The sequence below is a fragment of the Flavobacterium longum genome, from assembly GCF_965137575.1.
GTDB classification, from domain to species: Bacteria; Bacteroidota; Bacteroidia; order Flavobacteriales; family Flavobacteriaceae; genus Flavobacterium; species Flavobacterium longum.
This window is the reverse complement of record NZ_CBCRZJ010000003.1, coordinates 229,174-344,516: the sequence shown is the minus strand read 5'-3', so window position 1 is coordinate 344,516 and position 115,343 is coordinate 229,174. Positions and strand designations below refer to the sequence as shown.

The window sequence follows — 115,343 nt, the reverse complement described above, 5'->3', positions numbered from 1 at the left end:
GGCGTAAAAGCCGGCGACGAAGTCATCTGTCAGAGTTTTACGTTTTCGGCTTCGTGCAACCCTATTCTGTATCAGGGCGCAACGCCGGTTTTTGTGGACAGCGAACCCGAAACTTGGAACATGTGTCCGCAGGCTTTGGAAACGGCAATTGCCGACCGCATCGCCAAAGGAAAGAAACCAAAAGCCATCATCGCCGTGCATTTATACGGCATGCCGTTCAAGGCCGACGAGATTTTGGCCATTTCCAAGAAATACGACATTCCGGTGCTGGAAGACAGTGCCGAAGCCTTGGGCAGCACGTACAAAGGTAAAAGTTGCGGTACGCTGGGCGATATCGGCGTGTTGTCGTTCAACGGGAATAAGATCATTACGACCTCCGGCGGCGGCGCCATCGTGGCCAAAAGTAGGGAAATCAAGGACAAAGCTGTTTTCTTGGCTACACAGGCACGCGATAATGCACCGCACTACCAGCATAGTGAAATCGGGTACAATTACCGCCTGAGCAATATATGCGCGGGAATTGGGCGCGGGCAGATGGAAGTCTTGCCAATGCATGTGTCGGCGCGGCAGGCCATGCACCGGTTTTACAAGAATTATTTTGCGGGCGTTAAGGGCGTGTCTGTCTTTTCTGAACCGGGTCCAGATTATGTTTCCAACCATTGGCTGTCTGCCATCGTCGTAGATCCGGCATCTGGGAAAGACCGCGAAAGTCTGCGGCTGGCGCTTGAGGCGGCCAACATTGAAAGCCGCCCATTGTGGAAGCCGATGCACTTGCAGCCGATTTTTGAAAAGTATCCGTACTATGGCGGAAAAGTCTGTGAGGAATTGTTCAACAACGGCTTGTGTTTGCCGTCGGGTTCTAATCTCAGCGACGCCGACCGCGATAGGATAAAATTAACATTTGATGCTTTTTTTAGCTGATTATCAATAAAAAGTATTATTTTAAATCCCTGAAACACCAAAATGAACGCTGCATTTAAATATATGATGGCCAAGATCTCCAAAAAGAGATTCCGGAATATGGGCTATTTGCCCCGCTGGATCATCTTTTTGATTGATGTCTTCATCGTTTTTGTAGCGAGCGTCGTGACCTATTTCATCGTCGAAAGCTTGTCGGCAAACTTCTACAAAAACCTGAACATGCCGGTTCGGTATGCGCTCGTGATTTTCGTCAATGCGTTTTTCTTTTTGTTGTATCGCACATACGCGGGCATTATCCGGCATTCCACATTCATCGACTGCGTAAAATTGCTGGTGTCAACTTCTACGGCTTTCGTGGCTTTGGCGGCCATCAATTTGTCGTGGCTGTTGGTGTTCGGGCAACAGTTATACATGAACACTGGTTTGTTCATCAGCTATGTGATTTCGTTTCTGTTGCTGTTCTTGTTCAGGATTTTGGTCAAGCATTTCTTTGAGAAGTACGCCAATTCGGTCGATGCGAAAAAGTTGATGCCGCTCGTGATTTACGGTGCAGATGCCAACGCGATTTCCATCGCCAACGCCTTGAAGACCGAAACCCCGGCGCGTTTTAAACTTCGCGGTTTCATCGATAAATACCATCAGGACAAGACCTCGAAACGCATCTTGAATTTGCCCATCGTCAACCAGAACAAGAGCATTCACGTGATTATGCGCGCCATGAAGGCCGAAGCGCTGATCATTGCCGAGAAAGGTTTATCGCGTGAGGAAATCGTAGCCATCGTGGAAGAATGTCTTGAATACAATTTCAAGGTGTTTACCGTTCCGGTGATTACCGACTGGGAAGACCAAGACCACATCTCCAAAAAAGTAAAGAGTTTCGAAATCGAGGACTTGCTCGAGCGAAAACCGATTGACTTGCACATGGACGAAATCTCCAAGCAACTCAAGGGCAAGAAAGTGCTCATCACGGGCGCGGCCGGTTCTATCGGAAGCGAAATCGTGCGTCAGGTGCTTGAGTTCGGGCCATCGAAAATCGTGATGCTCGACCAGGCGGAAACACCGTTGCACAACTTGGCGCTGGAAATCAATGGGCTGAACCCAGCCGTTAAGATCAAGACGGTTTTGGCCGATATCCGCAATTGGGACGTGATCGAAAATGTATTCAGGACGTACCGCCCCGATGTTGTGTATCATGCGGCGGCCTACAAACACGTGCCGTTGATGGAAGAAAATCCGTCGCAGGCTGTTTGCACGAATGTCTTCGGGACGATGAACCTCGCCGATCTGGCCAATCAATATGAAGTGGAACGTTTCGTCATGGTATCCACCGACAAGGCCGTAAACCCGAGCAGCGTCATGGGGGCGAGCAAGCGAATCGCCGAAAAATACGTCCAGTCTTTACATTACAAACTTCAGCAGGAAAGCGACAACGCCACGAAATTCATCACGACGCGTTTCGGGAATGTATTGGGTTCTAACGGTTCTATTGTACCATTATTCACCAAACAAATCCAGGAAGGCGGCCCAATTACGATTACGCACCCGGAAATCATCCGTTATTTCATGACCATTCCCGAAGCCTGCCAACTGGTGTTGGAAGCCGGAACGATGGGCAACGGTGGCGAAATCTTCATCTTTGATATGGGCGAGCCGGTGAAAATCATCGACCTGGCCAAAAAGATGATCAGGCTGGCCGGATATACGCCGGGCAAGGAAATCGAGATCAAGATCATCGGGCTTCGTCCGGGTGAAAAATTATTTGAGGAATTGCTCAACGATACGTCTAAAACGCTGCCGACGCACAACGACCAGATCATGATTGCCATCGATCCGGCCGACGATTTTGAACAAGTCAGCATGTCAATAAAAGATTTGTGCGAAACCGCCAAGTACATCACCAACGACGAAATCGTCTTTAAGATGAAGAAAATCGTTCCGGAATTCAAGAGCTTGAATTCGATGTTCCAAATGCTCGACCAATGACAAATGCGGTCTTTGTGGCTCGGTGACCGAGATTTATCTTATATTTGCGGGCCGTTAAGCTTAACCGGCAAAACCTATGGATTTCAAAAAATACGTACTCTACATTTTCATGCTCTTTGCCGCCGTTTCTTGTGTGTCGAAGAAAAAAATTGTTTACCTGCAAGGCGATTCGGGATCCGGAAGTTCATCGCTGCCCAACTACGAACCCATCATCCAGCCGGACGATTTACTCTATATTACGGTAACCTCTCAAAATCAGGAAGCTGCACAGCCGTTTAATCCGCAGGTTGCCTCGCAAGGCTTTGTAGGGAACGAGCCTCGCGAAAGGGCTTATCTCGTGACCAAAGACGGCATGATACAATATCCGGTGCTCGGCCCGATCAAAGTGGCAGGGCTTACCCGTTCAGAATTCAGCGACATGCTTCGCAATATGTTGAAACCTTATGTCGTGGATGCGGTAGTGACGCTCCGTTTCCTGAATTTTAAGGTTACAGTTTTGGGCGAAGTGAACAGGCCAGGACGCGTCAGCCTCGACAGTGACCGATTGACGTTGCTCGATGCCATTGCGATGTCTGGCGATTTGACTTTGTACGGCATGCGCGACAACATCTTGATCGTGCGCGAAAACAACGGCGAGAGAAGTTCCGTCCGGGTGGACATCACCAAGGCCGATTTCGTGAATTCTCCCTACTACTATCTGAAACAAAACGATGTCGTTTACGTGGAGCCGCGCCGTGCCAAGGTTGATTCTACGGCTATTGGCAGCAACGTCACGACCATTATTTCGATCATCAGCTTCCTTATCACTACTACGCTTCTTATCACCAGGTTATGATGCAACCGTTAAACAATTCTTCGTCGCAACCCGAACAGGCCATTAACCTGGAAGAGCAGTTATTCAAGTTCATCAAACACTGGAAATGGATTGTCCTTTCGGTGGTTCTGGCTTTGGTGGGCGCATTTTTCTACATCCGCTATTCGGTGCCGCAGTACGGCATGTCGGCCACGATTTTGATCAAGGACGATAAGAAAGGCGGTTCTGAACTGGACGCTTTCGCCGATTTGGGCATCATCACCGGCGGCAAGAATACCATCGACAATGAGATCGCGATCCTACAGTCCAGGACGTTGTCGCAGAACGTCATAAAGGATTTAGAATTCAACGTGTCGTATTTTGTGGAAGGCCGCATCATCAGCCCTGAATCCTATAAGAATTCGCCGATTAAGGTGCTGTTTACCGACAAGAAAGACGCCTTCTACCATAAGGACGCAACATTCATTGTAAAGCCGGTTTCCGAAAAGCAATTCGAACTCTCCGGAAACCTGAAGGAAAGCCCGAAACTGTATTCGTTCGGCCAGAAAATCGACACGGCTTGGGGCACGTTCATCATTGTCAACAATTTCAAGAAGACGATTTCCGACAACCCGATTACGGTTAAAATCACGTCCATCGAAAGAAAGGCGGCATCGTACAACGCACGCCTTAACGTGGAAACGACGGGCAAGAAAACGAGTATCATCAAACTTTCGATGACCGATCCGATCCCGGAAAAAGGGGTCGATTTCCTCAACGCACTCATCCAGCAATACAATTACGACGCGGCCGAAGACAAGAACATCATCGCCCGAAATACCTCAGAATTCATCCGCAAAAGGCTGATCATTATTTCTGAGGAACTCGACAGCGTAGAGCGCAATGCCGAGGTGTTCAAGAAAAGCAACCGATTGACGGACTTGACTTCGGATGCCAGCCTGAGCCTGAATTCGTCTGCAGCGTACGAGAAAGCGGTCGCCGAGAATGAAACACAGATGAAAGTGGCCGGCTACATGCTGGATTTGGTCAAAAAAGTCACCAACCAGGATCTTATTCCGGCCAATGTGCTGTCTGCGGCAGGAAATGCATCGGCAGCGTCCGGACTGATTGACGAATACAACAAATTGGTGCTCGAGCGCAAACGAATCTTGACGTCAGGCACCGAAAAAAACCCGCGCGTCATCAGCATGGACGAGCAACTTCGCGGCGTACGTTACAGCATTCAGGAAAGTTTGAGCAACATCATGAGTTCGCTCAAGATCAACCAGCGTGATCTGCAACGCCAGGAAGCGATTTTTGCTGGGCAAGTCGGCCAGGTGCCAACCAACGAGCGCAAGTATAAAGTCATCGCGCGACAGCAACAAATCAAGGAATCATTGTATCTGTATTTGTTGCAGAAACGCGAAGAAACGGCTATTTCGTTGGCGGTGACCTCGCCGAAAGCGAAAGTGATCGATGCCGCTTACACCAACGGATTGGTGTCGCCAAATACGCGGATGATTTACCTCTTGGCAATTTTGATGGGCTTGCTCTTGCCGATCGGAATCATTTTCTTGTTGGATTTGCTCGACAACAAAATACATTCAAGGAACGATGTCGAGAAGCATACGTCAATTCCGTACCTGGGCGATATTCCGTTGTCTGAAGAATCGTCTGATGCCGAACTGGACAGCCGCAGCGCTACCGCAGAGTCTTTCCGGATTATCCTGACCAACCTCGAATTTATGTTGGCCCAAAGTACGCCGGGCGTGGCGAAAACCATTTTCATCACCTCGACCATGCCGAAGGAAGGCAAGACGTTTATCTCGGTCAACCTTGCGAAAACACTCGCGCTTTACGGCAAGAAGGTGCTCTTGATGGGGATGGATTTGCGCCATCCGAAATTCACGGAATACCTCAATATCAAGTCAAATGTTGGGGTGAGCAATTACCTGTCGAGCGACAAATACGCCTTGAGTGACATTATTTATAAACAAGACGGTTTCGACAATTTCTGGGTGATGCCATCGGGCGTGATTCCGCCAAACCCGGCCGAATTGCTCAACAACCATAAAGTTGCCGAGGTTTTCGCCAAGGTGAAACAAGACTACGATTACGTGATTGTGGACACGGCGCCGGTGAGTTTGGTTACCGACACTTTGCTGCTCAAGCAATACGCAGATGTCTTCGTCTACGCCGTTCGCGCAAACTACTTGAAAAAAGGCGCGTTGTCTATTCCGGAAGCGCTACACCGCGAAAGCAAACTACCGAACATGTCTATCCTGCTCAATGGCCTGGACTATTCGAAAAGCTACGGCTATGGCTACGGTTACGGCTATGGGTACGGCTACGGTTATGGCAAGCCGGAGGAGAAAAAGCCTTGGTACCAAAGACTTTCGAAAAAGTAAAAAAAGTCAGTGCTGGAATAGCTTGTTGTTGGTCATCGCATCAACCAGTGGCTTCGTGTCTTTCAATTGCACACGTTTAGACAGCGCCGCGATGTGTTTGTCATGGTGCGCATCGGAACCCGTAAAGTCAATCATGCCTTTTTTGAGCAACTTTTCGGCGGTATTGTAAACGCCTTCCCCGTAATAACCTACCGTTGAAAGCAAATTGATCTGGAAATAGCAGCCGGCGTTTTTCAATTGCTCGTATTTCCCGAAATCTTTGTGGTAAAACCCGTAACGCTCCGGATGCGCCAATACCGGTATGTAGCCGGCAACCTGCAACTCAAACAAGAATTCAAATAACTGGATCGGCGGGTTGATGTATGACATCTCAATCAATACGTAGTTGTCTTTCAGCGTGAGCAGCGGCTCGGTTTTGAACTGTTCCGCAAAATTGGCATCGAGCAGGTATTCGGCGGCGGCACGTATGGACATATTGATGCCACGGCTTTCCAGCAATTGCCGGGTTTCGGCGAGTTTGGCTTCGATGCCTTCCCGGGTGTTGTCCCAGACGCTTCGCATCACGTGCGGTGTCGTGACGAATTGTGTGCAACCTGCATCGGTTAGCCCGTTCAGGAGCGTAATCGAATCATCAATGGTTTTGGCGCCATCGTCGATTCCCGGGAGAATGTGCGAATGAATGTCCGTATGACCACCGGGGATCAGGTCTTTCAAAAACGGTTTTTTGCTGAGAAACGAGAACAAATGAAGTGCTTTTGGTTGCCTTCAAATGTAAATAAAAAATTATTCAATTGCCCGTAAAACACAGCGAAATAAGCCAGCCCCGTGTTGGTATTTTTTTATATTTGCAGCCTGTAATACTCCACCAAAATGAAACCTCACGACCATCAGGAAGACTGGGATTTAGTCATCAAAGGGCAAACGTCTCTTTTTGATGTGAAATGGGGCGACTTGTGGCGCTACCGTGACCTGCTGGCGATGTTCGTCAAGCGTGATTTCGTCAGTTTTTACAAGCAAACCATACTTGGCCCGCTGTGGTTTTTCATCCAGCCCATCTTCACGATGCTGGTGTTTACTTTCGTCTTCGGCAACCTGGCAGGCATCAGTACAGACGGGCTTCCGAAAGCGCTCTTTTACCTGTCTGGTATTACGGCCTGGAACTATTTTTCCGATTGCCTAACCAAGACCAGTACCGTGTTTCGTGACAACGCTAGCATTTTTGGTAAAGTGTATTTCCCGAGGCTCATCATGCCGTTGTCGATTGTTGTAAGTAACCTCGTCAGGTTTGGTGTGCAACTATTGTTGCTCGTCGGGATGATGTGTTTTTTTGCTGTCCAGGGCGCCGAATTTCAAGTGACCTACGCCATGGCATTTTTTCCTGTTTTGGTGTTGCTCATGGCGCTGCTCGGTCTCGGACTCGGACTCATCATCACGGCGGTCACCACAAAATACAAAGACCTTACATTCCTGATTACCTTTGGGGTGCAACTCATGATGTATGCCACTACGATTATCTATCCGCTCAGTGAAGCCAAGTCGAAATTTCCCGGCAAGGCTTGGGTCATCGAGATGAACCCCATGACCGGAATTGTTGAAGCATTCCGGTTTGCGTTTTTGGGTAAAGGAGAATTTTCTGCGGCAAGCATCGGGTATTCGTCCTTGGTGACCATCGTAGTATTTTTCCTCGGTGTGGTTATTTTTAATAAAACCGAAAAGAATTTCGTAGATACGATCTAATGGGGAAACCGGTCATTAAAGTTGAACAATTATCAAAAGCCTACCAAATCGGACAATTTGGAACGGGCACCATTTCGCGCGATCTCGAACGTTTCTGGATCACCAAAGTTATGGGAAAGGAAGATCCGTTCCTGAAGATTGGCGAAACCAATGACCGAAGCATCAAGGGTGCCAGCGATATTGTGTGGTCATTGCGCGACATCAACTTTGAAGTCAACCAAGGGGACGCCGTGGGCATTATCGGCAGAAATGGCGCTGGAAAAAGTACGCTTCTCAAGGTGTTGTCACGTGTTACCGCGCCCACAGCGGGCCAAATCAAGGTGCGCGGGCGCATTGCCAGCCTCTTGGAAGTGGGTACCGGTTTTCATCCCGAACTTACCGGACGCGAAAACATTTACCTCAATGGCGCGATCTTGGGCATGCGCAAAAAAGAGATTACCCGTAAATTAGATGAAATCATAGACTTTTCGGGTGTGGAGCGATATGTGGACACGCCTGTAAAAAGATATTCTTCCGGTATGTATGTCAGGCTTGCCTTTGCGGTGGCTGCACATCTCGAAAGTGAAATCCTGATTGTTGACGAAGTACTTGCGGTAGGCGATGCCGAATTCCAGAAGAAATGTCTTGGCAAAATGGGCGACATCAGCAAAGGACAGGGCAGAACCGTACTTTTCGTAAGCCACAACATGGCTGCCGTACAAAGCCTTTGCAGGACCGGAATCTTGCTCAAAAATGGGCAGTTGAAACACACTGGCGACGTAGGTGCAGTAATCGACGAATACCTGCGGAGCCACAAAGCCTTGACCGATGTGGAATTGCGTGATCGGACAGACCGCGTGGGCGGTGGCCGCGCGAGGATTACCTCGGCGGTGATCCACAATCCGGATGATCTTCGGACCGGTTCAAATCTCGTCGTGGAACTTCAATACGAACAACTTGACCATGCCGCGACGATTTCGGCTTTTGGGATCAGCATCTGGGACATGCGCGAAAATAAAATCATCAGCATTTCGTCCGAATTCAAAAACCAGCTCAAACAGATTCCGCCTTCCGGAACGGTAATATGCGAAGTGCCCGGGCTGTGTTTGGTAAAAGGCAGCTACCAACTTAACTGTTTTGTATCTTCTATTTTCGGGGTTGAGGACTATATTGAGAATGTAGCGGAGTTTAACGTCGAGGAAAATGATATTTTTGGGAACGGAAAGACCGTGAACCCGCAATGGGGAATGATCACCATAGATCACAATTGGAGAATGCCATGATACAAAGAAAGGAAGAGCTCGACCAGTTCCACAGCCAAGCCGACCCGTGGGGTTATGACAACAACCCAGACGATTTGCAACGCCGCGACGTATTGCTTGCCGAACTGCCGGTTCGGGCATACCGAAATGTTTTGGATATCGGGTGCGGGCAAGGTTTCATCACCAAAGAGCTGCCCGGTGACCAAGTCTATGGCGTCGATATTTCGGAAACCGCGATTGCACACGCACAAGGAATTGCGACCAATCGTTTGCATTTTAAGCAAGGTTCCATCTTTGAACTGACGAAACTTTTTGACCAAAAGTTCGACCTTATTGTCATCACCGGCGTGTTGTACCCGCAGTATATAGACAAAGCAGACAAGCTGGTGTATTTGCTGGTTGACTCGTTGCTTGAAAAAGGCGGTGTGCTGGTATCTGTACACATTGATGAATGGTACCAATCACAATTCCCGTACTTGAAGATCAAGCAGACTTTTTACGATTATAGGCAGTTTACCCATAACCTCGAAATTTACGTCAAATGATACTCATGTACCACAAAGTCTTTCCGAGTTCGCCAACAATGTGGTGGGTTTTCGTGAACGATTTTTACCGGCAAATGGCCGAAATCGCCCACAAGGAAGTGGTGTATCTCGACGATTACGACCCGGCCAACCCCAATCAGGTCGTGATTACTTTTGATGGTATCTATAAAAACGTCCTCGAGTATGCCTTGCCGATCATGCGAAAGTTTGACTATCCGTTCGAACTTTTCGTCACGTCAGATTATATTGGGTTGCCCAATGAGTTTGACTCGGTTGAACCCAATTCGGCGTTTGCCTCGGCCGAAGAACTCAAGGAACTCGTTCAAAACAAGGGTCGTTTGCAATGGCACACGCGCAGCCACCCGAATATGAAAGACATCACAGATCGTGAACGCATCGCCCACGAACTTTCAATCCCGGAAGATGTAAAAGCACTCGATCCGGATGGTTTCAAGTGGTTTGCCTACCCGCACGGAGAATTCAATGATGTGTTGGTTGCCGAAGTCAGGAAAAATTTCGTCGGAGCGGTGAGTTGCATCCAAGGCAACGATACAGATCCGTACATCCTCAATCGCCTGACTGTAGTGAGTAAAACGTCGCTTCGGGGCGCGAAAATCTCATGTATCGTCGCCTCTTACAACTATGGCGCATTCTTGATTGAGGCCGTCGAGTCTGTACTGCGGCAAACCATTCTGCCCGATGAAATCTTGATTTCAGATGATTGCTCAGACGATGATACGCAGCTGATTGCCGAAACCTATGTACGAAAATATCCGCATCTGGTCCGGTACAACCGAAACCCTAAAAATCTCGGCATTGTGGATCATTTCAACAAAGCCATCAGCCTAACCACCGGCGACTATATTTTCTTCCTTGGCGCCGACAACCGTTTGGTAAGCAATTACCTCGAGGCTTCGGCAGACGTATTGGATTCAGATGCCAATATCGGCGTGGCCTATACGGACTATGCACTCTTTGGGCCGCGGGCCAAAAAACTCTACGAAACGTTTCCGGCCTCGAGACAGGGCGGCGTCATCGGCGAGACCTACTATCAAATCAGTTTTCCTGTGTTCGGAAACCGGAATGATTTACAGGCCGAACTTCAGGCCGGTAATTTCATCCAAGGTTCGTCCATGTTCCGGAGAAAGGCTTACGAAGCCGTTGGCGGGTACAAAGCTTCCGGCACAGCCGAGGATTACCACTTGTTCCAACGCATGGTCAACCAGGGCTGGGATGCCAAGAAAGTGACCAACACGAATCTGGAATACCGCCAGCATTCACCTGGGCAAGCCAATAACGTTCTGGCGCTTACCCGACGCGTAATGTTTTACAGCCGTGCACTCTCTGAGTTGCAGCAATCCAAGAACAGTTTTGAGCAAAGTGCTATATACCGCAAGGCTTTCGCGCTGTACAAAAGCTATTCGTACGTGAAATCAAACCGAAAGAAACCCAAAAAAATTGCTTCGAAGATCTGGCGCAAAGTCAAATCGGTTTTTAAATAGATGCTGGCGATCGTCATACCATATTACCGGTTGCGGTTTTTGGAGGAAACGCTGCAATCTTTAGCCGCCCAGACCGACAAACGCTTCACGGTTTACATGGGCGACGATGCCAGTCCGGAGAGCCCCGATCCTGTGCTCGCCCGTTTCAAAGATGCGTTTGACTTTCACTACAAGCGTTTCAATGAAAATCTGGGCAGCGTTTCTTTGGTGCGGCAATGGGAACGTTGCATGGCCATGACGCGTGACGAACGCTGGCTTATGATTCTCGGCGACGACGATACACTCGAGCCAGATTGTGTGGCGTCTTTTTACGCGCGCGCAGCCACCATTGAAGCCCTGAATATTAAGGTTATCAGGTTTGTCACCCGAAAGATTAATGCCTCATCGGCGCCGATTTCAGACCTGTATTCGCATCCGGAAATTGAAACGGCTACTGATTTCCTGATCCGCAAATACCAACACCGGTCGCGCAGTTCCTTGAGCGAATACATTTTTGACCAGCATACCGCGAAGACGAAGAAATTTCGTGACTTTCCGTTGGCGTGGCATTCAGACGAACTTGCGGTGTTGGAATTTTCGGGTTTCGGGAATGTATTTACGTTGGGCAGCGTGGTGAATGTAAGGGTTTCCGAGGTCAGCATCAGCGGTAAAAAAGACAATCTGCTGGTCAAGAACAGCGCCTCACAACGGTTCTACATTGTTTTACTCGGACACATCAAGCATTTTAGCAAGGCGCAACAGCAACTTATTTTTGATCAGGCCGAGAGAATTTATCTTGTCAATAAAAAAGCTGTCGGATATGCCATTAAAATTTTATCTTACTATCTGTTAAGGCTTGAGTTGGGCCGGGTTTTCAAATTCCTTCGGGAAATCATCGTCACTTTAAACCATAGATATGCGGGTAGGCAATAACCCAGAAAAGGAAAAAGGAACTACGAATACATTGTGGAAACATCGTGTAGTGGTTGTTTTTTACATCCCCGACAGCGACGAGGAATACTTCCGTGAATTGCCCGACGTGCTGGACAAATGCCTATCATCGTTGGTGCAAACCGTTAATCCGCAGACTACTTGCATTACCTTGATCGACAACGGAAGCGGACTTCGCGGCAAAGCAGTCGCGCAAAAGTATCGGCACGCCATTGACAAATACGTCGAACACCTCGAAAACAAAGGAAAGGTTTATGCCGTACTCAGCGAAGTGCGCGGCGTGTATGAGGAGTTCGTGACCATATCCGATGCCGATATCTTATTTTATGATGGCTGGGAACAAGCCGTTTTCGACGTATTTTCGGACCACCCGAAAGCAGGCGTCGTATCACCGCATCCGTGCCCGTTCACGACATTTTATTTCAACAAGAGCGTGTTTGGGATGAACAGCCTTTACGGTAACGTGTCTTACGGCAAACACGTCTCGGACGACGCCATAGATTTGTATCTTAAAGGCACGAATTTACCAAAGCTTATCGAACGGAAAGGCGCCGATTTCGACTGGCGGCAAAAACAGTTCATCTTGAGAATGCCGCAGCCAGCCGTGATTGGCGCATACCATGTCGTGGCTACTTACCGCACAGGCCAGTTCAGGAATGTCTATACGTTTCCTGAGGTAAAGTTCAAGAATTCGTATGAGGAAAATTTTATAGACCGCTTGGCCGACGACGCCGGGCTGCACCGTCTTTCTACGGTAGAAAATTATATCTACCATATGGGCAACACGCTTGACGATGTGGTTTCCGGGCATCGAAATGAAGGCGCCGATCTCTTGGATACAGAAATTTTCCACCGCATCCGTCCGACTGTCATCGAGGCCAAACCCATCCGGTTCTGCAAATGGCTCCTCGGAAAAATCTTCATCAAATTCAAATGGAACAGGTAACATTTTCCATCCTGATTTCCACCAAAGACCGCAGGGATGATTTGATGCTCACGCTTTCGAAAATCGCGCCACTGCTCTCGCCAACCGTAGCTTGCGTAGTGTTCGACGACGGTTCCACAGACGGCACATCCGACGCCATTAAGGCGCAATTCCCGCAGGTTGTCCTGCACCGCAACGAATCGTCAAAAGGCTACATCTTTTGCCGCAATACAATGCTCAACGAAACATCGGCCACGTATGCCGTTTCGCTCGATGACGATGCCCATTTCCTAACCGAAAACCCGCTCGAAGCCATTGCCCGTCATTTGGAGAAATATCCACAATGCGGCCTGATGGCGTGTCGCATTTTCTGGGGAATGGAAGCGCCTGACCGGACCGAAAGCCTAGACAAGATGCACCGCGTCAAGGGTTTTGTGGGTTGCGGCCACATCTGGCGCATGGAAGCTTGGCGCAACATTCCCAACTATCCGGAATGGTTTGAGTTTTATGGCGAAGAAATGTTTGCGGCGCTGCATTTATTCCGTTTCGGATGGGAAATCCATTACGTTCCGGAGCTATTGGTGCACCACCGCGTCGATATGAAAGCGCGCCGGACGATGAAAGGGTTTTCCCTGCGCTACCGGCGAAACCTTCGCAACGACTGGCATTTGTATTTTCTGTTCTATCCGTGGGCAAAAATCCCACGCCGGCTGGCCTATTCGCTTTGGATGCAAACCCAGAAGATCTTCCGCGGGCAAACTATGGTTTTCAAACCGATGTTCCTGGCGCTCGCAGACGTGCTGTTTTCGATCCCGAACTACCGCAGGAATCGAACGGCCTTAACACCATCGCAATGGCGTGAATTCCAGAAACTGCCCGAAACAAAAATCTATTGGTCTGCCGAAAATTAGTATTTTTACTTCCGCTAACCTGATGGAACACAAACCCTATCTTATCGCCGAAATCGCCCAAGCCCACGATGGCAGTCTGGGTGTGGCACACGCGTACATCGATGCTGTCGCCAGAACCGGCGTACAGGCCATCAAGTTCCAGTTGCATCTGGCCGAAGCCGAAAGCAGCATCCATGAGCCGTTCCGCGTGAAGTTCTCCTTTGAAGACGACACGCGATTTGATTATTGGAAGCGGATGGCGTTCACGCTCGACCAATGGAAAGGTTTAAAAAAACACTGCGACGATGTGGGTTTGGATTTCATCTGTTCGCCGTTCAGCAACCTGGCCGTAGATTGGTTGGAGGAAATCGGGGTGAAAATGTACAAAATCGGGTCGGGCGAAGTCAACAATTTCCTGCTTTTGGAGAAAGTCGCCCAAACGCAAAAGCCGGTGATTTTGTCTTCGGGCATGAGCAACCTCGCAGAACTCGATCAGGCCGTGGCATTCCTTCGGGACAAAGAAGTTGATTTTTCAATCCTGCAATGCACGACGGCATATCCTACAAAACCCGAGCAATACGGGTTGAATGTCATCCGCGAATTAAAGGAACGCTACCACGTGGCCATCGGTTTTTCAGACCATTCGGCCAAAGTCGCCACCGGTATTGCAGCCGTGGCCTTGGGTGCAGAAATACTCGAATTCCACGTGGTTTTCGACCGCGCGATGTTTGGCCCGGACGCCATCGCGTCTTTGACCTTGCCCGAAGCGACGCAGTTGGCCAATGCCGTGCGCGACATCCAAACGGCGCTATCAGTCCAGGTCAATAAGAACGACAATTCCGCCTTTGGCGAACTCAAGAATATATTCGAAAAATCCCTCGCCGTCAACAAAGACCTACCGGCCGGCCACGTCATCACGTTCGATGATCTGGAAAGTAAAAAGCCCAAAGGTTTCGGGATGCCAGCTTCCGGTTTTCGAGAAGTCATCGGCCGGACGCTGGCCGTAGCCAAAACACGTTGGGATTTTTTAAAGGAAGAAGATTTAGCATGAGCAGAAGAAAAATAGCCGTTGTCATTACTGCGCGCCCATCGTACAGCCGCGTCAAGACCGTGTTGCAGGCCATCAAGGAACATCCGTCGTTGGAATTGCAGCTCATCGTGGCGGCTTCTGCGTTGCTCGACCGTTACGGAAGCGCCATCAATTACATGGAGAAGGACGGTTTTGAGGTTGCCGCGCGCGTGTTCAACGTGCTTGAAGGCGAAAACCTGACGGCAGCGGCCAAGACAACAGGCATCGGGATTTTGGAGTTGTCTACCGTTTTCGACAACCTCAAGCCAGATGTCGTGGTGACCGTTGCCGACCGTTTCGAGACGATGGCCACAGCGATTTCGGCCTCGTACATGAACATTCCGCTGGCGCACATTCAAGGCGGCGAAGTCACGGGCAACATCGATGAGAAAGTACGGCACGCCATCACCAAATTGGCCGATTATCATTTCGTGGCCTCCGAAAGTGCCGCGAAGCGCGTCATACAATTGGGCGAAGATCCGGCTTCGGTGTTCAACACGGGTTGCCCTTCCATCGACATCGCGCAACAAGTCAAAAACAGGAAAGGATTGGCATTCGATCCTTATGAAAAATACGGCGGCGTTGGTTCGAAACCGGCGCTGGATAACGGTTATCTCGTAGTGATGCAACATCCGGTGACGACTGAATACCAGGATTCACGCAAACACATCGAAGCCACTTTGCGTGCGGTACAGCAACTCAACTTGCCCACACTTTGGTTCTGGCCGAATGTAGATGCGGGCGCCGACGGTACGTCTAGCGGCATCCGTTCTTACCGCGAACGGTACGAAATGGAAAACGTCCACTTTTTCAAGAACATGGAAGGCGATGATTTCCTGAACCTGCTGGACCAATCGCTTTGTTTGATCGGCAATTCCAGCGTGGGCATCCGCGAATGTTCGTTCATGGGAATTCCTGTGGTGAACATCGGTTCAAGACAAAATAGGCGCGATCGGGGCAGCAACGTCCTCGATGTCGATTATGACGAAAACGAAATCGCACAAGCCGTACAACGCACGATTGCATCCGGAAACCGCACACCGTCATCGGTTTATGGCGGCGGCGACGCCGGAAAGAAAATAGCCGATTTATTGACTGACCTGCCGTTGAAATTCCATAAAACCATCACATACTGATGAAAGTCCTCGGCTTGATACCGGCACGTGGCGGCTCGAAAGGCGTCCCGAATAAAAACATCAAGTTGCTCGGTGAGAAGCCGCTGATCGCGTACAGTATTGCATCGGCGAAAGCGGCAGCTTCACTGGCGCAAACCATCGTTTCCACGGACAGCGAAGCCATTTTTTCTGTGGCTGCCCAGTACGGTGTGCAACCACCATTTTTGCGTCCGGAAGCCTTGGCGCGAGACCATTCGACGTCGTTGGAAGTCGTGCAACACGCCCTGTCATTTTATGAAGATCAAGGCGTGTTTTTCGATGCCGTATGCCTGTTGCAGCCCACGAGTCCGTTTCGTGAAAAAGGTTTCATTGACCGCGCGATACAGGTGTTTGCCGCGTCCGGTGCAGATTCGCTGGTGAGCGTGTTGCCAGTGCCGCACGAGTACAATCCGCATTGGGTGTTTGAACCCGGTGCAGATGGTTTTTTGACGATTGCGACAGGCGACGAGAAAATCATCCCGAGACGTCAGGCGCTGCCCGCGGCGTTTCACCGAGACGGTTCGGTCTACATCTCCAAAGCCGAAGTCATCAAAAACGGAAGTCTTTTCGGGAAAAGGATAGCATACTGCGAAAATGACCCGGCGCTGTATGTCAACATTGATACGCCGAAGGATTGGGCAACGGCCGAAACCATGGCATGCGACCATAAAATAATAGCCTTACTCGATTTGTAATGCGGAAACTATTGCACCTTTACCGGCTCAATTTCGGCAACCTTGTTAAGATGCCGGTGTATTTGCTCAAGCGCTTGTTGGGGAAAACGCCTACGGATGCCGAACGCGAGCTCAACGAATACTACAACCAACTCATCATCAGCGATGGTTTTCTGAAAGCCGAAGGTCCTGACTACTACGCTTCATTCTTCCCGGAATGGAAAGCGCAGATCAAGACCAGGAAGTGGCCGTCGAGCGATTTGTCCGTGTTCCGGCAAGTGTTTCATGACTTGGAATACAAGACGTTGGTGGATACTTTCACTCATTATTTCAGTGCGAATGCCCAGTTGAACATTATCGATGCCGGCAGCAATATCGGGCTGACGTCACTTTATCTGTCGCGATTCTTCCCGAACGCACGCTTTGTGTGTATCGAACCGGATGCTGGCAATTTCGATGTGATGTCGTTTAACCTTCAGGAAAACCGTGTGAAACAATTTACGCCGTTACGCGCCGGGCTTTGGAGCCGAAATGCGCGGTTAGAATTGGTGCACGATTTCCGCGATGGGAAAGATTGGTCCATCCGCGTTCAGGAAACGGAAAGCCCGGACGGCTTGGAAGCATTTTCGGTGCAACATCTGGTGTCGCGGTTCGGCATCGACAAAATCGACATCCTGAAAATCGACATCGAAGGTTCCGAAAAAGAAATCTTCGCCGGCGACCATTCAGATGTATCATTCCTGGACATCACCAAATGCATCGCTATAGAAATCCACGACGAATTTGATTGCCGTGAAGCGATCTACAAAATATTGGCGGCGCACGGGTTTACGTATTTCGAGTCGGGCGAACTCACCATCGGCGTCAATCAAAATCTACTCTAATGTGCGGGATTACAGGCATCGTTGGCCAACAAGCAACAGCAGAAAAACTTGCTGCGATGCTTCGCGCCCAAAAACACCGCGGCCCAGATGCAACCGGGGAATTTGTGGATTCGCAAACTACGGCTTTGGGTCACAACCGACTGTCTATCATTGATTTGTCTGAATGTGCCAACCAGCCATTCACCGATTATAGCGGCCGGTACGTCATGGTGTTCAACGGCGAAATCTACAATTATCTGGAACTGCGCGACGAATTGCGCGACCGCTATGATTTTGTAACCCAGTCTGACACAGAAGTCCTGCTCGCGGCCTGGACGATTTTCGGAAAACAGATGTTGCCCAAACTCAACGGCATGTTCGCGTTGGCCATTTGGGACAAGGAAACCCAATCGTTGTTTGCGGCGCGCGACCGCTTCGGCGTGAAGCCGTTCAACTATACAGTTAAGGATGGGAATCTTTATTTTTCATCCGAAATCAAAGCGATCCATGCGGCTGGCATTCCAGCTTTGCCCGATGAAAAAGTCTGGGCGTCGTATCTGGTGTATGGCGATTATGGGCAACCCGACGAAACCTTTTGGAAAGATATCAAGCAATTACCGGGTGGGTTTTGGCTGGAATGGCAACAAGGGAACCTGAAAACTGGACAGTGGTATGATTTCGTTGCCGAAGTAAAAAAGCAGCCCCAAAATCTTTCCTACGAAGCATCAAAGTCGCATTACGTCGCGCTGCTCAAAGACAGCATCGCCTTGCGGTTCCGGGCCGACGTTCCGGTTGGTTTCAACATCAGCGGCGGGCTGGATAGTTCGGTCTTGCTGGCCATGGTGAATGATTTTGCGCATGGACACAGCCACATCAACGCCTACACATTCTACACCGGAAATCCGGATTACGACGAATTGCCGTGGGTAGAAATGATGATTGCACACACCGAAAACCCGCTCCAGAAAGTGTTGCTGCAACCTGATGAAATCTCGGCGTTGGCTGAAAATATCAGCTTCCATGAAGACGAACCCTTCGGCGGTATCCCAACACTGGCGTATGCGAAGTTGTTCCAGCGCGCCCGCCGCGACGGTGTGAAGGTTTTGCTCGACGGGCAAGGCATGGACGAACAATGGGCTGGTTATGATTATTACGTAAAATCTGACGACGTCACCATTCAAGGCGTTGCCGGATCGCCGTATAAGCCGGAAGTTTTATCTGAAGCGTTTTTCCGACTGGCCGAAAAACCAGTTTACCCGAAGCCGTTCGACGACGACATGCGCAACAAACAATACCGGGATTTGTTCTACACCAAAATACCGCGCGCGTTGCGGTTCAATGACCGTGTTTCCATGGCTTACGGTACCGAATTGCGGGAACCGTTCCTGGATTACCGTTTGGTGGAATTTGCCTTTTCGCGCCCAGTAGATTTTAAGATTCGCGACGGTGTCCGGAAATGGCTGTTGCGCGACCTTGCCGCCGAATATTTATCCGATGCATTGGTTTTTGCCCCGAAACGGCCGCTCCAGACGCCGCAACGGGAATGGTTGGCCAATGATTTGAAACCTTTTGTCGATATTTGCCTCGGAAAAATCGCGCAATCGCCCGCCGGAAGTTGGTTTGACCGAGACCGGCTGCAAAAAGCCTGGCAGCAATATCAGGACGGCGACCAAGCCTCGTCGTTCCACGTCTGGCAATGGGTGAGCGTGGCCCTGTGTGTATGAAAAACAAGAAACTCTTTATTTTGGTTCCCGATGGCGTCGGGCTGAGGAATTTTGCCTACGGCGGGTTTTGCGCGCACGCCAAAGCGCAAGGTTTCGATGTCACGTTCTGGAACGACACCGCTTTCGATTTGACCACGCTGGGTTTCCATGAGATCAAGATTTCCGGTTCGCGGCCGCACCCGATGACGTATGTCCTGAAAAATGTCAGGATACAGGTTGATTTGAACCGCAATATTCGCCGGTCCAAAGATCGGGTTTACGACAGTTATCGGTTCGGTTTTTCGTATTCCGATCTCAAACAAACCCTGCGTTCTTGGCTTACGCGTGCGTCGATTTTGTGGCACGATTCGGATTCGGGAATCAGGAAAGTGCGCGCCCAGATCAAGCGCCGCGAACGTTCGACGCCGTATTATCGGCAATGTCTTGAAACACTGAAAGCCGAGAAGCCGGATTTGATTTTCTGCACCAACCAGCGAACGGTCTCCTGTATGGCGCCTGTGTTGGCTGCGCAAGACCTCGGCATTCCTACGGCCACATTCATTTTTTCCTGGGACAATCTGCCGAAGGCAACCATGGCGCTCGAGCCTGATTTTTACGTGGTTTGGAGTGCGCACATGAAAAAGGAATTGCAGTACTACTATGATTATATCGCCGACGACCAGATTTTCGTGACCGGCACGCCGCAATTCGAACCGCATTCAGATGAAAGTCTTTTGGTATCGCGCGATGCGTTTTTTGCCGAACACCAACTTGATCCTGCCAAGAAATACATTTGTTATTCAGGTGACGACGTGACCACATCGCCCAACGACCCGCAATATTTGGCCGATACGGCGCAAGCGATCCGACAACTCAACGCCAGCGGTGGTCAATTGGGCTTGCTGTTCCGGCGTTGCCCGGTGGACTTTTCAGACCGCTATGATCGCATCCTTGCGGATTATAAAGATGTCATCGTACCGGTGAATCCGAAATGGGAAAAAGTCGGCGGCGCCTGGAATGGGATGTTGCCCACTAAGGCTGACCTGGTATTGCAGATGAACACCATCGCCCATACGGAAATGGTCATCAATCTGGGTTCTTCTATGGTTTTCGATTATGCGTCATTCGGTAAACCGTGTGCTTACATCAATTATGACGTAGCCCAATCTTTACAGCCGGGTTGGAGCGTCAAAACGATTTATAATTTCATCCATTTCCGGTCGATGCCGTCTAAAAATGCTGTCGTCTGGCTCAACAGTGCCGATGAGATTGCCGATAAAGTCAACGACGTGCTCTTAGGCAAGACCAATCCCGTGACTGAGGCGCGCCGGTGGTTCGAGCGCATCAATGTATTGCCCGCGGCCGAAGCTTCCCAACGCATGGTGTCAGCATTTGATGAGATGGTCCGTCGCAAAAAATAGTTACCTTTCACCCGTGGAACACAGCGCGAAATATTTGATCGAACAAGACTTGCTCCGTTATGGGCGCGTGCGGACTTTCGGGTTGCGGACGTTCATCAAATACGCATTTTTCGAAGTGATTCCCGGCATCAAGTTCAGCATCATCTTCAGGCTGTGCCAGCATTACCGTTACAAAAACCGCTTGCTGTTTTACTTTTATTTCCTTTGGTTGCGGCGCTTGAAATACCATTACGGTTTTGACATTTCCTACCGGACTAAAATCGGGAAAGGTTTGTACATCGGGCATTTCGGCGGCATCGTTATTCATGGCGACGCGGAATTGGGCGAAAACTGCACGCTCTCGCAAGGCATGACCATCGGAATCCTGAACCGCGGTAAGAACGCCGGGATACCCAAAATCGGGAACCGCGTATTCATCGGGCCGGGCGCGGTCATTCTGGGCGATATTGCCATTGGCGACGACGTGCTGGTTGGTGCGAACGCTGTTGTGCATTTCGACGTGCCTGCAGGTTCGGTCGTTGCGGCGCCATCGGCACAAATCATCTCCGGAAAAGGTTCCGAAGGCTACATCGGAAATCCGGTTTAACGGCTTTTTTCTGGCGCAAACAAAGGCTTTTTCGCGAAATTTATAGTATCATTGCACGCAATGAAAATCGCTTTCCTCACACCCGAATTCCCGCACCCCAAAACCGGTACTTCCGGCGGAATCGGCACGAGCATACAGAACATGACGCGCGGTTTGGCAGCTCTCGGATACCAGCCGTTGGTGTTGGTTTACGGCCAGGATCGCGACGAACATTTTGAGGAAAACGGCGTTTCATTTTACCGCGTCCGCAATGTCAAAATCAAGGGTTTGTCCTGGTATTTCACACGCAAGAAAATCCAGCGGATCATCAATCAGTTGCACGCCGATGACAGGCTCGATGTTGTGGAAGCGCCAGACTGGACGGGCATTACGTCATTCATAAACACCAAATGCAAGGTTGTGATACGCCTCAACGGATCCGATACGTATTTCTGCCATCTGGACAAACGCGCGGTGAAATGGGCCAATCGGTTCCACGAAAAGCGCGCGCTGCAAAATGCCGATGCGGTACTGTCCGTGAGTCGGTTTACGGCAGATGTCACCAACGAAATCTTCGGGCTGCACCGGGATTTCACCATCATCCCGAACAGCATAGATGCTGCGTCATTTGCCCCGGCAGGCGCCACATCGTCGCAGACCATATTGTATTTTGGTACGCTCATCCGCAAAAAGGGATTGCTTGAACTGCCGCACATCTTCAACAAAGTCCACGAAATGAATCCTGCCGCCGAACTCGTGTTGGTAGGCCGCGATGCAAGAGATATCCAATCTGGCAACGCCTCAACCTGGGCGATGATGCAACCGCTTTTCACCGATTCGGCCCGTAAGAAAGTCAGTTACCGCGGTGGCGTGGCTTACACCGAAATCCAATCGTGCATCCGTGAAGCATCGGTTTGCGTTTTTCCTACTTTTGCGGAAGCGCTGCCCGTGTCCTGGATTGAGGCGATGGCAATGGAAAAGGCCATTGTAGCCTCGGACATCGGCTGGGCACCGGAAGTTATCGAAGACGGCATTTCAGGATGGTTAGTGCATCCAGCCAACCACGAACTGTACGCACGAAAAATTACGGCGTTGCTTGAGGATGCTGTGTTGCGGGAATCGATTGGCAAGGCGGCGCGGCAAAGGGTGTTGTCCGTTTTCGATATCGCTGTCGTCGCCCGAAGTAATGCCGAATATTACCAACGCCTGTTAAACAAATAACGATGAACCTAAGTGAACATATTTGCCCCAATGGCGATGTAATCCTGTACGCCGGAACGCCGGATTTGGCCATGCTTGACGCGTTAGCCGCCGGTCCGGGCGATGTATGGCACAGTTCGTTTGAGCAAGGCTACAAAAATGCGTTTATGGACATCGCGTACCAAACCGCAATTTTTTTCTGGTATGTCAAGGATTTCAACGGCTTGGACCAATGCGGCAGCTGGCGCGTCAATCCGTTCCAATTCGCGGTGCGTAAGAAAGTCTGGGAATTCATGGGCGGTTTCGATCCTGATTACCAAAGCCCGATTGCGCAGGCGTTGCACTTCGGATTCAATGCGTTGCGCAACCAAGGGATTGTCGTGCTCTACACAAAGGGATTGTTTGCCGACGAAACAATAACCTACGAAAAAATATCCCGGAAAGAGCGTTATGCCTTTTTCCGGAAGAACTTCAAGACGCAACATTCCATTTACATGCTGTATCGGAAAGGCATCGTCAATCCGCTGGAATGGCTGGCGTTTTTCAAGGCGCGAAAATTTAAGATGGACGCGCCCAAGCCGATTTTTCCCGTAAAGGAACTGGCGCCGATGACCGGCCAGCCTACGGTGAGTTACATCATCCCGACGATGTCGCGGCAGGACTATACGTTGCAATTGTTGCAGGATCTGGTCAACCAAACCTATCGCCCGACACAAGTGGTTGTCGTGGATGCCACGCCCGAAGACAAACGCGATGCGTCGTTGTACAATCCGGGCGACTATCCGTTCGAAGTGCATTTTGTCTGGCAAACCACCAAGGGAAGTTGCCGCGCCCGCAATGAAGCCATTGTTTTGTGCACCGGCGATTACATCATTTTCGGGGACGATGACATCAGGTTGCGACCGGATTTCGTCGAAAACCACATCAGGTTCCAGCAAACCTATAAAGTGGATGGCGCGAATGGCCTCGACATCCGGGCAGACCATCACACCGACGGACTGGACAAACTCGAAGAAAAGATAAAAGCATCCGGATCGAAACGCATACACAGCGGCCTCGCGCAGCTGATGAGCAATTCCAACGCCTGCGTCAAACGCGAATGGGTCGAGAAACTCGTGGGCAATGACATCAATTATGATGGCGGCTACGGCGAAGACAATGATTTCGGGCTATCGTGCGCCAAGGCTGGCGTCATCATGATGCAGAACCCGTATTCGGTGAACCTGCACCTGAAACCACCGGCCGGTGGCTATCGCGTCTGGGGGATGCAGGCCAAAATCATGGGCAAGAAACGCAAGACGCAGCCTTGGGAACTGGACACGCCCGTAAAATGGATCCGTCCGGTGCCCAGCCCAACGCTGATGTATTATTTCCACAAGCATTTCGGGCCGGATATGGTCACGGAATACCGCCACAAGTATTTCTTCACGTTTCTGTTTAAAGGCGCAAAATCGTCATTGCTTCTGCGTATCTTGCGGTTGCCGTATAGGCAATTACAGTTCAACAAGTCAAAGTTTTACGCCAAGAAACTCATGGCCCTGGGCAAACGGGTCAAGTAGCCGATGATTGTCGCCCTTTCCATCGTTACGCCATCTAGGAAAACAGCCTGCCCAACGCCTAAAAGCGGGCAGAAGGCCGTGATTGATTTGTCGTCGGTGGGCGAGGTGCTTTCATTCGATATTGAAATGGTCTTCAGCCAGCCCATCGCGAGATTCCGAACCCATGATTACCGTTGGGCGCGCGCTGGCGCCGGATGTATTGCTGGCAGCTTCGCACCCAAAATCATTCATTTGGCCGATGGTTGCTATGTACAGCCCAATGTCCAAAACGGCATTTGGGAAATTACGGGCAGCAGAACGATGTTGTGGCGTTTCAACCCTGAAGGCGCCGCGCCGCTCACCGTATATGGCGATGAGCACGGCAAGCAGGTCGTGTCGGCAAAAACTTCGTTCCCGAGTCAAGTGGCTTTGTTATTTTCCTCTTCAGGCGCGATAGAGTTCAGCAGGTCTGCCGTGCCATTTGCGGGCGTGGCTTGTTTTACCGACCACTGCGATTTTGATACGCCGGAAAGTCTAAAGTTGCAACGAGAGTTTTTCAAAAAGGCAGGCATCCGCGTCACGAAAGGCTTTTTCCTGAACCATTTTTCGAAACGGCCAGACAACGCGTCGGTTGCGCGTGAACCGGAAGAATTTAAAAAATGGCGTGACGACGGCCACGAACTCGCGTACCATTCGCTGTCGCAATCCATCAAGAGCGACGACGAAAGTTTCAATGACTTCATAGATTTTACGCCGCCTTATCCCGACGTCCCTACCTGGATTGACCACGGTTACCAGCCTTACAATTTGTCTTTGTATGCGCACCGGCTTTCGGACGAGGATTTCGCTGCGACTTTACATCGGAAGCACATCACCACGCTCTGGAACTACATCGATTCAGGCACGGCGACTACTGGCGTAATCAACCAGCTCAACCCGTCAGATTTTACGCTAGCCAAGTTCTCGGCCGGAAACAAAGATTTGTCGCTGAAGACGCGGCTGGGGCAACTGGTGAAAAACATCATGTTCCATTATTACGCAGACGAGCGCATCGTTGGCCATTACAAACACACGGCGGGCAATGCCAAGAAAGTGTTGTATCAGAAAAAATGGCGCAGCATATGGCCGCTGGTCAAGAGTGTTTTCGGATTGGGCGTTCCCGTGGGGCGCGTATTTTTGGGTTGGGCAACGGCCAAAAACAAACCGTATCGGCTGGCCAAATACACGCCGGTTGTTTTCGGGCATCGCATCGCAGGACGCGACTTTCACATTTTCCAAACGGTTGAAATGGTTGATTTCGCCCGCGGATTGTCTGTCCAGAACACGGACAAACTCATCGCCGAAAGCGGCTTGTTCATCGCACACACTTATTTTTCGGTACCGGCCAGTTACCATCACGGCAAAATGTTTTCGCGCCCAGACCAGATTGATGATCGGGTGGCGCGCAACTTCGAGTATTTGGGTGAAAAAGTCCGTACGGGTCAAATATGGAACCCGACGCTGCACGAGCTCGTCGAATTTTTGGCTAATTTTGAACGCGCCGTACTGGACTTAGACGCTTCGGGCAACATCATTGTGGCCGATGCCCACGGGTTGCCGTACCGCACCGCCAACTAATGGAAATCATTTATACGAAAGACCCGGCATGGTTGGACAAATGGGATGATTTTGTCCGGACCAACGATATAGGCAGTCATTTGATGCTGTCTGATTGGGTGTCGTCGTATCGGTCGTACGGTTTTGATGCCGAGTATTGTCTTTGTCTGGAAAATGGCAACATCACCGGCGGGTTCGCGGCCATCATCGCGAAAGTCGCGTTCTTCAAGTTTTACATCGTACCGTATGGGCCGATCGCGTCCGGTGAAACAAGCGGCTTATTGGACAAACTCATAGGATTTGTACCGCAAAGGGCGAAACATTTCGGTGCCGCGTATGCCCATGTCGCCTTGCCGATTGGGAATCGCGGAAATGTCCATTTTATTCAAAAGGAAATGTCGGTTCAGGCGGCGGAAGGCCATCAGTTTCCCTATGTGTATTCGTCCAACGGGCTGAACTGGATCGACCTCAAGAATACGACCGAAGAAATGCTGCTCGAGCGTTTCAAATCCTCGACGCGCCGTGACCTGCGGGCGGCCATGCGCAAGGAAATGGATGTGGTTTTCCTGGAAACCGAAGCGCAGGTGAAGGCCGGTTACGATTTGTGTCTGGTCAATGCGGCTTCCAACGGCTATGCGTTGCGCGATTGGGCGTCGTTCAAACCCACGTTGCTGTCGCTCATCGGGAAAGGCGCCGCGAAATTTATTGGAGTGTCTAAGGAGAATGACCTGAAAGGCGCTATATTGCTGGTGAAAGCAGGAAACTTTTATACGTATATTTTGGGAGGCACCAAGAAGGAAAAACCAGATTTATTGCCCGGACATCTGCTACAATGGGAAGCCATACGGTTGTCTTTGCGGGAAGGATTGGACGGCTATAACATTTCGCTCGGCGGCTCAAAAGGCGTCATGGATTTCAAGGACAGCTTCGGCACTGCGCATTTGTTGTACGAACAGTCACGCTACCATTGGGTGTTGCGCCCGATGCTGTTCAAGAGTTACCGGTTTTTTGAAAAGCGGATGAAACCCTACAAGAAAACCATTGCCCGCTGGCTGTCAAAACTGAAGCGATGAACAAACTCAAAAGGCTTTTCAAGACGGTTTCCATCGATGTGCGCGTGTACCGCATGACGCAAATCCCTGCAGTTTCGTTGGGCGATTTGCCGTATCGGGTTTCGCAGTCTGCGCATGGAAATGATGTCTGTTATGAAATTTCCGACAATGGGACGTTCGTGCATCGGAGTTTTCTGTACCAACGGTTGCGTGTGCTCTCGTTGCTCGGGAAAGTCGGGCCAGCCATCGGGAACTGCGTCACGAGTGAAGCCTATCGCGGGCAATCCATCTATCCGAAAATGATTGCGAAGATTGCCACCGAAACCCTGACCGCCGGCGAGAAAGAAGTGTTCATCATCGTCAACACAGACAATATCGCGTCCATCCGCGGAATCGAAAAAGCCGGGTTCGACTTATTTGCGACGGTAAAGGCCAAACGGTTCCTATTGTTTTATTTCGACAAAACCATTACCCGAACTTGATGAAATTTTCGCTCATCGTCTGTACGTACATGCGGCCCAAGCCGTTGCATGATCTGCTCGAATCGGTCGGGAAGCAAACCTTGTATCCGGACGAAATCCTGATCGTGGACGGTTCGCGCAATGATGACACGCGCCGGATGCTCGAGGCCAACACCTTCGGTAAACTGCAATATTTTAAAGTGCCCGATGCGCATCGCGGCCTGACCAAACAACGCAACTACGGGATTGCCCGCGTGGCCGCCGATACCGAAATCATTTGTTTTCTGGACGACGACATCATCCTCGAGCCGGATTATTTCGCACAATTAATCGCGACGTACGACCGTTTCCCCGATGCGCTCGGCGTGGGCGGATTCATCATCGAACCCGTAACCTGGGCGAAAGTTCAGGAAAGCGAAACCAAAAATGCCAACCACTTTTATTTTGACGGATGGAAACGCCCGGACGGCAGCCGTTTCGTCATCCGCAAACGTTTTGGCCTCGATGCCGACGTGCCGCCTGGATTCTCGCCGCTGTATTCGCACGGCCGCAGCGTGGGCTTTTTGCCGCCGTCGGGGAAAACATATCCGGTAGAGCAACTCATGGGCGGCGTGTCGTCGTTCCGGAAAGAAGTCTTCAACACGTTTTCATTCTCGGAATATTTCGAAGGTTATGGCCTGTATGAAGACGCCGATTTTACCCTGCGGCTCGCCAAAACCGGAAAGCTTTATCTCAATACCGCCGCGCGGCTCTACCATTATCACGACGATTCCGGCCGCCCGAACAAATACAACTACGGAAAAATGGTGGTGCGCAACGGCTGGTACGTCTGGCGCGTCAAGAATCCGAAGCCTGTTTTGAAAGACCGCTTGAAGTGGAATGCGATCACGTTGTTGCTCACGGCCATTCGGTATGTCAATGTCGTGACGACCAGCAAGCGGAAGGAAGCGTTCACCGAAGCGTTGGGCCGCACGGTAGGCTGGATGGGGTTGTGGTTCAAAAAACCGGGCCGATGAAGACGATATTCCTCAGTTTTTCGATTTCAAATTCGTCGCTCACCGAGTATTTTTTGGTCACGTGTAATAAACTCGCCAAATATTATCGGGTAGTCGTGATTACCGATCGCTTGGATGCGCATCCGTTTGACGTGTCGCCGGAACTTATCATACTGAAATGGCCGTCGGCGCGCCCGACAACGCTGAAGGCGTTCTGGTTTTTGGTCCGGATGATCTTGAAATATCGTCCGGCGACGATGATTGCCATGTTCGGCTCGATGAATGTCTTTATCCTGGCCGGATGGCTTATGCGGGTCAGAAACCGAGTCGCCTGGAACCGGTCGATTTATGCCAAGACCGCTGCCGACGCTCGCAGAGACAAACGCAAAAGCATAATCTACAAAATGGCGACGCATGTATTTGCGAATTCCAACGCGACGCGGCGCGATATGTTGGATCACTTTTCGGTTCCCGATAAGAAAATCACGGTTATGTATAATGCGGTTCGCAACGTGCCGCATGACATCGTCCCTAATCCGAAACAGGTTGTTTTCGTGGGCCGTTTCCATCCACTCAAAGGTCTGGATACGCTGTTGGCTGCCCTGCCGCGGGTCATCGCCGAAATGCCGGATGTGAAACTCGTATTGGTTGGCGCAAAATCCGATGGACAACTTGCGGAATCCTATCGCGTCAAGGCGCGCGGGCTGGGTGTGTTGGGTCATATCGAATTTGCCGGGGTAAAAAGCAAACAGGAAATCACGCAAATCCTGGCTGCGTCTGCCTGTTGCGTCGTACCGTCTTTCTTGGAAGCCTTCGGATTTGTCGTCATCGAAAGTTTTTCGGTGCGCACGCCGGTAGTCGGATCGGATTCATCGGGTATCGCCGAGGTCATCCGAGACGGTCACGACGGATTGCTGTTTCCGCCGGGAGATTCAGAAGCGTTGGCAGGTCAGCTCATAAAAATGTTGTCTGATCACGCGTTTCGGGATGCGTGCGCGTCCTCTTGCCATGACCGTTTCTCGACAGTTTTTGAACTCGAAAAAGTAACGGATGGCGTAGTGGCCGAGTTGCAAAAAATCACCGCATAGATTTTCGCGCGGGCAGATTATATGATATATTTACACCGCGACTAAAACCCTCTTATGATCATCATTGGCGCGAAAGGCTTTGCGAAAGAAGTGTTGGAAGTAATTTGCCAGCGAAACCCCGATGCGGAACTGTTTTTTTACGACGACGTCAATACAGATTTGCCGGAGACACTTTACGGGCGCTACGTGATTTATCGTTCGAAAGACCAGGTGCAGCAACATTTTAGGAATGCCCAAGACAAGTCGTTCACGATTGGGATCGGCAACCCTGTGTTGAGGCACCAATTGTACGAAACCTTCACTGCGTTGGGCGGCGTATTTACATCGACATTGTCTCCATTGGCGCATATCGGCCGTTTCGATAATCAGATTGACGAAGGTTGCAACATCATGACCGGAACAGTAATCACCAATAGCGTACGCATCGGGAAAGGCTGCCTGGTCAATCTCAATTGTACTATCGGGCACGACACCATAGTGGGCGATTTCGTGGAAATGTCTCCGGATGTGAACATTTCGGGCAATTGTAAGATCGGTAATTTCGTTACTTTGGGCACCAATGCTACAGTGTTGCCGGGTGTCAGTATCGGGAATGGCGCCGTAATCGGTGCCGGGTCGGTGGTGACCAAGGATATCCCCGACCATATGTTGGCTTATGGCGTGCCAGCCCAAATCATCAGAAATATAGAATCGTCCAAATGAAAATTTCCTTTGTCATACCCGTGTTCAGAAACGAAGGTTCTATCATACCTACTTACGAGGTATTGTGTTCTTTGTTGACGAAGCTTTCGGCAGACTATGAATTTGTATTTGTGAACGATGGTTCGGACGATGGCTCTATGGCGCAATTGCTGTCTTTACACGAGAACGACACGAAGGTGAAAGTGCTTTCCTTTTCAAGAAATTTTGGGCAGGTAGCCGCCGTGATTGCCGGATTGAAAGAGGTTACCGGTGACGCTGTAGTCGTTATGTCGGCTGATTTACAGGAGCCGATAGCGCTCATTGAAGACATGGTGGCGAAGTGGCAGGCCGGAAACGACATCGTCATTTGCCACAGGATAGACCGCGAAGACGGATTCATTGCCAACAATACCTCGAGGATTTTCTATAAAATGATGCAATATGCCAACCCGACCATGCCCAAAGGCGGATTTGATTTTGTACTCATCGGCCGCAAACCGCTGGAAGCACTGAATCAACTCGATGAACGCAACCGCTTCTTTCAGGGCGATATTCTTTGGTTGGGTTTCAGCACGGTATTTATTCCCTATTCAAGGTTAAAACGAACCATCGGCAAATCGCAATGGACCTTATCCAAGAAGTTGAAATATTTTATCGACGGACTGCTTAACACTTCATACATCCCAATCCGGCTCATCTCACTTTTGGGGATGTGTTTCTCTGTCATAGGCTTTTTGTATGCACTGGTCATCGTTTACAACCGCATCATCAATAATACGCCGTTCGTAGGTTGGGCGCCCATTATGATCACGCTGTTGATTATCGGCGGGTTGATTATGCTCATGTTGGGCATCATCGGTGAGTATGTATGGCGTACCTACGACGAAACCCGGAAACGCCCATTGTATATCATCAAAGATAAATTTTCAAAGAATGAAGAAAGTCACTGATTGGGCCATCCAAAATCCGTTTTGGGTCACGGCGCTCACTTGTGTCGCTTTCTATCTGCTGCCTTTTAAGCCCAAACCATTCGGCGACGGCGACTACCATTTGGGTACGATACAGCTCATCGATTTCATGGCCAACGGTTTCAGCGGCAACGTCATGATCAACAAAGGTTTTGTGACGCTGTTCTGTTACTTGCCCGCTTATTTGGTGGCGTATCCGTTCCATAGCGACGCTGTTTATTTTGCGTGCGGCGTCATCTTCGGATGTTTTTTCGTGTGTCTGGCAGTGAAATTATTGTTCGATGCTTTTGAGATGATGGGGTTTTCCAATCGAACCAAATTCCTGATTTTATTATTGCTGAGCCTTTTCCCCGTGCACGTTTACTATGCCATGGGCATCATCGGTGAGGCATTTGCTTTTTTCGCGTCGTCGGCCTTCGTCTATTTTTTGGTCAAGATAAACAAGACGGCCGCATTGCCGAAACACTACACGGCCTTGGCTTTGAGCCTCATTTTGATTTACGGGATGAAGCCATCGATGCTGCCGTTTGTGTTGGTTTGTGCAGGATTCGTTTTGGTTTTTAAATCTTCGGCGAAAAATCGGCTCGCCTTTGCAGCGGCGCTACTGTTGCTGCCTGCGTTAATCTTGTTGGAACAGCGGTTGGATCAATCAGGGATGGAATTCAAGTCGCGCGTATTCCGTGGCCAGATCTTATGGTCGCGATTCGAACTACGTGACGAACCGCTGAACTGGATGCCGCAACACGGGAACGATGCCTTTGCAAGCCAAGATTATAAAAACAACCTCGCCAAGCGAAAAGAACTTGATTCCATCTGTGCCGCACAAGGCATCGAGCCTACAAAATACTACATCGACTGGGTCAAGAACGACATCCTTTCGCATCCGGGCTTGGCGCTGCGTCAGTATTTCCTGAAGTTTTTCCAATCCCAATCGTTCGTGATTTCGCCGTTGATGAAGTCCAGCAAACCGGCAGTGGTAAAGTACGGCATACACGTCTATATCAATCTGGTCAATTTGGTCTTGGTGGTTTTGGGCGTTTTTGGTCTGATAAAATTGTACAGAAACCGTGAGTACAGACTGTTTTTTCCACTGTTTTTTTTCTGGGGTTGGTGCCTGATGTATGTATGTTTGTTCCACTCGGAGCAACGGTATATGTTCGTATTCCGCCCTTGTTTAGTATTTTTGTCGGGCTATGCGATCAGTCTGTGGGCTGCACGCAGCACCACTAACGTAAATCCTTAATGCGAACGTTTCGTCTCATCGCTTCAGACTACCGAAAATACAAGCGCTACGGCGGCCGCGGGTTTGTCATAGTGTTTTTTACACAGAGTTTTTGGGCGATTTTCCAATACCGGATCGCACACGCGGTGTACACAAAAATTACCTGGCAACCGTTCCGGGCATTTTTCCTTTTGTGGATGTTCTGCTGGCAGAAGACCATTGAGATGACCACTGGGATTTCCATCCCGGCAGCCGTCAACATTGGCCACTCCTTTTACATCGCGCATTTTGGCGGCGTCATTTTCAATTCCAACACCGTCATCGGCGACGATTGTAATTTCTCGCAAGGCGTCACCATCGGTGTTTCGGGAACCGACCAACGCCGTGGCGTGCCCATCGTCGGCGACCGGGTGTATGTGGGCGCAAACGCAGTGTTGGCAGGCAAAATCACCATCGGTAGCGACGTGCTGGTGGGCGCTTGTTCGCTGGTCAATACAGATGTCAAAGACAATTGCACGGTAGTAGGCGTGCCGGCCGTCGTGGTTTCAGAATTCGGATCTAAAGGATATATCTGATGAAGCTCGCAATTATTTCATCGGCACCTTTGATTCCGAAAGACAATACCTATCAGGCTTACGGACCGTACATCAAAGAGATGGCGATTTGGGCGCAGTATGCTGACGATGTTGCATTTGTGAGTCCGGTTTGGGAATCAGATCGCGGCTTGTTGTGCGCTCCCGTAGCCTTTCCGGTTGCCCGGCTCTTTGAGGCAAAAGATTTCAACGTGACATCACCGTTGAATCTATTAAACGCCCTGCGCCATTCGCTTCGCAATTTTTACCGGATTTATCAGGCGATGCGTTGGGCAGACCACATTCACTTGCGATGCCCTGGTAACCTCGGATTGATGGCTTGCATCGTTCAGATTTTTTTTCCTGCGAAGAAAAAAACGGCTAAATATGCGGGCAATTGGGATCCAAAAGCCAAGCAACCTTGGAGCTATAAACTTCAACGCTGGATTTTAGCCAATACGTTCCTGACCAAAAATATGCAAGTGCTGGTATATGGCGCGTGGCCCAATAGCACGCTGAATATCAAACCTTTTTTTACCGCATCATACCGTGAATCACAGAAAACAGCGGTTGAGCCGAGAGACTTGTCGGGGAAAATCCGGTTCCTTTTTGTGGGAACATTGTCGGAAGGGAAAAGACCGCAGTATGCATTACAGTTGGTGATGCAACTTCACCGCGCCGGGCACGACGTCGCCATCGATTTTTTCGGCGAAGGATTGGAGCGACAACCATTGGAAGCCCTCATAACGAGACATAATCTGTCGAAAATCGCATGTTTGAGAGGCAATCGCACCGCCGACGAAATTCAGCAGGCGTATCGGGAAAGCCATTTTTTGTTACTGCCGTCAAAAAGCGAAGGTTGGCCGAAAGTGGTAGCGGAAGCGATGTTTTGGGGGTGTTTGCCTTTAGCGACCAATGTGTCGTGTGTGTCTTATATGCTGGGTCACGGCAATCGGGGGGTCATTTTATCAACCCATCAGGAGACGGATTTCAACTTGGTTCTTGGTATACTCGCAAATCAAGAAGAATATCGAACTAAAGTGCTAGATAGTATAAGCTGGTCCAGACAATTTACCTTAGATTTGTTCGAGAAAGAAATCAAAGCCCTTTTGACATGAGGATTGTACAGGTTATTGACTCGCTTGAGGCCGGCGGCGCTGAACGGATTGCCGTCAATTACGCCAATGCGTTGTCTAAGCGCGTAGAATTTTCCGGGCTTGTCACGACGCGCGCCGAGGGCAACCTGAAAAGCCAAGTGGAGGGCAAAGTCAATTATCTTTTCTTAAAGAAGAAGCATACGCTTGATTTTAGAGCCGTGCTCAGATTTAAGCGCTACTGCAAGTCGAATCATGTTACGTACATCCATGCGCACAGTACTTCGTATTTTCTGGCGATCATGGTAAAAGTGCTTTACCCCAAGGTCAAAATCATCTGGCATGACCACAACGGCAACAGCGAGTTTTTGGAAGTCCGGGAAGCGGTGCCGCTCAACATCGCGTCTATTTTTTTCAAAGGGATTTTGGTGGTCAACAACCAGTTGAAAGCTTGGGCACACCGGGAGTTGCATTGCAGCAACGTGTTGTACATCCCAAATTTCACCAATCCGGAAACCAACGAGAACCAATATACGGAATTGCTTGGAAATTCAGGAAAAAAAATCCTTTCTTTGGCCAACCTCCGAGAACAAAAAGACCATTTCATGTTGCTGGATGCTGCGATTTTACTCAGGGAAAAGCATCCGGACTGGAGTTTTCATTTGGTCGGCAAAGATTTCGAGGATGATTATTCCGAAAAAGTAAAGACCTATCTTAAAGCCAAAGGATTAGAAGGTTACGTTTTCATTTACGGTTCCCGCACCGATACAGCGCACGTCATTTCCCAAGCAGACATCGCCGTACTTTCCTCCAAGTCCGAAGGGCTTCCGGTGGCCTTGCTCGAATACGGATTGTATCACAAACCAGTCGTCGTCACGAATGTCGGTGAAATCCCGATTATCGTTCGCAACCGCCAGAATGGGTTGGTTGTTCCGGCAATGAATAGCCAGGCATTTGCCGAGGCACTTTCTGAATTGATCGACAACCCTGCATTCAAACAAAAAATGGGCGCATCGCTCCACCAAACCATCATGGACCACCATTCTGAATCGGCGGCGATGGACCAATATCTGAACTGGATCGTCACAATTTCTAATGGAAAACAAGGATAAAAATTACCTGTTGCTCATAGGGCTCCATGTTTTATTAGGGATTCTGATATTCCTATTTATGCCATTTTCCAAACTCTATGCGCTGGCCATACTAGCGATCGGACTATACATTACGTTCAAGAGCCAAAATAAGCATCATGAAGTGTTGTATATATGCGGGTACTTGGTAGGCAGTGAGGTTTTTCTTAGGATGACCCAAGGAAACCCTATTTACGAGTATTCCAAGTACGGCGTAATGGCTTTTGTCTTTCTCGGTATGTATTTCAAAGGGTTTTCGAGGAATGCCGTGCCTTATTGGTTGTTCTTATTGCTGTTGGTGCCGGGAATCATTCTAGGTACATACAACCTGAATTACGACACTGATCTTGCGCGGATTATCTCATTTAATATCTCTGGGCCTTTGTGTTTGGGTGTGGTATCATTATATACTTTTAATCGGCCGATTACCATAGAAGGCGTCCAGAATATTATGTTGAGTATTGGTTTGCCGGTAGTTTCGTGTACCACATATCTGTTTTTATATACGCCCAGTATCAGAGATGTAATCACAGGAACCAGTTCGAATTTTGAGGCTTCGGGCGGTTTTGGCCCCAATCAGGTGTCCACCATTTTAGGTTTGGGCGCTTTTGTCTTTTTTTCTAGGGTTTTCTTTGCCTCCAAAAACAAGTTGAACTTATTTGTGAATCTTGGTTTGGCGATTTTCATGAGCTACCGTGGGCTGGTCACTTTTTCCAGAGGCGGGGTGATTACGTGCGCCATCATGCTTATTATCCTGGTGTTGGTGACCTACTTTAAGGTGGGCGCAAAGTCAAGGGGGAAGCTGAATATGTTGCTGGTGCTTTTTTCACTGGCCATTTTTGCCGTTTGGAGTTATTCGTCACTAGAGACCGGTGGTCTTATTGAGAAACGTTATGCCAACCAAGACGCGGCGGGGCGGGTTAAAAAAAGTAAGTTCACGGGTCGTGAAAAGATATCCGAATCTGAAGTTGCGTTCTTCTTGTCGTCGCCCATCGTGGGTATTGGTGTGGGCAAAGGACTGGAAAATCGCGAAAACGAAACCGGTCTGACCGTACTCTCACACAATGAGATCACGCGTGTTATGGCCGAACATGGTTCCTTGGGCATTTTGGCCCTCATTATCCTCTTTGGCACTCCATTTTTTCTGTATCTGGACAATAAAGACCACATCTACATAGCGTGTTTTGTCTGTTTTTGGTTGTTGACTATCAATCATGCTGCCATGCGAACGGCCGCACCAGCATTTGTTTACGCGTTGTCTATCCTCAAAGTGGTGAACTATGAAAAACCTACTGTACGTCGGCAATAAACTTTCGGGCCACGGAAATACCGCTACCGCCATTGAGGTGCTCGGTCCTTTGATGGAACAAGAAGGTTTTCGCGTACAGTATACCTCGACCAAGCGCAATAAGGTATTGAGGCTGGTCGATATGATGTGGCAAACCGTCACACATTTCCGCACCACCGATTTTGTACTCATCGATACCTACAGCACTTGGAATTTCTGGTATGCTTTCGCGGTAAGCCAGCTTTGTCGGATACTTCGGTTGAAATACATCCCTATTCTTCACGGTGGCAACCTGCCGCAGCGGCTCAAAAGGAATCCCGTTTTTTGCAGGATGGTTTTCGGGCACGCATACTGTAATATCGCGCCGTCTGGTTATTTGCATCAAGCATTTTCCGATGCCGGATTCGGTGTGCGCGTCATCCCAAATCCTTTTGACCGTGCAGACTTTCCACACCACGAGCGGCAAACACTTCGACCTCGCCTTCTGTGGGTACGGTCATTCGCGCCGATTTACAATCCGGCAATGGCGGTTTCTGTATTGTCGCTACTCAAAGTGAAATACCCGGGCACTTCGTTGTGTATGGTTGGCCCCGACAAAGGTTTGCTGGAAGCCGTCAAGCAAATGGCCGCAACGGAAGAGCTGGATGTTGTATTCATAGGAAGACAATCCAAAAAAGAATGGGCGGCACTATCGCGCGGCTACGATATTTTTATCAATACCTCGCACATCGATAATATGCCGTTCAGTGTGATTGAAGCCATGTCGTTGGGTATGGCCGTCGTTTCCACTAACGTAGGTGGCATTCCGCACCTGCTCACGCACGGAGAAAACGCGATGTTGGTTCCCGATGGCGATTTCCATTCAATGGCCGAATCGGTAGCAGAACTTATGGAAAACGAATCTTTGCGTACCAGTATTTTGAAACAATCCGAAGCTTTGGTAGCGCAATCAAGCTGGGAAAATGTCCGGGATAAGTGGCTTGAAATTTTAGTTTGAGCAGGTTTGAACGGCGCTTAAATTTTGTTAAATTGCACGTTCATAAAACCAACCCTTATCCATGATCAAACAGCGGAAAATACATTTCGAGATTTCGGAAAGAAAAATTCTGCTGCGGATTTTCGACGTCTTGTCGGTACTGTTGGCACTCTATGTCATCGCCAAGTTGTTCCAATTTGACTATTTCAACATTTCCACCACAAATTTTTATTGGACGATCGTCCTGGCGCTGTACATTTCCGTACTCGGCAGCGTGTTTGAGATGTACAACCTCCAGATTGCGAGCAACCAGTATCAGGTTATTAAAAGTATCGTGCTCACGGCGTCCTCGACTGTCTTGATTTACCTCCTGACCCCGATTTACACCCCGGTGCTGCCGTCAAACCGTTTGCAAATCTTGTTTTTTTATTTGGCGGTGTTGGGCTCACTGTTCATCTGGCGGATGATTTACGTGAAGTTTTTCGCCTCGAATCGGTTCCTCAAAAAGGTGATCCTCATTTGCGATTGCGAACAACTCGAAGAACTGGTCACCGGTTTGGAAGTCAACGACCCGCATTACAAAGTCATGGGTTACGTCAATTCAGACAGCAGCAACGCCAACCGAAATGTCGACGTTGTCCCGAGCATCGGGATTGACGCTTTGGAAGATTTCGTGCACCAGCATCAGGTGTCGGAAGTGGTGATCGCCTCACAGAAGACAGACGGGATTACCGTGAGTCTCTACAACCAATTGATCCAATTGCTGGAAAACGGCTACATCATCCGAGAATATACCCAAGTGTACGAAAGCATTGCCCAGCGTATTCCGGTGCAATATGTGGCGCGCGATTTTTACCGTTATTTCCCTTTCAGCCGAAGCAACCAGAACCAATTGTATTTGCTGTTTGTCCGGATTTTGGAAATTTTAATTTCATTGGTTGGGATTTCTGTTGGGATTGCACTCTTGCCGCTCATCTTGATCGGAAATCTCTTCGGCAACCGAGGCCGTTTGTTCTACACCCAAAAAAGGGTAGGGAAGAACGGCGAAGTATTCAAAATCTTGAAGTTCCGCACGATGGTGAAGAACGCCGAAAAGCACGGTGCGGTATTTACCACGACCAACGATGCGCGCATTACGGCATTCGGGAAATTCCTTCGGAAAACCAGGATTGACGAATTCCCGCAGTTCGTCAACATCCTCAAGGGCGACATGGCCGTCATCGGGCCGCGTCCGGAACGACCTGTTTTCGTGGCCGCCATTGCCGAAAAAATGCCGTTCTACGAAACGCGCCACGTCATCAAACCCGGCTTGACCGGTTGGGCGCAAGTGAACTATTCGTACGGCGAAACCATTGATGATAGCCTGGTCAAACTCCAATACGACCTATATTACATCAAGCACCGGAGTTTCTTCCTGGATATCAACATCATCATCAAGACGTTCAGTACGGTGTTGTTTTACCGCGGACAGTAGAAGATAAGGTTTGAAGTTCATGGCGTAGTTGTCAGCGCCGACTGAATTGGTTATTGTACCACCCAAAGCAACGTCCGTCCGGATTTTTTCAGTTTCTCATCTAGGATTTTCATGCTGGCATTGGATAGCGCCGGGCAACCCCAGCCTTCGGGCGTGCCTTTCGGATAGGTTTCTTCATCGGGCACTTTTTCCCAGGAATGCAGTACGATTTGTCTTTTTTCCGCATTGCTGTTGGTCTTGTCCTGTCCCAACAATTTGTAGTTGACGTTGATGCCCCAATTGCTGTAGCCTCGCGAGGCCACGATGTATTTCCCAACTGAAGAAAGGTGCGATCCGTCCGTGTTGCTCACTTTGGCCGCGGCCTTCGAAAAATCCATCGCCCATGGGTTGTTTCCGCAGCCATGGCTTACCATGAAAGCGTGTGCAAGCGTGTCTTTCTCGAAGTCCCAGACATAGAATCGCTTCAGGCCAGAGTGCCTTTTCAGGTCAACCAACAGGAAAAATTTGGTGTTGAGTTTTTTGGTTTTGCAGTAGGTTTCGGCTTCCGCGGCCTTTATCTTGAGATACCCGATGTCAATGGCTTGTGCTGCCCGAATGGCAGTGCGGCGGTTGGCATCGGAGTCTTTTCCGCCAAGCAAGCCCGCCAGACAAAATACGGCGATTTTCAGGAATGCTTTCACCTTTACGAAGCTTTATTCTTCGAGAGCAACCGGAGCAAGATGATGCTGTTTACGGCAACCATCGGCAGGACAATCAGGAAATGCGCCTTGTTGAACGCCAGCAACAGGTAAACAACCATACAGCCGAGCACGGTATAACCCAAATACGTGAAGGATTTTGTGCGGTTGCGCAACAGCAATATGGTAATCGGTAGCCACAACGGATTGAACAACAATACATTGTAATTCCAGGCCAGTTCTTCGTGCAACGAATACAACGTGCTGAACGCGAAGAAAATCCCGAGTAACGATACCAAAATGAGGTAAAATGCCGTCAATCCTTTTTTATTCAGGACGACTACGACAGTCAGGAAAATCAGGTAAATATAGATGTTGTTCCAAAGCGAAAAAGGTGGTTTCTGCTCCGGAAAAGTCATCAGTTTCTTGGTTTCCGAGACAATCGGTTTGCCGTCGTATGTGGTCAAGGCAAGGCTTTGCTCGAGTTCCGTCGGCAAGAACAACGTCGTGGCCTGTTCATCGACTTTCGTCCCAAAGAGTACACTCGTGCCCCAGCGTTCAAAGAAATGGCCTTCGAAATACGGGTAAATGATGTCGCGATACGTCGTATCCAGATTTTTGCGTTTGTACAGGATTTTGCCGCCAAGGCTTTTGTTGAGTACGTCCATCGCCATATTGGTGCAATTACGGTCGATGAATTTGTAGGTGTAGTATCGCGCGTCCGAATACAGCACGGCGTTCAGTTCTTCAAAGAGCTGCTGTTTTTTCTCTTGCGGAATGTCCAATATCTGCTCGGAAATCGACCGTTTTTCGTAATCGTATTGGATGATGAAATCCTGGAAACTGCCCGCGGTCACGAAATATTGCATGTCGCCTTTTACGAACCGCAAGGCGAAATTCGGTGTCGAAAAATCGAACGCACCATAATTGTACACCACGTCGATGCCGCGATCCGGGTCGGCAATTCGAATGGCGGTATGCCCGAATAAGGCATAGATTTCAGGAGACGAACCGCACGTGAGCACGCTGACTTTGGCGTTGGGCGATAACGGGACAGATTGACTGAACGCCAATATCGGAAACAGGAAAAAGAATAGGAGTCTGCGCATGTTCTGGTTTGCCGCAAGTTACTTTAACGGAAAATACCAAGGTCAACTTTCAGGGAAAAAATATTCGAATACAACGCCGCACTCTGGTCGCCCAAATCGGTCAATGCATAATCCACTTGGATGCCTTTGTATTTAAAACCGAGGCCAACGTTGGGCTGGAACCCGACTTTCTTGGTGCCGTCAATCTGCTCGACGTTCTGGAAATTACCCAGTCCGGCACGCACGAACACCATGTCGATGTAGCCCCATTCAAACCCGATGGCCGGGTCGATGCTCACGAAACTCGACGAAATCAAATCATTGGTCTGCTCGAAACGCATGTTGAGGTTTGTGGCCGCGAGCAACGTCATTTCATTGTGGAATTCAAATTTCTTACTTACCCCGAGTTGTGCTTTCGGCAGCGTAATCTCACTGCTTTCGGGCAATTCCTGATTCTGTCCTTCCACGGCACCCGCAATCTGGGCGTATTCTTCTTCATCGATGTTCCAGATGTTGTACGTGGTGGTGATGTCGCGGAGCATCAACCCGAAATGCCAGTCGTTGCGGTCAAACTGCAGCCCGACATCGAGCCCAAAACCCCAGGAATTCGCAAATTTGCCGATGATCCGGCGGATGACTTTCGCGTTCACACCGTACTGGAAACCTTCAATTTTAAGCCGTCGCGCGTACGAAAAAGTTGCACCGTAATCGGCCGTGGAAAATAAACTGATGCGGTTGTAGTCAATGTTGCCTTGGTCGTCGATGAGTTGCGTCGTATTCAGGATGTCGTCCACGCCGAAACGGATCAGCGATACGCCCCAGGCACTTTCGCTGTCAATCGGCATGGCAAAAGCGGCGTAGTCATATTGGGCGATGTTCGCAAAATAACTCGCGTGCATCAACGCCACTTGTTTGTCTTCGAGTTTGAGGATGCCGGCCGGATTCCAATAGCCCGAATTCACGTCGCCGGTAGAAGCCACGACCGCGTTGGACATGCCCAAGGCGGCCGCATCGACCCCAATGTTCATGAATTCGTTGGAATATTTGCGTACGGCCTGGGCGCTTGCAGACAGCGCGGTGAGCAGCAGCAACAAAAGTGAAATCTTCCTCAAAGCAAATTTTTTAAGCCGGATGGTGCCGTCAAAAGTATGAATTTTTTGGTGGTTTCGCCCGAAAATAAATCTGAGTTAAAACGCGCCAGACGTTAACTTATTGTGCTACATTTGCGGCGTATCATGTGAATATGAGCATCAAAAAGCACATCCCGAACCTCATTACGTTATTGAACCTGTTGTGCGGTTGCATCGCCGTGGTTTTCGCCAGTCAATCCAGATTCGACTTGGCGTTCTTTTTTGTATGCGGCGGTATTTTCCTCGATTTTTTCGATGGTTTTTTTGCCCGATTGTTCAAGGTGTCCAGCCCGCTCGGGTTGCAACTCGATTCCTTGGCCGATATGGTCACCAGCGGCGTGACGCCCGGATTGGTGATGTTCCAACTTATGTCCAACGGGAATACGCTTCCGGCATGGTTTCCGTTTCTTGGTTTCCTGGTGACGCTCGGTTCTTGCTACCGCTTGGCCAATTTTAATATAGACACGCGCCAGACCGATTCCTTTATAGGGTTACCCACGCCGGCCAATGCGCTTTTTATCATGAGTTTGCCGCTCGTCCTGCAGCATACAGATTCTTTGGTGTTGCTGGAAATGCTCGTGAATCCTTGGTTGTTGCTTGCGATTTCCGTGTGTAGCGCATTCATTCTCAACGCCGAAATCCCGTTGTTTTCACTCAAGATCAAGAAAATTGGATTCAAAGGAAACGAACTTCCCATTTTGTTCATGTTGTACGCTGCGGTCTTGCTCGTCTGGTTGACGTATGCCGCATTGCCGGTGATTATCCTTTCGTACATCATCCTGTCGGTCATCAACAATAAATTCCCGCATCGGTAAACCATGGCCGTCCGGAAACCCGCGAAGAAACCGCGGAAGAAAAGAATCGCTTTTTTGAACGGGAAGGTTTCCAAAGTACTGTATGTTATCCTGTTTTTGCTCATCGTGTGCGCCATCGGCTACCACTACCGCAATGCGCTGGCGTACTATTTCAGTTTCAAGACCAACAAATCCTGGAACAACGAAAAGCTCCATTCCATCCGGAACCTACAAGTGCTCGGCAATCATGAAAGTCATGTTGTCGGGATCGACGTTTCTGAATATCAAGGCAAAATAAACTGGGCCGTGACCGATTCTGTCGAAGGCAGTTTCCCGATCGGTTTCGTGTTCATCCGTGCCACGTACGGCGAGGATTGTCTCGATGCGCAATTCCGGAAAAACTGGCGTGAAGTCAAGCAAACACCAATGGTTCGGGGCGCGTATCATTATTACCGTCCGGATGAGAATTCCATCAAACAGGCGCAGAATTTCATCAACAACGTCACCCTCGAAAAGGGCGATTTGCCGCCGGTACTCGATGTCGAGCGGATACCCGAAGGCCAATCCATCGAGCGGTTAAAAGTCGGGATACGGCGTTGGCTCGAAAAAGTGGAAAAACACTATGGTATGCAGCCCATCATCTACAGCGGCGACCGTTATTACAACGATTTTTTGAAGGAAGAATTCAGGGCGTACACGGTTTGGGTGGCCAATTACAATTTCCTCAAGGAAGAAATCGAGCCGGGCTGGCAATTCTGGCAATTCACACAAAATGGCACGGCCAAAGGCATAAACGGCGATGTGGACATCAACATCTTTAACGGCGATGGCGCTGCATTGCGGCGCATCAGGAAAAAATAATCAAGGGTTTTTGATGACGATCATCGCGACGATGAAAGCGAAGAAACCGAGCATCAACGCAAAATACAACCGCGCTTTCGGATGGGCGAAATTGATGGTCCAGCCCATATCCGGATTGGGTTTTGGCGGAAACAGTCGGTCGTCGGCCTTGTTGAAGTAAAATACTTTCCAGACGTAATTTTTAGGGTCGCGCTCCGGAAGTCCGTCCATCAGAAAGTGATTTTTTTCTTGCGGAGTTCGAAATTCTGCCCGAGGTAAACGCGGCGCACCATTTCGTCCTGCACCAATTCTTCTGGCGTTCCGGCCTTGAGGATGCCGCCTTCGAACATCAGGTAACTTTTCTCGGTAATGGCCAGCGTTTCCTGTACGTTGTGGTCGGTAATCAAGATGCCGATGTTCTTGTTCTTGAGCTGGGCCACGATGCGTTGGATGTCTTCCACGGCCACGGGATCAACGCCTGCAAAAGGTTCGTCGAGCAAGATGAATTTCGGGTCTGTGGCCAATGCGCGTGCGATTTCGGTCCTGCGTCGTTCACCGCCAGAAAGCAAATCGCCACGGTTGGTGCGGATGTGATTGAGGCTGAATTCCGCAATCAGTTCTTCCATCTTGGCTTCCTGCTGGTCTTTCGTCAGGTCTGTGAGCTGCAAAACACTCATGATGTTGTCTTCGATGCTCAATTTCCGGAACACCGATGCTTCCTGCGCCAGATAGCCAATGCCGTATTGCGCGCGTTTGTACATCGGGAAGTCCGTGATTTCCATGTTGTCGAGCCAGATCTTGCCTGCGTTCGGCTTTACCAAACCCACGATCATATAGAACGAGGTGGTTTTTCCGGCGCCGTTCGGCCCGAGCAACCCGACGATTTCGCCTTGGTTCACTTCTACCGAAATGCCTTTTACGACCGAGCGGCCTTTGTATGTTTTAACGAGATTTTCGGCTCTTAGGATCATGGATGTTTCGATTGTTGAACCAACGCGACGCAAATAAACAAATAATTGACAAACCAAACTTCCGGTTTAACCAATTATTAATTATTCATTATTAACTATTAATTGATTCCAGTTCTTCCCAAAACTCATACGCCCTTCGCAAATGCGGGATGACGATCGTGCCGCCTACCAAGGTCGCGATAGACATGGCTTCCATCATTTCGGCTTTTGAAACGCCTTCTTTGTGGCAGGTTTCCAGATGGTATTTCACGCAATCGTCGCAACGCAACACCGCAGAAGCCACCAATCCGAGCAGTTCTTTGGTTTTCACGTCAAGCGCGCCGGCCATGTAGGCATTCGTATCGAGATTGAAGATGCGCTTGATGACTTTGTTGTCGTCGGCCAGGAGTTTTTCATTCATCTTGGCGCGGTAGTCGTTGAATTCTTTTACGAGGTCAGCCATGTTTTCAAATTTTCAAATTCGCCTTTTCATCCTTCAATTTCTGCTTTACCACATATGCCGAAATCAAGATGCTGAATTCATAGATCAAAATCATCGGTACGGCCACCATGATTTGGCTCACCACGTCGGGCGGCGTCACGATGGCGGCGATGATCAAGATGATTACAATGCCGTATTTGCGGTATTTGCGAAGGAATTCTGGTGTCACCAAGCCGAGTTTCGACAAGAAGAAAATCACGATCGGCAACTCGAAATACAGTCCGCTGGCCAGGATCGACATTTTTACCATGCCCATATATGACGCAATGTTGAACTGGTTTTGCACCATGTCGCTGATGCTGAATGTCGCCACGAATTGTACCGACATCGGCACCACAACGTAGTATCCGAACACGACGCCCATAAAGAACAGCAGCGAGGAAATGAAGATGAACAGTTTGGCATTACGGCGTTCCTTTTCGTACAGCGCCGGGCTGATGAAACCCCAGAGCAACCACAATATATAAGGGAAAGCCAGGATAAAACCGCCCAAGATGCAAATCCAGACGAAGATGTTGATCTGGCCTTCCATTTCGGTGTTCTGGATGATGAACGGCAGTTCGGTCACGCAGATGCTGTCGGCAAAACCGAGTTGGTGAGACAAATCGCAAAAGAAACGGTACGTGACGAAATCCACGCGCGTTGGCCCGAAAATGACTTCTTCGAACAGCCAGTCGGCGATGAAGTACACGCCGCAGGCACCAATAATGATGGCAATGGATGAGCGCACCAACAACCACCGAAGTTCTTCGAGATGATCCAGGAACGACATCTCGTTGACCTCTTTTTTCGCTTTTTTCGCCATCAGATAATGCCTTCTTTTAGGATGTCATGCAAATGGATGACGCCTTGGTAAGCGCCGTCGTCCACGACGATGAGTTGTGTGATGGAAAAGTCTTCGAGCATGTTGAGCGCGTCGGTGACCATGTGTTTCGTGCTGACCGATTTCGGGTTTTGTGTCATGATGTCGCGCGCGTGCAAACCGGCAATCGAGTCGCGGCCCGCCAACATTCTTCGGATGTCGCCGTCGGTGATGATGCCGATGACTTTGCCGTCTTCGATGACCGCCGCGACACCCAATCTTTTTTCGGAAATCTCGAAAATGACCTGGCGGATGTCGGCGTCCGGCGATACTTTAGGGCTGTGCGTGCGGTCCAGCATGTCGCCCACGCGAAGCAATAATTTTTTCCCGAGTGCGCCGCCCGGATGGTATTTCGCGAAATTGTCGGCCGTAAAACCACGCAGTTCCATCAGGCAAACCGCTACGGCATCGCCCATGACGAGTTGCGCCGTCGTACTGGAAGTAGGCGCGAGGTTGATGGGATCGGCTTCTGTATCTACGGTCGTATTCAGGACGAAGTCGGCATGTTTGGCCAGGAATGACGTCGTGTTGCCCGTCATCGCAATAAGCGTGTTGCCAAAGCGTTTCAGGATCGGGACGAGCACTTTGATTTCAGGGCTGTTGCCACTCTTGGAAATGCAGATGACCACATCGCCCGGTTGTACCATGCCCAAATCCCCGTGAATGGCTTCGGATGCGTGCAAAAACATCGATGGCGTTCCGGTGGAGTTCATCGTGGCCACGATTTTCTGTGCGATAATGGCGCTCTTGCCGATTCCGGTCACGACGAGCCGGCCTTTGGCGTTGTAAATCAGGTCAACGGCTTGCGTAAAGTCTGCATCGACGAAGTTTACGAGCGTCGCAATAGCTTCACTTTCAGTAAGGATGACGCGTTTTGCCGCCGCTGAAATTTTTTCTTGATTACCCAATGCAGAAATGTTATGGTATGAAAAAGAAAGTCGTATATTTATGTGTTGCAAATTTATATAAAATTTACCGATTACCCCAGAATGAAGCAGAATGAAATTGACATCCATGAAGCGTTAAAAAAGTATTTTGGTTTCGGCCAGTTCAAAGGGCTTCAGGAGCAAGTCATCAGAAGCATCCTCTCGAAACACAACACATTTGTCATCATGCCAACCGGCGGCGGAAAATCACTCTGCTACCAGTTACCCGCGCTCGTGCAGGAAGGAACGGCCATCGTTGTATCGCCGCTTATTGCGTTGATGAAAAACCAGGTTGATGCCATTCGCGGGTTGTCGGCCGATGAAGGTGTCGCGCACGTCTTGAATTCGTCACTCACCAAAACAGAGATTACGCAAGTCAAGCAAGATATTGTTACCGGCCGCACCAAGCTGTTGTACGTAGCGCCGGAATCGCTCACTAAAGAAGAATACGTCCAGTTTCTGCAATCCGTCCCGATTTCCTTTGTGGCGATAGACGAAGCGCATTGCATCTCGGAATGGGGCCATGATTTCCGCCCTGAATACCGAAATCTACGGCACATCATCCGCCAATTGGGCGATATTCCGGTCATTGGCTTGACCGCGACCGCAACGCCGAAAGTGCAGGAAGACATCTTGAAGAACCTCGACATGACCGATGCCACGGTTTTCAAGGCATCGTTCAACCGTCCGAACCTGTATTACGATGTCCGGACGAAAACCAAGAACGTCGAGGCCGACATCATCCGGTTCATCCGCCAATACAAAGGGAAATCAGGCATCATTTACTGTCTGAGCCGCAAGAAAGTGGAAGAAGTGGCGCAAGTGCTGCAAGTGAATGGCATCAATGCCGTTCCGTACCACGCCGGGCTCGATGCGAAAACCCGCGCCAAACATCAGGACATGTTTTTGATGGAAGATGTCGATGTTGTCGTGGCCACGATTGCTTTCGGCATGGGCATCGACAAACCCGATGTACGGTTCGTCATCCACCATGACATCCCGAAATCACTCGAAAGTTACTATCAGGAAACCGGACGTGCCGGACGCGACGGCGGCGAAGGCTACTGCTTGGCGTACTATTCCTATAAAGATGTAGAAAAGCTCGAAAAATTCATGTCGGGCAAACCGGTCGCCGAACAGGAAATCGGTTTTGCGTTGTTGCAGGAAGTCGTGGCGTATGCGGAAACTTCCATTTCGCGCCGGAAATTCCTGTTGCATTATTTCGGGGAAGAATTTGACGAGGTCGATGGCGAAGGTGCCGATATGGACGACAATGTCCGGAACCCTAAGCCAAAGGTCGAGGCGATGAACGAAGTGCGGAAGTTGTTGGAAACCGTCCGCGACACCAAACATTTGTACAAAGCCAAGGAAATCATCTTCACGCTTACCGGCAAAGTCAACGCCGTAATCAAGGCGCACCGCACAGATTCGCAACACTTTTTCGGTGCCGGCGACACGCACGACGAACGTTTCTGGATGGCGCTTATTCGCCAGGTGCTGGTGTCTGGCCTGTTGATGAAAGACATCGAAACCTATGGCATCCTTAAAATCACCGATGCCGGGCTTGATTTCATCCAGCATCCGCAATCGTTCATGATGAGCGAAGACCACCAATACAACGAGACCGACGACGATAACATGACCACGGCTTCCCGTGCCTCGGGTACGGCCGATGAAGCGCTCATGACGATGCTCAAGGATTTGCGCAAGAAAGTCGCCAAGAAGCTGGGCGTGCCGCCGTTCGTGGTGTTTCAGGATCCGTCGCTTGAAGACATGGCGCTCAAATACCCGATCACGCTAGACGAATTGGGCAACGTGCACGGTGTGGGCGAGGGCAAGGCCAAGAAATACGGCAAAGACTTCGTGGAACTCATTGCGCGTTACGTACAGGACAATGACATCATGCGTCCGGACGATCTGGTCGTGAAATCCACTGGCGCCAATTCGTCCAACAAATTATACATCATCCAGAATATTGACCGGAAACTGCCGCTCAGTGACATCGCATCGGCCAAAGGCATGACCATGGACACACTGCTCAAGGAAATGGAGCAAATCGTTTATTCGGGGACGAAACTCAATATCAAATACTGGATTGACGATATGCTCGACGATGAGCAGCAGGAAGAAATCCACGAATATTTCATGGAATCCGAAACAGACAAGATTGAGGACGCGCTCAAGGAATTCGACGGCGATTACGACATCGACGAACTGCGGCTGATGCGGATCAAGTTTATCTCTGAAGTCGCCAATTAAAAATCATATGAAAAAAATTATCGCGCTGCTGGTTTTCACTGTGTTTGGCGCACATGCGCAAAACCCCATTCTCACGAACACTACTTGGTATTTGACCTCGCTCGAAACGGGCGGAAATACATTTACGCCACCATATGACCTTACAGCGCCTTATGTACCGTTATATTTCATGCCACAAGATGAAAGTCTTCAACTGATGACCTCGCACTGCAACACGGCCATGACCGGAATTGTAGTTTTTACGGGTACCGAGTCTTTTTCCTATGACTTCTGCACGGCCACCCTGGGCATGTGCGCGAATTTGGCCAATACAGGTTTCGATGGTTTATACATGACGTTCTTTCTGAGTAACATCAACCAGCCGATGGCCTACACCATTACCGATGCCGGCGATGCGTCCAGTTTGGTGATCACGGCGCCGTCTGGCGACAAAGCCACTTACGGCTCTACTGTGGCGCGCGTTTTGGTCCCGACACGCCCAAAGTTGGCGGTTTCTCCCAACCCGACGCAAGGGTTGCTGCGTTTGCAAATGGAAAACCGCACAGCAGGGAATCTTTCAATCGTCAATGCCCTCGGTCAAGAAGTCTGGTCATCGTCCTATGAAGCAATTCCGGAATCAATAGATATTTCCGCAATAGGCGCTGGTCTCTACACCTTACAAATCACCGCCGACAGCCAAACCCAAAACACCAAAATCGTTAAACTGTAACGATTCATTTTCGACGTCGTGCTAATTGTCCATTGTCAATTATCAATTATTAATTGAATAACTCGCCCCGGTGCGGCTTCAACGCATCGCGCACCTGAATCATTTCGGCGTCCGTGACCACCATAAATGCGATGGCGTGCATGTCTGTTTTCACTTCGAAGCCGGTGATTTCCACCGGAAGTTTTTCCATCGCGATGTATTCCTTAAGATGGATTTCGTGATGTTCGGCGGTTTTTTCAGCTGCCGGACCCCGAAAATCCCAGATGAGTTTGATTTTTCTCATGGCGTAAAGATAAGGCCACACCACGAATTCACGAATTTTCCCGCCAACAATTCGTGAATTCGCGGTAAAAAATTAGCTTTGGAGAAACCGAACACCGTGAAGAAACTCCTTTTAATTTTAACTTTGGCCTGTCAGTATGCCGTAGCCCAGGAACTCACGCTTGCCCAAGCCAATCATCTGGCGTCGTTGCCGCTCAAATGCATGCAACAGGAATACCCGAACAAACCCGGCGAAACCCTTGCCAATGCGTCCGATATCATAAGCCCAAAAGCGGCGCATCCGGCGTTTTACGGTTGTTATGACTGGCATTCATCGGTACACGGCCATTGGAGTTTGGTGTTTTTGCTGAACCATTTCCCGAAAATGGAACGCCGTGATGAAATCATAGCGAAGTTGAAAACAAACCTTTCCAAGGAAAACATCGCCACCGAAATCGCCTTTCTAAACAAAAAACACGAGAAATCCTTTGAACGCACGTACGGCTGGAACTGGTTGCTCAAACTCCAGCACGAACTAGAGTTGTCCAAAGAACCGTTCGCCGCAGACTTGGCCAAAAACCTCAAGCCGTTATCGCTTTTGTTCATCGACCGCTACCTCGAATTCCTGCCCAAACTCAATTACCCAATCCGCGTCGGGACGCACTCCAGCACGGCTTTCGGGCTGACTTTCGCTTGGGATTACGCGGTGTTTTCGAAAAATGAAAAACTGCAGCAGTCCATCCGCGAGAACGCCATCCGGTTGTTCGGGAAAGACCAGGATTGTCCGCTCGGCTGGGAACCATCGGGCACCGATTTCCTATCGCCATGCCTGGAAGAAATGGGCATCATGCAGCGCGTCTTGTCGCCCGAAGAATTCTTGCCGTGGCTGCAAAAATTCCTGCCCGCGCTGTTCCAGAAAGATTTCAATTGGGAACCGGGCAAAGTCTCAGACCGTACAGACGGCCACCTCGTACACCTCGACGGGCTTAATTTTTCCCGCGCCTGGAATCTGTACCGGCTCGTCAAACAATACCCGAAAGCCTTCCCGCACCTCAAAGCCTTGGCAGATTTCCACCTCAATTATTCGTTGCCTTCGGTCGTCGACGGCAATTACGAAGGCGAGCACTGGCTGGCGTCATTTGCGCTGCATGCGTATGAAGAGAAGTGATTTGGGCGTTGCCTTCGGCCGCGCTTTCGCTCATAGTCCTCGCTTCGCTGCGGGCTAATCCACTCAATCGCTAACGCGGGCCGCGGTGTCGCCGGTAGTAGCTAGTTGTTGGTGGCTAGTTGCTAGTGGCTAGTGGCTAGAAGAACCGCGCAGGGAATAATTTCGGGGAAATTCGTGTTTTTTAGTTGCTGGTTTCTGTGGCAGTCGGGCCAAATAATTTTCAAATTTTCAAATTTCCACATTCCCAAATTCTATCTTTGCGCCATGCCACGTGAATTGCTTCTCCAGGTTTCACCCGAAACCGCCGCCAATGATGCTTTGTTGAAAACACATCTCAGCAAGCACAGCGGTATTGCTGAAGCCGAAATCGCGCACGTTGTTGTGCTGAAAAGGTCTATCGATGCCCGACAAAAAGCCATCAAAATCAACCTCAAGCTCGAGGTCTATCTAAAAGACGAGCCATTTTCGTCCCAAAAAATCCAATTGCCCGATTACCCAAATGTAGAAAACGCGCCCGAAGTCATCGTCATCGGCGCTGGGCCAGCCGGTTTGTTTGCGGCGCTACAACTCATAGAATGCGGCCTGAAGCCCATCGTGATCGAGCGGGGCAAAGACGTCCGTGGCAGAAGGCGAGACCTCAAGGCCATCAACCAAGACGGCATCGTCAACCCAGAATCCAATTACTGTTTTGGGGAAGGCGGCGCCGGAACATATTCAGACGGCAAGTTGTACACGCGTTCCAAAAAGCGCGGCGATGTAGACCGCATCCTGAAATTGTTTGTCGCCTTTGGTGCGTCGCCCGATATTCTCGTCGAGGCGCATCCGCACATCGGCACGAACAAGCTCCCGAAAATCATTTCGGACATGCGCGAGACCATCATTGAACACGGCGGAAAAGTTTTGTTTGAAACCCGCGTGGACGATATAGTGGTGAAGCAAAATGAAGTGCAGGGCATCGTCACGAACACTGGCGATGTGATCCACGCCAACAAAATCATCTTGGCTACTGGGCATTCCGCGCGTGACATTTTTGAAATGCTCGACCGCAAGAAAATCCTGATCGAGGCCAAGCCATTTGCCCTTGGCGTGCGCGCCGAACATCCACAGGAGCTCATCGATAAAATCCAGTACAGTTGTGATTACCGCGGCGAATTCCTGCCGCCGGCGCCATATGCTGTCGTGAAACAGGTCAATGGTCGCGGCATGTATTCGTTCTGCATGTGTCCGGGTGGCGTGATTGCGCCTTGTGCAACGGCTCCGGGCGAAGTGGTCACCAACGGCTGGTCGCCATCCAAACGCGATCAGGCCACGGCCAATTCGGGCATCGTCGTGGAACTGAAACCGGAAGATTTCAAGCCGTTCGCAAAATTCGGTGCGTTGGCCGGTGTTGAATTCCAGAGAAGCATCGAGCAACGTGCGTGGCATTTGGCGGGCGAAACGCAACGTGCCCCGGCGCAGCGCATGGTTGATTTCAGCCAGGGCAAAGTATCGGCGAACATTCCGAAAACGTCATATGTTCCGGGAACAACTTCTATAGAACTGGGCAACGTATTCCCAGGTTTCATTACGCAAATCCTTCGTGAGGGTTTTGTGGAATTCGGCAAATCAATGAGAGGCTATTTCACCAACGAAGCCATTTTACACGCACCGGAATCGCGCACGTCGTCTCCGGTCAGGATTCCGCGCGATACGCAAACGCTGGAACATCCGCAAATCAAAGGGTTGTATCCGTGTGGCGAAGGCGCGGGTTACGCGGGCGGCATCGTTTCGGCAGCCATCGACGGCGAGAAATGCGCGCTCATGATTGTGCAAGCGTTAAGCCGTTAAGCCTATTTCTTTTTCTTCAGCCTGTCCTTAAAAACCTTTTCGAATTTTTCCATTTTCGGTTGGATGACCATGCGGCAGTACGGCTGGCTTTTGTTGTTCTGGTAATAATCCTGGTGGTAATCTTCGGCCTTGTAAAATTTCGTCAACTTCTCGATTGACGTCACAATCGGTTTTTCAAAAGCATCGCCTTTGCTGAGCGCCTTGATGATGCTTTCGGCGGCCAACTTCTCCTTTTCGTTTTTGTAGAAAATCGCCGAACGGTATTGCGTACCCACATCGGCACCCTGTCGGTTCAACGTGGTCGGGTCGTGCACGGTAAAAAAGATCTTGAAGATTTCGTCCAGATTGGTTTTGGTCTTGTCATAGGTAATTTGCACCACTTCGGCATAACCTGTCCGTCCGGTGGAGACATCTTCATAAGTTGGGTTTGGGTTTGTGCCACCAGCGTAACCCGATACGGCCGATACCACGCCGTCCAGTTGTTCGTATACGGCTTCCACACACCAGTAACAGCCGCCGGCCAATACAATGGTGTCGAGGTTTTTATTGGCGTTTTGCATCATTGACACCTGCGCGAATGCAGGTGTCGCGGCCATCATCAAAAGAATCAACAGCTTTTTGTTCATCGTTCGGTTTTAAATTTAGGAAATTGTCAACGTTATTTTTTGTCAGGGATAAAATCCAGTACGATAGAATTCATGCAATAGCGCTTGCCCGTGGGCGGCGGTCCGTCGTCGAAAATGTGGCCCAAATGCCCGCCGCAACGGCCGCACAGCACTTCGATGCGTTCCATGCCTAGCGAGTTGTCCGGCTTTTCGGTCGTGCTGTTTTTGTTGTCCTGCTCAAAGAAACTCGGCCATCCGCACTGGCTCGCAAATTTGGCATCTGAACGGAAGAGTTTGTTGCCGCAAGCCGCGCAGTAATATGTGCCTTTTCCTGTGAAATCCCAGTATTTTCCCGTAAAGGCGCGTTCGGTTTCGGCGTGGCGTGAAATCTCGTAAACATCTTCGGGCAACACTTTTTTCCAGACCGAATCGGGAAGGTTCAATTTGGTTGTGCTGGTGTTTGAGTAGTAAGGGTTTTCCGGTTTGGACAGCACGTCGCCGGTTTTGGTTTTGCCGCTGCCCGTTTGTCCGCAGGCCGAAGCCAGCATGAGGAGCATCATTCCTAGTAAAGTGAATTTTCCCATTGTTGAAATTTTGGTTGAATGTACGTGTTATCGCGGCGAACAGTTGTCAAAAGAATCATAAATCGCGCGTTCATGAGGCAAACCTACCGCAAAACGAAGCGGCCAATTGTCGGGGAGTTGACAATTGGCCGCGTTTTTTTTTATTCTATAATACTAAATCCCGTTTTCCAAAGACACCAGCAAATCACCATACAACGGGCAATTGCTTTTTTCGATGATGCCGTGAAGCGCAAAATAGCGTTCGTCGCGTTGGCTGCCCTGCGGGTAAGCGGCCGCAATTTTCTTGCGGATGGATTCGAGCAACGTCTTGGATTCGCTGCTTTTGTAGGCCGCTACGGCTTGCTGGAAATTAGGGTTTTCGTAGTCGGCGTTGATCCTGGCTTTTAAATCCGGCAGCAACGACGGATGCGGAAACAAGGAAATGGCCACATACGCATTATTCAGATGCTGTCGCAGTAGCGGCAAGTCTGTCTTGTTCTTAAATTGGGCCAGCGCGGCCAGCAATTCAGGCGTTTTGTATTTGCCCGCGAAATGCTTCACCCTACTGTAGTCTGGGCTTTTGTATTGGTTGATTTTCAGGATGTGGCCAATGGTTTCGGCCGCGATGTTGTCATTGGACAGCGCAATCCGGGTCAAGATTGTCATCAGGCTGTCTGATTCCCGGACGTCCCAATTGGAGTCGAAATCATCGCCGAAAAGTTCTTTCAACCCGCGGAGTTGCGCTTCGGTTGAGGTCTTTTCGTAATATTGTTTGCGCTGTTTTTTCTCTTTTTGGAACGCGACTTCCTTATACAACACGGCAGCGAGTGAATAATTGGCGTTCAGGCTTCCGGTGTGGACGATCACGTTTTCCTTGGAAAGCAATTGTTCAGAAAAGAGCGCCGTCAGGTTTTTGGATTTGCGCGCCACCAATTCGTTGCCGGCGCTGGCCTTCATGATGGTATTGCCGTTTTGGGCGATGTACATCAAATCATCATCCGAGAAATTCCAGGACAGCCTTTTGAACTCTTCCGTAAACGGGTTCGTTTCGCCGTCTTTGTGGCCCAAATAAGGCCATGCCGAGGAATGTTCGGTGAGTTGCTGGTAGATGCCATTGAACTCGGCATCTGAAAGTTGTGCGAGGGCAGACACCGGTAGGAGCAGTGCCAGCAGGACATTTTTCAAATTCATATTTTCAATATTTCGGGGCGCAATAATAACTCACGTTGGGCGTAAATTATTATCAGTCAAATATATAAAAATTTCAATTGGTTCAACACCAGTTAAATAAATTACAAAATCAAGCCCGCCGGATGCGCGCGAGGGTTTTTTCGTATTTTTGGGCGTTATGAAAGAAGAGCACGTCATCCTGGTCAATGAAAAGGACGAGCAAATCGGGCTGATGCCCAAACTCGAAGCGCATGAAAAAGCCGTGCTGCACCGGGCGTTTTCTGTTTTTGTCCTGAATGCGAAAAATGAGATCATGCTCCAGCAGCGCGCCGCGCACAAATACCATTCGCCACTACTCTGGACCAACACGTGTTGCAGCCACCAACGAGAGGGCGAAACCAACGTGGGCGCGGGCAACCGCCGTTTGATGGAAGAAATGGGTTTTGCGACTGAGCTGAAGGATTTGTTCCATTTCATCTACAAAGCGCCGTTTGACAATGGCCTGACCGAACACGAACTGGACCACGTCCTGATTGGGCGTTACGACGGCCAGCCCAACATAAACCCCGAAGAAGTAGCCAATTGGAAATGGATGGCCATAGACGACGTAAAGGCAGACATGGCGGCACATCCGGAGATTTACACTGTTTGGTTCAAAATTATTTTTGACGAATTTTACCACTATTTAGAAGAACATAAATTGTAGCGCCCTGCCCGCGTTAGGGGTTGAGGCGGCATCCTTTTGCGAGGCCACGAGCAAAAGATACAGCCGAAGACCCGGCGCCACGCGCAACGCCCAAATCCTTAGCCACCAACCCATATGAAAGCCACCGTTTCCCGCCGCGCCCATTTCAACGCCGCGCACCGTTTGTACAGGAAAGACTGGTCGTTTGAGCAAAACGAGCGGGTTTTTGGCAAGTGCAACAGCCCTAATTTCCACGGGCACAATTACGAATTGGTGGTGAGCGTCACCGGCCCGATTGACCCGGAAACCGGATATGTGCTGGACATCAAAGTCCTGAGCGACCTTATTTTTGAGGAAGTGGAAACACCGTTTGACCACAAAAACCTGAACCTGGACGTGCCTGAATTTGCCGATTTGAACCCAACGGCCGAGCACATCGCCATGGTGATCTGGCAAAAACTCCGCAAACGCCTCGACGCCGGCCTGGCGCTTGAAGTGACACTTTTTGAAACACCTAGGAATGCTGTAACATTTCGTGGCGAATAATGTTTAATTTGGCTTTTTATCAGGAGCTTTTTCCCGCTGTTCGCTGTATCTTTTTCTCCGCTGCGCTGCAAAAAAGGATGCCGCTGCCATCGGGGCTAGGCTTCGCACCAATCCGCATCACATGACACCAGAACTTTATCCGTTGCAATTTACGCCAATCCTGAAAGAACGCATTTGGGGCGGCACGAAACTCAAAACCGAATTCGGAAAACCGATAACCTCAGAAAATACAGGCGAAAGCTGGGAAATCTCGACCGTTCCGGGCGACATCAGCGTCGTGGCGGCAGGAAGTTTCGTGGGGCAAACCTTGGAAGACATCATTGAAAAGTATCCGGACGAAATTCTGGGTGCCAAAGTGCACGAGCGTTTCGGGAAACAGTTTCCGTTGCTGTTCAAATTCCTCGATGCGCGCGAAGATTTGTCGATCCAAGTGCATCCAAACGACGAACTGGCCAAGAAGCGCCACAATTCCTTCGGCAAAACCGAAATGTGGTACATCATGCACGCCGAACCGGCCGCGCGGCTCATCGTCGGGTTCAAGGAAGATTCCAGCCCGGCCGATTTCATGAAAAACCTCGACCAGAAAACACTGCCCGCGATTTTAAATCAGATTCCGGTCCGCAAAGGCGATGTGTTTATGCTCGAAACGGGAACCATCCACGCCATCGGCGCCGGCATTGTTGTCGCGGAAATACAGCAAACGTCTGACATTACCTACCGCGTCTATGATTGGGATCGTGTTGATGCGCAAGGGAAATCACGCGAACTGCATCTGGATCTTGCCATAGATGCCATCAATTACCACCGCACGGCGTCACAGAAAACCTACGGCAAAACCCCGAATGCGTCTAACAATGTCGTGGATTGCCCATATTTCACCACGAATTTCCTGCCGCTGGACGGCGTTGCCGAAATAAATAAACCCGGCGATGCGTTTACGGTATATATGTGCGTGGACGGCGGGTTTGACCTGCGTACGGACACCGGTCATTTCTCATACGGTACGGGCGATACGGTGCTGATTCCGGCGGGTCTGAAGCAATATGCATTGCAAGGCCGCGCATCAATCCTTGAGATTTACATTTCGTAAACGATATTTTATTGTAATTTTGCACAAAATCTAAGCAACATGGCAAACGTAAAGAATCTGAAGAAAGACATTAATAATGTGTTGGGCGACATCATCGAAGCCGTTTATTTGTGGGAAATGACCACAACGGGCAAACCAACCGAAGCGTCGAATGCCGTTATCGACGAAGCCATCAATACCTTTGATTCGCTGATTGCGAAAGTGAACCAAAAAGACGTCGAGAACAAAAAAGCACATTTCAAGCAAGTGCACAAAGATCTGGAAGAAGCTGCGCACCAATTGGTTGCAAAACTGAACCAGCTCGGATAAAAAATCGCCTGCAAAATTTGGGGTTTAATTTTTGGAAATTAGAATTTGACTTCTATATTTGCAGCAAGATTGCCGGTGTAGCTCAGCTGGCTAGAGCAGCTGATTTGTAATCAGCAGGTCGTGGGTTCGAGTCCCTCTATCGGCTCAGAAATGAGAAGGAAACCATCACAAGTTTTGTGGTGGTTTTTTGTTTTAGGGGTTAGTTGATAGTGCCTGGTTGCTAGAAGAACCTTCACCACGAATTTGCAATTTCCATTTGGGTGAATCCATTACCCTGGAAATACCTAACCAGCGATGCAAATCGGTGTTTTTTAGTGGCAGGAAAAAGCGCACCGCGAATTCACGAATAATAGCCGGGGTATCCGTGTTTCGTAGTCGTTAGTGGCTAGAAGAATATCACCGCGAATTCGCGAATTAAATCTGTGTAAATTCGTGAATTCGTGGTGGTCATAACTACTGGGCCGCTTCGGCTTTTCGGCGAGCGTCGATGTAATCTGCCAACATTCTTCCGTATTTGGCTTTGGCTACCGCCGGGGAAAGCGCGTTGTTGATCGTATCAAGATAAGGCAATTGCGCGTTGGCTACTTCATACAATGCAATGTAAGGCGCAATGTCATGGTCGGCGTGGTTGCGGGCGAAGTTGATGGCGTACAGGTATTTTCGGCGCATTGTATTTTTGAGTTGCGCTTCGTTGTCTTCCTTGGAGAATGTTTTGCCTTCTTTTTTGGCCGTGAATTCCGCGACCGATAGTTCCAGCAGTAGGTCGCTGTAACGGCTTTTTCCTTTTTTGTATTCGGTATAGAGGTCGTTGTTTTTCGAGCCTGTGACGTTGGCTTTGGCGTAGAACTTTTCCAGATCGGTCTGGATGTCCATCTGGCCCGGTTCGGCGAATACCAGCAGTTCGTTGTCCATATTTTCTGAAACGCCGCGGTCCAACCTGAGCGACAACATTTCCGGTGACGGCAAATCGATTTCCGTTTCAAACTTAGAATCGCCGTTGAAGACCACACTGTCTATGGTTTGCCACACCGTGTCGTTCAATCTCTTGATGACCAGCGCGCCTTTCTTCATACCCGCAATGTTGCCGGTGATCAAGAGGTCTTTGGTTTGTTCTTTTTTCTTGCTGCAGGCCACGACGGCCAATACAATCAATACGGTCAGTATCTTCTTCATGTTGTTTGCGGGTAATCGGGCGCAAAGAAACAAAAAAATCCCCGCTTTTGGAACGGGGATTTTCTGTTATTATTTCTTGAGCCAGGCTTCGCGGAGTTTGTCTTTCGTGGCATCGGTAACCCCGAATCCTTCCACTTCCTTCATGTCGAGTTTGACTTTCCCTTTCACAGTCATCGGCTTGTCGTCGCGCTTGATGTCAACGGTAACGTCGTCGCCGTTTTTCCAGTTCTGGCTTTCCATGATCATGTTGTAGATGTTGTCCAGGTTGTAGGCCGTGCCGTTGATGGCCGTGATTACATCGCCGCCTTCCATCTTGAGTTCATAAAAGAACGGGCTGAGTTTGGTGCCGTTCAACACAACGATGTCTTTCGTGCCGGGCTTGATCGTGATATACGGCGTTTGCCCTTTCAAAAATGGGTTGGCCGGTTCTTGTCGCTTCATTTTGCCGATGCCCATTTTCGCGAAGAAATCGTTGTAAGGGATTGGCGTTGTGCCCACGATATAGGTGTTGATGAATTCGCCGACTTCCGGATAGGTAAGCGAAACGATTTTCGGGAACAATTCCGCGTCGTCAAAAGGTTTGGCTGAGCCGTACTCGTTCGAAAGTTTGCGCATCAGATCCAAAATACCGCGCTCGCCGCCCGACTTTTCACGGATGATGATGTCCAGACACATCGCGATGAGCGCACCTTTTTCATACACGTTGTTGTATTGCGCCTTGTACGGCGGGTTGATGACATTGCGGCTCATTTCGGTGAACGACATCTTGTCGTCATAACTGCCGGCATTGCGGATTTTATCGGCCATGCGCCCATAGAATTCGTCTTCAGTAATCAAACCTTGATTCACCTGGAAGAGGTTCGCGAAATATTCGGTGACGCCTTCGTACATCCACAAATGTTGCGACATTTTCGGCGTGGTGTAATCGAAATAGTGGATTTCCTTGGAATGGACGCTCAGCGGTGTCACGGTGTGAAAAAACTCGTGTGATACCACATCCACCATCATTTTATCGAGTTCGCTCTTCGGCATCATTTCAGGAAAAACGACCGTGGTTGACGTGTTGTGTTCGAGCGCGCCGAAACCTTGCGCATCGGTTTTCATCACATCCGATAAATACAGCAAAATGACATAGCGTTTGTTTTTGTTGATGTCGCCCAGAAATGCTTTTTGCGCCTTCACCATTTTCTCGATTTCGGGCGTGAGCATGGCGGCGGTAATCGTGCCGTTGGGCGAATACACGCTCAGGATGACTTCCATGCCGGCTACGGTAAATGACGTCTGGTCTGGCTTGGTGTACATGATCGGGTTGTCGGTGATGTCGAAGTAACGCTCGGCCTCAAAAATATCCTTGGTGTCTGAAGCGTCTTTGTCAATAAGCGAAGTCGCGCCGGAAAGCGTCGCCGGATGCAACACCGTCAATTCGTATGGCGTGGCCATCATGTCGTTGATGTAGCCTACGAATGCATGCAGGTTGAGCATGAAATTTTTCTCGTCTAAGATGTTTGTCCCGGCAGGCGAGAACACGCCTTTTTCACCGGTGATGTCGTATGAATCATTTACGAGATACGTGATTTTGGCGAGTTTTTTTCCGTCTGCGACGGTCCAGGAATGATTGGCATTTTCGGTTACCGCCAGCGGTTTGTCTTTGCTGTCAAAGGCTTTCACGCCTTCAATGAAACGCCCGTAATCGTCCTTTGAATACGTTCCGGGAATGATGTTCGGGAAATGAAGTGTGGCCGCACCGCTTAAGGCCGGAACCGCCATCGTAACCGCTACTTTGTCATCGGCTACATTATTCAAATCTATACTGACACGGATTGCGCTGCTTTTGGCCTGGGCCGATGCATTCAAGGAAGCCATGGCAACCAACGCTGCCAAAATCAATTTCTTCATAGATGTTAACGTTTGCGGGAATTTGTGCGCTAATGTAGAAAAATGTTACCCGGCTATAGGGTTTTTATGAATTGATTAACAGCCGAAATCATCTCGGGCATGACCGGCAAATCCGGGTTGGCATAAGACTGCCCGTTTTCGGCGTCGCCGCCCTTGATTTCCTTGAGTACGTGATTCATGTTTTCGATGATGACCAACTTTGCATCGGGTTTTGCAGCTTTAAGCAATTCGGCTTCCGTCGCTTTTGCCTGCAGGTCTTTGGTGCCATTGACGATCAAGACAGGAATTTGGAGTTTCTTGATTTCATCGGTTGGCGTGTATTGCATCCATGACAGCATATACGGCCTGACGCTTTCGCGGAACAAACTCTGCAGCATCGGGTTGGCCTCGAATTTTTCACCTTTGCGCATCTTGTCAAAATAACCCTCGATCTCCGGACGCAGTGAAGCCATTTGCGCGGCCACTTGGTCGGTAATGATTTGGTCTATCGGACGTGCCGGACCGGCAATCGAGACGTAACCATCGGCACGTTTGTCCTGAGCGGCCATCAGCCCGATGAGCGCACCTTCGCTATGCCCGGCCACCACAACTTTCGCATACTTATTTTGTGCCCTGAAGTACGCGATGATTTCTTTCACGTCGTTGATGAAATCCGAAAATCGTAGCGCATCTTCGTTCATGTTGCCCGCAGCGGCTTGCGCAAAAATACGTTTGTCAAAGCTGTACACGGCATTTCCGTCCTTGGCCAATCCTTGCGCGAGGAAACGCAATGAATTGTTGTCCATGCCGGCTTGGTTGCCATTGCGGTCGGTTGGGCCAGACCCGGCGATGAGAATCACCAGGTTGGGTTTGGTTTTCTCCGGCGCGTACAGCGTGCCTTTGATGAGCGGCGTGGCGGCCACTTCAGATTCGGTGAATTTGCTTTCCTGGCCGAAAACGGAAATCTGCAAGAGCAGCAATACGGCGGTAATTGTTTTTTTCATGATCATAATAAAAAACTCCCTTTGGCGGGAGTATTAGAATTTGTTTTTCAAGTAATATTTTCCGTCGAGGTCATCGTCAAAATCGTCAACCATCGGTTTGGGTTTGGGCTTGCTGGCGCTGGCCTTTTGCCGCCACAATTCGAATTTGTCTTTGGTGAGCCGTTTGCGCATGATCTCAATCACGTCTTTCTCAGGCACTCCGAATTCTTCTTTAATTACTTCGAAAGGTTTCCTTTCTTCCAAAGCCATAGCGACAAGCCGTTCCATTTGGTCATTGTCAAGTTCAACGTGATTACTTTTTCTCATTTCGTAATAATGCTGTAAAACTCAAGTATGTCAGCCAATATTAGGAAAAAAAATAATTAGTTTTTTGGGGTGTCGATAATTTTTTCGGATTCTAAATTGTCCTTCGAACGACGCTGGAAGGGAATTTTCAAAAGGTTGCCCAAATCATTGTGCTCTCGGGCATCCATATGCGTATCCACGCCATAGACGATCTGGTCTTTCGGAAGTTCCCTATACGTGCCGAAAAGTCTGTCCCAAACCGAAAAGATATTGCCGTAATTGCTGTCGGTATAAGGCATCAAGTAATGGTGATGGACTTTGTGCATATCGGGCGATACGATTAAGTAGCCCAGCCATTTGTCCAATTTTGGTGGCAGGGCGATGTTGGCATGGTTGAGTTGCGAAAAAACGACCGAAAGCGACTGATACATGAATACCAGCCACATGGGCGCGCCGGCCACCAATACGCCAATGGTGGTAAATGCAAAACGGATAACGCTTTCGCCGGGATGATGCCGGTTGGCCGACGTCGTGTCGATCCAGGTATCGGTATGATGGATCAAATGGAATCGCCACAAGATTTTGGTTTTGTGCTCCACCAGGTGCGGCAAGTAAGCGCCCACCAGATCCAGCAGGAGCAAACCCACGATCGCAAAAAGCCAAAGCGGCATGTCGGGCAACCATTGCAGGACGCCGAATTGGTGCGTCACGGTCCAATCTGCGGCCATCAAAAGGACGAACGCCAATATGAAATTGACGACCACCGTAGTCAGGGTAAAGAAAATATTAATGCCGGCATGATGCCATTTTTTGTAGTCGAAAACAAACATCGGTTTGATGCTTTCCAACAGCCAGAAAAAGGCAATCCCACCGGCAATAATGAGTGCGCGGTGCGACGACGGAATCTGGGCAAAGTAATCGACTATTTCATTCATGGCAATCGAATAAAGTCAAATGTACTTTTTTTCACGTCATCGCCCAAGTTAATTTATTCGTTGCGGTCGTCGGCCGAAAAGTCCGTCTTGCGCAACAGCATTTTGTAAACGATGCCACCAACGGCTGCACCCAAAATAGGGGCGGCAATAAACAACCAAACCTGCTCAAGCGCCCAGCCTTGCACGAAAACCGCCTGGCTGATACTGCGCGCCGGGTTCACCGACGTATTGGTAACCGGAATACTGATGAGGTGGATCAAAGTCAAGCACAAACCGATGGCAAGTCCGGCAAAAGCCTCGCGCGCGCGGTCTTTTTCGGTGGCGCCCATGATGACGATGATGAAGATGAACGTCATTACGAATTCACAAATGAACGCCGAAGCCATGTCGTATTTACCCGGTGAATGTTCGCCGAATCCGTTGGCGGCAAAATCACCAATGGCGCTTCCGTTGCCGGTCGCAATCATGTAGAGAATGCCTGCCCCGGCGACACCACCCAGGATTTGTGCTATGACGTAAGGGAAAACGGTCCCGGTCTCGACACGTCCGCCGGCCCAAAGACCGATGGTGACCGCAGGGTTGAGGTGCGCGCCCGAGATCCGTCCGAGTGCATAGGCGATGGTTAGTACGGTAAGGCCGAAGGCCAGCGATACGCCCACAAGCCCAATCCCGATGAAAGGTTCAGAGGTAAAATTGGCCGCCAATACCGCGCTGCCGCAGCCGCCGAGTACGAGCCAAAGGGTTCCGATAAATTCTGCAATTGCTTTTTTTGTCATGGTTCAAGGTTTTTGGTTAGGAAATATTTAGGTGTAACGGTAAGCCCAAGCAATCAAAAGGATTTGGAGCGGCAACCGGAGCAACAGCAACCACTTCGGGAAACCCAGCGACGCTTCTCGGTTTGTGTACATGTAAACATTCGCCGGAAAAATCGCGACCAACAATAAAATGATGCCCCAAGCCGCCAAGGATGTCGTCATCGGCACGCATAAAAAAACGGCCAACAGGATTTCCGCTGTGCCGCTGATTTTGTTGAGTAATTTCGGATTCTTGAAAAACGGCGGGATGATGCGCACGTAAAAACCGGGTTTCCTGAAATGGTTGATTCCCGCCAGGAAATACAGGGCTGCCATCAGGTAAAGATGCCATGGTAATGCCATATCATCCAGATTTTCAAGCTAATATAACATTAATTATTTAGAATTGACGTTTTCGGTTTTTAAAGTTCACGTTCATCATCACGATTGCGAACAAGATCAGCGCTATGCCCAGCCATTGTAGCCCGTTGACTTTTTCGTGCAACAAGACGTAAGCCATCGTCACCGAAACTGGAAGTTCCAAAGACGATACGATGCTTCCCAAACCGATGCCCGTTTTCGGGAAACCCGCATTAAGCAACATCGGCGGGATAATGGTTCCGAACAAAGCGAGCACAATACCCCATTTGTAGAAAATATCAAAATTGAACGCGCCTGAGTGCGTGGCCAATGCAAAAATCAAGACCATGACACCGCCGCCGAGTAGCATGAATAAGCTTCTTTGCGCCGACGAAACGCCCAACGCGATTTTGTTGGCGGCAAACATGGTCGTGGTGAAGGATGCGGCAGCCAAAAGCCCAAGCATGAGGCCGCGCCAATCCAGGTTTGTTTCATTGTTGACGAGATTTGTGGCGAGCGCAGTCCCAATCAACACGATTAAGACGGCTGCGATTTTGATGCCCGATGGCATTTTCTTTTCCAACAACATTTCGAGCAAAACGCCCATCCAGACGGTTTGCATCAAAAGCACGATGCCGATGGAAACCGGAATGTATTTCACGGCCAGATAGTAAAAAATACTCGTCAAACCCGTAGAAGTGCCCACAATCAAGAGTTGCATGATGTTGCGCGGCGTGGCTTTCACCGCGTCCGATCCTTTTTTTGATTTCTGGTAGGCGTTGATGATCAGCATCGCGGCGATGCCCAGGATGAATTGCGCCGAAATCACTTCGGCCGGAGAAAACGGTTTCCCAGTGATGCCCGTGTCGTCGTAAGCCAACTTGACGAACGTCGCCAAACAGCCGTAACTCGTGGCGCCAAGCCCAACCAAGATTACACCTTTAAGGATTGAATTGTTTGTCATCGCGTTTAGAAAAGCGGGCAAAGATAAGCATTTGTTTTCGCTCGCGCGTGATGTTGATGGTTTTTTGGGCGTTGCCTGCGGCCGCGCTTTACGCTACAATCTTTTTGCAAAAAGATTTCGCTACGCTGCGCTTCCGCGTGGTCTTTCTGCAAAAAGGATTTTCGCTGCAATCGCTAACGCGGTGTAGCGCCTGCAAAGGAACGCTTCCAAAACAGACAGTTTGGTAAAAAATGGTTGTGCTATTACCGCTCTACAAATTGCGGCGGGCGTCGTTTTCCCGGGAAATGTCTTCGATGGTTTGCTGGAGCAAACGGTTCAGTTCCTTAGGGTTTTCGAGCATAGGGTAGTGTGACGTACCTTTCATCAGGCGGATGTCGTAGCCGCTGCTGCAGTATTTCTTGAGCGGCGCTTCGTTTGTGGGCGTGTTGTCCACGTTAATCAAGTGCAATTTCAAACGGATTTTCGGGAGTAGTTTGCGTTCGCGTTTGTACACATTAAACAGTTCTGGCATGATTTGTTTTCCCATCGGTTTGTAGCCATTTCTAAAGTCGTTGGCCACGCGGTTGGTGATTTCCACCGGCGTTTCGGCCGACACCAAAGTCGTGCGGGCAAAATTCTCGTTAGCGCCGGCGAAATCTTTTTTGAGTGCGGCCAATATGGCTTTTCGCTGCTTGTCGAATTTTTTCGGCATCGGAGTAGCGGCCTGTTTAAAGTTGTCTATACCAATAAACCCCATGATGTTTTTTGGGTGCGATGTGGCTTCGATCAAATTGATGTCGCCCGCCATGGAATGACCGATTAAAATGACATTCTTCAAATCCAGTCTTTTGATGACGGCGTACACATCGCCCGCGAAACCATCCAACGACCAATATTTACGGTCTCTCCCTGATTTTCCGTGACCGGGCAAATCCATCGTCACCACTTTGTAATCGTCCTTGAAATGTTTGACTTGCGCGTCCCAATACGTTTGGTCTGCGTACGCGCCATGTACGAACAGCAAGGTAGCGCCGCCTTCACCGTGGATGTTGTAGTTGATTTGTGCGCCGTCACGAAACAGCGTCCCGGATTTCTCCACGGGTTTTTCGGCTTCCTTGCACGACCACACGGTTGCGGCAACAAGTAACAATACAACAATTCTGATTTTGGCGGACATTGCGTAATTTTTCTTCGAAATTAGTGCAAAACGAACATCGGTTGCAAGCGGCGTTTCAACTATTCATTAACAATATTGTGAGCAGTTATCAGCATTTTTCACAGCAATGAATCCGGAAAAAAAAGGTACCCGTCGAAATTGTCGTCGTTCTGGTTTTGCGATTGCGTATTGGTTGTAGTACTGGTTTCCATGATTTTAGTGGTTTGCAACAAATCTAATCCGGTAATGGGGTTGATTATTTATTGTATTTCATCGAAATGTTGCAGGATTTCGGGGCGCGTATCCTCATTTTCGGTAACTTCGTGTAGCCCAAATTTAGTATCATGAATCCTACGACATTTATCATTGTTGATGACGATGCCATCAACAACATGGTGTGCAAAATCGCCATCGAGCGGCATTTTGGCCCATCCGAGGTCTACTCTTATCAAGACCCGAATGCTGCACTGGAAGCCATTTCAATCCAGTTTGCCAGCCAGAACCGTCCGGTCGTGATTTTCCTCGACCTGAGCATGCCGCACATGAGCGGTTGGGATTTTCTGGAGCGTTTTGCGTTTCTGGAAGCCATTCCACAGCAATACACCATTTTTATTTTATCCAGTTCCACGCAATTTGCGGACAAAGCCCGCGCCGAAAGCCACCCGATGGTGTCGGGGTTTATTTCAAAGTCTTTGACGGAGAAAAAGCTTGCGGAGGCATTTAAGGGTTTGCCGGACGCCTATGGTGTGAGGTGTTTTGCGTAACGTTTGACACTGCACGTTAGCGGTGCCCGTTAGGGGCTGTTGGTTGTCGCGTGCCGCGGCGTGGGGTTGTATTGTGTCGCTGCCGCTGGGCCTACTTTTGCCTGGCCGCAAAAGTAGCAAAAAGGCCATGCGCCCGGTTACTCGGCGACCTGCTCGCCCTCAATGGCTAAATTGCAGAAACTCGCCTGCGGCTCAAACAGTCTGCAATTTTGCGCCATCTTCGGGCGGCAGGTGTCCGCCTGCGTAACCGATGGCGCGGGGAAATCGGAAGTGTTTATTTGATTTCCGGCTTGCTGGCGCAGTGCCGGAAATATCTAACCGGAAGGTTACTCTTTTGTTTCGGCCACTGCATTTAGTGGGAGATCGTCGTCGGGGTAAATGTTGACGACTTTGCTTTTCTTCATGATGATGATGCGCTCTATCGTGGCGACAACTTCGTCAAGGTTTTTTTTGATTTCCTCGGACCAGAAGCGCAGGACGGTCCAGCCTTGATTTTCTAAGTATTCGTTCACTTCCTTGTCGCGGGCGATGTTCCGCTCGATTTTCTTTTGCCAGAATTCGGCGTTGGATTTTGGACGTTTTTCAACGACATGCCAGTGTTTGCCATGGAAGAATTCGGAGTCGACGAAAATCGCAATGCGGTATTTAGCAAACGTCAAGTCTGGCGTGCCGAGTATTTTTTTGTTGTGTTTGCGGTAGCGGTGGCCGCGGTGGTAGAGTGATTTGGCAAGACGGATTTCGGGTTTGGTATTTTTTCCGCGGATTTTCCCCATAAGTTTGGAGCGTTGGTCTTTGGAGAGTTTGTCCATAAAATCTTTAATCAGGAGGCTTAATCCGTCAAGTATATTTCGTTTCGGATATATGTGTTCTTTAGCCAAAAACATTGTTTTGAATATTCAGTAACGTTTAAGGTTTTTTCTATGACGGGAAGTTCATAAGTCTCCGTTGAATCGCTTCCATGTGGTCGGATATGGCAAATAGGGCTTTCGGCCATTTTTGGAAAATTGTTCAATTTTATAGGGTTTCCTTTTGCGGAAAGTCTGATATTCCCATCCTTATCCCTGTCGTAATCCTTAAATATTTTCCCAGTTTGAATTATTTCCTTTGTTTTCAACCATATACGCCGTACTTCGTTCCGGTCGGATAGGGGCATATTCCAAAACTTTGCTTTTTTAAGGTAGTAAGAACTGCCTTTTTTCTTAAAAAAGATGAACAGAAACTTTTTCTCGATTTGATCTTTCATTTCGCTCGAAATCCAGTCCTCGTCGTAAATCTTTTTAAATTCGAAAGCAGGGAATGAAACGGATTGAATAATATTTCCGTTTTCTTCAACCCTGATGGCTTTAACCACCACATTGGCTTTTTCAAATTCTTCTATTTCTTTGTCAAGTTGAACGTTGAGTATTATTTTGGCTATTGTTGAGTAGAAGTTCTTTGTTTGTATGTTCAGTTTTTTCGGGGTCAATATAGAAATGTCTTCCACGCTTGAACCGTAATAGGGCTTAAACTTGTCTACGACATAATCTTCAAAAGTTTTTTCCCTCAATTCTTCCTGAGAAGTTATTAGCTTCCCGTATATTTCATTCCGGTCAGACGCAATCGACGCAATAATATGATTAACGTAACCTTGTTTAAGCGAGTACGCTCGTTGTTTCGCATTTATGTTGCTAAAAGGTTGTTTGCGGACTGAACTGGCGTCGGCGCCTTTTGTACACGCGCCAAGATAGAATGTATCTCCTTCCGAAAGTTCATGAGCCTTTCCCGCTTTTATTTTTTGCTGGATTTTTAGCCAATCTTGTTTGATGATTGCCAAATCACTTGGGGGATATTTCCAGTCTCCCACCAATTTAATTATTGACGATAGTTGATTTAGTCCTTTAGAATAAAGATAGAAGATAAGCAATAGATGTCCGTTCTTGCCATTTAGGAAATCTAATTCGAAATTTTCATCTACCGCTTTGTAATAGTTGATTATGCTTAAAACAAGTCTTTCCTTGGCGCGGTATTCGTTGTTGCGTAGTTGTTTGAGTCCGCTGGATTTCAATTCTAATCCCGCCTTTTCAAAATCAGCTTTAGCATTCGAATTAGGTTTGTAATTGAAATAGAGTTCTTCGATTACTTTTCCTAGTTGCCCTTTGTCTTTGTCTTTTAGTCGAAGTTCGCCAAGCCGATTCGCAAATTCGGATTGAATAGATTTACCAACAAACTGTTTGGCGAATTCTACGATAGAATCTTTGTCCTCAATGTTATACAGTGACGCCATGATTTATTTTTTCCAAAAGGGCTTTTCCTATCTTTTCGATAATGCCGACCACTAATGCATTGCCCATAAAAAAGGCACGTTTCGTATCACTAATGCCCTCCAGTCGTGTATGATTTTCGGGAAACATATTTAACTTCTCGAGTTCAACAGGCGTCAACCGCCTCAGGCCTTTCGAAGTTTTCACCACGTGCTTAAACCTCGAAGGCGATTTTCCGCCCTCGCCTGTAATAATAGTTCTTGAAGGCGAATCCAGGGCATCTGGAAAAATCATCGCTCCCTCGCTATAGTTATATTCAAAATCTTCAGATGTTTTTCTGATTTCCTTTTTTGCACCTTTCAGATACTGCCATTGGGGTAAATCGTTCTCATCAATATAGAAATCGGATGATATGGGCCCTTTTTCTAAGATGTCTTTTAACAAAGTTCTTTTTCCATCATAGTTAGGTTGAGTTTGTGTCGTGCTGACAACGCCATCTAACATAAGTCCACTGTTTTGGAACGGAGACAGCTTTTTTCCTTTATTGAAATCTTCTGAAATGTCGACCAAATCGCCTAGAAGTTTAAAAGTGTCCATTTTTGTCACATCCGACACCGGAAATTCCTGCGCGATAGTTCCTTCCTTCGTTAGCCAATCCAGCTTGTCAGATTGTTTAAGGCATTTATAGATGTTTGTCGATTTGTGATAACCTAGAAAAAAAACCCGTCTTCTTCTTTGTGGCATACCATAGTCCGCTGCATTAATTACGCGCCACTCCACCGCGTAACCTAAATCATCCAGGCTTTTAAGCATAACCGCAAAATCACGACCTCTCTGTTGGGTCGGAGACTTCAGTAGACGATCCACATTTTCTAAAAGCAAATATTGAGGTTTGCTCTTTTTTTCCGAAAGAATACGGTGTATAGACCACCATAAAACGCCTTTTTTACCAATAAGCCCTTTAGAATTATGCAAAGTAGTTGCAACGGAATAATCTTGACAAGGAAACCCGCCGACAAGCATGTCGTGATCTGGAATTTCAGCGGTAGGAACCTGCGAGATGTCTTGATTAGAATGATTGGCCTTTCCAAACCTATGTTCATAAACCAAAGAAGCATGCTGGGTTTTTGTAGAAGGTTCCCATTGATTACTCCATATGACGGTGTAGTTTGGAGTCTTCTCCAATCCTAAACGAAATCCACCAACTCCTGCAAATAACTCTATTACTTTGATTTCCTGATTTTTCATTATGATAAATGGTGAGAAACTGACGAACGCAAAATGCTGCTCGACTTGCTCAAATTTATTCCTTTTTATCAGAAATAAAAGCCTTATCGCAGACGCGTTTTCAACAAATCACGCTTTGAAAATGTTGAGAGTTGCCCAACCAAAAAAGCCCCTTTCGGGGCTTTCTATCGAAACAAAAAAACTTATGTAGGCTGGTGTAAAACTACGCCCCGATTTTGGGTTTCGCAATACGTATTTTTACCTAATTTGAGCCTTTTTGCGATGTAAAAATACGTACAAGTATTTTCAAGAATACGTTGGGCTCCATGTGGTTGCGTTCTTGTATTTCTGCCAAGATCAAAATGCGATTGTTGTGCAGCAATGCCTCTGCCACCAGCAAAAAGCCCCGCAGTTTTCACCGCGGGGCTACCCAATTTAAAAAATAGAAATATCGTTACTGCATCATCTCAAAACTCCGGCGTACAAAGTCGGTGAGTTCTTCGCCTTTGAGCAGGTTTTGCGAGAGTTTGGCCAAATCAAGCGCCTGTTTCACCATTTGGTCGCGGTGGCCCGCATCTTCAATGCTGAGGATGTTCGTTGCCAGGTCTGAATTCGTGTTCACGACCAAGTTGTACATGTCCGGGAAGTTCCCCATGCCGTACATACCGCCGCCGCCCATTTGGCTCATTTCCTTCATGCGGCGCATGAATTCGGGCTGCGTGATCATGAACGGTGCGGCGCTTGAATCCAGCGCTTCCAATTGCACCGTGTAGGTCGCGGCAGGCACGACGCCTTCAATCGCGGTCTTGAGTTTTTCTTTCTCTTCGTCAGACAGTTTTGAAATGGCTGTGTCTTCTTTCTTGATGAGGTTGTCAATGTGGTCCGCATCCACGCGGGTAAATACAAGTTTCTCGTTATCGGCTTCCAGTTTCTGGATCAGGTGCGGCACCAGTGGCGAATCCAGCAGCAAGACTTCGTAGCCTTTCGCTTTGGCCGCATCAATGAAACTATGTTGCGCGTCCTTGTTTCCGGCATAAAGCAAGACCAGTTTGCCGTCTTTGTCGGTCTGGGTGTCTTTTACCTTTTCCTTGAGTTCGTCCAACGTAAAATACTGGTCGTCAACGGTAGGGTAGAGCGTAAATGCGCCTGCTTTCTCGTAGAATTTTGGTTCGCTCAGCATGCCGTATTCCAACACGATCTTAATGTCGTTCCATTTTGCCTCAAAGTCTTCACGGTTTTCGGTGAACAATGACTTGAGTTTGTCGGCCACTTTTCGCGTAATGTAATTCGAGATTTTCTTCACGTTTCCATCGGCCTGCAAATACGAACGCGACACGTTCAGCGGAATGTCCGGGGAATCAATCACACCTTTGAGCATCGTGAGGAATTCCGGTACAATGCCTTCCACGTTGTCGGTTACGAATACCTGGTTCTGGTACAACTGGATTTTGTCGCGCTGGATCTGCATGTCCTTCGCGAGTTTCGGGAAATACAAGATTCCCGTAAGGTTGAACGGATGATCCACATTCAAATGGATGTTGAACAGCGGTTCCTCGAATTGCATCGGATACAATTCATGGTAGAATGACTTGTAATCCTCAGCGGTTAGTTCAGACGGCTGTTTCGTCCAGGCCGGCGTCGGGTTGTTGATGATGTTGTCTACAGTTTCGTACTCGGTTTTGTAGTCTTCCGGCGCGTCATCCGGCTTTGGAAGCGCTTGTTGCTTTGTGCCGAACTTGATTGGAATAGGCATAAACTTGTTGTATTTCTGCAGCAATTCCCTGATGCGCGATTCTTCCAAAAATTCTACGGAATCTTCCGCAATGTGCAAAACGATTTCCGTGCCACGGTCTTTTTTATCGGCCGGTTCCATCGTAAATTCAGGGCTACCGTCGCACGTCCAATAAGCCGCCGGTTCGTCTTTGTAGGATTTGGTGATGATTTCCACCTTGTCGGCCACCATGAATGCAGAATAGAAACCAAGTCCAAAATGCCCGATAATGCCCGTATCTTTTGCCGAATCCTTGTATTTGTCCAAGAATTCCTCGGCACCCGAGAACGCCACTTGGTTGATGTATTTTTCGACTTCTTCGGCCGTCATACCAATGCCTTGATCGATGATGTGGAGCTTTTTGTTTTCCTTGTCGATCTTCACCTCGATCGTCGGGTGGCCGTACTCCACTTTAGCCTCGCCGATGCTGGTCAGGTGCTTGAGCTTTAAAGTGGCGTCGGTCGCATTCGAAACCAATTCACGAAGAAAAATCTCGTGGTCGCTGTACAAAAATTTCTTGATTAACGGGAAGATGTTCTCTACTGAAACGTTGATTTTTCCGGAACTCATAGTCTATTATAAATTTTGAATTATAAATTTTAAATTGTTTTGGGCGTTGCGCTAGGCGCCGGGCTTTTCGCTATAGTCCTCGCTAGCGCTGCGGGCTGCCGCTGCAATCCCTAACGCAACTCTGTTTTATGTGCGCCGCACGCAACTTCACGCTTTTATTCTTGTTACATACCTGAAGCCCACCGGGCTTCCTCCTCTATATATCATATCTAACGCAACGCTGTTTTATGTGCGCTGCACGCCAGTTCACGCTCCGGCCGTCGTTCTCAACTTTAAACTTTAAACGATAAACTTTAAACCTTGAACCTTGAACTTTCCCGCCGCCATTCAAACTTTAAACCTAACCCCGAAACCTGACAAATTGTCTTACCGTTAATTTTTTTCTAATTAAAACGCCCATTTTAACATTTGGAAATTGTCCATTGTATATTTGCAGTAACTAATTCTAAAACCAGCAATCATGAAAAGAATACTTTTAACCTTCGTGCTTGCCGCGTTGGCGTTCGGATGCAAATCCAAGTCTGCCACCGCAACCAAGCTAGACCGCAATTCGCAGGTCATGATGAAAGGAACCTGGACGGTTGACCGTGTCACCACGCCGGCGTCCAACTATGTCAAAGTGACCGCGCTCCAGCTCGCAGACGCGGCTTGTTTTGAGGGCAGTACCTGGAAGTTCATCTCCAACAACAACAAAGGCGAAATGGCCCTGAACGGCGGCGCAGGTTGCCCAAGCTTCAGTTCGCCGATTACTTGGTTCGTCAACCGCGAAGGGCAATTCGTCCTGAAAGTGCTCAACGCCGGTGAGAAAGCCAAGAAAGTCCGCGACGGCTACATCCTCGGCGTGCAAAACCAATCCGAGAACGAATTCGAACTCTACGAAACTCTCGATATTGCAGGGAAGCCGTCCAAAGTCGTTTACCATTTCCGCAGAAATTAACCCCAAAAAATAAAATCATGAAGAATTCAGCAATAGCATTGGCCATATTGTTCTCAGCGGGAACTTTTCTTTCCAGCTGCGAATCCGTAAAAAATACGAATAAGACCCAGCGTGGCGCGGCCATTGGTGCCGTGAGCGGTGCCGTGATTGGCGGCGTGTTGGGCAACAACCTCGGCAAAGGCGGCAAAGGTGCCATGGGCGCGGTCATCGGCGGTGTCGTAGGCGGCGTGGCAGGCGGCGTCATCGGTAACAAGATGGACAAACAAGCCCGCGAAATCGATAACGCGCTTCCGGGTGCCGAAGTAGAACGCGTGGGCGAAGGCATCAAGTTGACCTTGAAGGAAAACGCCGTCCGTTTCAATGTGAACAAATCAACCTTGACCTCAACGGCAAAAACCAATTTGGAGAAACTCATTCCGGTATTCAAGGAATACGCCGACACCAACATTTCCATCTTCGGTTACACCGACAGCGACGGCACCGACGAGTATAACCTGAAATTGTCCCGTGAACGTGCCGCGTCCGTTAGGGATTATCTGATCTCAAAAGGAATTGCCGCTTCTAGGTTTACCACAACCGGCATGGGCGAAGCAGACCCGATCGCCACCAACGAGACGGCCGACGGCAAAAGCCAGAACCGCCGCGTGGAGTTCGCCATTACGGCCAACGACAAAATGATCCAGGACGCGCAACAAGGAAGATAATTGCTCCGGATTTTAAGACAAGAAAGCCGCCTTTTTTCGAGGCGGTTTTTTTTATGGCTGGAAGGCATTGATGGCCGGTAGCACTACATGATCGAAATTCCACAAGGCTTGGTTTTCCCACGCCGATCCGGTGGTAGAAGTGGCCTCATTGCCTGGGAAAGCCACCCAGTCCGGCGCCCAATACACCCAGCCGATGCCTTTTCTGTCCGGGACGTTCTTCAGGATTTCGGTCAACTTGTCCAAAAATGCCTTTTGCCCGGCAGGTGTGGCCGGATAGGTAGGGACAATTTGCGATGCGTCGCCGATATAGTTCGTCAGGTTGTCATCGTACCCAAAGGTGAACGGGTACGCCGTTTCCACAATCATGACGTCTTTGTCGAAGTTCTGCGCCAACGCATTCAAACTGGTTTGGACGGTGGTGAGGTTTTTCGTCTGGAATTGCGGGTAATAAGACAACCCGATGACGTCGAAATCTATCGCATAAGGTTGCAATTCCTCAAAATAATACCGTGCATTTTCCACGTTGGAATGGTGCAGGATGATTTTCGCACTCGGGCTGGCTTCCCGGATGGCCTGCGCCGCTTTTGCGATGATGGCTGCCAGATTGCCCCAATTGTCGTCGAAATCGTCCCATACTTTCCCGTAATTCCATAAAAATCCGCTGTCGGTTTCGTTCCCGATTTGCACAAATGCAGGCGGCGTACCTTGGATTTCCAAAGCCGTTACCACATTTTTCGTGTATTGGTAAACAGATTCGCGCAATGCTTCCGTAGTCAGGCTTTGCCACGCGGCGGGCGGGGTCTGGTGTGCGGGATCGGCCCAGGTATCCGAATAATGGATGTCGAGCAACAGCGATAATCCGTGCTGTTTCAACTCAAGCGCATAGGCTTTTACGGCATTTAGTCCGTTTAATCCGCCATCGGGCGTATGCCATAATTTCAACCGAACCAGATTTGCACCGCTGGCTTGCACTTGGTCGAGTAGTGGCTCGGGATTGCCCGTGGCATTTCGATACAATACGCCATAGCCGGACAATTCATGCTGGAAAGACAGATCCATGCCTCTGTAGAACGTGTCTGGCGGTGCTGTCGTCGCCGAGTCTGAACTGCTGCATCCGTAAAATATCCCGGCGAAGAATATAAATGAAATGATTTTTTTCATGGCTTAAAAGTATGACAACGCAGTCAAAGACCAAAACGTCAAACGTCGAACGGAAACCACACAGACTGCTCAGAATTTCTTCTATTATAGCCACTATCAACTAACAACTAGCAACCAATTACTAACAACCATCCCGAAAAAAGCACATCAAAAAAACCAACCTCCAAATTTCGCCGTATATCACAGCAAAACACAAAGGTTAGTTCGTTTTGTTTATTGGTTAGGTTGAAAGGTGCGAACCGGTTGTTCGCACCTTTTTATTTTGTGGCCTCCGCTGGCTCCGTTTCGCGTTTCAACTCACGTTTTTTGGTGGATGGCGTTTGTTCGGGCGTTGCTTCTGACTCCGGTTTAACCTTTGACGGATCAGCTTTGTAGCGGGCAAAAATGCTTCTGGATTCAGGCTGGTTGTATAACTCAGGTTGAAGATACAAACCTTTATCTTCTGGCTTTTTATCTATTTCAGGCATTTTCTTGACAGGGTTGTTCTGGATGTACAAATCATTTCTCTCTGCAAATACCTGCCATGAAATTTTTTGGTTCGGTTGTCCGCCGGCAATCTTAAATTGGTTGCCCTGGATTTCTTCTTTCACAAAAAGACTGGCTTGTGCACCAATCGGCGTCAGGTGATACGAAAAATTGATATTGATTTCGTCGAAGTAAGCGGGCAAGGTTACTACAGCTTCACCGTTGGCGTCCAGGTTGACGTTGCCGCGATACATATTAAGTACTTCGGGCGATTCCATCGAATAATGGCGGAGGTATTTGTTCTGCGGATCGAGCGGGTGGTCAATCTGGAAGGTCTTGACGCCCGTTGCGCCTGAATCGCCAATCGCATATAGGCCATACCAGTTGCCTTGACCCAGCACACCATATCCGTACAATGGGTTCGGTGTAAATATGCCATACACGCCCACACCGTCATAGTTGCCTGCGGCACCGGAATAACTTCCTTGTAGGCAGGTCGTATTCGCACTGGCTCCGGCTGCGAAGAACAAGCCCGAGCGTATGCCCGAACTTTGGCCCCAAACCGAAGCGGCGTTGCCGTACGTGCCAGTCACTAGTCCGGTAGAACCTTGTGAAAAGAATCCGGTTTGTTGGGCATTGGTTGTGGTAGCATTTTGTGCATTGATGGTCCGGTTAGAACCTACTGATGATGCAAAGACAGCGGCTTGTGTATTGGCTGCGTTTTGTTGCTGGAAATTGGCTACGCGAGCCGTGCCGTCATGAAATATGGCAAGTCCCAATCCTGTTACTGCGGTATCAATGTACATGTCGATACCCCGTTTGGCGGCAGCACCGTTAATATCCAATTCAATTCCGTCGGCGCCTGCGTTTGCCAAATCAGTCCTTACCGCAACGGCCGGTGCCGTGCCACTTTGGTTGTAAATATCTACGGTTGATGCCGGATTTGCACCAGTGGCGGTCCAAAAATCGCCCGCATTGCCGTTGGTACCGTTCACGTAACCTGCTACCGCAGAGCCTGTACTGCTAGAATAAAAGTAACCCGCGCTTCCGCTTCCTGTTGAATAGCCGTTAACCGCATAATTTCCGCCAGAAGCATACGCTGAGAATACGTCGCCCGCGAAAGGCGCGGCGCTGTTTACAACAACTTGCCCACCATTGGTGATGCGCATCCGTTCCAGATTGAATGTCCTGAAGGCCATTGATACGTTGTCGGTTGTGCCCAAGAAGTTCGTGGCCACAGACGTTCCGGCGTTTCCGTTGACCAGCCAAGCGTTGACCACAGACGCCGGGTTTTGCCAAGTCACATTGCCTAGGCCGTCGGTTTGCATGATCTGGCCGTTGGTACCCCGGGAAGGCGGCATGATGTACGTGTTTAAGGTTGTGGTTCCGATGGCGAGATTCCCGAGGAAATAACCGGCAAAACTACCCGCTTTCAGGACGTTTGAGTAAACACCGTAGTGCGTGCCGCCGGTGGCGCTTGGGATGGACGAGTAAAAGCCATATTTTTGTCCGGTACCAATACCCGTCAACGAACTGTAGTAGCCATAATGGGTATTGTTCGCAATGCTGGTTATCGACACGTAGTCGCCGTAATTGTCTCCGGATCCGCTACTCGCAATAAAGGTACCGCTACCAATGAGGTTTCCGGTGCCCGCATTGCCCATTTGGTTGAAAACGCCGTAACTCACGCCGGTATTCGAGCCGGTAAACTGGTTGACAACACCCCGTCTGGTGTTGTTGTTTGTAGAACTCATGATATTCTGTACGCCAGTATGGATGCCCGTGCCCGTATTGGACATTTCATTTTCTATACCGATATGGTCACCTGATCCTGAACCATACAGTTGGTTTCTTACGCCGTAATGTGCGCCATTGCCCACATCAAAAATAGAGTTTTGGGTGCCCACATTAACACCGCCTCCAGTGCCCACCATGAAACTGGCATGGCCGTAATGCAGGCCATTCCCTGTGTTTGTAATCCCGACATAGCTACCAACTTGGTTGCCGTTTCCTGTGCCATCCATGGATGAAAATGTCCCGTAGTGGTTGCCGGTCCCGCTACCATTAAGCCAGTTATGGGTTCCATAATGGGTACCACTCCCCGAATTACTAATATCATTGTACGTGCCCCACATGCCGCCATTGCCCGTTCCGCTTAGGTATGTTGAAGCCCCGAAATGGTTGCCGTTGCCGATGCCACTCAGGGAATTCCAAGAACCGTAGTGCGCACCGTTGCCCGACCCGGAAATCTGATTGGCCACACCCATGTGATCACCATCTGCATTTCCAGTCAGCGAGTTGTAAAGCGTCACTTTGAGTGGGCTTACGGTATTGTTGTTGTTCACGTTGTAAATGTTGTACATGTAGTTCGAGTTCTCCACTTCGAACGGATATGAAGCGAAAGTTTTCCCGATGGCCACCCGGCCCATGTGGAACATGTCGTCATTGATGTTATCCGGCGCCGTAGTTGTGGCGACCTCGTACCAATCGGCGTCCGGATTGGCTGAAGAGTTCAATCCTATCCAGGTTAACGTTGGGTTGTCCCAGTAATAGAAGCCAGGCGTTTTTGGGCCAACAGCGGTGGTCAGATAGACCAACATGCCTTGTTGCGCTGCCGTCGGGTTTGTGGCCGGAAATGTGTCAACCTTTGGGATTAGGACACCGTCGGTGTTGGCGGGTGTGGCCTGATTGCTTGAACGGATGTCCAGTTGCGAATTCGGGGCAGTCGTGTTCACGCCTACTTGGGCGGTCATCATCGAAGTAAAAAGCAGTAATGCAAAAAGTAATTTCGTCTTCATACGCATCAATTTTAGGGATTGGGCAGAGCAGGCGTACGATAGAATGGGCAACTAAATATCGGAAAAAAGCCCGGTACTAAACAAGAAAAAATCTTAAAATCAGACCATTAGAAATAAATATCCGTCAAAATACATCGTTTTCCTACTTTTGCGACATGCTTCAAGCCAGCCACATCTCATTTTCTTACGGTGAAAGTAAAGTCCTTGACGACGTAGATTTCGCCATCGAAAAAGGCAAGCAGGTTGCCATCATTGGTGAAAGCGGTTGCGGCAAGAGTACGTTGCTCAAGTTGTTGTACGGTTTGTATGATTTAGATTCGGGTTCGATTTCCTGGAAAGATGAGCCGGTGCTCGGCCCGAAGTTCAACCTCATTCCGGGGCACGAAAAGATGAAGTATCTGGCCCAGGATTTTGGGCTGATGCCCTACACGACGGTAGCCGAAAACGTAGGGAATTTCCTGTCGAACATCTACAAAGACAAAAAGCGCGAACGGGTAGCCGAATTGCTCGACATGGTGGAAATGACCGCGTATGCCGACGTCAAAGTGCAATTCCTCAGCGGCGGCCAACAGCAACGTACTGCGCTGGCCAAAGTGTTGGCGCTGGAACCCGAAGTGTTGTTGCTGGACGAGCCGTTCAGCCAGATCGATGTGTTTCGGGCAAATGTCCTGCGCCGAAACCTTTTCAAATATTTCCGCGAGCAAGGCATCACCTGTATCATGGCCACGCACGACAGCATTGACGTACTTTCTTTTTCGGACGAAACCATCGTGATGAAAGACGGCAAAATCATCACGTCGGGCGCGCCAAAGTTTATTTACGAAAACCCCGAAAACCGTTATGTGGCGTCGCTTTTCGGCGATGTGAACGACATCCCGACGAAAATGTTGGGCAGCGCGAATCGGTTCGTTTATCCGCACCAACTCGTCGTGGTCAAACAATCCGCCTTTACCGTAACGGTGTCTCACGTATGGTTTAAAGGCGACGGTTACCGAGTGGAAGCTTTATGCCAATTCGGGAAAGTGTATTTCGATCATCACGCCGAGTTGCAAAAAGGGATGATGGTTTGTTTGGCGCTCAGAAAGTAGCGAGGTCAAACGTCGAATGGTTTTCAATCCTGACCATAATCTTCGACGAAAAATAGTTACCACGCTAAAAAGTGACCTTTAAAATTCACCCTTTTTTAAACAGTTTGCTTTTTACAATTTTGCCCTCTTTTTTGGCGAGATAATAGAGTACTATTCCAATAGATAGTAAAAAAGAAACCGTAAAAATGGAGTCTTCAATGCCAGCTGCACCGCCGGTTAGCAATTCAGGCCCTGTAAATTTAGATTGAATAATACTGCCCATATCATTTGTACCAGTGAGATTGGAGCCGTAAAAAGGCTGCGCAAAATTCCAGCCTAGATGGAAGAAAAAAGGGAGCCATATTCTTTTGGTATATATAAACAGCATGGCCATGGTAAAGCCCCAAATCAAATAGGAAAAAAGACTAAATAGGTTAGAATTAGGATTAAAGATATGTTGAAGTTCTACCAACATCGCAAGGACAATGGCAATATTGGTTCCTAACCAATTTTCCATTACCCTTAGGATTAGTCCTCGATGAAATAAGTCTTCCACTAATGCAGCAAATATTAACACAGTGAAAGACCTGGCCGAGTAGTGGCTAGTTGTTATATCGAAAACCTGATAGTGGTTTAATAAATATAAAATGAGAATAGACAATGAAATTGTCAAAAAGCCAAAAATAAAACCATCGAACATTTCTTTGGGTAAATGTTTTATGGATAGTTCGGTAATGTTTCTTTTATCGTAAAAACGGAATAAATAATAATAACTGACCAATAAAACGATAGAAGACAGAAAGATAATGATTGGGTCAGCAATACTTTTATCTGGTATAATGCTGCAAAAAAGTGGTTTTAATACAAAGTTCTGAATTACTACAAAGAGCGAAAAGCAAACACTAATGCCTACAATGATTTTAGTGATTGGGAAAAACAAGATTTTTCTGATTGATTGATTCATAGGTGATTGACTGATTGATCGATGTGACGAAAAGAAAAGGCGATTGTTACCAGAAAATTAGATTTGAATACTCGTGCCCTGCACATAGACTGGACTGCGTTAGGGATGGAAGCAAGCTACCGTGTAGCGCGGACAGCCCGGCGCGTAGCGCAACGCCCAAAAATTAACTGTGTTTTTGTAACAGGAATATTTACCTTTAGACCAACACGATTCAAACGACCACTTATGAAATCTATACTGAGATTTTTCGCTTTGTTCCTGATGGCCGCACCCGCTATGGCGCAGGAAAACCTAAAGTATCAACTGCCGCCGCAGGAAATTTTAGCGCTGGCCGATTACGATCGGGCGCCGTCGGTATCGATGGACACGAAAAAGGAATACATGCTGCTTTCTTACCGCGCCACGTATAAAACGCTGGACGACTTGAACCAGGATGAGATGAAATTGGCCGGGTTGCGCATCAATCCGGTGACGAATATCTCGAGTACGGTGACGTATATCAACAACCTGAAGGTCAGGAAAGTGAACGGCAAGGACGAAATCCAGGTGAGCGGTTTGCCGCAAAATCCGAAAATTGCGAATATCTCATGGTCGCGCGACGAAAAGAAAATCGCCTTTACGCACACGACTGCAACCGGCGTGGAATTGTGGGTGCTGGATGTGGCATCGGCCAAGGCAACGAAACTCACTGGGGCGAACCTAAATGCGAACCTGGGCAATCCGGCCGCATGGTACGCCGACAGTTCGCGGCTGTTGGTCAGGATGTTGCCCACCAACAGACCGACGCTCTTGGATGCCAAGAAAGACTTGCCTGCCGGGCCAATCGTGTCAACAGCGGATGGGTCAAAATCGCAGAACCGCACGTATGCCGACATGCTCAAGAACAAGAATGACGAAGCGAACTTCGAGACGCTCGTCACGTCTGAATTTTATACGGTGTCGCTCGATGGAAAAGCGACTTTGTTCAAACCTGCCGCCATGTATTACGGCCCGAACTTTTCGCCGGACGGAAATTATGTGATGCTCACCACGATCGAAAAACCGTTTTCTTACATCGTGCCGCTGAGCCGTTTTCCGATGAAAACCATTGCGTACGATTTAACCGGAAAAGCCGTGATGACCGTGGATGAATCGCCACTGAACGAAATCATGCCGAAAGGTTTTATGGCGGTGAAGAAAGGGAAGCGTTATGTAAGCTGGCGCGATGACAAACCCGCAACACTTTTCTTTGTACAGGCTTTGGACGAAGGCGATCCGGCCAACAAAGTGACGTTCCGGGACGAGTTGTTCCAATGGGATGCGCCGTTTGACAAAGCGCCCGTGGCCTGGATGAAAACACCGCAGCGTTTTTCGGATGTGGTTTGGGGCGATGCGCACACCGCAATTGTCATGGAAGAATGGTACGACACACGCAACACCAAGACATTTCTGGTTGACCCATCGGTAGCCGGTGGCAGCGCGAAAGTGATTTCGGACCGCAACTCACAGGACATTTACGCCGATCCGGGCGCGTTTGAAACGGTGAAAAACCAGTATGGCCGCCGCGTGTTGGCCATCGAAGACGGAAATATGTATCTGTTGGGCGAAGGCTTTACACCAAAAGGACAGTTTCCGTTCATTGACGAGTTCAACATCGGCGCGCTGAAAACCAAACGGCTTTACCAGTCCGCCTACACCGACAAAAAAGAAGATTTGTTGTCTATTGAAGATTTCAAGAACGGGAAGGCGTTGGTGATGTTGCAATCTAAGTCTGACTATCCGAATTACTATTTCCGCGATTTCAAAAAGAAGAATTCCCTAACGCAAATCACGGCATTCAAAAACCCGTTTGAAAGCATCAAGGACGTTTACAAGGAAGTGATCGCCTACAAGCGCAAGGACGGCGTGGATTTGTCTGGCACACTGTATCTGCCGGCGAATTACGACCGCAAGAAAAAAGACCAGAAACTACCGCTTTTGATTTGGGCATATCCGCAGGAGTTCAAAGACAAGAACAGCGCGGGCCAGAACAACAAAAACCCGAATGAATTTACGTTCCCGTACTACGGCTCGTTCGTGTATTGGGTCACGAAAGGCTACGCCGTGCTGGACGATGCTTCCTTCCCGATCATCGGCGAAGGCACGACCGAACCTAACGATACCTTCATCACGCAATTGGTGGACGACGCGGCCGCGGCCATTGATGCCGTGGACAAGCTCGGCTACATTGACCGCAAAAAAGTCGCTTGCGGCGGACATTCGTACGGTGCGTTCATGGTGGCAAACCTCCTGACGCATTCTGATTTGTTCGCGTGTGGCATCGCCCGAAGTGGCGCATACAACCGAACCCTGACGCCATTCGGGTTTCAGAGCGAGCAGCGCAACTATTGGGAAGTACCGCAGATTTACAACGGCATGTCGCCTTTCATGAATGCCGAAAAAATGAAAACCCCAATGTTGCTCGTGCACGGCGAAGCCGACAACAATCCGGGAACGTTTACGCTCCAGGCCGAGCGTTATTTCCAGGCGTTGAAAGGGCTGGGCGCTCCGGCGCGGATGGTGATCTTGCCGAAAGAATCACACAGTTATGTCGCGAAGGAAAACATCTTTCACTTGCTTTGGGAACAAGACCAATTCTTGGAGCGTTTCCTGAAGAAAGAAGTGAAACAAGAAACAGTGAAGAAGCCGGAAGTGAAGGGATGATTAGTGGCTAGTCGCTAGTGGTTAGTTGCTAGGAGGACGACTGTGCCTTTGTGCGTTGGACGTTTTACTACGCCACCGCTCCGTACCGTTCGCCCTGCGGGCTCGGGTGACGTTCTGCATTTTGGCATTCGAAAGAAATGGGCAGGGAATTAAAAAATCACAAATTTACGACGCGCTTTTTTGTCATTTCCTTAGATTTGTCTTTCACTTTTTCGCAATAATATGTATCATTCAAAAATAGCAGGGCTCGGTTTTTATGTTCCGGAGAACATCGTCACCAACGACGACCTATCTAAAATCATCGAAACTTCAGATGAATGGATTCAGGAACGCACCGGCATCCAGGAGCGCCGTCACATCATCCGTGGCGAAGACACCACAACCACAATGGGCGTCAAGGCCGCGAAGATTGCCATTGAACGCGCCGGTGTTTCCAAAGACGACATAGACTTCATCATTTTCGCCACACTCAGCCCCGATTACTATTTCCCTGGGCCGGGCGTGCTCGTCCAACGCGATCTCGGCCTGAAGACGGTAGGCGCGCTCGACGTCCGCAACCAGTGTTCAGGGTTTGTGTATGCGCTTTCTGTCGCCGACCAATACATCAAGACCGGCATGTACAAAAACATTTTGGTTATCGGTTCCGAAGTGCATTCCGCAGGGCTTGACATGACCACACGCGGCCGTGGCGTTTCCGTGATTTTCGGCGACGGCGCAGGTGCGGCTATTGTGAGTCGGGAAGAAGATTTGTCCAAAGGCATTTTGTCTACGCACTTGCATTCCGAAGGCCAGCACGCCGAAGAACTTGTCGTCAAAGCGCCGGGCATGGGCGGGCGCTGGGTGAGTGACATCCTTAAAGACAACGACCCGGACGATGAAAGCTACCTGCCGTACATGAACGGGCAATTCGTATTCAAGAATGCCGTAGTCCGGTTTGCCGAAGTCATCCACGAAGGTTTGCAGGCGAACAACCTGCAAGTGTCAGACATCGACATGCTCATTCCGCACCAAGCCAATCTGCGCATCTCACAATTTATCCAACATAAATTCCAGCTGTCTGACGACAAGGTGTACAACAACATCATGTCTTACGGCAACACCACCGCGGCGTCCATCCCGATTGCGCTCACCGAAGCGTGGGAAAAAGGCATGATCAAGTCCGGCGATCTGGTCGTGCTCGCGGCGTTCGGTTCAGGATTTACTTGGGGAAGTGTGATTATCCGGTGGTAATCAATCGGTCACGGTCAACTGCATAGACAACGACGTTTTGATGCTTTGTTCCCAGCCATTTTTTCCGAAAAACCAATAGTCCGGCGTTTCCGGATTGGACACGGCATCGAGCGACGGTTCGTAGAAAAACCAATCCTTATTGGTAGGTCCGTATTGTTTGTTCTGTTCGAGTTGCAGGAAATTAACCATCACGAAAATCCCGTTTTCAGGAAGCGGAATGGCGAGGTCTTTTAAATCGACTTCTGCCACGTGATGCCCTTTCTTAAAACGGCAAATGATGTTTTGCGTGTTGATGGGTTCACCGGGTTTTCCGTTTTCGCCTGCCGAATAAAGCGCAATGGCGACGATACGGTTTTTTTCCGACGAAAAGGCCTTGATTTTCAGCCGATGCAGAAATAGGGGTTGTTTGCCGTCATTCGGGAAATACTTCGCGACTATCGGCACCAACGCTTCCCGCGTACAGACAATCCCGACATCACCGTTCTTGAGTTTCCCGATCTTGAATTTTTTATTGCTTCTGGCGCGTTTCAAGGTAAGGTTGTCCAACGGAATGATGTTTTTGGCCATCAAAATGGTCGCGGTTTCCGGGATTGGAATGGTGTCAAGCGTTTCGTACCCAAGCGCGGAAATTTTGTAAAGCGTCCGCGAATTTCCTTCCTTTATATGAAAATGGCCAAGTGAATCAGACGAGGCTACGATTTGGTTGTCGCGCCAGAGATTCGCGTACGGAATGGGTTGGTCGGTGTCGCGGTCTTTCAAAAAAACTTTGATTTGTCCGGAAGCGGCCACCGAAAAGAGAAGAAATAGGGCGAGAAGACATTTCATAAAAGAATCATTTGCGTAAAGGTGCGCAAAATAAAAAATCCCGACAAGCGCCGGGATTTCCCAAATTAACCCAATAACATCAAAAGAATCCGCCGCCGCCTTGCTGGGTATTGTCGTCGCGCTGTTTGCGTTGCAACGCCCGGTTCTTGCCGGCGCCGAATGAATAGTTGAAACCGATGTAAACCGAACGGCTTTCCCAACCGAAACTGCCGGTTTGCGGGTACGGCACATCGCCGTCGAACCCAAATTCCTGCGTATTGAAAATATCGTTGAAACGTACGCTGAGCGTGGCTTTGTCTTTCAGGAAACTGTATCGTCCGCCTGCGTCGATCTTGTACATCGGCTGGCTTTCGAACTGCAGGCCTTGCACGCTGCCGCGGTAAAAGCCAAAAATCAGGAAACGCAGGCTTTTGGTTGCCCTGAAATTGCTGTTGATGCGCGCGTTCAAGGCTGATGCCGTGACTTCGCGGTTGGTGAATTCATAAGTATCGGTGTCCTGGTTCAAGATGGAGACCGCTCCTTTCTGACGGATGCTCGAAAAGTCGACCGCGGGTTGGATGTCCCACCATTTTGTGATTTTATAGTTCGCCGATACCTCAAAACCGAACGCCGTATTGGTGTCGAAATTCTGGAAGGACAAAATTTGTTTTTGTTCGTTTTCCGGATCCGGATACAGCACGCGGCTGATCTCGTCGTTGATGATGCGTCCGAAAATCCCGGCCGTGATGGAACCTTGTTCGATTTGTCGCGTGTAATTCACCTCAACGGAATTGGTGAACTGCGGGTCGAGTTCCGGGTTGCCCAGAGACGTCACGCGCGGTGTCGCGAATTCCCTGATCGGGCGCGTCTGCTCCAATGAAGGGCGGTCTACGCGGCGGCTGTAACTCACTTGCCACATGTTTTTCTCGGTAGGCGAGTAGGTCACCGATGCTGAGGGATACGCCGTAATGTAATCGTCTTCGTAAATCGTGTTGCCATACTCGGCGGCATGCACTTTATAACTTTCGAAACGCATGCCCAATTGGTAGCCGTATTTCCCGATTCTTTGCCCGAATGTGCCGTACGCCGAATAAATGTCGATGTCGTAATTGAAATCAGAATCGCTGGCCACGGGCTGCGGATCGCCTTCTTCCAGATTGTCGTCGGCGCCGGTCAAGTAGTTGTTTTCCGTACGTGTCACGCGGGCTTCTGCGCCAATTTCAAGTGTCGTACGTTCGTTAAGCGGCTTCACATAATCCACGTTGGCGGTCGTCAGTTTGCGGCGTTCACTCGTGTAATCCTGATAGAAATTGTCGCCCACGACAGCCGGATCAACGAAATCCGTCAGGAATTCGGCGCGCTGGACTTCCCTGAAATAATCGTGGTTGATTTCCACATCGAGCGTTTCAGCTTCTTTCGCAAACAGCTTTTTGTAGGCGATGTTGTAGGCGCCGTCTTGGTTGTCCGTGAAAAATTTCGATTGCTGGAACAATTGATCGGTGGAAATCGGCGATAAAACGTCGAGATCAATCACGCCGTTCCCGGAATAGAAATTCTGGTTCGTATACACCGAGATCGTGTTCTTGTCGTTGAGGTAAAAATCCATACCGAGCTTGAACAGGTGCGAATTGTTGTCGTTGACGATGTCGAACACCTGACGCGATTGGTCGTCCAGCCGGTAAATGTTGCCATCGTTGAATTGTTTTCCGAAATTGTCGCCGTATGTGCCGAAGAAATTCACTTTCCCGGTACGGTAGTTCATGTTTACCGAGTTGTTGATTTTCGGCGTCACGGCAAAGGTCAGCCCGGTGTTGATGCTGGCGTTGAAGCCGTCGTTGGCGTTTTTGTGCAATACGATGTTGATGATGCCCGACATGCCTTCCGGATTGTACTTCGCGCTCGGGTTGGTGATGAGTTCGATTTTCTTGATCGAGGTCGACGGGATTTGCCGTAGGAGTTGCGTGACATCGATGTTCGTCGGGCGTCCGTCCACCAACACCCGGACGTTTTCATTCCCGCGCAACGATATTTTTCCATCCTGATCCACGTTTACCGACGGAATATTCCCGAGGATTTCAGACGCCGTCGCGCCCGCCGTAGTCAGGTCTTTCCCGACGTTGATGACTTTCCGGTCGATTTTCTGTTCAATCGTGGAGCGTTCGGCCACGACCGTGACTTCGTTGAGTTTGGTCGATTCGTCGGCAAGCGCAATCGTGCCGAGGGAAATGCTGCGTTGCCCGGTTGTAAAATCTGCCGTGGCGAGATGCGTTTTGTAACCCATGAATTGGATTTCCACCGCGTAATTTTTCGGCACCAGGTTCTTGATGTCGAATAAACCATTGTCGTCGGTAATGCCGCCGGTGATGACTTTGTCGGCTTCCTTTAGGACAATCGTGGCGTAGGGCAGCGGTTGATTCGTGGATTTATCGGTTACTTTTCCCGAAAGTGTTGCATTTTGTGCCTGCATGGCAAGACCGGACACCAGAAGTGTCAGCGATAACAAAAAATGTCGCATGGGTTTGATTGATGATTGATGATTTCAGGCCATCAGACTGATACGTGCCTTGAATGTTACAGCGTCACAACGCTTTTTTTCTGTTAAAAATGCCAATGAGAAAAGACGATGCGGCTAATGAGCTGCGCGTGAATGACATAAGAAAAGGCTCCCACGAGAGAGCCTTTCAGAGATCAAAGAAAAATGGATATTGTCTAGCGCTTCATGGCAAAGTGCGCCCGGAATTCTTTCATGGCGCCGTTTTCTTCATAGTCAACGGAGAACCAATAGTCTGTAGATGGCATTTGTGCGCCATTGTATGTGCCGTCCCAACCTGCGCCTTCCGGCGTGATCTGCGCCAGGAATTTGCCATAGCGGTCGTAAATCTTAATTTTCGCGCTGCCTTGGTTGTCGAGTTTCAGGTCGGTGATGTTCCAGGTATCGTGGAAACCGTCGCTGTTCGGTGTGAAATATTTCGGGTAATTCACCACGAGTGCCGATGTGGACGAACTGCCGCAGCCGTTCTTGTCGCGGACCGTAATGGTATGGATGCCGGACGATACATTGTAGAACGTAGCACTGTCCTGGAATTCGCCGTCGTCGAGCATGTACTCATAGTCGCCGGTTCCGGTGGCAATCACGGTAATGGATTGGTCGTCGCTGAAATCTTCGCTCACCGCATACGCCACGACTGCCGGTTCAGATGGCGATACGGTCACAGATGTTGGCACGGATGCACAACCTGTTGCGATATTGGTGGCCGTTACGGTGTAAACGCCAGGCGTTACCGCGGTGTAGCTGCTTCCGGTGCCCACGAGCGTACCAGATTCGTTATGCCACTGGAACACGTGCTGTGACGCATTCAGGTTGGCGTAAATCGTGTAGGCGCGCAAGAGCGTTTGGGTTTCGGTGTCAAAACACATGATGCCGTCCTGTGGCGTCGGTTCAGGCAATTTGTTCACCCGGATGGTAATCATTTTGATATCATAACACAGCGGCGCCAAAGTATTGTTCACCCGGACGAAAGCCGTGGCTGCATTGGTGCTCGTGATTGGGTTGACGGCATTGTTCGCATCGTCGAAGTTGGCGTAGTAAGCCAAATTGAATTCGGCACCAGTCTGGCCAGCCAAAATCGTAGCAGTCAAGGTCGTCAGGTCAAAAGACGTTACGCCGTCGTTCGTGCCATCCTCGTCGCAAACCGTAGTCTGCGCTACCGTGACACCATGTGCAATTGGGGCGTCCACGATGGTTACATCGAAAGAAGTTTCGTCGGAACAAGTCGGTGAGAACGGCGATGCGGCATATACGTAAATCGTTTGCGAAGTCGTGATCTGTGCGCCCACATTCAGGTGCGTTCCTGTGCCGTTCGGGCCGGTATAATAGCCACCTACGTTGAGTGCTGGCAAGATGTACCGCTCGCAAGAAGTGACATCAGCTAGATCGTCCACCTTGAAGATGTTGACCAGGAAGCTTTGTTCGGCGGTACAATTCGGTGTCGTTCCTGTTTCGGCATATACATATACCGTTTGGTTTTCGGTCAATACATCGCCGGCGTGGAGCATCGTACCCGTTCCGCCAGATTGCGTAAAGTAATTTCCGACGGTCAGCGCCGGCAACGTGTATGAATTGCAAGCATTGGCCTGCGGAATCGCCGGGATTATCGGTGTATTGTTGATGGTAATGGTAAACGAATTCTCATCGGTACAGTTGATCCTTTCGCCAGATTCTGTATAGATGTAAAGCGTGGTCGAGGCCGTGATGACATCACCGGCATGCAACATGGCCGCATTGGCTGCAGGACCGCCCGAATTCTGGTAGTAATCGCCAATGGTCAGTGCAGGCAGGAAGTAGCTGTCGCAAGCCACGACGTTGGCCGGTTGGTCTGCTTCAATCGAGAAGATATTGATGTCAAAGCTGTTTTCAGCCGAGCACGGAGGCGTTCCTTCGTTGATGGCGTAGATGTAAATCTTTTGCGTGGTCGTGATGACCGTTCCTGCGGTGAGCATCGTGCCTGTTCCGCCCGGACCAGTATAGTAGTTTCCAGCGTCAAGTGCGGTCAATACGTACGAGTTACAGATGTCGATATCCGAACGCGAATCAATGGTTGGCAATGGGTTGATGTTCACGACAAAGTCCGATTCGTTGCTACAGCCGCCGCCCGGAACTTCGGCATAAATGTAAATCGTCTGCGAGGTCAGGATCACATCGTCCGGATACATTTGTACGCCGGTTTTGCCAGGGCCTGAATAGTAGGCACCATGGGTCAAGGCTGGCAACGCGTAGCTTTCGCATACCGAAACGTCTTCAAGAGCGTCAACCGGTGGTTGCGCCACAGCTACATTGAAGTGTAGATCGCCCACGCAGGCCGCCGCATTCGGGATATAGATGTAGATGGTTTGCGATTCGCTGATGACCGTTCCGCCGGGAATAACGTTGCCTGTTCCGCCCGGTCCGGTGAAATAGTTTCCGGAAGCTAGGACTGGCAACGTGTAAGGTTCACATTGTGCAATATCCGGTGGCATCGCCATCCCAATGGTGACCACGAATTGTTTCTCATCGATACAAGGGAATTGTGCATTGCCGCCCACCACACGCACAAAAATCGTCTGGGTGGTCGTGATCACGTCGGCGGCATGCAGTTCGGTGCCTTGCCCGTTGGGTTGCGTAAAGTATTGCCCGGCCGAAAGCGGCGGCAAGGTGTACGATACGCAATCAAATACGTTTGGCATGGCTGGTGCCACCGGCATCGGTAAGATGGTAATGTTCACGTCGGTATCGATGACGCAGAACGGCGCCACATCGGTCGTGAAATAGAAATGCAGGATTTGCGATTGGGTAATCACGGTTCCCGGAGGGATGACCGTTCCACCGCCGCCTGCTTCTGTCCGGTATTCACCACTTTGCGGTGATGGCACGGTGTAGCTTCCGCAATACGTACCGCCGGATGGCGACATGGTATTCGGATCCACAATCGTGACCTTGAAGTTCGTTGCCGACGGGCAAGTGCCAGGACCGCCCGGTTGGTTGTAGATGTAGATTGTTTGGGTTTGCGAGATAATGTCACCTGCAAAAAGAGGGTTTCCAGTACCGTTCGCACCTGTGAAATAGTTGCCGTTGGTGAGCGGAGGCAAGATAAATTGCGTACACACCAATACGTCGTCCAGATCATCCACCGGCGGACGCGGGTTCACGATTACGTTGAAGTGGCTGGTGCTGTAACAACCCGGATCGGTCGTGTTTTCCACGCGGATGTAAATAACCGTGCCGTTATTTGCGAGAAATGTAGGCCCGGAAATAGGGTTTGTGGCGGCGTTGGCATCGCTTTGCGAAATGTAAAACGTCACGTTGTGTACCGTTGCAGATTGCCCGTTGAGTGCCGGTGCAACATAATCGGCCATAGTGAGCGACGCATTTTGTTGCGTGATGGAACGCGCGCATTTGGTCACGTCCGGGAGTTGTGCGGCCACGGGCGGCGGTGAAGTGAGCAATTGGAAAGATTTCACCACGTAGCAATTGCTCATGTGGCTTTTGATCCTGACCCAGACTGTGGTGCCAGGCGCCGCGTTGTAAGTATTCGGAAGCGGATTTGTACCGGCTTCGGCATTGGCTTGCGTCGCATGATAGCTTACTTGGGTCGCCGGATCCATGCCGCTGGTCACGATAGGCGTGTTCAAGGCAAGGTTGTATGGGTATGTTGCCGCACCCATATTACACTTGTACAGATCAATCGGGCTTCCGGTGACCATCTGCGGATAATATTCTATCACGATATTATCCGTTACAGGTTGGCAGGAATTCACGATGTTGGTATAAGTTACGCCATACGTTCCCGGCGAGTTAACGATAATCGACGAACCGTGCGCGCCGCTCATCACTTGCCCATTCTTGGTCCAGACGAAGGTATATTCAGACGTGCTGAGATCGGTCGTTAAGGTGTAGCTTGAACCAAAACACAAGGCACGGCCGCTGGCTACCGTCAAATCGAGGCCCAATACGTCCTGGCCAATGTTGAAACTGTCCGAATTGATGAAAATCGCAGAGTCAGACTGCGAGTCTGAGCGGTCGGCAATCACAAGTTTGATGTGGTAAGGCGTGTTCGGGATGAGCGACGATGAGGCATTCAACAGCACGGTTTGTCCGTTGAAGTTGGTGGCCGAAGTCGCTGCCGCTGAACCGCCGTTGAACGATCCGAAATACTGTGGATTGGTTGACGGGCAAGAGGAATTGTAGAGAAAATCGCGAATCGTCACGACCGAAATCGGTGTGTTCGTATTCGGGACAACCGCCAAGTTCGTGGTCACACCCGTATTCATATTGGTGAGCAAAAACGCAAACGCGTCCGAGAACTGGCATTGGAAGTTGCCATATTCTTCAGAAGCGAAGACGAAGTCAAAGTTAAAGTGCGAGGAAATCGGGGTAAAGTCGAATTCCAGTACGGTCGCATTCACCGAACTCATGGTGATGCCCGCCGCGGCCAAGGTCGCTTGCAAAGTCGCATCGCCCGTCCAGCTTGATGAACCGTCGTTAAGCATCGACGTGTTTGGTCCAACGGCATTAAGCGCGTTGCCCGTACTCAGGATAACGCCGGATTGCATAGGGAAGCCAGGATTGGTGTTCGTGAAATACCCGATACCGTTAGATGAACTAAAATTCGTTCCGGTGCGCCACGTAACATTCGTGGCCTCGACACAAGGCGAGTTGATCAGGATGTTGTTCACCAACTGAGGCACGGTGTGGCTCGTGGTGCTGACGTTTATTGACTGCGCGTTGCCCAACACGCCAGCCAGTAAAAGTACTGCGGATAGTAGAATTCTTTTCATTGTGATAGATTTGACGGTTCAAAGATTGAGGAATTAATCGGTAAAGTGCAAAAAAAATCGATGAAATACACTTTTTTGAACAATACAAAAGTAAAAATCTTACAAAATGGAAATTAAAAACCATCTATTTTCAACAAAATGTGGTTGATAACTGACATTACACAATCGGATAGGGCAATGCTGTGATAACTATCGGTTTTCGATTATCTTTGCACGCGAAAAAAAGCACACATGGATCTCACCTCACTTTTGTCCCCGAAAATCGAAAAAGCTGTCCAGGAACTATTCGGCGTCAAGCTGGAAAAAGTAGAATTCCAAGCCACGCGACGTGATTTCGAGGGCGACATCACGATGGTTGTGTTTCCGCTTTTGAAACTCATCAAAGGAAATCCCGCCGAAATCGGGAAACAACTCGGCGATTATCTCGTGGCCAATTGCGCCGAAGTGTCCAAGTACAATGTTGTCGCTGGGTTTCTGAATATTGTCATTTCTGACGATTACTACTTTAATTTCCTGAACGACATCAAGGACAACCCGAGTTATGGTTTTGTCCAGCCAAAAGCCGGAGACAAAGCCGTGCTCGTAGAATATTCCTCGCCCAATACCAACAAGCCGCTGCACCTCGGGCATGTCCGGAACAACCTGTTGGGTTATTCGGTGTCCGAAATCCTGAAGGCATCCGGCAAGAACGTCCATAAAGTCCAGATCATCAATGACCGCGGCATCCACATCTGCAAGTCGATGCTCGCGTGGCAAAAATTCGGCAACGGTGAAACACCAGAAACGTCAGGACTAAAGGGCGACAAGCTTGTCGGGAAATACTACGTGGAATTTGACAAGACCTACAAGTCCGAAATCAATACACTCATGGCTGAGGGCAAAACCGAGGACGAAGCCAAGAAACAGGCACCAATCATCAAGCAGGCCCAGCAAATGCTGCTCGATTGGGAAGCCGGAAACCCCGAAGTCGTCGCGCTCTGGAAAACCATGAACCAATGGGTTTACGACGGGTTCGAGGAAACCTACCGCAACCTCGGCGTGGATTTCGACAAATATTATTACGAAAGCGACACCTATCTTCTAGGAAAAGATGTCGTGCAGATAGGACTGGAAAAAGGCGTTTTTGAAAAAGATCCGGACGGTTCGGTCTGGATAGATTTAACCGACGAAGGACTGGACCGCAAAATCGTGCTCCGGTCAGATGGAACAGCGGTTTACATGACACAAGACATTGGGACGGCCATTCAGCGGGTGAAAGATTTCCCTGATGTCGGCGGCATGGTCTACACCGTGGGCAACGAACAAGACTATCACTTTAAGGTATTGTTCCTGATCCTACAGAAACTCGGGTTTGAATGGGCGAAAGACCTGTATCATTTGTCTTACGGCATGGTGGATTTGCCATCCGGGAAGATGAAAAGCCGCGAAGGAACGGTTGTGGACGCCGATGATTTGATGGCCGAAATGGACCAAACGGCCGAGAATATCGCCCGTGAACTGGGCAAACTCGAGGATTTTTCAGACGCCGAAAAGAAGCAATTGTACCACACCATCGGCATGGGCGCGCTCAAGTATTACATCCTGAAAGTCGACCCGAAAAAACGCATCTTGTTCAACCCGGAAGAATCGGTTGAATTTACAGGAAACACCGGGCCGTTCATCCAATACACGTACGCGCGCATCCAATCGGTTTTGCGCAAATCAGACCTGGATATCAACGGCAACGTGGCGGCCATCGCACTCCACGAAAAAGAAAAGGAACTGCTCAAATGGTTGACGCAATTCCCCGAAATCGTGCAGGCCGCTGCAGAAAGCCACAGCCCGGCGCTCGTGGCCAATTATGTGTATGAATTGGTGAAGGAATTCAACTCGTTCTACCAATCGGTGCCCATCAACATGGGCGAACCCGACCAAAGCAAGCGAATCTTCCGTTTGCAACTGTCTAAGAAAGTCGGCGAAGTGATTTCCTCGGCGTTCAGTTTATTGGGCATTTCGGTTCCGGAGCGCATGTAGATTTGGGCGTTCCGGCCACTCTGTAAACGCCGTTGCCGTCGGGCTATCGGCTGCACGCGGTGCTTGCCTCTATCCCTAACGCGGCCACTGCAACGTGCGCCGCACGAAACGCTGAAAATCAACCGCGGATTCAAAAATTACATTGAAATTCTCGAACCCGCAGTATGTTTTTTAACGTTAATACCTGTAGTTGTGCACATTGTCTTTGGGCACTTTCCCATTGCCATTCGTGGCGCCGTTCGTGCCGGTGCGATCAGAAGCTGTTCCCGTGTTAGGGTAGGCTTTGCAGCAAACCAATACAATGCCTACAAAGGCAATCAATAATATGCGGAGGTAAACCATCTTTTTCATGACCGTAAGTTTTTAGGTTTATCGTAAAATTACATCCACAACGCCAGGCGCTTCCTATAAATTAGCCGATTAATTTTACACGATTTCCACGCTATTTTCTTCGTTTTCCTGCGACGAATTCCCGTCAAAAATCGCTACATTTGCGCCACGGTGAAAGCCGCGTTAACCAAGTTAAAGATTGTTATGTTCGATAATTTAAGCAGCAAGCTAGACAAGGCGTTCCACATTCTCAAAGGCCACGGTAAAATCACCGAGGTCAACGTGGCCGAAACCATGAAGGAAGTGCGTCGTGCACTCCTCGATGCCGACGTCAATTTCAAGATCGCGAAAGATTTCACTACACGCGTAAAAGACAAAGCCATTGGCCAGAACGTACTTACGACGTTGCAACCAGGGCAATTGCTGGTCAAACTCGTCAAGGATGAACTCACAGAACTCATGGGCGGAGATGCAGCCGGCATGAACCTCTCCGGTCATCCAACCGTGATTTTGATGTCTGGTCTGCAAGGTTCGGGTAAAACCACGTTTTCGGGTAAACTCGCCAACTTCCTCAAAACCAAAAAAGGCAAGAAACCGCTGCTCGTGGCCTGCGACGTGTATCGTCCGGCGGCCATCAACCAGTTGCATGTCGTCGGTGACTCGATTGGCGTGGAAGTGTACTCCGAGCCCGAAAATAAAAATCCGGTTTCCATTGCTGAGAACGCCATCCGCCATGCCAAATCCAACGGTTTCAATGTCGTGATCGTCGATACGGCCGGTCGTTTGGCGGTCGATGAAGAGATGATGACCGAAATCGCGAACGTACACCAGGCCATCAAACCGCAGGAAACGCTTTTCGTGGTGGATTCCATGACCGGGCAAGACGCGGTGAACACGGCCAAAGCGTTTAACGACAGGCTCGATTTCGACGGTGTCATCTTGACCAAGCTCGATGGCGATACCCGCGGTGGTGCGGCGCTTTCGATTAAGTCTGTCGTCAACAAACCCATTAAATTCGTCGGTACGGGCGAAAAAATGGATGCCATCGATGTGTTCTATCCGTCGCGTATGGCAGACCGAATCCTGGGCATGGGCGACGTCGTGTCACTCGTAGAGCGCGCGCAGGAGCAGTTCGACGAGGAAGAAGCACGTAAGCTGCAGAAAAAAATCGCCAAGAACGAATTCGGGTTTGACGATTTCCTTGCGCAGATCCAGCAAGTCAAGAAAATGGGCAGCATGAAGGATTTGGTTGGGATGATTCCGGGCGCGTCTAAAGCCATGCAGGATGTCGAAATCGAAGACGATGCGTTCAAACACATCGAAGCGATCATCCATTCCATGACACCGATAGAGCGCAGCAAGCCGTCCATCATCGACATGAAACGGAAAACCCGCATCGCAAAAGGTTCGGGCACCAAAATAGAACAGGTCAACCAACTCATGAAGCAATTTGACCAGATGAGCAAAATGATGAAGATGATGCAAGGTCCGGGCGGCAAACAACTCATGAAAATGATGGGCAGCCGGATGCCGGGAATGCGATAAACTTGTTCAAGGTTTGAAGTTCAAGGTTTAAAGTTCGCCAACCTTGAACCTTGAACTTTTAAACTTTAAACCAAAAAAATGGAACTACTCGACGGCAAGAAAATCTCCGAACAGATCAAGAACGAAATCACGGCCGAAGTGCTGCAGATGAAAGCCAACGGCGAGAAAGTCCCGCATCTTGCAGCGATCATCGTGGGCAATGACGGCGCGAGTTTGACTTACGTCGGCAGCAAAGTGAAAGCCTGTGAGCGGGTGGGTTTTGAATCGACGTTGATCAAGATGCCGAGTACGACTTCCGAAACCGAATTGCTCAAACAAATCAAGAAACTCAACCAGGACGACAACATCGACGGATTCATCGTGCAGTTGCCACTTCCCAAACAGATCGACACGCAAAAAATCCTGATGTCTATTGATCCGAGCAAGGACGTAGATGGTTTCCACCCGGAAAATTTCGGCAAAATGGCGCTCGACATGTCCACGTTTATCCCGGCCACGCCATTCGGGATTTTGGAGCTGCTCGAACGGTATAACGTCGAAACCAAGGGCAAACACACCGTGGTCATTGGCCGAAGCCACATCGTGGGGCGTCCGATGAGTATTTTGATGGGCCGAAAAGGTTTCCCCGGGAATTCCACCGTAACCCTGACACATAGTTTCACCAAGAATATTGCGCAAATCACGACCCAGGCGGACATCATCATTACGGCGCTCGGCGTCCCGAATTACCTCAAAGCCGAAATGATCAAGGACGATGCGGTGGTCATAGACGTCGGCATCACGCGCGTGGAAGACAAGAATGCCCCGAAAGGCTACGTCATTACAGGCGATGTCGACTTTGAGAATGTCTCCAAAAAAGCGTCATACATTACGCCGGTTCCGGGCGGTGTTGGCCCAATGACCATTGCCATGTTGCTCAAGAATACGCTGCTGGCGCGCGAGCAGAAGCGCGGCAGGTTGTAGTTTCGGACGGCCTTCAACCAAGGTTATTTTTCGTATAAAATAGGATTCATCGGCGTGTCAATCACTTCACCGATTTTCGCACCCGGGCACCAAGTGTTCCAGTCGTTCAGTTGGCCTTTGTTTTCGGGTTGTTTCAACTTCATGTCTTTGTCCATGTAAATCACCGTCATGACTTTCCTGATGTCTGGCGTTTTGTTTTCTCCGGCGCGGTGAAATATCCAACCCGAGTGACAGCTGACTTCGCCCACATCGAACGGTTCGATGACATGCTCGAAATCATTGATTTTCAATTGGTTCTTGATCTTGGTTTCGCTCTCGTCGCTGATAGACAATTCGCGTCCTGACAAAAGCGTATGGCTTTTCGCACTGAATTCAAGCGGCCCCATTTCAAGTGGCGTTTGCTGTAGCGGGATCCAAACCGTGATGGTTTTGTCTGAAGACAGCGGCCAATAATGCTGGTCGGCATGCCAAGGCGTAATACCGCCGCCCGCTTCTTTGAAAAGCGCTTGGTCGTGGTAGAGCCGCACGCCGTTTACTTGCATCAAATCGGTGGCGATACGCGCGATTCTCTTGCTGAAAACCAGTTGTTTGATGATGCTGTCCTGGGTCCAGAGATTGAACAACTGCAGGAACGCCTTTCCGTAGGTGTTTCGTTCTTCCAGTGGCGTGTTTTCGGTGTTTAACCGATTGACCGCCTTAGAGATTTCGACATTGAAAAACCCGATGGTGTCGGCATCCAAAACCTGCTTCAATTTGATATAGGAATGTTCTTGATAAAACCCGATTTGCGCAGCGGTCAACGGGTATTCTTCGTCCAAAATGGTCAAGTCCATCGCGTCTTTAGATTAGTGGTAATCCCGAAACATCATTCCTGTGCGGCGCCGAATCAGTCTTTCGCGAAAAGTATGGTTTGTATCGCGTCGTTCCGCGAGAGCAAGATTTCTTTCCCGGTAAAGGAATGTATGGTCCAGGTATTTGTCTTCATGCCTTCTTTCACCGTGATGACTTTCTTAGCAGCGTCAAACGTCCAAGTGCCTTCGCGGTCTACGATAAAACCAGTCACGCAAGTTTTGTCGTCGCGAAACAAAAGGAAAACACCTTCCAGCAATTCCTTACGCTCCTTGAGTGACACGCCATTGTCTTTCCCTTCGGTCACGATGTCTTTGAACACCCATTTTCCCACCAGATTCTTATCGTTGGGTTCAACAGTTTGCGCACCGGCAGATACGGCCGCGAATAGCAAGAAAATGAAGATGTTTCTCATGTTTTTTTCGGCAAGATAGTAATTAATCCAGATACTTCAGGTTGACCCAGATTTTGCCTGCATCTTGGTCGAAAATAATTTTGTAGCGGTCGTTCTTGGTTTGCCCTTCTCGGTAATACAACGATTTGCTGGCGGCAAAACGGGCGAGGTTTTTCTCGAAATCGAAGTCGGTGATGGCGATGTCGGTCGCGTTGGTTTTTACGAGTTTGTTCTTGACGATGTAGTCTTCCGGAAGGTCATCTGTGTCCAGGTCGAAGATCACTTTTTTGGTGTGCGTGCTGTTGTCGTATTCGCACTGGCAATCTGTTGTCGAAGGAATGTCGATGCGCGCATGCATCTCGATGTTGTCAATGTTGGCGAAGTCACAGTCGCGGCTTTTGTAGATTTTCTCGCTAAACGCCCGGACGCCCATAAAACCTAGGCAACCCAGCGCGGCAACGATGGCCACAGCCAATAAGGCGATTCTTGATTTTTCCATGATTTTGATTGATGAACCGAAGCCGTTACCTCGGGCGATTGCGGTTTCAACGTCAAATCATTGGCAAAATTGTATGCCGTTCAAAAATATCCCGGAATGTTAATAATCACCTTTCTTGCGGAAACGCGGATCGTCTTTTTTGATGATTTCGATTTTTCGGGTGGTTGGTCTTTGGTCGTTGGTCGCCGGTCTTTGGTCTTTGGTCGTTGGACGCTGGTGGTTTTCGGTTGGTCGCGGATGGCGTTCCGGCTTTGACGACCGGTCAGGTTTTCCTTCGGCTGTTCCCCGATACTTCTGAATTTTAGTCGTTGCGCCTTGGACTTCTTCACCCAAAAAGCTCGCTTCCTCGGTCTTGCTCGATGGCGCGATGAGTTGGTTCAGCGATTTGATTTCGGCGTCAGAGAGTTCGCGGTATTTGCCCAGTGGGACATCCAGCGAAATGTTGATGATCCGGATGCGTTTGAGCGCCGTGACCTCGTAACCCAAATACTCGCACATCCGCCTGATTTGGCGGTTCAAGCCTTGCGTCAAGATGATCTTAAAAGTGAATTTGCTGATTTGCTCCACATGGCATTTGCGGGTGACGGTATCCAGAATCGGGATGCCGTTGCCCATGCGCTGGATGAACCGCTCCGTGATGGGTTTGTTCACCGTGACGGTGTATTCTTTTTCGTGGTTGTTTCTGGCCCGCAGGATTTTGTTGACAATGTCGCCGTCGTTGGTCAGGAAAATCAAACCTTCGCTGGCTTTGTCCAAACGCCCAATCGGGAAAATCCTGATGGGATAGTTCACATAGTCAACAATGTTGTCCTTCACGTCCGTATTGGTGGTGCATTCGATGCCGACCGGCTTGTTGAAAGCCAGATAGACGAGTTTTCCCGTATTGGTGCCAATGGTTTTCCCGTCGATGGCCACTTGGTCGCCGTCGGACACTTTCATGCCCATTTCGGCCGGTTGCCCGTTTACGGTAACGCGGCCGGCTTCGATCAGCGCATCGGCTTCACGGCGGGAGCAAAATCCGGTTTCGCCGATGAATTTGTTAAGGCGTTTGGGTTCCATGCCGCAAAAGTAACCCGAAAATCCGAGATGCAAAAATCTGGCGGTCGGTTCGCGGGCTTGTCGTAACGCAAGTTATTCGTTGAAAAGGAAGTCACTTACTTTCTGGTAGAGCGCGTCGTCGTGGAGCGAATGTCCTAGGCCAGAGGTTTCGATGAACGTGGCATTTTTCCACGACCCGGCTATTTTCTTGGCTTCGTCGAAAGACACCACGTCGTCGTTGGTGTCGTGCGCGATGATGCCGCGCGTCTTGAGCGATGCACTGAATATCCGGGCTGAGAAATCTTCGATCTTGAACCGGAAGCGGTCCAGGAAATAGCGTTCCATCAAAGAACTCATGCGCTCATTGAGGCTCAGTAGCGAAACATAATTCCTGAAAATCACCTTCAGGTCAGACGGTGCACCCAGAGACACAATTTTGCGGACGTCCGGGTTCTGGTATTTTGACTGGTAGTAAATGCAGGCTGCCGCGCCCACGGAATGGCCCACGAGAAACTGTGGCTTGAACTGTTTGGCCGTCGCCTCGATGATGTCGGCGTACATCACCAGATTGAGTTCCTTGCCCGATGACAACCCGTGCGCTGGTGCGTCGATGGCTACGATCGTGCTGCCGCTTTTCAGCAGATGCGGGATGAGGTTTTCCCAACGTGAGGCATTGCTTTCCCAGCCGTGCACGAGTAAGATCACATTTTCGTTGCCCGGCCAAAGATAGGTTTGGAACTGAAGCTCACCGTGTACAAGCGTTTCATGGAAATTGTCTTTCAGTACGGCCGGTAAGTTGTGTTTTTCGAGCCGTCCCGTGCGCGGCTCGGTAAAAAAACGGTAGGCGAGGAGCGAGGCTTTTTCGGGCTTGACATAGCTCAGCAGGTTGAGATACAACCCGATGGATTTGGCGAGAAGGTAAGCCTTGATTTTTTCCATGACATCCGGACGATTCGCCTGAACAAGTTAAAAAAAAATCCCGAGATAACCTCGGGATTTGTATTAGATGCTGGCGAACAGCGCTTCCATTTTTTGTCTTTCCTCTTCGGCAAGCGAAGAATCAACCAGGATGCGCCCTGAATGTTCGTCGGTGATAATCTTTTTGCGTGCTGCGATTTCAACCTGCGTTTGCGGCGGAATCGTAAAGAACGAGCCAGCCGAAGCGCCACGTTCGATAGACACGACGGCCAAACCATTGCGTACGCTGCCACGGATGCGGTCATAGGCCATGAGCAAACGGTCTTCGATCATGCCGCGGTATTCTCCCGATTTTTCGGTCAGGAACGTTTCTTCTTTGGCGGTTTCGGCCATGATGTCGTCCAATTCGGCTTTCTTGTGTTTCAAGTGCGCCTGCTTGGTTTCGAGTTTTTCTTTAGAGTTGGATATGACTTCCTTCTTGTGTTCGATGGAAGCCTTCATTTCCTTGATTTGCTTCTCGGCCAATTGGATTTCCAATTCCTGGAATTCGATTTCCTTCGCCAATGAGTTAAACTCGCGGTTGTTCCGGACCGATTCCTGTTGTTTTGTATATCGCTTGATTGATTCCTTGTGGTCTTCAATCGCGTTTTTCCTTACTTTGATATTCTCCTCAATCACTTCGAGGTCGCTTTTCAGCTTGTCAAGTCGCGTGGTGAGTCCGGCTACTTCGTCTTCGAGGTCTTCCACCTCGAGCGGCAATTCGCCACGGACGTTCCTGATTTCATCAATCCTGGTATCGATGAGTTGCAGGTCATAGAGTGCCCTCAATTTGTCTTCAACACTTAACTCTTTTGTAGTCGCCATATTTATAAGTACTTAACCGGGTTTGTATTCGTTTCCGATAAAATGATGGCAAAATTAGTGATTTTTTCCGTAAGAAAATCAACTATATAATTTTTTGTGTAACGCTCGCTTTCGTAATGTCCGATGTCGGCCAAGAGCAGCTTTCCGTCGCCTTGGTAATAGTCGTGGTATTTGAGGTCTGCGGTCAGGAAAGCATCGGCGCCTGAAACCAGCGCGTTTTTGATGGCGAAACTTCCCGAGCCGCCCAAAACCGCCACTTTCGTGATGTTTTTGCCTGTGAACGCTGAATGCCTGATGCCGCCACACTGCATTTTGTCTTTGACGAATTGTAGGAAATCGGGTTCAGCCATCGCGGTGTCCAGTTCGCCGACCATGCCCAGCCCGATGTTCTGGTGTGCGTTCTGCAACTCGTAAATTTCGTATGCCACTTCTTCGTACACATGGCTCGCGAAAAGCGCTTTCAAGATTTTTGGTTGTAAATGTTTCTCAAACGTGACTTCGATCTTGATTTCCCGGTTCTCGATAAACTCGAACCGCTGCCCAATCTCCGGATTGCTGTCCGCATTTCCCATATACGTCCCGATGCCCTGCGAGTTAAAACTGCAATTCTCGTAATTCCCGATGCTTCCCGCGCCAGCGTTAAAGAGTGCATTCCTTACCTGGTCTGCGTTTTCTGCAACAGTATAGGTAACGAGTTTCTGGATGAAATTCTTTTTCGGGACGAGGATTTTCGGCTGTTTTAAACCCAGTGCATCGCAGATGATTTTGTTGACGCCGTGTTTGTGGTTGTCTAGCGCGGTGTGCACGGCATAAATGGCAATGTCGTTCCTGATGGCTTTCACGACGGCACGCTCCACGTAATTTTTTCCGGTCAACGATTTCAGGCCTGAAAAAATAATCGGATGGAAACACACCACGACGTTGCAGTTTCTTTCGATGGCTTCGTCAATGACCGATTCCAGCGCATCATGGCATACCAAGATGTTCTTGATTTTCCACGCAACGTCGCCGGTGAGCAAGCCTACGTTGTCAAAATCTTCGGCGTACGCCAGCGGTGCCATTTCTTCCAAAATCGGCAAGAGTTCTTTTATCGTCATCAGGTTTCCCAAGGATTTAGTTGTTCGGCGATTTGCCATTGGTCGCCCACTTTCTTCATCAGCAATATGCTGCCGTAATTGTGCTCCACGCTGCGGTAGAACACGACTTTCACCAAGGCTGTTTTACCGTCGGTGTAAAATACGGGTTTGCTGATGATCAGCAGGCGTTGGTTGTTGAAGTTGGACTGTTTCTGCTTGGTTTGGAAGGTTTCCAGCGCAAGGCATGTATTGACTTTGCTGAGTAGCATTTTGCTCGTGGGCGATTGCGCGATTTCGGCAAGTTCCTTGCTCCAATCTTGTGGCGCTTTGTCTGTATTCACGCGGCTTTTGAGCATCGAAGTTTCCTGCACCGAAAGCTTGAGTTGGTTGATGGTTTCAAACAATTCCTCATTGTTGTTCGCCTTCTCGCAGAATAAAAAAAGGAACTGCGCGCGGCCTTTCACGATGGGCTTTTCGTTTTTGTAGTAGGTCGAAAGGATGGTCTTGAGAATGCCCGATTGGTTGTGTTGCGCCCGAAGGAACATCGGCAGAAGCAGCAAAAGCGATACGAGCAAACGGGTTTTCACGAGGCGGTAATTTCTCCCAAAGATAAAAAATCGCTACTTTCGTCTCATGGATTTACTCAGGAAATTGCTGTTCCCATTTGCACTTTTGTATGGTTTGGTCATGGCCATCCGCAATTTCCTCTACGACAAAGGAATCCTTGCCAGCAACAGTTTTGATGTTCCGGTTATAGCCGTCGGGAATTTAAGCGTCGGCGGAACGGGCAAATCACCGCAAATCGAGTATTTGATCCGGTTGCTTTCTCCGAAATACAGCGTGGCCACGCTAAGCCGCGGCTACAAACGAAAGTCCAGCGGTTTTGTCTTGGCCGATGCGTCTTCGTCGGCGGAAATCCTGGGCGACGAACCGTACCAGTTCCATTTGAAATTTCCGGAGGTTTTGGTGGCCGTCGATGCCGACCGAACCAACGGCATCCAGCAATTATTGCCGCACAAACCCGATGTGATTTTACTCGACGATGCCTTCCAACACCGGAAAGTGAAAGCAGGATTTTACATACTGTTGACCGCTTACCATGATTTATATGCCGATGATTTCGTCCTGCCAATGGGCAACCTCCGCGAAAGCCGCAGCGGCGCCAAACGGGCCAATATCGTCATCGTGACCAAATGCCCGAAAGTTTTGCCGGGTTCCGAAATCACGGCCATCCGCGAGAAATTGAAGCTTACGCCGCAGCAACAGTTGTATTTTACGTACATCGACTACGAGGACAAAGTGTTTTCTAGACATGATTCGGTGCCGACCGATATAATGAAAAAAAACGAAAAAATAATGATAGCCGGCATTGCCAAGCCATCGCCATTCTTCGCATATTTGCGGCGTGACGGCGATCAGGAGTTGACTTTCCCGGATCATCACGCCTTTACGGAGGCAGATGTTTCATCGATCAAGGATGCCGCCGCCGGGCGATACATCGTCACAACAGAAAAAGATTACGTCCGGTTAAAAGATTATTCACTCGATAAATTGTATTACCTGCCCATTAAAAGTGCGTTCATTTCGGGCAGCGACAGTTTTGACCAAGCCATTTTAGATTATGTGGGAAAAAGTACAGCAAACGGTTCAATACATTAAAGAAAAAACGGGTTACACGCCAGAATATGGTGTCATCCTTGGCTCTGGGCTGGGCGGCTTCACCGAAGACATCAGCATCGAACACACCTTGCCTTACAACGAAATCCCGAATTTTCCGGTGTCGACGGTGGAAGGTCACAAAGGCGCGCTCGTTTTCGGGACAATCGGCGACAAGAAAGTGGTGGCCATGCAAGGCCGTTTCCATTATTACGAAGGTTACAGCATGCAGGAAGTGACGTTTCCGGTGCGCGTAATGAAATATCTGGGTGTCGAGAAACTCATCGTATCCAACGCATCGGGCGGCGTGAACCGTGACTATCACGTGGGTTCGGTCGTGATCATCAAAGACCACGTGAACCTCATGCCGGAACACCCGCTCCGGGGCAAGAACGATCCGCGTTTCGGGCCGCGCTTCGTCAACATGAGCGAGCCGTACAGTCACGCGATGATGCACAAAGCCAAGGAAATCGCATACGAATTGGAAATCGACGTGAAAGACGGCGTTTATCTGGGCTTGCAAGGCCCGACGTTTGAAACCTTGGCCGAATACCGCATGGTCAAGGCTTTGGGTTGCGATTGCGTAGGCATGTCCACCGTTCCGGAAGTCATCGTGGCGCGCCACATGGAACTGGAAACCTTTGGTGTGTCGGTCATCACCGATATGGGCAACGAAGAAAGCATCGGCACCATTACGCATCAGGAAGTTTTGGAAGCCGCCAAAAAAGCCGAGCCGCTGGTGCGGAAACTCATTCGCGAATTGATCTTGCGGTATTAATTGCTGCCAACGATAGTTTCATCAAGATTCATGTCGAACGTCGAGCGTCAAACGTTGAACGTCAAACGAAGCTCGACGAAAATACACGTTTATACAGTTTCTTTCTTCTAGCCTCTATCAACTAGCCACTATTAACTGACAACTACCCAATATTCTGCGAAATCACCTTGTAGAAATTCTCCGGATCAAAAGGTTTTGTAATGACGTCGTTCATGCCGTAAGACAGCAGCATTTCGCGGTTTTCGTTGAGTGAAATGGCGGTGAGTGCGATGATGCGCGTGTGCGTGTCGAATGTGCGGATCGTTTGGGTGGCGATGGTGCCGTTGATGCCCGGCAAGTGCACGTCCATCAAGACCAGATCGTAATAACTATTCTTCACGGCTTCGATGGCATCTTCGCCGTTGTCGATGATTTCCACCAGCATCTGCTTGTTTTCCAGCATTTTCTTGGTGATCATCTGGTTGATTTTGTTGTCTTCGATGAGCAGCACTTTCTTGTTCACAAACACCGATTCGTCGTAGTCTTTGTTCTCGTCGAGGTTGAGCGCCGAACCCACGCCGAATTTCAACCCGAATGAAAATGTCGAGCCTTTGCCCACTTTACTTTCCAGGCGGATTTGCCCGCCCAAAATGTCGATGAGTTTCTTCACGATGTTCAAGCCCAAACCGGTGCCGCCGTATTTGCGGTTGATCTCGATGGAGCCTTGCGAGAAACTGTCGAAAATGGTTTCCTGCTTGTCTTCCGGGATGCCGATGCCGGTGTCCACGATCTTAAAGTAAATCGAACAATTCTCTTCGCCGAGTTCCATCAGTTTTGCAATGACTTTCACCTCGCCGTTTTGGGTGAACTTGAGTGCGTTGTTGATCAGGTTGATGAAGATCTGCGAGAGTTTCGTCGGGTCGCCGATGAGGTTGTCCGGAATGGTTTCGTCAATCTCTACGATGTATTTGTTGTTGTTCTGCTGTGCCAATTCACGCAAGGAATTCTGGATGTTCTCCAAAAGCAGTTTTAGGTTGTAATTGATGGCTTCGGCCTGCACGTTGCTTGATTCGATGCGGTTGATTTCGAGGATTTCATTGATGAACGTGAGCAGGTAATTCCCCGAAAACTTCAGCGATTCCAGATAGTGCAATTGCGTTTTCTTCGGGCTTTCCTCGAGCAGCAAATGCGTAATCCCGTTGATGGCGTTGAGCGGTGTCCGGAGTTCGTGGCTCACCGTCGAGAGGAATTCCGCGCGCGCTTTCGAGGCTTTTTCGGCCTTGTCCTTCGCCATTTGCAACTCGTTGTTCTTTTCCTTGAGCAACAAGTTTGATTGGTTGCGGATGATGTTGTTTTTGTAGAGCGACAAACTCAAGAGCGACAAGATCGAAATAAGTGCAATGGCCAGGATCGAAATCACTTTCGCAAAACGGTTGGCGTCTTTCTGCTGTTTGTTTTCGCGTTCGGCTTCTTCGATGCGTTTCAATTGTTCGTTTTCCTTGAACTTGTTGTAGTCTTCCGGGCCAAGCCTTTCCCTGTTGATGGCCGAAATCGTGTCCTTCAATTCAAGGTGTTTTTTCAGCGACGTATATGCGCCGGACATGTCTGACATGTCTTCGTACACCGTGCTCATCGCCTTGTAGATCTTGGATTCGAGGTCGATGCTTTTGTTGTGGACGTTGAGCTCCAGCGCGCGTTTGAGGTAATTGATGGCGAGGTTGTTCCGGCCTTGTTCCGCCTCAATCGTGCCCATTTGGTAGAGCGCTCCGGCCTTCACGCGATGGTTGTCTGCGGTTTCTGGCCTCGCAATCAAAGAATTAAATATTCCCGATGCCAGTTTGTATTTCCCTTTCGCCTTGTAAACGATGCCTTTCTGGAGGTTCAGCAAATCAATCGCATCAGGGATTTTGATGGTTTCGTAAATGGTCTTGGCCTGATTGAAATTGGTTTCGGCTTGTGTGTAATTCTCCTTTTCCATGTAACACAAACCGAGGTTGTAGTAGGCGTAAGCCTGTTGTGACGACGGTTTCTGCGTGTTGTACAACTGAATGCTTTTGTTGAAATTTTCGATGGCATCGTCATACTTCTTGATCTCGAAGTAAAAACTGCCGAGGGCGGAAAGTGCGCCGGCTTCGGCCTTTACATCTTTCGCCGCATGCGCGTAGTCTATCGCTTTTTGCGTATAGGTCAATGAATTCTTGAAGTTGTTGATCTTCGCGTTGAACGTCGCCAATTCCAAATAACTGCTGACACTGTCTGTTTTCTCAGATTTTTTGTTCTGCGAAAACAACAGGCCGAAACACAACAAGAACACTACAGTTAACCTCATTAGGAGTGCGTTACAATAAAAGCGGGGTTAAATATAGATAATTAATTGACAATGGACAATGGATAGTGGATAATTGGGCAGTGGCTAGTTGTAGTTGCTAGTTGCTAGAAGAACATTGCCACGAATTCGCAATTTAAATTGGTGAAAATTTGTGCAATTCGTGTTTTTTAGCGGCTAGTTGTTATGAACCAACATAATCAGGTCGATGATACGGGACGAATACCCGATTTCATTGTCATACCAACCCACGACTTTCACCATTTTGCCGATGGCCGAAGTGAGTTGCGCATCGAATAGGCACGAATGGCGGTTGCCCAAAACGTCCACGGAAACAATCGGATCTTCGGTATAGGCGAGGATGCCCTTCAAGTCATGTTCAGCCGCTTTTTTGAACGCCGCATTGATGGCTGAGATGGAAACTTCGTGCTTCACATAACACGTGATATCGGTCAAAGAACCGTCTGGCACCGGAACGCGTATGCCGCTGCCGCCGAGTTTGCCTTCCATTTCAGGGAAAATATTGTTCAGCGCTTTCGCTGCGCCAGTCGTTGTCGGGACGATAGATTGTGAAGCTGCGCGCGCCCTGCGCAAATCGCGGTGCGGCTGGTCGTGCAAACTTTGATCGGTCGTGTAGGAGTGAACCGTCGTGATGTAGGCCTGCTCGATACCGCACAAATCCTGCAGGATTTTAATCATCGGTGCCGCATTATTGGTCGTACAACTGGCGTTGGAGATGATTTTTTCCGAGCCGTCCAGGATGTGCTGGTTCACGCCCAAAACTACAGTCTTGATGTTCGGCACTTCCGCCGGCGCAGACAAGATTACTTTCTTCGCACCCGACGTGATGTGCGCGTTGATCTCATCAAAAGTTTTGTATTTGCCCGTCGATTCCACGACGATATCCACATTCACGCTTTTCCAATCGAGATTGGCGATATTTTTTTCGTGAAAGAAATCGATGTGCCGTCCGTTAACGACAATTCCCGTAGCGTCGGAGGAAATGTTGAACGGCAAAACCCCGTGGATGCTGTCGTACTTGAGCAAATGCGCCATCGTACGGTTGTCGGCAATGTCGTTGATCGCCACGACTTCAATTGTCGGATGGTCAATCAGCAACCGGAAGAGGTTTCGTCCGATGCGGCCAAAGCCGTTGATGGCGATTTTTGTTTTAGTCATAATTTTAGAAGAAAGAGGAAAGACCGTTTCACTGAAAGATTTAAGGTAATCTTTTGGCGTAGCGTCTTTCTTCTTTCAGCGTAGCGTTCTTTCGTCTATAAAATATGTTTCTGCGCATGATATGAACTTCTTACCAGCGCGCCGCTTTCCACATGCCTGAAGCCCATTTCCTTTCCGATGTCTTCGTATTTCTTGAACTGTTCGGGCGTGATGAATTCTTTCACAGGCAAATGTTTTTTCGAAGGTTGCAGGTATTGCCCAATCGTGACCACGTCAACATTTGCGTCGCGCAAGTCACGCATCGTCTGGATGACTTCGTCCTCGGTTTCGCCCAAGCCCAGCATGATGCCCGATTTGGTGCGTCGCACACCTTTATCTTTTAAGTAGCGCAACACTTCCAGACTGCGGTCATATTTCGCCTGGATCCGGACTTCGCGCGTGAGTCGTCGAACGGTTTCCATATTGTGCGACACCACTTCAGGGTCGGCTTCCACGATGCGGTCTATGTTGCGCTCGTTGCCCTGAAAATCCGGAATTAACGTTTCCAATGTTGTTTCAGGATTCATCCGGCGGATCGCCTTGATGGTTTCGGCCCAAATGATGGAACCCATGTCTTTCAAATCGTCGCGATCCACACTCGTAATGACTGCGTGTTTAATATTCATGATCTTGATCGAGCGCGCCACTTTTTCAGGTTCGTCCCAATCTACCGTTTCCGGCCGGCCGGTTTTCACGCCGCAAAACCCGCACGAACGTGTACAGATATTGCCCAAAATCATAAATGTAGCCGTGCCTTCGCCCCAGCATTCGCCCATATTCGGGCAACTGCCGGAAGTGCAAATCGTGTTGAGCTTGTATTTATCGACCAGCCCGCGCAGTTCGGTGTATTTCTGCCCAATCGGCAATTTCACCTTGAGCCATTTGGGTTTCGCAACAGTAGTGTCGTTATTCAGGATGGTTTCCATAGCAGGAATTTTGAGACGCAAAGATAACGAATAATTGGGTCAAATGTCGAAAGTCAAAAGTCAAACGAAGATTGGGGAAAAGTCAATAAACTGCACTGGATTGAATTTACCCGAAAGTTTGGCGTGCGCGAGTTTGTGACCGATCACACTAGAGGTTACCGATTGCAATTCGAGCAAGAAACCATATTATTCAATGAAATCCATTTCCCGGCCATGGGTTTCACTGATGGTCAACGTCGAGTAAATACCTAACCCAAAGGCAATCGCTCCTACAATTAATGCAGCGGCAACTACGCCAAATCCGGGCTTAAAGAAATCGAACCCAAGCAACATCACCGGAACCAGTCCGCGGACCATATTCGGAACGGTCGTCGTGGCCGTCGAACGGATATTCGTGCCGAATTGCTCTGCAGCCACCGTGACGAACATTGCCCAGTAACCCGTGCCCAAGCCGAGCCAAGTGCAATAAAAATAATACATGTTCTCGGACGTTGCCCCGCCGAAAAGCATCAGGCCAATGCCCAAAAGGGTGAACAGCATCATGTAAAAGATGGCTTTCTTTCGTGAATGTAACGCGTGCGAAATGAAACCGCTGGCAAAATCGCCGACCGAAATCCCGATGTAGGCCCACATGATGGCTTTTCCGGGTTCAATTTTCTCAATGCCGAGTGCGGGTGCGAACTGGTTGCCCATGACGGCCAGTATCCCGATGCAAAACCAGGTCGGCAGCCCGATGGCGATGCATTTCAGGTATTTAATGAGTCTTTCTTTGTGCGTAAATAGCGAAAAGAAGTCGCCTTTCTTGATGAACTCGTCGTGTTTGAGTTGCTTGAAAAGACCGCTTTCCAGCACGCCCACGCGCAGGAGCAAAAGCAGCAACCCCAGTCCGCCGCCAATGAAATAAGCCACTGTCCAACTGCCGGCCATTTCTACGGTGAGTTGCGCCACGACAGCACCCATTAGCCCGAAGCCGGCCACGATGGACGTACCAATGGCGCGTAAATCCTTGGGTAAACTCTCAGAAACGAGCGTAATACCCGCGCCCAATTCACCAGCCAGGCCAATCCCGGCGATGAAACGCAGCGCCGCATAGATGGTTACTTTATCCCCGAAATTCATATACGGCAAAAAGCCACACGCAATGTTGGCCAGCGAATACACTAGGATAGACCCGAACAACACCGAAAGCCGTCCTTTCTTGTCACCCCAAATGCCCCAGAGAATGCCGCCCAACAAAAGCCCAGTCATTTGGAAATTCAGGATGAGCGTTCCTGCTGAATCCGCATCGAGGTTCATGTCCTTAAGGCTGGGCACGCGCACAATCCCAAAAAGCAACAGGTCGTAAATGTCAACGAAATAGCCCAGTGCGGCTACAATGACCGGAAAAGACAACAGGTGTTTGAGTTTCTGGGAAGCGGTGTAAGGCATGGCGTAAATTTTCCCAAAAATAGGAAGTTGGCCGTTCCATCGGTGCCGCTGGTGTATTTTTTTACGGCCGCTACGGCCAAGTCAATCTGGGACCGAAGGCCGGGAATTCGTTTTCGAAACCTTTGGGGTTTAAAAAGATGGCAGCGTAACCCGATGACGCACTCTCTCGATGACGGCCAAAAAAAGACTATATTTGCGGCGTAAATCCCTACCTCATGGAAGTTAAAGATTCTAACGGCAACATTTTGAAAGACGGCGATTCTGTGACCGTGATTAAAGACCTGAAAGTGCGTGGCTCGTCGGACGTGATTAAGCGTGGCACGAAAGTGAATAACATCAGGTTAACGGACGATCCGGCGGAGATTGATTGCCGCGTGAACAAGACCGCAATGGTGTTGCGTACAGAGTTTGTGAAGAAGGCGTAACGTTTTCAGGGCAAAAAGTTTCACGAAGCGGCACGAAGAATACGCAGAGATTCGCGACGGGAAGCAACGTTGAACGTCGAACGCCGAACGAAAAACACAGATTGCACAGATTTCTTCTAGCAACTAGCCACTATAAACTAGCCACTTTCTCCAAAAAAAACCGCGGGCTTACGGGCGCGCGGCTGGTTTTGCATTGGTGTTATTGGATGTTTACCGTAATGGGCAATGTATAAGCAGTACGAACCGGTTGGCCGTCTTTGTAACCCGGTTTCCATTTTATCTTCAACGACTTAAGCACGCGTAGCGCTTCTTTTGCCATTCCGTAGCCGGGGTCGCGGGCCACGCGTACATCGCTGATGCTGCCGTCTTTTTCGATGACGAACAATACGATGACGGTCAATTTACTGATGTCTTCGACGTCTGGTTTGTCGAAATTGTCACCGACATATTGATAAAACTTTTCGATGCCGCCCGGATACTGTGGCTGCCGGTCTAATATTCCTGTCGGGACTGGCTTTTCAGGTGCCGTCACGCCCGTTCCGGGTACGGTTGCTCCTGGCGTGCCGTTGTTTCCTGGCGTGGGGTTTACACCGGGTGTTCCGGTTCCCGGAGGCGTGTCTGGAGGCGTTGGTTTCGAGGTCGGCGTGACGTTGGTGGCCAGATCTGGCGGCACGACGACCGGATTGGTCAATTGCTGTGTGTTTTCCATGGGTTCGGCAGGGTTGACAACCGGAGGCGCGGCTTGTGTTTCCGGCTCTTTCGGCGGCTCAGACAGGTTGACTTCCGTGACTTCTATCGGCTCGTCAATTACGGGCGCAAGTGTCGGCGTCTTGGCGAGGCGTGAAGCCAGAACACCGATGCTCGCTACCGATGCCAGCAACAGCAATCCTAAAAACAAGGCGAGCAAGGTTGTGCGAGGGTTTTCAAGGCGCAATCTGTAGGCGCCGTAGGCTTTGTTCTTGTTCTCAAAAACAAGATCGAGCCACTTTTTTTCAAAGATACTAACGTGATTCATGGTGGTTGAATGTGATTGGTTAAGTATCTCTGTTACATAAGCGGTTGATTTTAAGCCATAACTGAAAATCACGGCAAAAAATTGTACCATCGTTAAAGATTTTTTTAACAGGAATTATCTTTTTCGGATAATGTCGGCCAAAAGGTTCTTGGCGCGCAGAAGTTTTACCTTGACGTTATTGAGCGGTTCGCCCAATTCATCGGCGATTTCCTGATATGAAAGCTCTTGGAAATACCGCAGTTGGATAACTTCCTGGTACTTAGGTTTGAGTTGTTTGATGCAGTCGAGCAGGCTGGCGAGGTTTTGCTTTCGGATGAGTTCGTCTTCGGCTGTCAGTGAAGTGTCGGCCACATTGTAAGCCTGATGGTCTTCTGAATCGGTGATGTCTAGTGACAGCGTGGCTTTTTTCTTCCGGAGCAAATCGATATGGACGTTCTTGGCGATGGCGATGAGCCAGGTGTTGAATTGGAATTCTGGGTTGTAAGACGCAATCTTGTCGAACGCCTTGGCGAAAGTTTCAATTGTGATATCGTCTGTATCGGTTTCGTTTTCGGTGCGTTTGAGCATGAAACCATAAACCTCATTCCAATACCGGTCGAGCAGGAATGTGAACGCCGATTGGTCGCCGGCCTTTGCCCTTTCGATATATTGGTTTATTTCCAATGCACAGGTTTTGAGAATATATTGCTGAAGAAGACGTTCAGTTGGACAAAGATAAGCGCAAATTCAAACACCGGATAGAAATATACCGTGTCTTTTTCGCGCAGTTTTCCGGCCGAAAATCCGAGCGACAGCCACGCCACCAAGTAACGGAACGCGACGATTCCGGCTACGATCATCCATTGGTATTGGAACGCCAGCAACACGGCCGCCAACAAGATGAACAACAATTGTGAGGCATAGAACGCGCCCAGCTGCATTTTATCTGAAGTCTTGTAATGGCCAGAAGTTGATACGTGACGGCGCTTCTGCGTGAACCATTCCTTGAAGCTTGTCTTCGGTTCGGAGTGGGTGAAGCTGTCCGGCGTGTAACAAACCGTCGTGTTTTTTCCTTTCGCCGCCTGGTTGATGAACAAATCGTCGTCGCCCGAACGTATTTTCATGTGGTCCATGAAACCGCGCACGTTGAGCCATTCCTCGCGTTTATAAGCCAGATTTCGGCCTACGCCCATGAACGGACGGCCTGCTTTCGCCCAGGAGAAATATTGCACCGCCGTGAGCAAAGTCTCAAAACGGATGAGTTTGTTCAAGAAACCGGGTAGTTTCTCATAAGCGCCATAACCCAGCACGATTGTTTTTTCCTTGGTGAAGCAAGAAGACATTTCGCGGATCCAGTTTTTGGAGTCTGGGCGGCAGTCTGCATCGGTGAACAAAAGGTATTCGTGTTTCGCAGCCTTGATCCCGAGCGTGAGCGCGAATTTCTTGTTGCCCCAAAACGCTTCGTTGTTTTCGACCTTGACCAACCTGATGTTGGGATATTGCTTTTCGAAACCTTCGAACAGATCGAGCGTGTTGTCGCTTGACGCGTCGTCAATCAAGACGAGTTCAAAGTCGGGATAGTCCTGCTCGGCCAACAGCGGGACGAACTTCGCTACATTCTCGGCTTCGTTTTTTGCACAGACAATGACCGAAATCGGGACACGTTTGGGCGTGGTTTGCTGTGGCTTGGCGAAGGCGAACTTTCCGAAAATGCCCAGATAATAAAACAACTGGATGACAACAACGGCAACAAAGGCGTAAAAAGTAATGGTCAGCATATAAGCAAGTTGGCTTTTGAAAACGGTGGCAAAGGTACAAATTGCCGATGATGATTATTACATTTTAACCGATAAATTCAACAGGATTTCAAGACTTGCGTTTGCGTTTCATTTCCGCGGCGATGGCCTTGGCGTTAGGGTCGGCGCTGGCTTCCAGGTGCGCGATGACGCTCTGGTAATTCTTGGCGTCGCGGTTTTGCGAGTGCTTTTTCTTGGCCTCGATCCGCGTGATCTCGATTTCAAAAGCCACGATGCCGCGCACCATCATCATGGTTTTCTTGGATAAATCTTCCACACGCGTTGGGTTGTCGCGGCCCGCTTCGTATTTATCGACCAATGTTTTCAGGGATGCGATGGTTTCGGATTCGTCGAGGATGCGCGGTTTTCCGTACACATGAACGGCGGTATAATTCCAGGTTGGTACACCTTCGAAATCATACCATGACGACGACACGTACGCATGCGGCCCGGTGAAAATCACGAGCACTTCATCGCCCGCCGAA

General features: G+C 49.4%; 105 protein-coding genes and 1 tRNA gene (2 of these 106 only partly in view). 57 read left to right on the top strand and 49 right to left on the bottom strand.

Annotated elements, in window-relative coordinates; translation table 11 throughout:
- From ACM9J1_RS07195 to ACM9J1_RS07180, 4 genes are all read left to right on the top strand, one after another.
- Nucleotides 1-921 carry the 3' portion of a DegT/DnrJ/EryC1/StrS family aminotransferase gene (locus ACM9J1_RS07195; protein WP_415581356.1) on the top strand. The gene continues 213 nt to the left of window position 1, outside the view, so only the last 921 of its 1,134 coding nucleotides appear in the window; its start codon lies off the left edge, out of view; the stop codon is at nt 919-921.
- A 42-nt stretch (nt 922-963) separates the two neighbouring features.
- Nucleotides 964-2,904: a polysaccharide biosynthesis protein gene (locus ACM9J1_RS07190; RefSeq protein ID WP_415581355.1), complete on the top strand. Its 1,941-nt coding sequence runs from the start codon at nt 964-966 to the stop codon at nt 2,902-2,904.
- A gap of 76 nt (nt 2,905-2,980) precedes the next feature.
- A complete protein-coding gene (locus ACM9J1_RS07185) occupies nt 2,981-3,739 on the top strand; it encodes a polysaccharide biosynthesis/export family protein (protein WP_415581354.1) in 759 nt (252 codons plus the stop codon).
- Complete coding sequence (locus ACM9J1_RS07180; protein WP_415581353.1) at nt 3,736-6,105, top strand: GumC family protein; 2,370 nt, start codon at nt 3,736-3,738, stop codon at nt 6,103-6,105. The genes ACM9J1_RS07185 and ACM9J1_RS07180 overlap by 4 nt, the downstream gene beginning before the upstream one ends.
- 6 nt (nt 6,106-6,111) lie before the next feature.
- On the opposite strand, the gene ACM9J1_RS07175 is transcribed toward ACM9J1_RS07180, so the two are convergent.
- Entirely contained in the window at nt 6,112-6,819 is a 708-nt protein-coding gene (locus tag ACM9J1_RS07175) for a tyrosine-protein phosphatase (RefSeq protein ID WP_415581352.1), read from the bottom strand.
- A 156-nt stretch (nt 6,820-6,975) separates the two neighbouring features.
- On the opposite strand from ACM9J1_RS07175, the gene ACM9J1_RS07170 reads away from it, so the two are divergent.
- The 30 genes from ACM9J1_RS07170 (at nt 6,976) to ACM9J1_RS07025 (ending at nt 38,659) form a co-directional block, all read left to right on the top strand.
- Complete coding sequence (locus ACM9J1_RS07170; protein WP_415581351.1) at nt 6,976-7,842, top strand: ABC transporter permease; 867 nt, start codon at nt 6,976-6,978, stop codon at nt 7,840-7,842.
- Entirely contained in the window at nt 7,842-9,104 is a 1,263-nt protein-coding gene (locus ACM9J1_RS07165) for an ABC transporter ATP-binding protein (RefSeq protein WP_415581350.1), read from the top strand. Before ACM9J1_RS07170 ends, ACM9J1_RS07165 begins: the two co-directional genes overlap by 1 nt.
- Nucleotides 9,101-9,628, top strand: coding sequence for a class I SAM-dependent methyltransferase (locus tag ACM9J1_RS07160; RefSeq protein WP_415581349.1), 528 nt, complete (start codon nt 9,101-9,103; stop codon nt 9,626-9,628). Before ACM9J1_RS07165 ends, ACM9J1_RS07160 begins: the two co-directional genes overlap by 4 nt.
- Nucleotides 9,625-11,130 (top strand): glycosyltransferase, encoded by a 1,506-nt coding sequence (locus tag ACM9J1_RS07155; protein ID WP_415581348.1) that lies wholly within the window; start codon nt 9,625-9,627, stop codon nt 11,128-11,130. The genes ACM9J1_RS07160 and ACM9J1_RS07155 overlap by 4 nt, the downstream gene beginning before the upstream one ends.
- On the top strand, nt 11,131-12,042 hold the full coding sequence (locus ACM9J1_RS07150; protein WP_415581347.1) for a glycosyltransferase: 912 nt from the start codon (nt 11,131-11,133) through the stop codon (nt 12,040-12,042).
- Nucleotides 12,026-13,006, top strand: a complete 981-nt coding sequence (locus ACM9J1_RS07145; RefSeq protein WP_415581346.1) for a glycosyltransferase family A protein — start codon at nt 12,026-12,028, stop codon at nt 13,004-13,006. Before ACM9J1_RS07150 ends, ACM9J1_RS07145 begins: the two co-directional genes overlap by 17 nt.
- Nucleotides 12,994-13,896 carry a glycosyltransferase family 2 protein gene (locus tag ACM9J1_RS07140; RefSeq protein ID WP_415581345.1) on the top strand — a complete coding sequence of 301 codons (903 nt, stop codon included), beginning with the start codon at nt 12,994-12,996 and terminating at the stop codon, nt 13,894-13,896. The genes ACM9J1_RS07145 and ACM9J1_RS07140 overlap by 13 nt, the downstream gene beginning before the upstream one ends.
- Before the next feature lie 22 nt (nt 13,897-13,918).
- A complete protein-coding gene (locus ACM9J1_RS07135) occupies nt 13,919-14,926 on the top strand; it encodes an N-acetylneuraminate synthase family protein (protein WP_415581344.1) in 1,008 nt (335 codons plus the stop codon).
- The gene (gene neuC / locus ACM9J1_RS07130; protein WP_415581343.1) at nt 14,923-16,080 is read left to right on the top strand and encodes a UDP-N-acetylglucosamine 2-epimerase; all 1,158 of its coding nucleotides are present in this window, start codon (nt 14,923-14,925) and stop codon (nt 16,078-16,080) included. The genes ACM9J1_RS07135 and neuC overlap by 4 nt, the downstream gene beginning before the upstream one ends.
- Nucleotides 16,080-16,793 (top strand): acylneuraminate cytidylyltransferase family protein, encoded by a 714-nt coding sequence (locus tag ACM9J1_RS07125; RefSeq protein WP_415581342.1) that lies wholly within the window; start codon nt 16,080-16,082, stop codon nt 16,791-16,793. The genes neuC and ACM9J1_RS07125 overlap by 1 nt, the downstream gene beginning before the upstream one ends.
- Nucleotides 16,793-17,656 (top strand): FkbM family methyltransferase, encoded by an 864-nt coding sequence (locus ACM9J1_RS07120; protein ID WP_415581341.1) that lies wholly within the window; start codon nt 16,793-16,795, stop codon nt 17,654-17,656. Before ACM9J1_RS07125 ends, ACM9J1_RS07120 begins: the two co-directional genes overlap by 1 nt.
- On the top strand, nt 17,656-19,359 hold the full coding sequence (asnB, locus tag ACM9J1_RS07115; RefSeq protein ID WP_415581340.1) for an asparagine synthase (glutamine-hydrolyzing): 1,704 nt from the start codon (nt 17,656-17,658) through the stop codon (nt 19,357-19,359). The genes ACM9J1_RS07120 and asnB overlap by 1 nt, the downstream gene beginning before the upstream one ends.
- Complete coding sequence (locus ACM9J1_RS07110; protein ID WP_415581339.1) at nt 19,356-20,759, top strand: UDP-glycosyltransferase; 1,404 nt, start codon at nt 19,356-19,358, stop codon at nt 20,757-20,759. Before asnB ends, ACM9J1_RS07110 begins: the two co-directional genes overlap by 4 nt.
- A 13-nt stretch (nt 20,760-20,772) precedes the next feature.
- Nucleotides 20,773-21,345 (top strand): serine O-acetyltransferase, encoded by a 573-nt coding sequence (locus tag ACM9J1_RS07105; RefSeq protein ID WP_415581338.1) that lies wholly within the window; start codon nt 20,773-20,775, stop codon nt 21,343-21,345.
- A gap of 60 nt (nt 21,346-21,405) precedes the next feature.
- Nucleotides 21,406-22,545, top strand: a complete 1,140-nt coding sequence (locus ACM9J1_RS07100; protein WP_415581337.1) for a glycosyltransferase family 4 protein — start codon at nt 21,406-21,408, stop codon at nt 22,543-22,545.
- Between the two features lie 2 nt (nt 22,546-22,547).
- Nucleotides 22,548-24,083, top strand: coding sequence for a glycosyltransferase family 2 protein (locus tag ACM9J1_RS07095; protein ID WP_415581336.1), 1,536 nt, complete (start codon nt 22,548-22,550; stop codon nt 24,081-24,083).
- A 3-nt stretch (nt 24,084-24,086) separates the two neighbouring features.
- Complete coding sequence (locus ACM9J1_RS07090; protein WP_415581335.1) at nt 24,087-25,679, top strand: hypothetical protein; 1,593 nt, start codon at nt 24,087-24,089, stop codon at nt 25,677-25,679.
- On the top strand, nt 25,679-26,731 hold the full coding sequence (locus ACM9J1_RS07085; RefSeq protein WP_415581334.1) for a lipid II:glycine glycyltransferase FemX: 1,053 nt from the start codon (nt 25,679-25,681) through the stop codon (nt 26,729-26,731). Before ACM9J1_RS07090 ends, ACM9J1_RS07085 begins: the two co-directional genes overlap by 1 nt.
- Nucleotides 26,728-27,192 carry a GNAT family N-acetyltransferase gene (locus tag ACM9J1_RS07080; protein WP_415581333.1) on the top strand — a complete coding sequence of 155 codons (465 nt, stop codon included), beginning with the start codon at nt 26,728-26,730 and terminating at the stop codon, nt 27,190-27,192. Before ACM9J1_RS07085 ends, ACM9J1_RS07080 begins: the two co-directional genes overlap by 4 nt.
- Nucleotides 27,192-28,187 carry a glycosyltransferase family 2 protein gene (locus ACM9J1_RS07075; RefSeq protein WP_415581332.1) on the top strand — a complete coding sequence of 332 codons (996 nt, stop codon included), beginning with the start codon at nt 27,192-27,194 and terminating at the stop codon, nt 28,185-28,187. The genes ACM9J1_RS07080 and ACM9J1_RS07075 overlap by 1 nt, the downstream gene beginning before the upstream one ends.
- Nucleotides 28,184-29,254, top strand: a complete 1,071-nt coding sequence (locus ACM9J1_RS07070; RefSeq protein ID WP_415581331.1) for a glycosyltransferase family 4 protein — start codon at nt 28,184-28,186, stop codon at nt 29,252-29,254. Before ACM9J1_RS07075 ends, ACM9J1_RS07070 begins: the two co-directional genes overlap by 4 nt.
- 54 nt (nt 29,255-29,308) lie before the next feature.
- Nucleotides 29,309-29,956 carry an acetyltransferase gene (locus ACM9J1_RS07065; RefSeq protein WP_415581330.1) on the top strand — a complete coding sequence of 216 codons (648 nt, stop codon included), beginning with the start codon at nt 29,309-29,311 and terminating at the stop codon, nt 29,954-29,956.
- On the top strand, nt 29,953-30,885 hold the full coding sequence (locus ACM9J1_RS07060) for a glycosyltransferase family 2 protein (RefSeq protein WP_415581329.1): 933 nt from the start codon (nt 29,953-29,955) through the stop codon (nt 30,883-30,885). The genes ACM9J1_RS07065 and ACM9J1_RS07060 overlap by 4 nt, the downstream gene beginning before the upstream one ends.
- Nucleotides 30,869-32,146, top strand: coding sequence for a hypothetical protein (locus tag ACM9J1_RS07055; protein WP_415581328.1), 1,278 nt, complete (start codon nt 30,869-30,871; stop codon nt 32,144-32,146). Before ACM9J1_RS07060 ends, ACM9J1_RS07055 begins: the two co-directional genes overlap by 17 nt.
- Nucleotides 32,146-32,700 carry a serine O-acetyltransferase gene (locus ACM9J1_RS07050; protein WP_415581327.1) on the top strand — a complete coding sequence of 185 codons (555 nt, stop codon included), beginning with the start codon at nt 32,146-32,148 and terminating at the stop codon, nt 32,698-32,700. Before ACM9J1_RS07055 ends, ACM9J1_RS07050 begins: the two co-directional genes overlap by 1 nt.
- Complete coding sequence (locus ACM9J1_RS07045) at nt 32,700-33,815, top strand: glycosyltransferase (RefSeq protein WP_415581326.1); 1,116 nt, start codon at nt 32,700-32,702, stop codon at nt 33,813-33,815. The genes ACM9J1_RS07050 and ACM9J1_RS07045 overlap by 1 nt, the downstream gene beginning before the upstream one ends.
- Nucleotides 33,812-34,903, top strand: coding sequence for a glycosyltransferase (locus ACM9J1_RS07040; protein ID WP_415581325.1), 1,092 nt, complete (start codon nt 33,812-33,814; stop codon nt 34,901-34,903). Before ACM9J1_RS07045 ends, ACM9J1_RS07040 begins: the two co-directional genes overlap by 4 nt.
- A complete protein-coding gene (locus ACM9J1_RS07035; RefSeq protein ID WP_415581324.1) occupies nt 34,887-36,230 on the top strand; it encodes an O-antigen ligase family protein in 1,344 nt (447 codons plus the stop codon). Before ACM9J1_RS07040 ends, ACM9J1_RS07035 begins: the two co-directional genes overlap by 17 nt.
- Nucleotides 36,202-37,206: a glycosyltransferase family 4 protein gene (locus ACM9J1_RS07030; protein ID WP_415581323.1), complete on the top strand. Its 1,005-nt coding sequence runs from the start codon at nt 36,202-36,204 to the stop codon at nt 37,204-37,206. Before ACM9J1_RS07035 ends, ACM9J1_RS07030 begins: the two co-directional genes overlap by 29 nt.
- Before the next feature lie 61 nt (nt 37,207-37,267).
- Nucleotides 37,268-38,659 (top strand): exopolysaccharide biosynthesis polyprenyl glycosylphosphotransferase, encoded by a 1,392-nt coding sequence (locus ACM9J1_RS07025; RefSeq protein WP_415581322.1) that lies wholly within the window; start codon nt 37,268-37,270, stop codon nt 38,657-38,659.
- A 50-nt stretch (nt 38,660-38,709) separates the two neighbouring features.
- Here ACM9J1_RS07025 and ACM9J1_RS07020 read toward each other — a convergent pair whose 3' ends face one another.
- Genes ACM9J1_RS07020 through ACM9J1_RS07010 form a run of 3 tightly spaced genes read right to left on the bottom strand, consistent with a single transcriptional unit; the run spans nt 38,710 to nt 41,536 of the window.
- Complete coding sequence (locus tag ACM9J1_RS07020; RefSeq protein WP_415581321.1) at nt 38,710-39,339, bottom strand: murein L,D-transpeptidase catalytic domain-containing protein; 630 nt, start codon at nt 39,337-39,339, stop codon at nt 38,710-38,712.
- Nucleotides 39,340-39,341: 2 nt separating this feature from the next.
- Nucleotides 39,342-40,445, bottom strand: a complete 1,104-nt coding sequence (locus ACM9J1_RS07015; protein WP_415581320.1) for a lipoprotein N-acyltransferase Lnb domain-containing protein — start codon at nt 40,443-40,445, stop codon at nt 39,342-39,344.
- A 23-nt stretch (nt 40,446-40,468) separates the two neighbouring features.
- A complete protein-coding gene (locus ACM9J1_RS07010; RefSeq protein ID WP_462916987.1) occupies nt 40,469-41,536 on the bottom strand; it encodes a putative type IX sorting system protein PorV2 in 1,068 nt (355 codons plus the stop codon).
- 131 nt (nt 41,537-41,667) lie between these two features.
- Between ACM9J1_RS07010 and ACM9J1_RS07005 the strand changes: the two genes are divergently transcribed.
- Together ACM9J1_RS07005 and ACM9J1_RS07000 are read left to right on the top strand one after the other, a co-directional pair.
- A complete protein-coding gene (locus ACM9J1_RS07005; protein WP_415581319.1) occupies nt 41,668-42,369 on the top strand; it encodes a CDP-alcohol phosphatidyltransferase family protein in 702 nt (233 codons plus the stop codon).
- A gap of 3 nt (nt 42,370-42,372) precedes the next feature.
- Entirely contained in the window at nt 42,373-43,209 is an 837-nt protein-coding gene (locus tag ACM9J1_RS07000) for a GH25 family lysozyme (protein ID WP_415581318.1), read from the top strand.
- Here the strand turns inward: ACM9J1_RS07000 and ACM9J1_RS06995 are convergent, their stop codons facing one another.
- The 5 genes from ACM9J1_RS06995 to ACM9J1_RS06975 all read right to left on the bottom strand — a co-directional run bounded on the left by ACM9J1_RS06995 (nt 43,210) and on the right by ACM9J1_RS06975 (nt 46,410).
- Entirely contained in the window at nt 43,210-43,419 is a 210-nt protein-coding gene (locus tag ACM9J1_RS06995) for a DUF5808 domain-containing protein (RefSeq protein WP_415581317.1), read from the bottom strand.
- Nucleotides 43,419-44,159 (bottom strand): LPS export ABC transporter ATP-binding protein, encoded by a 741-nt coding sequence (gene lptB / locus ACM9J1_RS06990; protein WP_415581316.1) that lies wholly within the window; start codon nt 44,157-44,159, stop codon nt 43,419-43,421. The genes ACM9J1_RS06995 and lptB overlap by 1 nt, the downstream gene beginning before the upstream one ends.
- A gap of 91 nt (nt 44,160-44,250) precedes the next feature.
- Nucleotides 44,251-44,601: a carboxymuconolactone decarboxylase family protein gene (locus tag ACM9J1_RS06985; protein ID WP_415581315.1), complete on the bottom strand. Its 351-nt coding sequence runs from the start codon at nt 44,599-44,601 to the stop codon at nt 44,251-44,253.
- 4 nt (nt 44,602-44,605) lie between these two features.
- Nucleotides 44,606-45,445: a twin-arginine translocase subunit TatC gene (gene tatC, locus ACM9J1_RS06980; RefSeq protein WP_415581314.1), complete on the bottom strand. Its 840-nt coding sequence runs from the start codon at nt 45,443-45,445 to the stop codon at nt 44,606-44,608.
- A complete protein-coding gene (locus tag ACM9J1_RS06975) occupies nt 45,445-46,410 on the bottom strand; it encodes a KpsF/GutQ family sugar-phosphate isomerase (protein ID WP_415581313.1) in 966 nt (321 codons plus the stop codon). The genes tatC and ACM9J1_RS06975 overlap by 1 nt, the downstream gene beginning before the upstream one ends.
- An 81-nt stretch (nt 46,411-46,491) precedes the next feature.
- Here ACM9J1_RS06975 and recQ point away from each other — a divergent pair, with 81 nt between their 5' ends.
- Nucleotides 46,492-48,687: a DNA helicase RecQ gene (recQ, locus tag ACM9J1_RS06970; RefSeq protein WP_415581312.1), complete on the top strand. Its 2,196-nt coding sequence runs from the start codon at nt 46,492-46,494 to the stop codon at nt 48,685-48,687.
- A 7-nt stretch (nt 48,688-48,694) separates the two neighbouring features.
- On the top strand, nt 48,695-49,396 hold the full coding sequence (locus ACM9J1_RS06965) for a T9SS type A sorting domain-containing protein (RefSeq protein WP_415581311.1): 702 nt from the start codon (nt 48,695-48,697) through the stop codon (nt 49,394-49,396).
- Nucleotides 49,397-49,445: 49 nt separating this feature from the next.
- Here the strand turns inward: ACM9J1_RS06965 and ACM9J1_RS06960 are convergent, their stop codons facing one another.
- Complete coding sequence (locus ACM9J1_RS06960) at nt 49,446-49,679, bottom strand: hypothetical protein (RefSeq protein WP_415581310.1); 234 nt, start codon at nt 49,677-49,679, stop codon at nt 49,446-49,448.
- A 96-nt stretch (nt 49,680-49,775) separates the two neighbouring features.
- Here ACM9J1_RS06960 and ACM9J1_RS06955 point away from each other — a divergent pair, with 96 nt between their 5' ends.
- A complete protein-coding gene (locus ACM9J1_RS06955; protein WP_415581309.1) occupies nt 49,776-50,825 on the top strand; it encodes a DUF2891 domain-containing protein in 1,050 nt (349 codons plus the stop codon).
- Nucleotides 50,826-51,089: 264 nt separating this feature from the next.
- On the top strand, nt 51,090-52,652 hold the full coding sequence (locus ACM9J1_RS06950; RefSeq protein ID WP_415581308.1) for an NAD(P)/FAD-dependent oxidoreductase: 1,563 nt from the start codon (nt 51,090-51,092) through the stop codon (nt 52,650-52,652).
- Nucleotides 52,653-52,654: 2 nt separating this feature from the next.
- Here ACM9J1_RS06950 and msrA read toward each other — a convergent pair whose 3' ends face one another.
- From msrA to ACM9J1_RS06935, 3 genes are all read right to left on the bottom strand, one after another.
- A complete protein-coding gene (gene msrA, locus ACM9J1_RS06945; protein WP_415581307.1) occupies nt 52,655-53,278 on the bottom strand; it encodes a peptide-methionine (S)-S-oxide reductase MsrA in 624 nt (207 codons plus the stop codon).
- Nucleotides 53,279-53,310: 32 nt separating this feature from the next.
- Nucleotides 53,311-53,841, bottom strand: a complete 531-nt coding sequence (gene msrB / locus ACM9J1_RS06940) for a peptide-methionine (R)-S-oxide reductase MsrB (protein WP_415581306.1) — start codon at nt 53,839-53,841, stop codon at nt 53,311-53,313.
- Between the two features lie 153 nt (nt 53,842-53,994).
- On the bottom strand, nt 53,995-55,011 hold the full coding sequence (locus tag ACM9J1_RS06935; RefSeq protein ID WP_415581305.1) for a hypothetical protein: 1,017 nt from the start codon (nt 55,009-55,011) through the stop codon (nt 53,995-53,997).
- Between the two features lie 157 nt (nt 55,012-55,168).
- On the opposite strand from ACM9J1_RS06935, the gene idi reads away from it, so the two are divergent.
- The 5 genes from idi (at nt 55,169) to ACM9J1_RS06910 (ending at nt 57,765) form a co-directional block, all read left to right on the top strand.
- Nucleotides 55,169-55,696: an isopentenyl-diphosphate Delta-isomerase gene (gene idi, locus ACM9J1_RS06930; protein ID WP_415581304.1), complete on the top strand. Its 528-nt coding sequence runs from the start codon at nt 55,169-55,171 to the stop codon at nt 55,694-55,696.
- Between the two features lie 114 nt (nt 55,697-55,810).
- Entirely contained in the window at nt 55,811-56,221 is a 411-nt protein-coding gene (locus tag ACM9J1_RS06925) for a 6-carboxytetrahydropterin synthase (protein WP_415581303.1), read from the top strand.
- 121 nt (nt 56,222-56,342) lie between these two features.
- Complete coding sequence (locus ACM9J1_RS06920) at nt 56,343-57,311, top strand: type I phosphomannose isomerase catalytic subunit (protein ID WP_415581302.1); 969 nt, start codon at nt 56,343-56,345, stop codon at nt 57,309-57,311.
- Between the two features lie 39 nt (nt 57,312-57,350).
- Nucleotides 57,351-57,620: a hypothetical protein gene (locus tag ACM9J1_RS06915; RefSeq protein WP_415581301.1), complete on the top strand. Its 270-nt coding sequence runs from the start codon at nt 57,351-57,353 to the stop codon at nt 57,618-57,620.
- A gap of 71 nt (nt 57,621-57,691) precedes the next feature.
- Nucleotides 57,692-57,765 (top strand) — tRNA-Thr (locus ACM9J1_RS06910).
- Between the two features lie 308 nt (nt 57,766-58,073).
- On the opposite strand, the gene ACM9J1_RS06905 is transcribed toward ACM9J1_RS06910, so the two are convergent.
- The 9 genes from ACM9J1_RS06905 to ACM9J1_RS06865 form a co-directional block, all read right to left on the bottom strand.
- Nucleotides 58,074-58,793 carry a DUF4369 domain-containing protein gene (locus ACM9J1_RS06905; protein WP_415581300.1) on the bottom strand — a complete coding sequence of 240 codons (720 nt, stop codon included), beginning with the start codon at nt 58,791-58,793 and terminating at the stop codon, nt 58,074-58,076.
- Nucleotides 58,794-58,862: 69 nt separating this feature from the next.
- Entirely contained in the window at nt 58,863-60,689 is a 1,827-nt protein-coding gene (locus tag ACM9J1_RS06900) for a M61 family metallopeptidase (protein WP_415581299.1), read from the bottom strand.
- 53 nt (nt 60,690-60,742) lie between these two features.
- Nucleotides 60,743-61,672 (bottom strand): alpha/beta hydrolase, encoded by a 930-nt coding sequence (locus ACM9J1_RS06895; RefSeq protein ID WP_415581298.1) that lies wholly within the window; start codon nt 61,670-61,672, stop codon nt 60,743-60,745.
- A gap of 33 nt (nt 61,673-61,705) precedes the next feature.
- Nucleotides 61,706-61,978: a TIGR03643 family protein gene (locus ACM9J1_RS06890; protein WP_415581297.1), complete on the bottom strand. Its 273-nt coding sequence runs from the start codon at nt 61,976-61,978 to the stop codon at nt 61,706-61,708.
- Nucleotides 61,979-62,034: 56 nt separating this feature from the next.
- Entirely contained in the window at nt 62,035-62,892 is an 858-nt protein-coding gene (locus tag ACM9J1_RS06885; protein ID WP_415581296.1) for a sterol desaturase family protein, read from the bottom strand.
- A 53-nt stretch (nt 62,893-62,945) separates the two neighbouring features.
- Nucleotides 62,946-63,668, bottom strand: coding sequence for an aquaporin Z (gene aqpZ / locus ACM9J1_RS06880; RefSeq protein WP_415581295.1), 723 nt, complete (start codon nt 63,666-63,668; stop codon nt 62,946-62,948).
- Between the two features lie 27 nt (nt 63,669-63,695).
- On the bottom strand, nt 63,696-64,049 hold the full coding sequence (locus ACM9J1_RS06875; protein WP_415581294.1) for a DoxX family protein: 354 nt from the start codon (nt 64,047-64,049) through the stop codon (nt 63,696-63,698).
- 37 nt (nt 64,050-64,086) lie between these two features.
- Entirely contained in the window at nt 64,087-65,010 is a 924-nt protein-coding gene (locus ACM9J1_RS06870; protein WP_415581293.1) for a DMT family transporter, read from the bottom strand.
- A gap of 250 nt (nt 65,011-65,260) precedes the next feature.
- The gene (locus ACM9J1_RS06865; protein ID WP_415581292.1) at nt 65,261-66,166 is read right to left on the bottom strand and encodes an alpha/beta fold hydrolase; all 906 of its coding nucleotides are present in this window, start codon (nt 66,164-66,166) and stop codon (nt 65,261-65,263) included.
- A 323-nt stretch (nt 66,167-66,489) separates the two neighbouring features.
- On the opposite strand from ACM9J1_RS06865, the gene ACM9J1_RS06860 reads away from it, so the two are divergent.
- Nucleotides 66,490-66,909, top strand: a complete 420-nt coding sequence (locus tag ACM9J1_RS06860) for a response regulator (RefSeq protein WP_415581291.1) — start codon at nt 66,490-66,492, stop codon at nt 66,907-66,909.
- Nucleotides 66,910-67,235: 326 nt separating this feature from the next.
- On the opposite strand, the gene ACM9J1_RS06855 is transcribed toward ACM9J1_RS06860, so the two are convergent.
- The 4 genes from ACM9J1_RS06855 to htpG all read right to left on the bottom strand — a co-directional run bounded on the left by ACM9J1_RS06855 (nt 67,236) and on the right by htpG (nt 72,717).
- Nucleotides 67,236-67,718 carry a very short patch repair endonuclease gene (locus ACM9J1_RS06855; protein WP_415581290.1) on the bottom strand — a complete coding sequence of 161 codons (483 nt, stop codon included), beginning with the start codon at nt 67,716-67,718 and terminating at the stop codon, nt 67,236-67,238.
- Nucleotides 67,719-67,738: 20 nt separating this feature from the next.
- Nucleotides 67,739-69,172 carry a Sau3AI family type II restriction endonuclease gene (locus ACM9J1_RS06850; RefSeq protein WP_415581289.1) on the bottom strand — a complete coding sequence of 478 codons (1,434 nt, stop codon included), beginning with the start codon at nt 69,170-69,172 and terminating at the stop codon, nt 67,739-67,741.
- Nucleotides 69,156-70,397, bottom strand: a complete 1,242-nt coding sequence (gene dcm, locus ACM9J1_RS06845) for a DNA (cytosine-5-)-methyltransferase (RefSeq protein ID WP_415581288.1) — start codon at nt 70,395-70,397, stop codon at nt 69,156-69,158. Before dcm ends, ACM9J1_RS06850 begins: the two co-directional genes overlap by 17 nt.
- 433 nt (nt 70,398-70,830) lie before the next feature.
- On the bottom strand, nt 70,831-72,717 hold the full coding sequence (gene htpG, locus ACM9J1_RS06840; protein WP_415581287.1) for a molecular chaperone HtpG: 1,887 nt from the start codon (nt 72,715-72,717) through the stop codon (nt 70,831-70,833).
- Between the two features lie 460 nt (nt 72,718-73,177).
- Between htpG and ACM9J1_RS06835 the strand changes: the two genes are divergently transcribed.
- Both ACM9J1_RS06835 and ACM9J1_RS06830 read left to right on the top strand, forming a co-directional pair.
- Nucleotides 73,178-73,654 (top strand): hypothetical protein, encoded by a 477-nt coding sequence (locus tag ACM9J1_RS06835; protein WP_415581286.1) that lies wholly within the window; start codon nt 73,178-73,180, stop codon nt 73,652-73,654.
- Nucleotides 73,655-73,671: 17 nt separating this feature from the next.
- A complete protein-coding gene (locus tag ACM9J1_RS06830; protein WP_415581285.1) occupies nt 73,672-74,358 on the top strand; it encodes an OmpA family protein in 687 nt (228 codons plus the stop codon).
- A 51-nt stretch (nt 74,359-74,409) separates the two neighbouring features.
- Here ACM9J1_RS06830 and ACM9J1_RS06825 read toward each other — a convergent pair whose 3' ends face one another.
- Together ACM9J1_RS06825 and ACM9J1_RS06820 are read right to left on the bottom strand one after the other, a co-directional pair.
- Nucleotides 74,410-75,519 (bottom strand): glycoside hydrolase family 53 protein, encoded by a 1,110-nt coding sequence (locus ACM9J1_RS06825; RefSeq protein WP_415581284.1) that lies wholly within the window; start codon nt 75,517-75,519, stop codon nt 74,410-74,412.
- 257 nt (nt 75,520-75,776) lie between these two features.
- On the bottom strand, nt 75,777-78,782 hold the full coding sequence (locus ACM9J1_RS06820) for a beta strand repeat-containing protein (protein ID WP_415581283.1): 3,006 nt from the start codon (nt 78,780-78,782) through the stop codon (nt 75,777-75,779).
- A gap of 155 nt (nt 78,783-78,937) precedes the next feature.
- Here ACM9J1_RS06820 and ACM9J1_RS06815 point away from each other — a divergent pair, with 155 nt between their 5' ends.
- Nucleotides 78,938-79,870 carry an ABC transporter ATP-binding protein gene (locus tag ACM9J1_RS06815; protein ID WP_415581282.1) on the top strand — a complete coding sequence of 311 codons (933 nt, stop codon included), beginning with the start codon at nt 78,938-78,940 and terminating at the stop codon, nt 79,868-79,870.
- 85 nt (nt 79,871-79,955) lie between these two features.
- Here the strand turns inward: ACM9J1_RS06815 and ACM9J1_RS06810 are convergent, their stop codons facing one another.
- Nucleotides 79,956-80,813 carry a CPBP family intramembrane glutamic endopeptidase gene (locus tag ACM9J1_RS06810; RefSeq protein WP_415581281.1) on the bottom strand — a complete coding sequence of 286 codons (858 nt, stop codon included), beginning with the start codon at nt 80,811-80,813 and terminating at the stop codon, nt 79,956-79,958.
- Between the two features lie 225 nt (nt 80,814-81,038).
- Here ACM9J1_RS06810 and ACM9J1_RS06805 point away from each other — a divergent pair, with 225 nt between their 5' ends.
- Nucleotides 81,039-83,495: a S9 family peptidase gene (locus tag ACM9J1_RS06805; RefSeq protein ID WP_415581280.1), complete on the top strand. Its 2,457-nt coding sequence runs from the start codon at nt 81,039-81,041 to the stop codon at nt 83,493-83,495.
- Between the two features lie 222 nt (nt 83,496-83,717).
- Nucleotides 83,718-84,725 (top strand): 3-oxoacyl-ACP synthase III family protein, encoded by a 1,008-nt coding sequence (locus ACM9J1_RS06800; RefSeq protein ID WP_415581279.1) that lies wholly within the window; start codon nt 83,718-83,720, stop codon nt 84,723-84,725.
- Here the strand turns inward: ACM9J1_RS06800 and ACM9J1_RS06795 are convergent, their stop codons facing one another.
- From ACM9J1_RS06795 to ACM9J1_RS06785, 3 genes are all read right to left on the bottom strand, one after another.
- A complete protein-coding gene (locus ACM9J1_RS06795; RefSeq protein WP_415581278.1) occupies nt 84,726-85,550 on the bottom strand; it encodes a peptidase associated/transthyretin-like domain-containing protein in 825 nt (274 codons plus the stop codon).
- A gap of 79 nt (nt 85,551-85,629) precedes the next feature.
- The gene (locus tag ACM9J1_RS06790) at nt 85,630-88,044 is read right to left on the bottom strand and encodes a TonB-dependent receptor (RefSeq protein ID WP_415581277.1); all 2,415 of its coding nucleotides are present in this window, start codon (nt 88,042-88,044) and stop codon (nt 85,630-85,632) included.
- Nucleotides 88,045-88,238: 194 nt separating this feature from the next.
- The gene (locus tag ACM9J1_RS06785; RefSeq protein WP_415581276.1) at nt 88,239-92,843 is read right to left on the bottom strand and encodes a choice-of-anchor L domain-containing protein; all 4,605 of its coding nucleotides are present in this window, start codon (nt 92,841-92,843) and stop codon (nt 88,239-88,241) included.
- Between the two features lie 231 nt (nt 92,844-93,074).
- Here ACM9J1_RS06785 and argS point away from each other — a divergent pair, with 231 nt between their 5' ends.
- Nucleotides 93,075-94,856 carry an arginine--tRNA ligase gene (gene argS / locus ACM9J1_RS06780; protein WP_415581275.1) on the top strand — a complete coding sequence of 594 codons (1,782 nt, stop codon included), beginning with the start codon at nt 93,075-93,077 and terminating at the stop codon, nt 94,854-94,856.
- Nucleotides 94,857-95,033: 177 nt separating this feature from the next.
- On the opposite strand, the gene ACM9J1_RS06775 is transcribed toward argS, so the two are convergent.
- On the bottom strand, nt 95,034-95,207 hold the full coding sequence (locus ACM9J1_RS06775) for a hypothetical protein (RefSeq protein WP_415581274.1): 174 nt from the start codon (nt 95,205-95,207) through the stop codon (nt 95,034-95,036).
- Nucleotides 95,208-95,390: 183 nt separating this feature from the next.
- On the opposite strand from ACM9J1_RS06775, the gene ffh reads away from it, so the two are divergent.
- On the top strand, nt 95,391-96,731 hold the full coding sequence (gene ffh / locus ACM9J1_RS06770; RefSeq protein WP_415581273.1) for a signal recognition particle protein: 1,341 nt from the start codon (nt 95,391-95,393) through the stop codon (nt 96,729-96,731).
- Between the two features lie 78 nt (nt 96,732-96,809).
- Nucleotides 96,810-97,694 carry a bifunctional 5,10-methylenetetrahydrofolate dehydrogenase/5,10-methenyltetrahydrofolate cyclohydrolase gene (locus ACM9J1_RS06765; RefSeq protein WP_415581272.1) on the top strand — a complete coding sequence of 295 codons (885 nt, stop codon included), beginning with the start codon at nt 96,810-96,812 and terminating at the stop codon, nt 97,692-97,694.
- A gap of 23 nt (nt 97,695-97,717) precedes the next feature.
- Here ACM9J1_RS06765 and ACM9J1_RS06760 read toward each other — a convergent pair whose 3' ends face one another.
- From ACM9J1_RS06760 to ACM9J1_RS06725, 8 genes are all read right to left on the bottom strand, one after another.
- The gene (locus tag ACM9J1_RS06760) at nt 97,718-98,527 is read right to left on the bottom strand and encodes a phytanoyl-CoA dioxygenase family protein (protein WP_415581271.1); all 810 of its coding nucleotides are present in this window, start codon (nt 98,525-98,527) and stop codon (nt 97,718-97,720) included.
- Between the two features lie 53 nt (nt 98,528-98,580).
- Entirely contained in the window at nt 98,581-98,958 is a 378-nt protein-coding gene (locus ACM9J1_RS06755) for a hypothetical protein (protein ID WP_415581270.1), read from the bottom strand.
- A gap of 22 nt (nt 98,959-98,980) precedes the next feature.
- Nucleotides 98,981-99,436, bottom strand: a complete 456-nt coding sequence (locus tag ACM9J1_RS06750) for a hypothetical protein (RefSeq protein WP_415581269.1) — start codon at nt 99,434-99,436, stop codon at nt 98,981-98,983.
- A 99-nt stretch (nt 99,437-99,535) separates the two neighbouring features.
- Entirely contained in the window at nt 99,536-100,495 is a 960-nt protein-coding gene (gene rluF / locus ACM9J1_RS06745) for a 23S rRNA pseudouridine(2604) synthase RluF (RefSeq protein ID WP_415581268.1), read from the bottom strand.
- Between the two features lie 72 nt (nt 100,496-100,567).
- Complete coding sequence (locus ACM9J1_RS06740; protein ID WP_415581267.1) at nt 100,568-101,413, bottom strand: alpha/beta fold hydrolase; 846 nt, start codon at nt 101,411-101,413, stop codon at nt 100,568-100,570.
- Between the two features lie 63 nt (nt 101,414-101,476).
- A complete protein-coding gene (locus tag ACM9J1_RS06735) occupies nt 101,477-102,256 on the bottom strand; it encodes a zinc ribbon domain-containing protein (protein WP_415581266.1) in 780 nt (259 codons plus the stop codon).
- A gap of 2 nt (nt 102,257-102,258) precedes the next feature.
- Nucleotides 102,259-103,353 (bottom strand): Nif3-like dinuclear metal center hexameric protein, encoded by a 1,095-nt coding sequence (locus tag ACM9J1_RS06730; RefSeq protein WP_415581265.1) that lies wholly within the window; start codon nt 103,351-103,353, stop codon nt 102,259-102,261.
- Complete coding sequence (locus ACM9J1_RS06725) at nt 103,353-103,919, bottom strand: hypothetical protein (RefSeq protein WP_415581264.1); 567 nt, start codon at nt 103,917-103,919, stop codon at nt 103,353-103,355. The genes ACM9J1_RS06730 and ACM9J1_RS06725 overlap by 1 nt, the downstream gene beginning before the upstream one ends.
- A 46-nt stretch (nt 103,920-103,965) precedes the next feature.
- On the opposite strand from ACM9J1_RS06725, the gene lpxK reads away from it, so the two are divergent.
- Nucleotides 103,966-104,991, top strand: a complete 1,026-nt coding sequence (gene lpxK, locus ACM9J1_RS06720) for a tetraacyldisaccharide 4'-kinase (RefSeq protein ID WP_415581263.1) — start codon at nt 103,966-103,968, stop codon at nt 104,989-104,991.
- Entirely contained in the window at nt 104,954-105,766 is an 813-nt protein-coding gene (locus ACM9J1_RS06715; protein WP_415581262.1) for a purine-nucleoside phosphorylase, read from the top strand. Before lpxK ends, ACM9J1_RS06715 begins: the two co-directional genes overlap by 38 nt.
- Before the next feature lie 142 nt (nt 105,767-105,908).
- On the opposite strand, the gene ACM9J1_RS06710 is transcribed toward ACM9J1_RS06715, so the two are convergent.
- From ACM9J1_RS06710 to ACM9J1_RS06695, 4 genes are all read right to left on the bottom strand, one after another.
- The gene (locus tag ACM9J1_RS06710) at nt 105,909-108,074 is read right to left on the bottom strand and encodes an ATP-binding protein (protein ID WP_415581261.1); all 2,166 of its coding nucleotides are present in this window, start codon (nt 108,072-108,074) and stop codon (nt 105,909-105,911) included.
- Between the two features lie 174 nt (nt 108,075-108,248).
- Nucleotides 108,249-109,250 (bottom strand): type I glyceraldehyde-3-phosphate dehydrogenase, encoded by a 1,002-nt coding sequence (gap, locus tag ACM9J1_RS06705; RefSeq protein ID WP_415581260.1) that lies wholly within the window; start codon nt 109,248-109,250, stop codon nt 108,249-108,251.
- Nucleotides 109,251-109,345: 95 nt separating this feature from the next.
- Entirely contained in the window at nt 109,346-110,215 is an 870-nt protein-coding gene (gene lipA, locus ACM9J1_RS06700) for a lipoyl synthase (protein ID WP_415581259.1), read from the bottom strand.
- A gap of 186 nt (nt 110,216-110,401) precedes the next feature.
- Nucleotides 110,402-111,643 (bottom strand): MFS transporter, encoded by a 1,242-nt coding sequence (locus ACM9J1_RS06695; RefSeq protein ID WP_415581258.1) that lies wholly within the window; start codon nt 111,641-111,643, stop codon nt 110,402-110,404.
- A gap of 215 nt (nt 111,644-111,858) precedes the next feature.
- Here ACM9J1_RS06695 and ACM9J1_RS06690 point away from each other — a divergent pair, with 215 nt between their 5' ends.
- Nucleotides 111,859-112,068 carry a zinc ribbon domain-containing protein YjdM gene (locus ACM9J1_RS06690; RefSeq protein WP_462916986.1) on the top strand — a complete coding sequence of 70 codons (210 nt, stop codon included), beginning with the start codon at nt 111,859-111,861 and terminating at the stop codon, nt 112,066-112,068.
- Between the two features lie 199 nt (nt 112,069-112,267).
- Here the strand turns inward: ACM9J1_RS06690 and ACM9J1_RS06685 are convergent, their stop codons facing one another.
- The 4 genes from ACM9J1_RS06685 to ACM9J1_RS06670 form a co-directional block, all read right to left on the bottom strand.
- The gene (locus ACM9J1_RS06685; protein ID WP_415581257.1) at nt 112,268-113,083 is read right to left on the bottom strand and encodes an energy transducer TonB; all 816 of its coding nucleotides are present in this window, start codon (nt 113,081-113,083) and stop codon (nt 112,268-112,270) included.
- Nucleotides 113,084-113,197: 114 nt separating this feature from the next.
- A complete protein-coding gene (locus ACM9J1_RS06680; RefSeq protein WP_415581256.1) occupies nt 113,198-113,746 on the bottom strand; it encodes an RNA polymerase sigma factor in 549 nt (182 codons plus the stop codon).
- A complete protein-coding gene (locus ACM9J1_RS06675; protein ID WP_415581255.1) occupies nt 113,737-114,840 on the bottom strand; it encodes a glycosyltransferase in 1,104 nt (367 codons plus the stop codon). Before ACM9J1_RS06675 ends, ACM9J1_RS06680 begins: the two co-directional genes overlap by 10 nt.
- An 88-nt stretch (nt 114,841-114,928) precedes the next feature.
- Nucleotides 114,929-115,343, bottom strand: partial view of an FMN-binding negative transcriptional regulator gene (locus tag ACM9J1_RS06670; protein ID WP_415581254.1) — the 3' portion only. It continues 206 nt past the right edge of the window; only the last 415 of its 621 coding nucleotides appear in the window; its start codon lies beyond the right edge, outside the window; its stop codon occupies nt 114,929-114,931.

What these genes read in the sequence shown, in the direction of transcription:
- lpxK (WP_415581263.1), top strand. Translation starts at nt 103,966, where the DNA reads ATGGATTTACTCAGGAAATTGCTGTTCCCATTTGCACTTTTGTATGGT.
- msrA (WP_415581307.1), bottom strand. Translation starts at nt 53,278, where the DNA reads ATGAACAAAAAGCTGTTGATTCTTTTGATGATGGCCGCGACACCTGCA.
- ACM9J1_RS06690 (WP_462916986.1), top strand. Translation starts at nt 111,859, where the DNA reads ATGGAAGTTAAAGATTCTAACGGCAACATTTTGAAAGACGGCGATTCT.
- ACM9J1_RS07015 (WP_415581320.1), bottom strand. Translation starts at nt 40,445, where the DNA reads ATGCGCAGACTCCTATTCTTTTTCCTGTTTCCGATATTGGCGTTCAGT.
- ACM9J1_RS06695 (WP_415581258.1), bottom strand. Translation starts at nt 111,643, where the DNA reads ATGCCTTACACCGCTTCCCAGAAACTCAAACACCTGTTGTCTTTTCCG.
- idi (WP_415581304.1), top strand. Translation starts at nt 55,169, where the DNA reads ATGAAAGAAGAGCACGTCATCCTGGTCAATGAAAAGGACGAGCAAATC.
- ACM9J1_RS06790 (WP_415581277.1), bottom strand. Translation starts at nt 88,044, where the DNA reads ATGCGACATTTTTTGTTATCGCTGACACTTCTGGTGTCCGGTCTTGCC.
- ACM9J1_RS06750 (WP_415581269.1), bottom strand. Translation starts at nt 99,436, where the DNA reads ATGGAAAAATCAAGAATCGCCTTATTGGCTGTGGCCATCGTTGCCGCG.
- ACM9J1_RS06765 (WP_415581272.1), top strand. Translation starts at nt 96,810, where the DNA reads ATGGAACTACTCGACGGCAAGAAAATCTCCGAACAGATCAAGAACGAA.
- ACM9J1_RS07100 (WP_415581337.1), top strand. Translation starts at nt 21,406, where the DNA reads ATGAAAATCGCTTTCCTCACACCCGAATTCCCGCACCCCAAAACCGGT.
- ACM9J1_RS07055 (WP_415581328.1), top strand. Translation starts at nt 30,869, where the DNA reads ATGAAGAAAGTCACTGATTGGGCCATCCAAAATCCGTTTTGGGTCACG.
- ACM9J1_RS06760 (WP_415581271.1), bottom strand. Translation starts at nt 98,527, where the DNA reads ATGGACTTGACCATTTTGGACGAAGAATACCCGTTGACCGCTGCGCAA.
- ACM9J1_RS06740 (WP_415581267.1), bottom strand. Translation starts at nt 101,413, where the DNA reads ATGGAAAAAATCAAGGCTTACCTTCTCGCCAAATCCATCGGGTTGTAT.
- lipA (WP_415581259.1), bottom strand. Translation starts at nt 110,215, where the DNA reads ATGGAAACCATCCTGAATAACGACACTACTGTTGCGAAACCCAAATGG.
- ACM9J1_RS06800 (WP_415581279.1), top strand. Translation starts at nt 83,718, where the DNA reads ATGTATCATTCAAAAATAGCAGGGCTCGGTTTTTATGTTCCGGAGAAC.
- neuC (WP_415581343.1), top strand. Translation starts at nt 14,923, where the DNA reads ATGAGCAGAAGAAAAATAGCCGTTGTCATTACTGCGCGCCCATCGTAC.
- ACM9J1_RS06805 (WP_415581280.1), top strand. Translation starts at nt 81,039, where the DNA reads ATGAAATCTATACTGAGATTTTTCGCTTTGTTCCTGATGGCCGCACCC.
- ACM9J1_RS07155 (WP_415581348.1), top strand. Translation starts at nt 9,625, where the DNA reads ATGATACTCATGTACCACAAAGTCTTTCCGAGTTCGCCAACAATGTGG.
- ACM9J1_RS07050 (WP_415581327.1), top strand. Translation starts at nt 32,146, where the DNA reads ATGCGAACGTTTCGTCTCATCGCTTCAGACTACCGAAAATACAAGCGC.
- ACM9J1_RS07150 (WP_415581347.1), top strand. Translation starts at nt 11,131, where the DNA reads ATGCTGGCGATCGTCATACCATATTACCGGTTGCGGTTTTTGGAGGAA.
- ACM9J1_RS06870 (WP_415581293.1), bottom strand. Translation starts at nt 65,010, where the DNA reads ATGACAAACAATTCAATCCTTAAAGGTGTAATCTTGGTTGGGCTTGGC.
- ACM9J1_RS07000 (WP_415581318.1), top strand. Translation starts at nt 42,373, where the DNA reads ATGGCCGTCCGGAAACCCGCGAAGAAACCGCGGAAGAAAAGAATCGCT.
- rluF (WP_415581268.1), bottom strand. Translation starts at nt 100,495, where the DNA reads ATGGAACCCAAACGCCTTAACAAATTCATCGGCGAAACCGGATTTTGC.
- ACM9J1_RS06865 (WP_415581292.1), bottom strand. Translation starts at nt 66,166, where the DNA reads ATGTCCGCCAAAATCAGAATTGTTGTATTGTTACTTGTTGCCGCAACC.
- ACM9J1_RS07045 (WP_415581326.1), top strand. Translation starts at nt 32,700, where the DNA reads ATGAAGCTCGCAATTATTTCATCGGCACCTTTGATTCCGAAAGACAAT.
- ACM9J1_RS06965 (WP_415581311.1), top strand. Translation starts at nt 48,695, where the DNA reads ATGAAAAAAATTATCGCGCTGCTGGTTTTCACTGTGTTTGGCGCACAT.
- ACM9J1_RS07110 (WP_415581339.1), top strand. Translation starts at nt 19,356, where the DNA reads ATGAAAAACAAGAAACTCTTTATTTTGGTTCCCGATGGCGTCGGGCTG.
- ACM9J1_RS07080 (WP_415581333.1), top strand. Translation starts at nt 26,728, where the DNA reads ATGAACAAACTCAAAAGGCTTTTCAAGACGGTTTCCATCGATGTGCGC.
- ACM9J1_RS06810 (WP_415581281.1), bottom strand. Translation starts at nt 80,813, where the DNA reads ATGAATCAATCAATCAGAAAAATCTTGTTTTTCCCAATCACTAAAATC.
- ACM9J1_RS07030 (WP_415581323.1), top strand. Translation starts at nt 36,202, where the DNA reads ATGAAAAACCTACTGTACGTCGGCAATAAACTTTCGGGCCACGGAAAT.
- dcm (WP_415581288.1), bottom strand. Translation starts at nt 70,397, where the DNA reads ATGAAAAATCAGGAAATCAAAGTAATAGAGTTATTTGCAGGAGTTGGT.
- ACM9J1_RS06835 (WP_415581286.1), top strand. Translation starts at nt 73,178, where the DNA reads ATGAAAAGAATACTTTTAACCTTCGTGCTTGCCGCGTTGGCGTTCGGA.
- ACM9J1_RS06730 (WP_415581265.1), bottom strand. Translation starts at nt 103,353, where the DNA reads ATGACGATAAAAGAACTCTTGCCGATTTTGGAAGAAATGGCACCGCTG.
- tatC (WP_415581314.1), bottom strand. Translation starts at nt 45,445, where the DNA reads ATGGCGAAAAAAGCGAAAAAAGAGGTCAACGAGATGTCGTTCCTGGAT.
- argS (WP_415581275.1), top strand. Translation starts at nt 93,075, where the DNA reads ATGGATCTCACCTCACTTTTGTCCCCGAAAATCGAAAAAGCTGTCCAG.
- ACM9J1_RS06675 (WP_415581255.1), bottom strand. Translation starts at nt 114,840, where the DNA reads ATGCTGACCATTACTTTTTACGCCTTTGTTGCCGTTGTTGTCATCCAG.
- ACM9J1_RS06755 (WP_415581270.1), bottom strand. Translation starts at nt 98,958, where the DNA reads ATGAGAAACATCTTCATTTTCTTGCTATTCGCGGCCGTATCTGCCGGT.
- aqpZ (WP_415581295.1), bottom strand. Translation starts at nt 63,668, where the DNA reads ATGACAAAAAAAGCAATTGCAGAATTTATCGGAACCCTTTGGCTCGTA.
- ACM9J1_RS06795 (WP_415581278.1), bottom strand. Translation starts at nt 85,550, where the DNA reads ATGAAATGTCTTCTCGCCCTATTTCTTCTCTTTTCGGTGGCCGCTTCC.
- ffh (WP_415581273.1), top strand. Translation starts at nt 95,391, where the DNA reads ATGTTCGATAATTTAAGCAGCAAGCTAGACAAGGCGTTCCACATTCTC.
- ACM9J1_RS07180 (WP_415581353.1), top strand. Translation starts at nt 3,736, where the DNA reads ATGATGCAACCGTTAAACAATTCTTCGTCGCAACCCGAACAGGCCATT.
- gap (WP_415581260.1), bottom strand. Translation starts at nt 109,250, where the DNA reads ATGACTAAAACAAAAATCGCCATCAACGGCTTTGGCCGCATCGGACGA.
- recQ (WP_415581312.1), top strand. Translation starts at nt 46,492, where the DNA reads ATGAAGCAGAATGAAATTGACATCCATGAAGCGTTAAAAAAGTATTTT.
- ACM9J1_RS06890 (WP_415581297.1), bottom strand. Translation starts at nt 61,978, where the DNA reads ATGAGAAAAAGTAATCACGTTGAACTTGACAATGACCAAATGGAACGG.
- ACM9J1_RS06995 (WP_415581317.1), bottom strand. Translation starts at nt 43,419, where the DNA reads ATGGACGGACTTCCGGAGCGCGACCCTAAAAATTACGTCTGGAAAGTA.
- htpG (WP_415581287.1), bottom strand. Translation starts at nt 72,717, where the DNA reads ATGAGTTCCGGAAAAATCAACGTTTCAGTAGAGAACATCTTCCCGTTA.
- ACM9J1_RS07185 (WP_415581354.1), top strand. Translation starts at nt 2,981, where the DNA reads ATGGATTTCAAAAAATACGTACTCTACATTTTCATGCTCTTTGCCGCC.
- ACM9J1_RS06820 (WP_415581283.1), bottom strand. Translation starts at nt 78,782, where the DNA reads ATGAAGACGAAATTACTTTTTGCATTACTGCTTTTTACTTCGATGATG.
- ACM9J1_RS06900 (WP_415581299.1), bottom strand. Translation starts at nt 60,689, where the DNA reads ATGAAGAAATTGATTTTGGCAGCGTTGGTTGCCATGGCTTCCTTGAAT.
- ACM9J1_RS06905 (WP_415581300.1), bottom strand. Translation starts at nt 58,793, where the DNA reads ATGAAGAAGATACTGACCGTATTGATTGTATTGGCCGTCGTGGCCTGC.
- ACM9J1_RS06850 (WP_415581289.1), bottom strand. Translation starts at nt 69,172, where the DNA reads ATGGCGTCACTGTATAACATTGAGGACAAAGATTCTATCGTAGAATTC.
- ACM9J1_RS06825 (WP_415581284.1), bottom strand. Translation starts at nt 75,519, where the DNA reads ATGAAAAAAATCATTTCATTTATATTCTTCGCCGGGATATTTTACGGA.
- ACM9J1_RS07085 (WP_415581334.1), top strand. Translation starts at nt 25,679, where the DNA reads ATGGAAATCATTTATACGAAAGACCCGGCATGGTTGGACAAATGGGAT.
- ACM9J1_RS06895 (WP_415581298.1), bottom strand. Translation starts at nt 61,672, where the DNA reads ATGAAAAAAACAATTACCGCCGTATTGCTGCTCTTGCAGATTTCCGTT.
- ACM9J1_RS06715 (WP_415581262.1), top strand. Translation starts at nt 104,954, where the DNA reads ATGTGGGAAAAAGTACAGCAAACGGTTCAATACATTAAAGAAAAAACG.
- ACM9J1_RS06685 (WP_415581257.1), bottom strand. Translation starts at nt 113,083, where the DNA reads ATGAATCACGTTAGTATCTTTGAAAAAAAGTGGCTCGATCTTGTTTTT.
- ACM9J1_RS07060 (WP_415581329.1), top strand. Translation starts at nt 29,953, where the DNA reads ATGAAAATTTCCTTTGTCATACCCGTGTTCAGAAACGAAGGTTCTATC.
- ACM9J1_RS06920 (WP_415581302.1), top strand. Translation starts at nt 56,343, where the DNA reads ATGACACCAGAACTTTATCCGTTGCAATTTACGCCAATCCTGAAAGAA.
- ACM9J1_RS06915 (WP_415581301.1), top strand. Translation starts at nt 57,351, where the DNA reads ATGGCAAACGTAAAGAATCTGAAGAAAGACATTAATAATGTGTTGGGC.
- ACM9J1_RS07170 (WP_415581351.1), top strand. Translation starts at nt 6,976, where the DNA reads ATGAAACCTCACGACCATCAGGAAGACTGGGATTTAGTCATCAAAGGG.
- ACM9J1_RS06960 (WP_415581310.1), bottom strand. Translation starts at nt 49,679, where the DNA reads ATGAGAAAAATCAAACTCATCTGGGATTTTCGGGGTCCGGCAGCTGAA.
- ACM9J1_RS07160 (WP_415581349.1), top strand. Translation starts at nt 9,101, where the DNA reads ATGATACAAAGAAAGGAAGAGCTCGACCAGTTCCACAGCCAAGCCGAC.
- ACM9J1_RS07070 (WP_415581331.1), top strand. Translation starts at nt 28,184, where the DNA reads ATGAAGACGATATTCCTCAGTTTTTCGATTTCAAATTCGTCGCTCACC.
- ACM9J1_RS07065 (WP_415581330.1), top strand. Translation starts at nt 29,309, where the DNA reads ATGATCATCATTGGCGCGAAAGGCTTTGCGAAAGAAGTGTTGGAAGTA.
- ACM9J1_RS06710 (WP_415581261.1), bottom strand. Translation starts at nt 108,074, where the DNA reads ATGAGGTTAACTGTAGTGTTCTTGTTGTGTTTCGGCCTGTTGTTTTCG.
- ACM9J1_RS06925 (WP_415581303.1), top strand. Translation starts at nt 55,811, where the DNA reads ATGAAAGCCACCGTTTCCCGCCGCGCCCATTTCAACGCCGCGCACCGT.
- ACM9J1_RS07090 (WP_415581335.1), top strand. Translation starts at nt 24,087, where the DNA reads ATGATTGTCGCCCTTTCCATCGTTACGCCATCTAGGAAAACAGCCTGC.
- ACM9J1_RS06950 (WP_415581308.1), top strand. Translation starts at nt 51,090, where the DNA reads ATGCCACGTGAATTGCTTCTCCAGGTTTCACCCGAAACCGCCGCCAAT.
- ACM9J1_RS06860 (WP_415581291.1), top strand. Translation starts at nt 66,490, where the DNA reads ATGAATCCTACGACATTTATCATTGTTGATGACGATGCCATCAACAAC.
- ACM9J1_RS07075 (WP_415581332.1), top strand. Translation starts at nt 27,192, where the DNA reads ATGAAATTTTCGCTCATCGTCTGTACGTACATGCGGCCCAAGCCGTTG.
- ACM9J1_RS07120 (WP_415581341.1), top strand. Translation starts at nt 16,793, where the DNA reads ATGCGGAAACTATTGCACCTTTACCGGCTCAATTTCGGCAACCTTGTT.
- ACM9J1_RS07140 (WP_415581345.1), top strand. Translation starts at nt 12,994, where the DNA reads ATGGAACAGGTAACATTTTCCATCCTGATTTCCACCAAAGACCGCAGG.
- ACM9J1_RS06830 (WP_415581285.1), top strand. Translation starts at nt 73,672, where the DNA reads ATGAAGAATTCAGCAATAGCATTGGCCATATTGTTCTCAGCGGGAACT.
- ACM9J1_RS07135 (WP_415581344.1), top strand. Translation starts at nt 13,919, where the DNA reads ATGGAACACAAACCCTATCTTATCGCCGAAATCGCCCAAGCCCACGAT.
- ACM9J1_RS06885 (WP_415581296.1), bottom strand. Translation starts at nt 62,892, where the DNA reads ATGAATGAAATAGTCGATTACTTTGCCCAGATTCCGTCGTCGCACCGC.
- ACM9J1_RS07145 (WP_415581346.1), top strand. Translation starts at nt 12,026, where the DNA reads ATGCGGGTAGGCAATAACCCAGAAAAGGAAAAAGGAACTACGAATACA.
- ACM9J1_RS06985 (WP_415581315.1), bottom strand. Translation starts at nt 44,601, where the DNA reads ATGGCTGACCTCGTAAAAGAATTCAACGACTACCGCGCCAAGATGAAT.
- lptB (WP_415581316.1), bottom strand. Translation starts at nt 44,159, where the DNA reads ATGATCCTAAGAGCCGAAAATCTCGTTAAAACATACAAAGGCCGCTCG.
- ACM9J1_RS07095 (WP_415581336.1), top strand. Translation starts at nt 22,548, where the DNA reads ATGAACCTAAGTGAACATATTTGCCCCAATGGCGATGTAATCCTGTAC.
- ACM9J1_RS07165 (WP_415581350.1), top strand. Translation starts at nt 7,842, where the DNA reads ATGGGGAAACCGGTCATTAAAGTTGAACAATTATCAAAAGCCTACCAA.
- ACM9J1_RS07190 (WP_415581355.1), top strand. Translation starts at nt 964, where the DNA reads ATGAACGCTGCATTTAAATATATGATGGCCAAGATCTCCAAAAAGAGA.
- ACM9J1_RS06935 (WP_415581305.1), bottom strand. Translation starts at nt 55,011, where the DNA reads ATGAATTTGAAAAATGTCCTGCTGGCACTGCTCCTACCGGTGTCTGCC.
- asnB (WP_415581340.1), top strand. Translation starts at nt 17,656, where the DNA reads ATGTGCGGGATTACAGGCATCGTTGGCCAACAAGCAACAGCAGAAAAA.
- msrB (WP_415581306.1), bottom strand. Translation starts at nt 53,841, where the DNA reads ATGGGAAAATTCACTTTACTAGGAATGATGCTCCTCATGCTGGCTTCG.
- ACM9J1_RS06855 (WP_415581290.1), bottom strand. Translation starts at nt 67,718, where the DNA reads ATGGACAAACTCTCCAAAGACCAACGCTCCAAACTTATGGGGAAAATC.
- ACM9J1_RS07025 (WP_415581322.1), top strand. Translation starts at nt 37,268, where the DNA reads ATGATCAAACAGCGGAAAATACATTTCGAGATTTCGGAAAGAAAAATT.
- ACM9J1_RS06875 (WP_415581294.1), bottom strand. Translation starts at nt 64,049, where the DNA reads ATGGCATTACCATGGCATCTTTACCTGATGGCAGCCCTGTATTTCCTG.
- ACM9J1_RS06775 (WP_415581274.1), bottom strand. Translation starts at nt 95,207, where the DNA reads ATGAAAAAGATGGTTTACCTCCGCATATTATTGATTGCCTTTGTAGGC.
- ACM9J1_RS07035 (WP_415581324.1), top strand. Translation starts at nt 34,887, where the DNA reads ATGGAAAACAAGGATAAAAATTACCTGTTGCTCATAGGGCTCCATGTT.
- ACM9J1_RS06815 (WP_415581282.1), top strand. Translation starts at nt 78,938, where the DNA reads ATGCTTCAAGCCAGCCACATCTCATTTTCTTACGGTGAAAGTAAAGTC.
- ACM9J1_RS07040 (WP_415581325.1), top strand. Translation starts at nt 33,812, where the DNA reads ATGAGGATTGTACAGGTTATTGACTCGCTTGAGGCCGGCGGCGCTGAA.
- ACM9J1_RS06785 (WP_415581276.1), bottom strand. Translation starts at nt 92,843, where the DNA reads ATGAAAAGAATTCTACTATCCGCAGTACTTTTACTGGCTGGCGTGTTG.
- ACM9J1_RS06735 (WP_415581266.1), bottom strand. Translation starts at nt 102,256, where the DNA reads ATGGCGACTACAAAAGAGTTAAGTGTTGAAGACAAATTGAGGGCACTC.
- ACM9J1_RS07125 (WP_415581342.1), top strand. Translation starts at nt 16,080, where the DNA reads ATGAAAGTCCTCGGCTTGATACCGGCACGTGGCGGCTCGAAAGGCGTC.
- ACM9J1_RS07005 (WP_415581319.1), top strand. Translation starts at nt 41,668, where the DNA reads ATGAGCATCAAAAAGCACATCCCGAACCTCATTACGTTATTGAACCTG.